This window comes from Mesorhizobium sp. M8A.F.Ca.ET.208.01.1.1 (genome assembly GCF_004791315.1).
Lineage (GTDB): Bacteria > Pseudomonadota > Alphaproteobacteria > Rhizobiales > Rhizobiaceae > Mesorhizobium.
The window spans coordinates 866,593-977,218 of sequence record NZ_SRUT01000002.1 but is presented as its reverse complement, the minus strand read 5'-3'; the positions used below and the strand labels follow the sequence as shown (position 1 = coordinate 977,218).

At 63.6% G+C, this 110,626-nt stretch carries 121 protein-coding genes, 1 tRNA gene and 2 pseudogenes (2 of these 124 running past the window's edge); 66 read left to right on the top strand and 58 right to left on the bottom strand.

All coding sequences use genetic code 11. The features are described 5' to 3' along the window. The 4 genes from EN851_RS15300 to EN851_RS36305 all read right to left on the bottom strand — a co-directional run. Nucleotides 1-1,016: the 5' portion of a helicase-related protein gene (locus EN851_RS15300; RefSeq protein WP_135929532.1), read on the bottom strand. Its footprint begins 2,371 nt before the window's first position; only the first 1,016 of its 3,387 coding nucleotides appear in the window; it begins with the start codon at nt 1,014-1,016; its stop codon lies beyond the left edge, outside the window. A gap of 731 nt (nt 1,017-1,747) precedes the next feature. Then, complete coding sequence (gene phbB / locus EN851_RS15295) at nt 1,748-2,473, bottom strand: acetoacetyl-CoA reductase (protein ID WP_127277284.1); 726 nt, start codon at nt 2,471-2,473, stop codon at nt 1,748-1,750. A 124-nt stretch (nt 2,474-2,597) separates the two neighbouring features. Beyond that, nucleotides 2,598-3,782, bottom strand: coding sequence for an acetyl-CoA C-acetyltransferase (locus EN851_RS15290; protein ID WP_135929531.1), 1,185 nt, complete (start codon nt 3,780-3,782; stop codon nt 2,598-2,600). A gap of 23 nt (nt 3,783-3,805) precedes the next feature. Beyond that, nucleotides 3,806-3,964, bottom strand: coding sequence for a hypothetical protein (locus EN851_RS36305; RefSeq protein ID WP_167531411.1), 159 nt, complete (start codon nt 3,962-3,964; stop codon nt 3,806-3,808). 120 nt (nt 3,965-4,084) lie between these two features. On the opposite strand from EN851_RS36305, the gene phaR reads away from it, so the two are divergent. Next, complete coding sequence (phaR, locus tag EN851_RS15285) at nt 4,085-4,693, top strand: polyhydroxyalkanoate synthesis repressor PhaR (RefSeq protein WP_127277280.1); 609 nt, start codon at nt 4,085-4,087, stop codon at nt 4,691-4,693. Nucleotides 4,694-4,789: 96 nt separating this feature from the next. On the opposite strand, the gene EN851_RS15280 is transcribed toward phaR, so the two are convergent. Continuing rightward, nucleotides 4,790-5,209: a rhodanese-like domain-containing protein gene (locus tag EN851_RS15280; protein WP_135929530.1), complete on the bottom strand. Its 420-nt coding sequence runs from the start codon at nt 5,207-5,209 to the stop codon at nt 4,790-4,792. A 108-nt stretch (nt 5,210-5,317) separates the two neighbouring features. Between EN851_RS15280 and ftrA the strand changes: the two genes are divergently transcribed. Further along, on the top strand, nt 5,318-6,316 hold the full coding sequence (gene ftrA, locus EN851_RS15275; RefSeq protein ID WP_135917201.1) for a transcriptional regulator FtrA: 999 nt from the start codon (nt 5,318-5,320) through the stop codon (nt 6,314-6,316). A gap of 15 nt (nt 6,317-6,331) precedes the next feature. Here ftrA and EN851_RS15270 read toward each other — a convergent pair whose 3' ends face one another. Next, nucleotides 6,332-7,474, bottom strand: a complete 1,143-nt coding sequence (locus tag EN851_RS15270) for a citrate synthase (RefSeq protein WP_135929529.1) — start codon at nt 7,472-7,474, stop codon at nt 6,332-6,334. A gap of 93 nt (nt 7,475-7,567) precedes the next feature. Between EN851_RS15270 and EN851_RS15265 the strand changes: the two genes are divergently transcribed. From EN851_RS15265 to EN851_RS15245, 5 genes are all read left to right on the top strand, one after another. After that, the gene (locus tag EN851_RS15265) at nt 7,568-8,656 is read left to right on the top strand and encodes a citrate synthase/methylcitrate synthase (protein WP_135882169.1); all 1,089 of its coding nucleotides are present in this window, start codon (nt 7,568-7,570) and stop codon (nt 8,654-8,656) included. A gap of 223 nt (nt 8,657-8,879) precedes the next feature. After that, entirely contained in the window at nt 8,880-10,010 is a 1,131-nt protein-coding gene (locus EN851_RS15260; protein WP_127277270.1) for a patatin-like phospholipase family protein, read from the top strand. Between the two features lie 827 nt (nt 10,011-10,837). Further along, complete coding sequence (locus tag EN851_RS15255; RefSeq protein WP_135929528.1) at nt 10,838-12,010, top strand: efflux RND transporter periplasmic adaptor subunit; 1,173 nt, start codon at nt 10,838-10,840, stop codon at nt 12,008-12,010. A 78-nt stretch (nt 12,011-12,088) separates the two neighbouring features. Beyond that, nucleotides 12,089-15,259, top strand: coding sequence for an efflux RND transporter permease subunit (locus tag EN851_RS15250; protein ID WP_135863168.1), 3,171 nt, complete (start codon nt 12,089-12,091; stop codon nt 15,257-15,259). 120 nt (nt 15,260-15,379) lie between these two features. Continuing rightward, nucleotides 15,380-15,538 carry a DUF3309 family protein gene (locus tag EN851_RS15245; RefSeq protein WP_127278628.1) on the top strand — a complete coding sequence of 53 codons (159 nt, stop codon included), beginning with the start codon at nt 15,380-15,382 and terminating at the stop codon, nt 15,536-15,538. A 50-nt stretch (nt 15,539-15,588) separates the two neighbouring features. On the opposite strand, the gene EN851_RS15240 is transcribed toward EN851_RS15245, so the two are convergent. After that, complete coding sequence (locus tag EN851_RS15240; protein ID WP_135929527.1) at nt 15,589-16,548, bottom strand: SDR family oxidoreductase; 960 nt, start codon at nt 16,546-16,548, stop codon at nt 15,589-15,591. A gap of 95 nt (nt 16,549-16,643) precedes the next feature. Here EN851_RS15240 and EN851_RS15235 point away from each other — a divergent pair, with 95 nt between their 5' ends. Beyond that, nucleotides 16,644-17,558: a LysR family transcriptional regulator gene (locus EN851_RS15235; RefSeq protein WP_127872108.1), complete on the top strand. Its 915-nt coding sequence runs from the start codon at nt 16,644-16,646 to the stop codon at nt 17,556-17,558. Here EN851_RS15235 and EN851_RS15230 read toward each other — a convergent pair. From EN851_RS15230 to EN851_RS15220, 3 genes are all read right to left on the bottom strand, one after another. Continuing rightward, nucleotides 17,516-18,697: an MFS transporter gene (locus EN851_RS15230; RefSeq protein ID WP_135929526.1), complete on the bottom strand. Its 1,182-nt coding sequence runs from the start codon at nt 18,695-18,697 to the stop codon at nt 17,516-17,518. The two genes, EN851_RS15235 and EN851_RS15230, sit on opposite strands and share 43 nt — an antisense overlap. A 98-nt stretch (nt 18,698-18,795) precedes the next feature. After that, entirely contained in the window at nt 18,796-19,104 is a 309-nt protein-coding gene (locus tag EN851_RS15225; protein ID WP_135929525.1) for a DUF1244 domain-containing protein, read from the bottom strand. A gap of 11 nt (nt 19,105-19,115) precedes the next feature. Then, on the bottom strand, nt 19,116-19,913 hold the full coding sequence (locus tag EN851_RS15220; protein WP_127278623.1) for an N-formylglutamate amidohydrolase: 798 nt from the start codon (nt 19,911-19,913) through the stop codon (nt 19,116-19,118). Between the two features lie 287 nt (nt 19,914-20,200). On the opposite strand from EN851_RS15220, the gene EN851_RS15215 reads away from it, so the two are divergent. The 3 genes from EN851_RS15215 to EN851_RS15205 all read left to right on the top strand — a co-directional run bounded on the left by EN851_RS15215 (nt 20,201) and on the right by EN851_RS15205 (nt 23,030). After that, entirely contained in the window at nt 20,201-20,647 is a 447-nt protein-coding gene (locus tag EN851_RS15215) for a DUF1036 domain-containing protein (RefSeq protein ID WP_245464385.1), read from the top strand. Further along, nucleotides 20,644-22,077, top strand: coding sequence for a pyruvate kinase (pyk, locus tag EN851_RS15210; RefSeq protein WP_135882164.1), 1,434 nt, complete (start codon nt 20,644-20,646; stop codon nt 22,075-22,077). Before EN851_RS15215 ends, pyk begins: the two co-directional genes overlap by 4 nt. Before the next feature lie 218 nt (nt 22,078-22,295). Next, nucleotides 22,296-23,030 carry a L,D-transpeptidase gene (locus EN851_RS15205; protein WP_135929524.1) on the top strand — a complete coding sequence of 245 codons (735 nt, stop codon included), beginning with the start codon at nt 22,296-22,298 and terminating at the stop codon, nt 23,028-23,030. 33 nt (nt 23,031-23,063) lie between these two features. Here EN851_RS15205 and EN851_RS15200 read toward each other — a convergent pair. From EN851_RS15200 to ykgO, 4 genes and pseudogenes are all read right to left on the bottom strand, one after another. Then, a pseudogene (locus tag EN851_RS15200) lies at nt 23,064-23,527 on the bottom strand (hypothetical protein). 42 nt (nt 23,528-23,569) lie between these two features. Next, nucleotides 23,570-24,637: an alpha/beta hydrolase gene (locus EN851_RS15195; protein WP_135919977.1), complete on the bottom strand. Its 1,068-nt coding sequence runs from the start codon at nt 24,635-24,637 to the stop codon at nt 23,570-23,572. 83 nt (nt 24,638-24,720) lie between these two features. Beyond that, nucleotides 24,721-25,329, bottom strand: a complete 609-nt coding sequence (locus EN851_RS15190) for a hypothetical protein (protein ID WP_135882161.1) — start codon at nt 25,327-25,329, stop codon at nt 24,721-24,723. A gap of 109 nt (nt 25,330-25,438) precedes the next feature. Continuing rightward, nucleotides 25,439-25,564 (bottom strand): type B 50S ribosomal protein L36, encoded by a 126-nt coding sequence (ykgO, locus tag EN851_RS15185; RefSeq protein WP_006203764.1) that lies wholly within the window; start codon nt 25,562-25,564, stop codon nt 25,439-25,441. Nucleotides 25,565-25,807: 243 nt separating this feature from the next. On the opposite strand from ykgO, the gene EN851_RS15180 reads away from it, so the two are divergent. Then, nucleotides 25,808-26,227 (top strand): lysozyme inhibitor LprI family protein, encoded by a 420-nt coding sequence (locus EN851_RS15180; RefSeq protein ID WP_127281106.1) that lies wholly within the window; start codon nt 25,808-25,810, stop codon nt 26,225-26,227. A gap of 16 nt (nt 26,228-26,243) precedes the next feature. On the opposite strand, the gene EN851_RS15175 is transcribed toward EN851_RS15180, so the two are convergent. The 10 genes from EN851_RS15175 to EN851_RS15130 all read right to left on the bottom strand — a co-directional run bounded on the left by EN851_RS15175 (nt 26,244) and on the right by EN851_RS15130 (nt 34,502). Further along, entirely contained in the window at nt 26,244-27,320 is a 1,077-nt protein-coding gene (locus EN851_RS15175) for a 5-(carboxyamino)imidazole ribonucleotide synthase (protein WP_135919979.1), read from the bottom strand. After that, entirely contained in the window at nt 27,317-27,814 is a 498-nt protein-coding gene (purE, locus tag EN851_RS15170; protein WP_135863157.1) for a 5-(carboxyamino)imidazole ribonucleotide mutase, read from the bottom strand. Before purE ends, EN851_RS15175 begins: the two co-directional genes overlap by 4 nt. A 98-nt stretch (nt 27,815-27,912) precedes the next feature. Further along, nucleotides 27,913-28,824, bottom strand: a complete 912-nt coding sequence (locus EN851_RS15165; RefSeq protein WP_135919981.1) for an anti-sigma factor — start codon at nt 28,822-28,824, stop codon at nt 27,913-27,915. Next, the gene (locus EN851_RS15160; protein ID WP_135919983.1) at nt 28,821-29,360 is read right to left on the bottom strand and encodes a sigma-70 family RNA polymerase sigma factor; all 540 of its coding nucleotides are present in this window, start codon (nt 29,358-29,360) and stop codon (nt 28,821-28,823) included. Before EN851_RS15160 ends, EN851_RS15165 begins: the two co-directional genes overlap by 4 nt. Nucleotides 29,361-29,751: 391 nt before the next feature. After that, nucleotides 29,752-30,957, bottom strand: coding sequence for an aminotransferase class V-fold PLP-dependent enzyme (locus EN851_RS15155; RefSeq protein WP_135919985.1), 1,206 nt, complete (start codon nt 30,955-30,957; stop codon nt 29,752-29,754). Between the two features lie 25 nt (nt 30,958-30,982). After that, nucleotides 30,983-31,444: a RidA family protein gene (locus EN851_RS15150; protein ID WP_135929523.1), complete on the bottom strand. Its 462-nt coding sequence runs from the start codon at nt 31,442-31,444 to the stop codon at nt 30,983-30,985. 37 nt (nt 31,445-31,481) lie between these two features. Beyond that, the gene (locus EN851_RS15145) at nt 31,482-32,276 is read right to left on the bottom strand and encodes an amino acid ABC transporter ATP-binding protein (RefSeq protein WP_135929522.1); all 795 of its coding nucleotides are present in this window, start codon (nt 32,274-32,276) and stop codon (nt 31,482-31,484) included. Between the two features lie 4 nt (nt 32,277-32,280). Then, nucleotides 32,281-32,931, bottom strand: a complete 651-nt coding sequence (locus EN851_RS15140) for an amino acid ABC transporter permease (RefSeq protein ID WP_127278465.1) — start codon at nt 32,929-32,931, stop codon at nt 32,281-32,283. A 1-nt stretch (nt 32,932) separates the two neighbouring features. Next, a complete protein-coding gene (locus tag EN851_RS15135; RefSeq protein ID WP_135863155.1) occupies nt 32,933-33,598 on the bottom strand; it encodes an amino acid ABC transporter permease in 666 nt (221 codons plus the stop codon). Nucleotides 33,599-33,671: 73 nt separating this feature from the next. Further along, on the bottom strand, nt 33,672-34,502 hold the full coding sequence (locus EN851_RS15130; protein ID WP_171892286.1) for a transporter substrate-binding domain-containing protein: 831 nt from the start codon (nt 34,500-34,502) through the stop codon (nt 33,672-33,674). A 169-nt stretch (nt 34,503-34,671) separates the two neighbouring features. Between EN851_RS15130 and EN851_RS15125 the strand changes: the two genes are divergently transcribed. Then, entirely contained in the window at nt 34,672-35,460 is a 789-nt protein-coding gene (locus tag EN851_RS15125) for an IclR family transcriptional regulator (RefSeq protein WP_127278463.1), read from the top strand. A 19-nt stretch (nt 35,461-35,479) separates the two neighbouring features. On the opposite strand, the gene EN851_RS15120 is transcribed toward EN851_RS15125, so the two are convergent. Continuing rightward, nucleotides 35,480-35,683 (bottom strand): YdcH family protein, encoded by a 204-nt coding sequence (locus EN851_RS15120; RefSeq protein WP_127278462.1) that lies wholly within the window; start codon nt 35,681-35,683, stop codon nt 35,480-35,482. A gap of 238 nt (nt 35,684-35,921) precedes the next feature. Here EN851_RS15120 and EN851_RS15115 point away from each other — a divergent pair, with 238 nt between their 5' ends. The 5 genes from EN851_RS15115 to EN851_RS15095 all read left to right on the top strand — a co-directional run bounded on the left by EN851_RS15115 (nt 35,922) and on the right by EN851_RS15095 (nt 39,525). Beyond that, entirely contained in the window at nt 35,922-36,101 is a 180-nt protein-coding gene (locus tag EN851_RS15115; RefSeq protein WP_127278461.1) for a YdcH family protein, read from the top strand. A 349-nt stretch (nt 36,102-36,450) separates the two neighbouring features. Continuing rightward, nucleotides 36,451-37,704, top strand: coding sequence for a flavodoxin-dependent (E)-4-hydroxy-3-methylbut-2-enyl-diphosphate synthase (gene ispG, locus EN851_RS15110; protein ID WP_135929612.1), 1,254 nt, complete (start codon nt 36,451-36,453; stop codon nt 37,702-37,704). A gap of 5 nt (nt 37,705-37,709) precedes the next feature. Next, nucleotides 37,710-38,564, top strand: a complete 855-nt coding sequence (locus EN851_RS15105) for a lytic transglycosylase domain-containing protein (protein WP_127872089.1) — start codon at nt 37,710-37,712, stop codon at nt 38,562-38,564. 57 nt (nt 38,565-38,621) lie between these two features. After that, the gene (locus EN851_RS37085; protein WP_245491608.1) at nt 38,622-38,723 is read left to right on the top strand and encodes a hypothetical protein; all 102 of its coding nucleotides are present in this window, start codon (nt 38,622-38,624) and stop codon (nt 38,721-38,723) included. A 37-nt stretch (nt 38,724-38,760) separates the two neighbouring features. Next, a complete protein-coding gene (locus EN851_RS15095) occupies nt 38,761-39,525 on the top strand; it encodes a Stf0 family sulfotransferase (RefSeq protein ID WP_127280321.1) in 765 nt (254 codons plus the stop codon). Between the two features lie 15 nt (nt 39,526-39,540). On the opposite strand, the gene EN851_RS15090 is transcribed toward EN851_RS15095, so the two are convergent. Together EN851_RS15090 and EN851_RS15085 are read right to left on the bottom strand one after the other, a co-directional pair. Beyond that, on the bottom strand, nt 39,541-41,874 hold the full coding sequence (locus EN851_RS15090; RefSeq protein WP_135863150.1) for a response regulator: 2,334 nt from the start codon (nt 41,872-41,874) through the stop codon (nt 39,541-39,543). Between the two features lie 172 nt (nt 41,875-42,046). After that, the gene (locus EN851_RS15085) at nt 42,047-42,964 is read right to left on the bottom strand and encodes a polyprenyl synthetase family protein (protein ID WP_135863148.1); all 918 of its coding nucleotides are present in this window, start codon (nt 42,962-42,964) and stop codon (nt 42,047-42,049) included. Between the two features lie 222 nt (nt 42,965-43,186). Between EN851_RS15085 and EN851_RS15080 the strand changes: the two genes are divergently transcribed. From EN851_RS15080 to EN851_RS15045, 8 genes are all read left to right on the top strand, one after another. Next, nucleotides 43,187-43,948 carry a transglycosylase domain-containing protein gene (locus EN851_RS15080; RefSeq protein WP_135929521.1) on the top strand — a complete coding sequence of 254 codons (762 nt, stop codon included), beginning with the start codon at nt 43,187-43,189 and terminating at the stop codon, nt 43,946-43,948. A gap of 141 nt (nt 43,949-44,089) precedes the next feature. Continuing rightward, nucleotides 44,090-44,272 (top strand): 50S ribosomal protein L32, encoded by a 183-nt coding sequence (gene rpmF, locus EN851_RS15075; RefSeq protein ID WP_008834724.1) that lies wholly within the window; start codon nt 44,090-44,092, stop codon nt 44,270-44,272. Between the two features lie 365 nt (nt 44,273-44,637). Beyond that, nucleotides 44,638-45,132 carry an Lrp/AsnC family transcriptional regulator gene (locus EN851_RS15070; RefSeq protein WP_135882151.1) on the top strand — a complete coding sequence of 165 codons (495 nt, stop codon included), beginning with the start codon at nt 44,638-44,640 and terminating at the stop codon, nt 45,130-45,132. Between the two features lie 5 nt (nt 45,133-45,137). Then, nucleotides 45,138-45,995, top strand: coding sequence for a transporter substrate-binding domain-containing protein (locus tag EN851_RS15065; RefSeq protein WP_135917162.1), 858 nt, complete (start codon nt 45,138-45,140; stop codon nt 45,993-45,995). Between the two features lie 93 nt (nt 45,996-46,088). Further along, nucleotides 46,089-46,748: an amino acid ABC transporter permease gene (locus EN851_RS15060; RefSeq protein ID WP_135917163.1), complete on the top strand. Its 660-nt coding sequence runs from the start codon at nt 46,089-46,091 to the stop codon at nt 46,746-46,748. Next, nucleotides 46,745-47,419 (top strand): amino acid ABC transporter permease, encoded by a 675-nt coding sequence (locus tag EN851_RS15055; protein WP_135917164.1) that lies wholly within the window; start codon nt 46,745-46,747, stop codon nt 47,417-47,419. The genes EN851_RS15060 and EN851_RS15055 overlap by 4 nt, the downstream gene beginning before the upstream one ends. A gap of 32 nt (nt 47,420-47,451) precedes the next feature. Further along, nucleotides 47,452-48,405 (top strand): agmatinase, encoded by a 954-nt coding sequence (locus EN851_RS15050; RefSeq protein WP_135863136.1) that lies wholly within the window; start codon nt 47,452-47,454, stop codon nt 48,403-48,405. 154 nt (nt 48,406-48,559) lie between these two features. Continuing rightward, nucleotides 48,560-48,961 carry a hypothetical protein gene (locus EN851_RS15045; RefSeq protein ID WP_127278211.1) on the top strand — a complete coding sequence of 134 codons (402 nt, stop codon included), beginning with the start codon at nt 48,560-48,562 and terminating at the stop codon, nt 48,959-48,961. 3 nt (nt 48,962-48,964) lie between these two features. Here EN851_RS15045 and EN851_RS15040 read toward each other — a convergent pair whose 3' ends face one another. From EN851_RS15040 to EN851_RS15030, 3 genes are all read right to left on the bottom strand, one after another. Then, nucleotides 48,965-49,396 carry a heme-binding protein gene (locus tag EN851_RS15040; RefSeq protein ID WP_127278212.1) on the bottom strand — a complete coding sequence of 144 codons (432 nt, stop codon included), beginning with the start codon at nt 49,394-49,396 and terminating at the stop codon, nt 48,965-48,967. A 161-nt stretch (nt 49,397-49,557) separates the two neighbouring features. After that, nucleotides 49,558-49,791 (bottom strand): hypothetical protein, encoded by a 234-nt coding sequence (locus tag EN851_RS15035; protein ID WP_135863133.1) that lies wholly within the window; start codon nt 49,789-49,791, stop codon nt 49,558-49,560. Between the two features lie 76 nt (nt 49,792-49,867). After that, a complete protein-coding gene (locus EN851_RS15030) occupies nt 49,868-50,389 on the bottom strand; it encodes a helix-turn-helix domain-containing protein (RefSeq protein ID WP_027141872.1) in 522 nt (173 codons plus the stop codon). A 94-nt stretch (nt 50,390-50,483) separates the two neighbouring features. Here EN851_RS15030 and EN851_RS15025 point away from each other — a divergent pair, with 94 nt between their 5' ends. The 5 genes from EN851_RS15025 to EN851_RS15005 all read left to right on the top strand — a co-directional run bounded on the left by EN851_RS15025 (nt 50,484) and on the right by EN851_RS15005 (nt 53,025). Further along, entirely contained in the window at nt 50,484-51,320 is an 837-nt protein-coding gene (locus EN851_RS15025) for an alpha/beta hydrolase (protein ID WP_135929520.1), read from the top strand. Nucleotides 51,321-51,409: 89 nt separating this feature from the next. Beyond that, nucleotides 51,410-52,066, top strand: coding sequence for a glutathione S-transferase family protein (locus tag EN851_RS15020; protein WP_135917165.1), 657 nt, complete (start codon nt 51,410-51,412; stop codon nt 52,064-52,066). A gap of 5 nt (nt 52,067-52,071) precedes the next feature. Then, nucleotides 52,072-52,395: a metalloregulator ArsR/SmtB family transcription factor gene (locus EN851_RS15015; RefSeq protein ID WP_127278217.1), complete on the top strand. Its 324-nt coding sequence runs from the start codon at nt 52,072-52,074 to the stop codon at nt 52,393-52,395. Between the two features lie 13 nt (nt 52,396-52,408). After that, nucleotides 52,409-52,564, top strand: coding sequence for a hypothetical protein (locus tag EN851_RS36300; protein WP_189521848.1), 156 nt, complete (start codon nt 52,409-52,411; stop codon nt 52,562-52,564). 50 nt (nt 52,565-52,614) lie between these two features. Continuing rightward, entirely contained in the window at nt 52,615-53,025 is a 411-nt protein-coding gene (locus EN851_RS15005) for an SRPBCC family protein (RefSeq protein WP_245520747.1), read from the top strand. Nucleotides 53,026-53,057: 32 nt separating this feature from the next. On the opposite strand, the gene EN851_RS15000 is transcribed toward EN851_RS15005, so the two are convergent. The 3 genes from EN851_RS15000 to EN851_RS14990 form a co-directional block, all read right to left on the bottom strand. After that, nucleotides 53,058-53,321 (bottom strand): metalloregulator ArsR/SmtB family transcription factor, encoded by a 264-nt coding sequence (locus tag EN851_RS15000; RefSeq protein ID WP_019861642.1) that lies wholly within the window; start codon nt 53,319-53,321, stop codon nt 53,058-53,060. 31 nt (nt 53,322-53,352) lie between these two features. Further along, nucleotides 53,353-54,600 (bottom strand): MFS transporter, encoded by a 1,248-nt coding sequence (locus EN851_RS14995; RefSeq protein WP_135882146.1) that lies wholly within the window; start codon nt 54,598-54,600, stop codon nt 53,353-53,355. Between the two features lie 88 nt (nt 54,601-54,688). Then, nucleotides 54,689-54,865, bottom strand: coding sequence for a DUF1192 domain-containing protein (locus EN851_RS14990; RefSeq protein ID WP_135929519.1), 177 nt, complete (start codon nt 54,863-54,865; stop codon nt 54,689-54,691). Between the two features lie 121 nt (nt 54,866-54,986). Here EN851_RS14990 and EN851_RS14985 point away from each other — a divergent pair, with 121 nt between their 5' ends. The 4 genes from EN851_RS14985 to EN851_RS14970 all read left to right on the top strand — a co-directional run bounded on the left by EN851_RS14985 (nt 54,987) and on the right by EN851_RS14970 (nt 58,502). Next, entirely contained in the window at nt 54,987-55,997 is a 1,011-nt protein-coding gene (locus EN851_RS14985; RefSeq protein ID WP_135929518.1) for an NAD(P)H-quinone oxidoreductase, read from the top strand. Between the two features lie 179 nt (nt 55,998-56,176). Further along, nucleotides 56,177-56,317: a DUF1127 domain-containing protein gene (locus tag EN851_RS14980; protein ID WP_064987068.1), complete on the top strand. Its 141-nt coding sequence runs from the start codon at nt 56,177-56,179 to the stop codon at nt 56,315-56,317. A 260-nt stretch (nt 56,318-56,577) separates the two neighbouring features. Continuing rightward, a complete protein-coding gene (locus EN851_RS14975) occupies nt 56,578-57,660 on the top strand; it encodes a helix-turn-helix transcriptional regulator (RefSeq protein ID WP_135929517.1) in 1,083 nt (360 codons plus the stop codon). A gap of 146 nt (nt 57,661-57,806) precedes the next feature. Further along, on the top strand, nt 57,807-58,502 hold the full coding sequence (locus EN851_RS14970; RefSeq protein WP_135882143.1) for a DUF1013 domain-containing protein: 696 nt from the start codon (nt 57,807-57,809) through the stop codon (nt 58,500-58,502). Between the two features lie 64 nt (nt 58,503-58,566). Here the strand turns inward: EN851_RS14970 and EN851_RS14965 are convergent, their stop codons facing one another. The 4 genes and pseudogenes from EN851_RS14965 to EN851_RS14950 all read right to left on the bottom strand — a co-directional run bounded on the left by EN851_RS14965 (nt 58,567) and on the right by EN851_RS14950 (nt 60,666). Continuing rightward, on the bottom strand, nt 58,567-59,286 hold the full coding sequence (locus tag EN851_RS14965) for a YafY family protein (protein ID WP_013529238.1): 720 nt from the start codon (nt 59,284-59,286) through the stop codon (nt 58,567-58,569). 72 nt (nt 59,287-59,358) lie between these two features. Continuing rightward, the gene (locus EN851_RS14960; RefSeq protein WP_135917169.1) at nt 59,359-59,766 is read right to left on the bottom strand and encodes a hypothetical protein; all 408 of its coding nucleotides are present in this window, start codon (nt 59,764-59,766) and stop codon (nt 59,359-59,361) included. A gap of 65 nt (nt 59,767-59,831) precedes the next feature. Continuing rightward, nucleotides 59,832-60,417, bottom strand: a pseudogene (locus tag EN851_RS14955) (DJ-1/PfpI family protein). An 81-nt stretch (nt 60,418-60,498) separates the two neighbouring features. Then, the gene (locus EN851_RS14950) at nt 60,499-60,666 is read right to left on the bottom strand and encodes a hypothetical protein (protein ID WP_015315361.1); all 168 of its coding nucleotides are present in this window, start codon (nt 60,664-60,666) and stop codon (nt 60,499-60,501) included. Between the two features lie 263 nt (nt 60,667-60,929). Here EN851_RS14950 and EN851_RS14945 point away from each other — a divergent pair, with 263 nt between their 5' ends. Beyond that, nucleotides 60,930-61,883 (top strand): ring-cleaving dioxygenase, encoded by a 954-nt coding sequence (locus tag EN851_RS14945; RefSeq protein WP_135917171.1) that lies wholly within the window; start codon nt 60,930-60,932, stop codon nt 61,881-61,883. 99 nt (nt 61,884-61,982) lie between these two features. After that, nucleotides 61,983-62,162, top strand: coding sequence for a hypothetical protein (locus EN851_RS14940; RefSeq protein WP_189521867.1), 180 nt, complete (start codon nt 61,983-61,985; stop codon nt 62,160-62,162). A gap of 27 nt (nt 62,163-62,189) precedes the next feature. On the opposite strand, the gene EN851_RS14935 is transcribed toward EN851_RS14940, so the two are convergent. The 7 genes from EN851_RS14935 to tkt form a co-directional block, all read right to left on the bottom strand. Then, nucleotides 62,190-62,903, bottom strand: a complete 714-nt coding sequence (locus EN851_RS14935; protein WP_135929516.1) for an SGNH/GDSL hydrolase family protein — start codon at nt 62,901-62,903, stop codon at nt 62,190-62,192. A 137-nt stretch (nt 62,904-63,040) separates the two neighbouring features. Then, the gene (locus EN851_RS14930; protein WP_127278669.1) at nt 63,041-63,778 is read right to left on the bottom strand and encodes a thioredoxin family protein; all 738 of its coding nucleotides are present in this window, start codon (nt 63,776-63,778) and stop codon (nt 63,041-63,043) included. A gap of 177 nt (nt 63,779-63,955) precedes the next feature. After that, nucleotides 63,956-64,981 carry a class I fructose-bisphosphate aldolase gene (locus tag EN851_RS14925; protein ID WP_135929515.1) on the bottom strand — a complete coding sequence of 342 codons (1,026 nt, stop codon included), beginning with the start codon at nt 64,979-64,981 and terminating at the stop codon, nt 63,956-63,958. A gap of 148 nt (nt 64,982-65,129) precedes the next feature. Continuing rightward, the gene (locus EN851_RS14920; RefSeq protein WP_135929514.1) at nt 65,130-66,326 is read right to left on the bottom strand and encodes a phosphoglycerate kinase; all 1,197 of its coding nucleotides are present in this window, start codon (nt 66,324-66,326) and stop codon (nt 65,130-65,132) included. Between the two features lie 159 nt (nt 66,327-66,485). After that, nucleotides 66,486-68,366 carry a potassium/proton antiporter gene (locus EN851_RS14915; RefSeq protein WP_127278666.1) on the bottom strand — a complete coding sequence of 627 codons (1,881 nt, stop codon included), beginning with the start codon at nt 68,364-68,366 and terminating at the stop codon, nt 66,486-66,488. Nucleotides 68,367-68,552: 186 nt separating this feature from the next. Continuing rightward, on the bottom strand, nt 68,553-69,563 hold the full coding sequence (gene gap, locus EN851_RS14910) for a type I glyceraldehyde-3-phosphate dehydrogenase (protein ID WP_135863121.1): 1,011 nt from the start codon (nt 69,561-69,563) through the stop codon (nt 68,553-68,555). 205 nt (nt 69,564-69,768) lie between these two features. Next, complete coding sequence (gene tkt / locus EN851_RS14905) at nt 69,769-71,760, bottom strand: transketolase (RefSeq protein ID WP_135929513.1); 1,992 nt, start codon at nt 71,758-71,760, stop codon at nt 69,769-69,771. A gap of 262 nt (nt 71,761-72,022) precedes the next feature. Between tkt and EN851_RS14900 the strand changes: the two genes are divergently transcribed. The 4 genes from EN851_RS14900 to EN851_RS14885 all read left to right on the top strand — a co-directional run bounded on the left by EN851_RS14900 (nt 72,023) and on the right by EN851_RS14885 (nt 74,565). Beyond that, nucleotides 72,023-72,295, top strand: a complete 273-nt coding sequence (locus EN851_RS14900) for a DUF4164 domain-containing protein (protein ID WP_015315371.1) — start codon at nt 72,023-72,025, stop codon at nt 72,293-72,295. 11 nt (nt 72,296-72,306) lie between these two features. Then, nucleotides 72,307-72,672, top strand: a complete 366-nt coding sequence (locus EN851_RS14895) for a cell division protein ZapA (protein WP_127277837.1) — start codon at nt 72,307-72,309, stop codon at nt 72,670-72,672. Between the two features lie 214 nt (nt 72,673-72,886). Further along, entirely contained in the window at nt 72,887-73,546 is a 660-nt protein-coding gene (locus EN851_RS14890; RefSeq protein ID WP_015315373.1) for a peroxiredoxin, read from the top strand. Nucleotides 73,547-73,692: 146 nt separating this feature from the next. Continuing rightward, nucleotides 73,693-74,565: an MBL fold metallo-hydrolase gene (locus EN851_RS14885; RefSeq protein WP_135929512.1), complete on the top strand. Its 873-nt coding sequence runs from the start codon at nt 73,693-73,695 to the stop codon at nt 74,563-74,565. A 260-nt stretch (nt 74,566-74,825) separates the two neighbouring features. On the opposite strand, the gene rpoH is transcribed toward EN851_RS14885, so the two are convergent. Together rpoH and EN851_RS14875 are read right to left on the bottom strand one after the other, a co-directional pair. Beyond that, nucleotides 74,826-75,737 (bottom strand): RNA polymerase sigma factor RpoH, encoded by a 912-nt coding sequence (gene rpoH / locus EN851_RS14880; protein ID WP_015315375.1) that lies wholly within the window; start codon nt 75,735-75,737, stop codon nt 74,826-74,828. 190 nt (nt 75,738-75,927) lie between these two features. Next, nucleotides 75,928-76,983, bottom strand: coding sequence for an RluA family pseudouridine synthase (locus tag EN851_RS14875; RefSeq protein ID WP_135929511.1), 1,056 nt, complete (start codon nt 76,981-76,983; stop codon nt 75,928-75,930). A 26-nt stretch (nt 76,984-77,009) separates the two neighbouring features. Between EN851_RS14875 and EN851_RS14870 the strand changes: the two genes are divergently transcribed. The 5 genes from EN851_RS14870 (at nt 77,010) to EN851_RS14850 (ending at nt 79,116) form a co-directional block, all read left to right on the top strand. Further along, nucleotides 77,010-77,393, top strand: coding sequence for a fimbrial protein (locus tag EN851_RS14870; protein WP_127277834.1), 384 nt, complete (start codon nt 77,010-77,012; stop codon nt 77,391-77,393). Between the two features lie 13 nt (nt 77,394-77,406). Next, nucleotides 77,407-77,814, top strand: coding sequence for a VOC family protein (locus EN851_RS14865; protein WP_127277833.1), 408 nt, complete (start codon nt 77,407-77,409; stop codon nt 77,812-77,814). Nucleotides 77,815-77,904: 90 nt separating this feature from the next. Beyond that, nucleotides 77,905-77,979: transfer RNA gene (locus tag EN851_RS14860), tRNA-Glu, on the top strand. Nucleotides 77,980-78,429: 450 nt separating this feature from the next. Then, the gene (locus EN851_RS14855) at nt 78,430-78,732 is read left to right on the top strand and encodes a hypothetical protein (RefSeq protein ID WP_135863110.1); all 303 of its coding nucleotides are present in this window, start codon (nt 78,430-78,432) and stop codon (nt 78,730-78,732) included. 15 nt (nt 78,733-78,747) lie between these two features. Further along, nucleotides 78,748-79,116, top strand: coding sequence for a cell envelope integrity protein TolA (locus EN851_RS14850; protein WP_127277831.1), 369 nt, complete (start codon nt 78,748-78,750; stop codon nt 79,114-79,116). A 44-nt stretch (nt 79,117-79,160) separates the two neighbouring features. Here the strand turns inward: EN851_RS14850 and EN851_RS14845 are convergent, their stop codons facing one another. Then, a complete protein-coding gene (locus EN851_RS14845; RefSeq protein ID WP_127872069.1) occupies nt 79,161-79,376 on the bottom strand; it encodes a hypothetical protein in 216 nt (71 codons plus the stop codon). A gap of 186 nt (nt 79,377-79,562) precedes the next feature. On the opposite strand from EN851_RS14845, the gene EN851_RS14840 reads away from it, so the two are divergent. The 8 genes from EN851_RS14840 to phoB all read left to right on the top strand — a co-directional run bounded on the left by EN851_RS14840 (nt 79,563) and on the right by phoB (nt 90,655). Beyond that, a complete protein-coding gene (locus tag EN851_RS14840) occupies nt 79,563-79,799 on the top strand; it encodes a hypothetical protein (protein ID WP_127872067.1) in 237 nt (78 codons plus the stop codon). 572 nt (nt 79,800-80,371) lie between these two features. Continuing rightward, nucleotides 80,372-84,922, top strand: coding sequence for a PAS domain-containing protein (locus EN851_RS14830; protein ID WP_135929509.1), 4,551 nt, complete (start codon nt 80,372-80,374; stop codon nt 84,920-84,922). Between the two features lie 531 nt (nt 84,923-85,453). Beyond that, complete coding sequence (gene pstS / locus EN851_RS14825) at nt 85,454-86,509, top strand: phosphate ABC transporter substrate-binding protein PstS (RefSeq protein WP_127277560.1); 1,056 nt, start codon at nt 85,454-85,456, stop codon at nt 86,507-86,509. Between the two features lie 66 nt (nt 86,510-86,575). Beyond that, on the top strand, nt 86,576-87,559 hold the full coding sequence (gene pstC, locus EN851_RS14820; RefSeq protein WP_127872064.1) for a phosphate ABC transporter permease subunit PstC: 984 nt from the start codon (nt 86,576-86,578) through the stop codon (nt 87,557-87,559). Between the two features lie 3 nt (nt 87,560-87,562). Then, nucleotides 87,563-88,414 carry a phosphate ABC transporter permease PstA gene (gene pstA, locus EN851_RS14815; protein ID WP_127277556.1) on the top strand — a complete coding sequence of 284 codons (852 nt, stop codon included), beginning with the start codon at nt 87,563-87,565 and terminating at the stop codon, nt 88,412-88,414. Next, a complete protein-coding gene (gene pstB, locus EN851_RS14810) occupies nt 88,411-89,214 on the top strand; it encodes a phosphate ABC transporter ATP-binding protein PstB (protein ID WP_127277554.1) in 804 nt (267 codons plus the stop codon). Before pstA ends, pstB begins: the two co-directional genes overlap by 4 nt. Before the next feature lie 25 nt (nt 89,215-89,239). Beyond that, nucleotides 89,240-89,947: a phosphate signaling complex protein PhoU gene (gene phoU, locus EN851_RS14805; protein ID WP_127277552.1), complete on the top strand. Its 708-nt coding sequence runs from the start codon at nt 89,240-89,242 to the stop codon at nt 89,945-89,947. An 18-nt stretch (nt 89,948-89,965) separates the two neighbouring features. Continuing rightward, a complete protein-coding gene (phoB, locus tag EN851_RS14800) occupies nt 89,966-90,655 on the top strand; it encodes a phosphate regulon transcriptional regulator PhoB (RefSeq protein WP_032917568.1) in 690 nt (229 codons plus the stop codon). Nucleotides 90,656-90,920: 265 nt separating this feature from the next. On the opposite strand, the gene EN851_RS14795 is transcribed toward phoB, so the two are convergent. Beyond that, nucleotides 90,921-92,165: an ROK family protein gene (locus EN851_RS14795; RefSeq protein WP_127277549.1), complete on the bottom strand. Its 1,245-nt coding sequence runs from the start codon at nt 92,163-92,165 to the stop codon at nt 90,921-90,923. A 263-nt stretch (nt 92,166-92,428) separates the two neighbouring features. Between EN851_RS14795 and xylF the strand changes: the two genes are divergently transcribed. From xylF to EN851_RS14775, 4 genes are all read left to right on the top strand, one after another. Continuing rightward, entirely contained in the window at nt 92,429-93,469 is a 1,041-nt protein-coding gene (gene xylF, locus EN851_RS14790; protein WP_127277547.1) for a D-xylose ABC transporter substrate-binding protein, read from the top strand. Between the two features lie 141 nt (nt 93,470-93,610). Next, entirely contained in the window at nt 93,611-94,963 is a 1,353-nt protein-coding gene (locus EN851_RS14785; protein WP_127277544.1) for a sugar ABC transporter permease, read from the top strand. 10 nt (nt 94,964-94,973) lie between these two features. Further along, entirely contained in the window at nt 94,974-95,798 is an 825-nt protein-coding gene (locus EN851_RS14780; protein ID WP_127277541.1) for an ATP-binding cassette domain-containing protein, read from the top strand. A gap of 149 nt (nt 95,799-95,947) precedes the next feature. Next, the gene (locus EN851_RS14775; protein ID WP_127277538.1) at nt 95,948-97,588 is read left to right on the top strand and encodes a CHASE domain-containing protein; all 1,641 of its coding nucleotides are present in this window, start codon (nt 95,948-95,950) and stop codon (nt 97,586-97,588) included. A gap of 136 nt (nt 97,589-97,724) precedes the next feature. Here EN851_RS14775 and EN851_RS14770 read toward each other — a convergent pair whose 3' ends face one another. The 6 genes from EN851_RS14770 to EN851_RS14750 form a co-directional block, all read right to left on the bottom strand. Beyond that, nucleotides 97,725-97,970, bottom strand: coding sequence for a YMGG-like glycine zipper-containing protein (locus tag EN851_RS14770; protein ID WP_027141909.1), 246 nt, complete (start codon nt 97,968-97,970; stop codon nt 97,725-97,727). Between the two features lie 83 nt (nt 97,971-98,053). Then, nucleotides 98,054-98,380, bottom strand: a complete 327-nt coding sequence (locus EN851_RS14765; protein ID WP_127280182.1) for a hypothetical protein — start codon at nt 98,378-98,380, stop codon at nt 98,054-98,056. 105 nt (nt 98,381-98,485) lie between these two features. After that, a complete protein-coding gene (locus EN851_RS36295) occupies nt 98,486-98,662 on the bottom strand; it encodes a hypothetical protein (protein WP_189521847.1) in 177 nt (58 codons plus the stop codon). A 132-nt stretch (nt 98,663-98,794) separates the two neighbouring features. Continuing rightward, nucleotides 98,795-99,829 carry a sensor histidine kinase gene (locus EN851_RS14760; protein ID WP_135929508.1) on the bottom strand — a complete coding sequence of 345 codons (1,035 nt, stop codon included), beginning with the start codon at nt 99,827-99,829 and terminating at the stop codon, nt 98,795-98,797. Nucleotides 99,830-99,992: 163 nt separating this feature from the next. Continuing rightward, on the bottom strand, nt 99,993-100,157 hold the full coding sequence (locus tag EN851_RS14755; RefSeq protein WP_027031438.1) for a DUF1328 domain-containing protein: 165 nt from the start codon (nt 100,155-100,157) through the stop codon (nt 99,993-99,995). Nucleotides 100,158-100,365: 208 nt separating this feature from the next. After that, entirely contained in the window at nt 100,366-101,160 is a 795-nt protein-coding gene (locus EN851_RS14750) for a response regulator (protein WP_135917187.1), read from the bottom strand. Nucleotides 101,161-101,382: 222 nt separating this feature from the next. Between EN851_RS14750 and EN851_RS14745 the strand changes: the two genes are divergently transcribed. Both EN851_RS14745 and EN851_RS14740 read left to right on the top strand, forming a co-directional pair. Further along, the gene (locus tag EN851_RS14745; RefSeq protein WP_127280183.1) at nt 101,383-101,586 is read left to right on the top strand and encodes a NepR family anti-sigma factor; all 204 of its coding nucleotides are present in this window, start codon (nt 101,383-101,385) and stop codon (nt 101,584-101,586) included. 3 nt (nt 101,587-101,589) lie between these two features. Next, entirely contained in the window at nt 101,590-102,141 is a 552-nt protein-coding gene (locus EN851_RS14740; RefSeq protein WP_010911883.1) for an RNA polymerase sigma factor, read from the top strand. A 43-nt stretch (nt 102,142-102,184) separates the two neighbouring features. On the opposite strand, the gene EN851_RS14735 is transcribed toward EN851_RS14740, so the two are convergent. Beyond that, a complete protein-coding gene (locus EN851_RS14735; protein WP_245464483.1) occupies nt 102,185-102,565 on the bottom strand; it encodes a response regulator in 381 nt (126 codons plus the stop codon). 150 nt (nt 102,566-102,715) lie between these two features. Here EN851_RS14735 and EN851_RS14730 point away from each other — a divergent pair, with 150 nt between their 5' ends. From EN851_RS14730 to EN851_RS14720, 3 genes are all read left to right on the top strand, one after another. Next, nucleotides 102,716-103,477: a Crp/Fnr family transcriptional regulator gene (locus tag EN851_RS14730; RefSeq protein ID WP_127872060.1), complete on the top strand. Its 762-nt coding sequence runs from the start codon at nt 102,716-102,718 to the stop codon at nt 103,475-103,477. Between the two features lie 126 nt (nt 103,478-103,603). Continuing rightward, nucleotides 103,604-103,930: a DUF883 family protein gene (locus EN851_RS14725; RefSeq protein ID WP_127872059.1), complete on the top strand. Its 327-nt coding sequence runs from the start codon at nt 103,604-103,606 to the stop codon at nt 103,928-103,930. Nucleotides 103,931-103,939: 9 nt separating this feature from the next. After that, nucleotides 103,940-104,404 (top strand): hypothetical protein, encoded by a 465-nt coding sequence (locus EN851_RS14720; protein WP_135929507.1) that lies wholly within the window; start codon nt 103,940-103,942, stop codon nt 104,402-104,404. Between the two features lie 27 nt (nt 104,405-104,431). On the opposite strand, the gene EN851_RS14715 is transcribed toward EN851_RS14720, so the two are convergent. Continuing rightward, nucleotides 104,432-105,964 (bottom strand): HWE histidine kinase domain-containing protein, encoded by a 1,533-nt coding sequence (locus tag EN851_RS14715; RefSeq protein ID WP_127872057.1) that lies wholly within the window; start codon nt 105,962-105,964, stop codon nt 104,432-104,434. 155 nt (nt 105,965-106,119) lie between these two features. On the opposite strand from EN851_RS14715, the gene EN851_RS36290 reads away from it, so the two are divergent. Next, nucleotides 106,120-106,293, top strand: a complete 174-nt coding sequence (locus tag EN851_RS36290) for a hypothetical protein (RefSeq protein WP_189343577.1) — start codon at nt 106,120-106,122, stop codon at nt 106,291-106,293. A 29-nt stretch (nt 106,294-106,322) separates the two neighbouring features. Here EN851_RS36290 and EN851_RS14710 read toward each other — a convergent pair whose 3' ends face one another. Continuing rightward, nucleotides 106,323-107,243, bottom strand: a complete 921-nt coding sequence (locus EN851_RS14710; RefSeq protein WP_127278578.1) for a diacylglycerol kinase family protein — start codon at nt 107,241-107,243, stop codon at nt 106,323-106,325. A 250-nt stretch (nt 107,244-107,493) separates the two neighbouring features. Here EN851_RS14710 and EN851_RS14705 point away from each other — a divergent pair, with 250 nt between their 5' ends. Beyond that, nucleotides 107,494-108,780, top strand: a complete 1,287-nt coding sequence (locus EN851_RS14705) for a PRC-barrel domain-containing protein (RefSeq protein WP_135929506.1) — start codon at nt 107,494-107,496, stop codon at nt 108,778-108,780. A gap of 29 nt (nt 108,781-108,809) precedes the next feature. Here the strand turns inward: EN851_RS14705 and EN851_RS14700 are convergent, their stop codons facing one another. Beyond that, nucleotides 108,810-110,369: an alkaline phosphatase family protein gene (locus tag EN851_RS14700; protein WP_135929505.1), complete on the bottom strand. Its 1,560-nt coding sequence runs from the start codon at nt 110,367-110,369 to the stop codon at nt 108,810-108,812. A gap of 225 nt (nt 110,370-110,594) precedes the next feature. Here EN851_RS14700 and EN851_RS14695 point away from each other — a divergent pair, with 225 nt between their 5' ends. Then, a protein-coding gene (locus EN851_RS14695) for a VOC family protein (RefSeq protein WP_135917189.1) crosses the window boundary here: on the top strand, nt 110,595-110,626 show its 5' end (the start). The gene runs 901 nt beyond the window's last position; the window shows 32 of its 933 coding nt (coding positions 1-32); it begins with the start codon at nt 110,595-110,597; the stop codon falls past the right edge of the window.

Below are 110,626 nucleotides of genomic sequence, written 5' to 3'. Positions count from 1 at the left end.
GTCAGGCCCTCGACCGGGGCGTTGGTCTCGATGGAACGCTTCAGCGCATCGAGGCTGGCGAAATCGAATTGGGCGGTGCGCCACTGCAGCACCTTCACCGGGTCGAAGTCATGGCCCTCGATCTTCTGGACCAGGTCCTCGTCCAGCGGATCGACCTGGCCGGTGACGCCGAACGTGCCGTCGCGCAGATGCCGGCCGGCGCGGCCGGCGATCTGGCCGAGTTCGGCCGCCGTCAAATTGCGGTACTGGTAGCCGTCGAACTTGCGGTTCTGGGCAAAGGCGACATGGTCGAGGTCGAGGTTGAGACCCATGCCGATCGCGTCGGTGGCAATGAGATAGTCGACATCGCCCGACTGGAACAGCGCCACCTGGGCATTGCGGGTGCGAGGCGACAGCGCGCCCAGAACCACCGCCGCACCGCCCTGCTGGCGCCGGATCAGCTCGGCGATGGCGTAGACCTCGTCGGCGGAGAAGGCGACGATCGCGGTGCGCCGTGGCAGGCGCGTCAGTTTCTTGGAACCGGCATAAGCCAGATGCGACAGGCGCGGCCGCGTCACCACCGAGACGCCTTTCAGCAGCCGCTGGAGGATGCCGTGCATGGTGGCCGCGCCGAGCAGCAGCGTTTCCTGGCGGCCGCGCAGGTGCAGGATACGGTCGGTGAAGATATGGCCGCGCTCGAGGTCGCCGGCCAGTTGCACCTCGTCGATGGCGACGAACGCGGCGTCGGTCTCGCGCGGCATGGCTTCGACGGTGCAGACTGAATATTTGGCGCCCGGCGGCTGGATCTTCTCCTCGCCGGTGATGAGCGCCACCTGGTGGGCGCCCACCTTTTCGCAGACGCGTGTGTAGACCTCCCGGGCCAGCAGCCTCAGCGGCAGGCCGATGACGCCGGTTTCGTGCGCCACCATGCGCTCGATGGCGAGATGGGTCTTGCCCGTGTTGGTCGGCCCAAGCACGGCGGTCACGTCGCGGCCCGACAGGATCAGCGGCTCGGTATGTTTCTGCTGGATGTTCATCGGCTCGGAAATAAGGCTTTCTGGCCTCTCGTTGTCGGGAGCGTGCCTGGACGGCGCGTATGACAGCCGACACATAGGGATTTCGGGCGCGAAGCGAAAGCGGAATGTTCCGCCCGGGTTCCGAAGACGCCCGTGTCAGCCCGCAAATCAGTTCCTGCTTAACAGTTGGAACGAGTCTGGAACGAATCAGCGACGAATCGGTGACTCCGTCAGATTCAGCTTTTGTTCACGGCTAGATATGGATTTTGCGACCATGGGTCTCACCACATGCTGAATCAGAACACTGGCCCGTTTTATGCTAGGCGAACCTCTCTGTTAACTTTCGCCTGTGAACGAGGTCGGGGGCTCGATGCGCACTGCTCAAGATTATGAAATTGTTAATCTTTCTGAATTGTGGGTTAAGAAACTATGGGTGATCTCGGCCTATTAATGTTAACTTCCGCTCAAAGCCGGAACGAATCGGCGACAAAACAGCGTCAGCGCTATTTTCCCTTTTTGTTCCCCCAATATCTTGTGTTGTGAACAGCTTATCCACCGAGAATCCACAGGCTTGCCCACAGGTTTCGCGCAGACACCCCTAACGCTGTTAACCTTTGCGTGCCGGATTGGCGCATCGCGCCGCGGCGGCGCTTTCCGAGGCTTCCGGCGTCAACAGAAAGCGGACCGGTTTCCCGGTCCGCTTATTGCAGCGCACATGTCGATCTGCAGCATTGGCGGCTGCTCAAGACGCTTCAAACGAAGTACTGGCCGCCATTGGCGGTGAGGGTCGAGCCGGTGATGAAACCAGCATCCTCGGAAGCGAGGAAGACGACGCAGCGCGCGATCTCTTCCGGCTCGCCGAGGCGGCCGACCGGGATTTGCGGGATGATGCGCTCGTTGAGTACTTTCTCGTCGATCGCCTTGACCATCTCGGTGGCGATGTAGCCCGGGCAGATGACGTTGACGGTGATGCCCGCGCGGGCGCCTTCCTGGGCGAGCGCTTTCGAGAAGCCGATGTCGCCGGCCTTGGCGGCGGAGTAATTGACCTGGCCGGCCTGGCCCTTCTGGCCGTTGATCGAGGAGATGGTGATGACGCGGCCGAACTTCCGGTCACGCATGCCGCTCCACAGCGGATGGGTCATGTTGAAGACACCGGACAGATTGGTGTCGATAACCTCTTTCCACTGCTCGCGCGTTATCTTGTGGAACATGGCGTCGCGGGTGATGCCGGCATTGTTGACCAGCACCGAGACAGGGCCGAGGTCGGCCTCGATCTGCTTGATGCCGGCGGCGCAAGCGTCATAATCGGCGACGGACCATTTGTAGACCGGAATGCCGGTCTCGGCCTTGAATTTGGCCGCCGCATCGTCATTGCCGGCATAGTTCGCGGCAACTGAATAGCCGGCAGTCTTCAAAGCGATCGAGATGGCAGCGCCGATACCGCGCGATCCACCCGTGACGATTGCAACCTTGGTCATGTGTTCTCCTCCCGTTGGTCGGAGGAGCAAATAGGGAGTAGCCAATAGCGAATAGGGGTTTGATGTCCCGCCGCGCTGAGGCCGTTCTTCCCTATTCGCTGCTCCCTGTTCGCTATTGGCTTGTTCAGATTGCTTCGACGCACATGGCGACGCCCATGCCGCCGCCGATGCAAAGGGTGGCCAACCCCTTCCTGGCGCCGCGGCGATGCATCTCGAAGACCAGCGTGTTGAAGACGCGGGCGCCCGAGGCGCCGATCGGATGGCCGATGGCGATGGCGCCGCCATTGACGTTGACGATCGAGGGGTCCCAGCCCATGCCCTTGTTGACGGCGCAGGCCTGCGCGGCGAAAGCCTCGTTGGCCTCGACCAGGTCCAGATCGCCGACCGACCAACCTGCCTTTTCCAGAGCGCGCTTCGAAGCGGGAATAGGTCCGGTGCCCATGATCGCCGGATCGACGCCGGCGGTTGCCCAGGACGCGATGCGCGCGAGCGGGGTGATGCCGCGCCGGGCGGCTTCCGCTTCGCTCATCAGCAGCGCGCCGGCGGCACCATCATTGATGCCGGAAGCGTTGGCGGCGGTCACCGTACCGTCCTTGTCGAAGGCCGGCCTCAACTTGGTCATGGCATCGATCGTGGCGCCGTGGCGGATGTACTCGTCCTGATCGACAACCGTGTCGCCCTTCTTGCCCTTGATGGTGAAGGCGACGATCTCGTCCTTGAACTTGCCGGCTTTCTGCGCGGCCTCGGCCTTGTTCTGCGAGCCCAGCGCGAACTGGTCCTGGTCGTCGCGGGTGATCTGGAACTGGCGGGCGACGTTCTCGGCGGTGTTGCCCATGTGGTAGCCGTTGAAGGCGTCCCACAGCCCGTCCTTGATCATGGTGTCGATCATCTTGTAGTCGCCCATCTTGACGCCGGCGCGCAGATGCTCGGCGTGCGGCGACAGCGACATCGATTCCTGGCCGCCGGCGATGATCACCTTGGCGTCGCCGGTGGCGATCTGCTGCATGCCGAGCGCGATGGCGCGCAGACCCGAGCCGCAAACCTGGTTGAGGCCCCAGGCGGTGGTTTCCTTGGGCAGGCCGGCAAGGATCGAGGCCTGGCGGGCCGGGTTTTGGCCTTGCGCCGCGGTCAGCACCTGGCCGAGGATGACCTCGTCCACCTCGGCCGCCTCGACGCCCGTACGTGACAAAAGCTCCTTGATGACGACAGCACCGAGTTCATGCGCCGGCGTGGCCGCGAAAGCACCGTTGAAGGAGCCGACGGCCGTGCGTGCGGCACTGGCGACAACGATGGAATTGGCAGAGGACATATTCTTCTCCAGACTTCGAGCTGTCATGTTTTCAGGCATTGTTGGCAACTTTTCTTGCCCTTTCCATGACCCAAGTCAAACCGGAAATCGGCATGGCGCCCATGCGCCGCAAGCAGGTCGCGCATCGCCGTGCCGGCGGACCGGGCGCTGCTGCGCAGCATATTTTGCCCGCTATGCAGCATAATATGATCCCGCAGTGCACAAACTGCTTGGAATTGTGGGGCTTTTGCGCATATCCTCAAAAAGGGCGCAATCGTTACCGGCTGCTTACTCAGGCGTGCCGGTGTCCGGGGAGGATGCAGATGGCCGCAAAAGACGACCCGATCATTATCAAGAAATACGCCAACCGCCGCCTCTATAATACGGGGACGAGCACCTATGTGACGCTCGAGGATCTGGCCGAGATGGTCAAGAAGGGCGAGGAATTCACCGTCCAGGACGCCAAGACCGGGGACGACATCACCCATCCGGTGCTGACGCAGATCATCTTCGAGCTGGAGAACAAGGACGGGCAGAACATGCTGCCGATCCCGTTCCTGCGCCAGCTGATCGCCTTCTATGGCGACCAGATGCAGATGATCGTGCCGAGTTTCCTCGAACAATCGATGATCGCCTTCTCCAAGGAACAGGAGCGGTTCCGCGAGCAGATGAAGGGGGCCATCGGCAAGTCGCCGCTGGACGTGATGAAGATGGCGACGCCGATGAAGGCGCTGGAAGAACAGACACGGCGCAACATGGAAATGTTCCAGAATGCGATGCGGCTGTTCACGCCATTTCCGCCGGCGGGTTCCGCACCCGCCGCGGCCCCTGCCGAATCGGCCAGGAAGGAAGCGCCGGAGAAACCCGACGATCTGCAGCAGCTGAAGGACCAGATCGCTGCCATGCAGCGCAAGCTCGACACAATGTCGTAAGGGGCGGGGTCCAGGCCAAAATCCGCCGGTGTCTTATCGGTCGATGGTCGACTGCCACAGGTCGCGGATTTCGTCGGGTAGCCCGTCCAATGGGCATCATGGGCGCAGAACACCAGGCTCCTTGCCCGAAGCGAAGGGCAGGTCCTCATCCTGCCAGCCTGAAATGCCACCGATCATGATCTTGACCGGAAGACTAAGGCTGGCCAGTTTGAAGGCCGCCCGATCCGCGCCATTGCAGTGCGGGCCGGCGCAATAGACCACGAACAGCGTGCCTGACGGCCATTCTCCCATCCGCCCGGCCGATATCTCGCGGTGCGGCAGATGCAGCGCGCCCGGCACGTGGCGGCGTTCATAGGCTTGCGGCGATCCGACGACGTGCAGAAGCACAAAGTCCGGCTTTCCGCCGCGCAGTGTCGCGGCGACATCGGAACAATCGGTTTCCACGGAAAGCCGGCGCAGGAAATGGTCCCGGGCAATCTCCGGCGATGCCGCCGGTATGTCTGTCACATAGCTCATCAAATTTCTCCATCTCTGATGGAGCTGTTCTCCATCGCTGATAGGTCTGAGGTAGCGCAGCGAGCCGGGCGATTGCAGCTGGCAGCTTTGCCATATATCGTCAAGATCATGCCAAACATGTCGCTTGCCAGTCCGCCCCCTGCCAACCCGCTTGTCGTCGCAATCGCCTATGACGGGCTGTGCACGTTCGAATTTGGCGTGGCGGCCGAGGTGTTCGCCTTGCCCAGGCCTGAGATGGGCCCGGATTGGTACCGTTTTGCCGTTGCCGGCATAGACGCCGGTGAAATGCGTGCGATGGGCGGCGTGCGCATCCTCGCCGATGGCGGACCTGACTTGATCAGCGAGGCCGGCACGGTCATCGTGCCGGGATGGCGCGGTGTGGATTGTCCTGTGCCGCCTTTGCTGATCGACGCACTTCGCAAGGCGAGCGAGCGGGGTGCGCGGGTTCTTTCCATCTGCTCGGGCGTCTTCGTGCTTGCCGCGGCCGGCCTGCTCAAGGGCAAGAAGGCAACCACGCATTGGCGCTACGGCGAAAGGCTGAAGGAGCGGTATCCCGACATCACGGTGGTACCCGATGTCTTGTACATCGACGAGGGAAATGTGCTGACATCGGCCGGCAGCGCGGCCGGGATTGACCTCTGCCTGCATCTGGTCCGGCGCGATTTCGGCACCAAGGCGGCCAACATGGTGGCGCGCCGCCTGGTCGTGCCGCCGCACCGCGACGGCGGCCAGGCGCAATATGTCGAGAGCTCGGTGCCCGAACCTCACGAGCGCAGTCGGCTTGGACCGTTGATAGACAGGATGCGCGCCGACATTTCCGCCGACTATCCGGTCGCCACCCTGGCCGACCTGGCCGGGATGAGCGAGCGGACATTTCTACGCCGGTTCGCTGCCGCAACCGGCGTCACGCCGGCAAGCTGGCTCCTGTCCGAACGGCTTTCTCGGGCGCGTACGCTGCTCGAAGATACAAGCTTGCCGATCGACCGCGTTGCCGAGACGGCCGGATTTGGCGCGGCGGCGACGTTGCGGCATCATTTCCGCCGGCGGTTCGCCACGACCCCCGCCGCATACCGGGCGCGGTTCGGGGCCAACGCCAACTCCGGCTGACAACGTCTCAGGCCGTCACGTCAACAATCCCTCATAGCGGCCGCGCGGCCTGATGATGCTGCCGCTCACGATCTGTTCGACCATGTGCGCGGCCCAGCCCACGCTGCGTCCAAGCGCGAAGAGCTGGAACGGCGCATCGCGCGGCAGGCCGAGGCCGCGCGTCAGCACGGCAAGGGCAAAGTCGATATTCGCTGGAGCGCCGGTCGCGGCGATGGCGGCGGTTTCCAACGACCGCAATGTCTCGTCATTGTTGTCGATGGCCGCCAGAAGCGCCGTGGCGCGGGGATCGCCCTCGGGATAGAGTTGGTGGCCGAAACCCGGCAGCGGCCGGTCGTGGCCGAGCCAGCGCCGGATCGCGGCATCGGATCCATGACTTGCGGCGTCCTCCGCCAGTTGCATAACCGCCTCGCCGGCGCCGCCGTGGCGCGGGCCGGACAGCGTCGCCAGGCCCGCGAGCAGGCACGCGGCGGGCGAGGCGCCGGTCGAGGCCGCGACGCGGGCCGCGAAGGTCGATGCGTTGAGTTCGTGATCGGCGAGCAGGACAAGGGCACGGCGGATTGCTTCCGCGCCATCATCGTCCACCGACCAGCCCCGTGCCAATCGCCGATGCACTGGTTCCGGTCCCGCCACGGCACCGAGGGCGCCGGCCAGCACGCCGATCGCGTGCGCCGCGTCGGCGCATAGCGAGGCGGCACTTCGTCCCAGCGAGGGCCGCGCCTGGCCGGCAAGCAAGGCGAGTTGCGCAAAGGCCGGGGCGCGGCCGATCTGGCGCGCCGCATCCGGCGACGGCGTTTCAAAACGGACGGGGCGAGGCAGAGCCCAGAGCAGCCCAGCGGTTTCTTCCAGCGTGGCATGGTCGGACAGCGCTGCGGCGTCCCGGCCTCGATAGATGAGGTGGCTGTGCCAGACGGTCGAAACCGAAGTGACAATCGACGGCTCGCCCCAGGCGATCGCGCTCTCGGCGATGGCCGAGGGGCTGCGCCCGCGCGCCCTTCGCGTTGCCAGCGCCGCGATGTCGTCGGCGCGGTACTGGCTGCGGCGCGGATCGTCCCGATCCGGGCGCATGCCGATGCGTCCGCGACTGACATAGGCATAGAGCGTCTGCGGCCTCACGCGCAGCCGTTCCAGCGCCTCTTCCCGCGACAACCATTCGGACATTTGGGTCTCTGATATTGATTCTATTGATCAAGATTGATGTAGATGGTGCCCACCCTTATCTCCCATCGGGAAAAGCTTCAAGGAGACAAGGCTATGGCGAATGGGCTCGATGATGTGGTGGCGGCCGAAACCGTGCTGTCCGATGTGGATGGTCTAGGCGGTCGCCTGACGATCCGGGGCCATTCGCTTGGGGAATTGGCAGGGCGATGGAGCTACGCCCAGGTCGTCCACCTGCTGCTGGACGGGTTCTTCGACGATCTGCCTGGCGATGCCGAACTGGCGGCAAAACTGGGTGAGGCTCGCGTCGAGGTGTTTGACCGGCTCGCGCCCGCGCTGCCCTTGCTGGCACCGCTCGACATCTACAGCGCCATGCGTGCGGGCATGGCACTGCTGCCGGATGGCGAGACGCTGACGGACGCCTTGCGGCTGATCGCGGCGCCGGCGGTGCTGTCGCCGGCCCTGCTGCGCCTGCAGCGCGGCGAGCAGCCGATCGCACCCGACGGCAAGGCGGATCATGCCGCCGACATGTTGAGGATGCTCAGGGGATCGGTTCCGTCGCCGGCCTTGGCCAAGGCGCTCGACACCTATCTGGTGACCGTGTGTGATCACGGGCTCAATGCGTCGACCTTCGCCACCCGCGTCGTCGCCTCGACCTTGGCCGGCCTGACATCGTCGGTACTGGCGGGCCTCGGCGCGCTCAAGGGACCGCTGCATGGCGGCGCGCCCGGCCCGGTCATCGATATGCTCGACGCGATCGCCGCGCATGGCGATGCGGCCGGCTGGCTGCGCAATGAGATCGCGCAGGGCAGGCGCATCATGGGCTTCGGACATCGCATCTACCGTGTGCGCGATCCGCGCGCTGATGTGCTGAAAGCGGTGGTGCGCAAGCTGGGCGGCGAGGGCGGCACCGGCCGCCGGCTGGCTTTCGCCGAGACGGTCGAGCAGACGGCGCTCGAGGTGCTTCGGATCGCAAAGCCGCAGCGCTCGCTGCAGACCAACGTCGAATTCTACACAGCGCTTGTCCTGGAAGCGGCGGGCTTTCCGCCGCAAGCTTTCAGCAATGTCTTCGCTGCCGGGCGCGTTTCCGGCTGGATCGCGCATGCCCGCGAACAGCAGACCACCGGACGGCTGATCCGTCCGCAGTCACGCTATGTCGGGCCGGTGCCGGATCTCGTCGCCTAGCTCCAGTCTGCCAGGGTTCATGCCTGTTTCGAAAGCTACGGCCTCTCCGCTTTGCAGCGGAGGGGCTTTTTCGACATGACCGAAATTTCATGTGATCACGCGACCGTGTTCGTGTTCTTGCCTTGGTCCGTCCTTATATGCTGCACTGCAACATAAGCCGGCGACAGCTGCTTCCTTCCAATGACGTAGGGGCAGGCCGGCGCATCAGGATGACAGGAACGCCATGACGAAGAACGGCAAGGCGGAGGAAAAGAAGAAGATCAACATCGCGCTTCAGGGCGGCGGCTCGCACGGCGCCTTCTCCTGGGGCGTGCTCGACCGGCTGCTGGAGGACGGCAGGCTGGAGATATCGGCCGTTTCCGGCACCAGCGCCGGCGCCATGAACGCGGTGGCGCTGGCTGACGGCTTTGTCCGCGGCGGAGTCGAGGGCGCGCGCAAGAAGCTGGACGATTTCTGGCATGCGGTGGCGGCGAAAGGCCGGTTCAGCCCGGTGCAGCGCATGCCGTGGGATGTTGCCTGGGGCAACTGGTCGATCGAGAACACGCCGGGCTATGTCTTCTTCGACACCATGTCGCGGGTGTTCTCGCCCTATGTCGCCAATCCGCTCGGCCTCAATCCGCTGCGCGACGTCGTCGCGCGGGAGATCGACTTCAAGAATGTCCGCGCCTGCAAGTCGATGGAACTGTTCATCTCCGCCACCAATGTCGAGACAGGGCAATTGCGGGTGTTTTCCGATGGCGAGATCGACCTCGATACGGTGATGGCCTCGGCCTGCCTGCCGCAATTGTTCCGTGCCGTCGAGATCAAGGGCGTGCCCTACTGGGATGGCGGTTATGGCGGCAATCCGGCGCTCTACCCGTTCTTCAAGACGGCGGCGACCGAGGACGTGCTTCTGGTGCAGATCAATCCGGTGGTGCGCGAGGGGACACCTAGAAGCGCCAACGAGATCCAGAACCGCATCGACGAGATCACCTTCAATGCCGGGCTGCTGCGCGAATTCCGCTCGATCGCCTTCGTCAAGGAACTGATCGCCGCCGGGCGTCTGCCGCATGGCGAATACCGCGACATCCGCATGCATCGCATCGATGCCGATGAGGCGTTCAAGGATCTGTCGGCATCCTCGAAGGTCAATGCCGAGTGGGCCTTCCTGACCTATCTGCGCGACCTCGGCCGCACCGCCGCCAGCGATTGGCTGGAGGAGAATTACGATGCGGTCGGCAAGCATGCAACGCTCGATCTTTCGGGCGAACTCGATGACGGGTTCAAGCCGATGCGCGGTCCCGCACCGGGCCGTCGGGTGAAGGAATTTCTCGCCGTTCGCAAGAACCCGGAGGCGGAGCGCCGTCGGGCCTGAACCTGACGGAACTGGCTTCAAGAGGGGGCAGCGTTTGCCGGCACTCGTGGCGAAGCTTCCGGAGCAGCGCCTGGTTCAGCGTTGGTGTGACAGCAACCTTGGCGTGCGGGAGAGCCGTCATCATGCTGACGTCTGTTGCCACTGACGATCGGATGGCGCCGGCCCCGGGGGCGTTCTGAGGCATCGGGCGCAACGCTCGATCCAGAATTGCGAATGGGACGAAACACACCCGGCGTTCTCGCGCCAGTCTCGCGCCGACCCCGTCGTCGCGCGTATCAGGACACGATGGGCGGGACGTAATACTGTCAGCGCATTGGTGTTTTCAGCATCTGGTTCGATCTCGGCGCATCGGGATCGGCACGCCTGATCCGAAGCAGCTGCCGCGCCTTTTCCCGAGCGATTCCAGGATCTTGGCCCGGCGTTGTGGCGCCGCAGCCCCTAGTCCCTCGCCGATAGCGGCGACGCGGATTGTCGGTTCGTGCCTGCACTTCAATCAGCGAAGCGAAGCGGATCGCGGCTCTATGCCGGAGACGGCCATGGCGATCAGGGCTGGTCGCCCGTCGCCTGCGTTTCAGGCCGGATCGTGAGCCGGCGGGCCGCTTCGGCAAGTAGACTGGCAAGTCACGAAGAACCGTTTCATGGCGGCCACAGCTTGTGCGGCTACGCAATGCTGCTGCAACTTTCGGACTATATTGCGGTGCAACTTTGATGTAGAAGCGCGCTCGCCGATCACGGCAATTTGAACCCGGTCAGGCGCGCACCCATATCGGCGACGCGCCCGCATCATAAGACGCGGTGCTGGCCGAACCCGCAGTGGAAAAATGACGATGCCTAAAATCAGGTTTCACAAGCTTGCAGCCATTGTTGTGCTCATCGGTTTCGCGGCGTGGATGGCGACAGGCGAGTTCTCATCGGTTGGCAGCGTAGCGGCCAACAAGGCCAAGGCAGCCGAGGTCGAGGGCAAGGCGCCGGACGCGAGCAAGCCGAAGACGGCGGAAGCCGAACCCAAGGCCACGCTGCGCACCGTCGCGGTGGTGACACCGCCGCGCAAGACCTATGCGCGCGCCATCCGCATTTCCGGGCTGACCGAGGCCGACAAGCGCGCGGTACTGGCAACCCGCGTTGCCGGCGTCATCGACAAGCTGCCTGTCAAGCAAGGCGATCACGTCAAGACCGGCGATCTGGTGCTGATGCTCGCCGCCGAGGAAAAGATCTCGATGGTCGACAATGCCAAGCAGCTCGTGGCGCAGCGCAGGGCCGAGCTCGATGCGGCCGAGCGGCTGGCCAAGACAGGTAATTTGCCGAAGCTGCAGCTCGACACCGCCCGCTCCAATTTGACCCAGGCGCAATCCCAGCTGGACACCGCGCAGGCCGAGCTCGACCGCAACGAAGTGAAGGCTCCGTTTGACGGCGTCATCGACCGGGTGCCGGTGGAACTGGGCAGCTCCGTCATGCAGGGCGGCGAGGTGGCCACCATCCTCAAGCTCGATCCGGTGATCGCGCGCGGCGAGATCAGCGAGCGCGACCTCGGCTATCTCAAGATCGGTGACAAGGCCAGCGTTCGGCTGGTCAGCGGCCAGACCGTCGAAGGCACCGTGCGCTATATCAGCCGCGACGCCTCGTCGGCGACCCGCACCTTCCGCGTCGAGATCGCCATCCCCAATGCCGATGGCTCGGTGCCGGCCGGCATGACGGCGGAAATCCAGCTCAGCGGGTTGCCGACCGACGCCGTGCTTTTGCCGCGCTCGGTGGTGACGCTGGGCGACAAGGGCGACCTCGGCATCCGCGCCGTGGGCAAGGACAACAAGGTGGCGTTCTTCCCGATCGACCTGGTCGACGACACGCCGACCGGTCTCGTGCTTGGCGGCATCCTGGCGGATGCGCGCATCATCGTCGCCGGCCAGGAACTGGTGAAGGAAGGCGATGAGGTTAAGCCCGTCGAGGCCGACCAGGCGACTATCAACAAGCTGATCGGCGATGCCACCGCCGGGACGCAGTAGTGCCGGCGCCGGCGCCGGGCCTTGCCCGGCGACAGCGTGTCCGTTCGCCACTCCCGAAGCCAACAGCAGGCATAAGTCATGGATATCGTCAGACTCGCAATCAACAATGCCCGCCTGACCATCTCGGTCCTGGTCTTCCTGCTGATTGCAGGCTGGGTCGCCTATCAGTCGACGCCGAAGGAAGCGGAGCCCGACGTTCCGATTCCGATGATGTATGTCAGCCTGATCTATCAAGGCATTTCGCCTGAAGATTCCGAGCGCCTTCTGCTGCGGCCGATGGAAAGCAAGCTGAAGAGCCTGAAAGGCCTCAAGGAGATGCGCTCGGCCGCTTTCCAGGGCGGCGGCTATGTGCTGGTCGAGTTCCAGCCGCAGACCAACCTGGCGACGGCGCTGCAGGATACGCGCTCCAAGGTTCAGGACGGCAAGGCCGACCTGCCGCAGGCGGCCGAGGAGCCCGTCGTCACCGAGGTCAACATTTCCGAATTCCCTGTGCTCGTCGTAACGCTGTCTGGCGAATTGCCCGAACGCGTGCTGGCGGCCGCGGCGCGCGAACTGCGCGACCGTATCGAGGAAGTGCCCGGCGTCCTCGAAGGCTCGCTGCAAGGCTCCCGCGACGATCTGGTCGAAGTCGTCATCGATCCGATGAAGCTGTCTTCCTACGGCTTGCAACTCGAACAATTGATCGGCGCTGTCGGCGCGTCCAACAGCCTGGTCGCCGCCGGCAACATCGAGGGCTCGCAGGGTAAATACGCCGTCAAGGTGCCGTCGCTGATCGAGACGCCCGAGGATGTGGCGGCACTTCCCGTGGTCGCCGGTCCCAATGCCGTGGTTCAGGCCAAGGACATCGCGACCATCCGCTCGACCTTCGCCGATGCCACGACGATCACGCGCCTCAACGGCAAGCCGGCCATCGCCATCGAGGTCAAGAAGCGCATCGGCGCCAATCTGATCGACACGCTGACCAAGGTCAGGGAGGTGTCCGACACCTTCGTCAAGACCATGCCCGAAGGCATGCACGTCACCTACACGCAGGACAAGTCGGTCTTCGTCAACCAGTTGCTCGGCGATCTGCAGAACCACGTGATGATCGCGGTGATCCTGGTGTTCATCGTCATCCTCTACGCGCTGTCCGGTCGAGCCTCGCTGCTCATTGGCCTCGCCATCCCGTCATCGTTCCTGATCGGCATCCTGCTGCTCGCCATGATGGGCTACACGATCAACATGATCGTGCTGTTCAGCCTGATCCTGGCGGTCGGCATGCTGGTCGACGACGCCATCATCGTCACCGAGTTCGCCGAGCGACGGATGAGCGAGGGCATGCCGAAGCAGGAAGCCTTCGCGCTCGCCGCCAAGCGCATGGCCGGTCCGGTCATCGCGGCAACGATGACCCGCATCGCCGCCTTCTCGCCGCTGCTGTTCTGGCCGGGGATCATTGGCGATTTCATGAAGTACATGCCGATCACGCTGATCGTCACGCTGTCGGCATCGATGCTCTATGCACTGGTCTTCGCGCCGACGCTGGGTGCGATCTTCGCCAAGGCGCCGCAGCATCACGAGGATGGCAATCGCGATGGCTGGTACATGGCTGTCGTCAAGCAGGCGGTGCGCTTCCCCATCACCGTGATGGTGCTCACCGTCGTCTTGCTGGCCGGCATCTTCGTCGGTTATTCGAAGTACGGTGCCGGCGTCGAGTTCTTCCCGAGCGTCGAACCCGATTACGGCCTGCTCTATGTGCATGCCCGCGGCAACCTTTCGCTGGCCGAAATGGATACCGCGACCAAGATTGCCGAAAACCGGCTGCTCGGCTGGCCGGGCGTGAAGTCGGTCTATACACGCGTCGGCAAATCCGACGGCGGTGGCCAGGACGTGCCCGAAGACGTCGTCGGCGTCATCCAGTACGAATTCATCGATTGGCGCGAGCGCAAATCGGCCAACGATATTCTGAACGACCTGCGTGGCGTCATGGCCGGCATTCCCGGCGTCGATGTCGAGGTTCGGGTGCCGGAAGCAGGCCCGCCGACCGGCAAGCCGATCCAGATCAGGCTCTCGGCCATCGATCCCAAGGGGCTCGACGAGAAGGCGCGCGCTGTCGCCGCGCGCATCGCCAAGGTGCGCGGTGTCATCGACATTTCCGATGGCTTGCCGCCGCCTGGCGTCGACTGGGCACTCGATGTCGACCGGGCCAAGGCAGCCCAGTATGGCATCAGCCCGACCTCGGTCGGGACGGTGGTGCAGCTCGTCACCAACGGCCTGAAGCTTTCGGAATACCGGCCCGCCGGCGCCGACAAGGCTGTCGACATCCGCCTGCGCTTGCCGGAGGACCGGCGCACGCTGTCGACGCTCGACGAGCTCAGGGTGCAAACCTCTCAAGGGTCGGTGCCGATCTCGAACTTCGTCGTCCGCAAGGCAAAGCCGAGCGTCGGCATCCTCAACCGCATCGACGGCGCCCGCACCGTGGTGGTGCAAGCCAACGTTGCCGCCGGCGCTCAGGTCGCCGCCGTGCAGCAGGAGGTCACCCAGGCCGTCACCGACATGAATCTTGGCAGCGGCATACGCTGGAAGCTGGCCGGCTCCAACGAGGACAGCGCGGAGGCCAGCGCCTTCCTCAGCAAGGCCTTCGGTGCCGCGATCTTCCTGATCTTCCTGGTGCTGCTGGCGCAGTTCAACAAGTTCACCAGCGTCTGGCTGGTGCTGTCCTGCGTGGTCATGGCGACGATCGGCGTGTTCCTCGGACTGCTGATAACAGGCGAGACGTTCGGCATCGTCATGTCGGGCATCGGCGTCATCGCGCTGGCCGGCGTGGTGGTGAACAACAACATCGTGCTGATCGACACCTATGACCGGCTGCGCGAGGAAGGCTGGGACAAGATGGACGCGGTGCTGCAGACCTGCCGCGAGCGTGCCCGCCCGGTGGTGCTGACGGCGGTGTCGGCCATTCTCGGCGTGCTGCCGATCGCCTTCGGGCTCGGGCTCGAAATCTTCCATCACGAGACGACGATCAACGCGCCGTCGACGCAATGGTGGATTTCGCTGTCCTCGGCGATCGTCTTCGGCCTGTCCTTCGCCACCATCCTGACCCTGGTGGTGACGCCGTCGATGCTGATGGTGTTCACGCGTGCCAAGATCAAGCCCGGCGAGCGGCGCGGTTGGTTCGGCCGCCTGTTCCGGCGTGGCAAGGGCGAGATCTCGTCGGACACGCCGGCAGCAGACGACGTGCCGGCGATCGCCTTCCCGAAAGCTGCGGAATAGGCAGACTTCCCAATGAACGGCAAAGGCCGCCTGGAACAACCGGGCGGCCTTTTGCATTTTCCCCCAAGGGTCAATGCCAAGCATTGTCTTGGAAGCACAACGCAGAGCGGGGAATTTGCCATGCCGATCAGCACCATCCTCATCATCGTCCTGATCCTTGTCCTGATCGGTGCGGTTCCGGCCTGGCCCCACTCGCGCTCCTGGGGATATGGCCCGTCGGGCGTTCTCGGCGTGGTGCTTGTGGTCGTCCTTGTGTTGCTGTTGGTGGGGCGGATCTGAGCGGCCGTTTCGTCCATCGACAGCCGCTGGCGGCTTGGCCGCGACGAGCCTCAGGCAGCTTCCGCGGCGCTATTCACCGTAGCGATCCCGATATCCTCAAGGGCCTCGGCGACCGCTTGATCGAGCGGTGTATGCGGGACCTCGCCGATGATGCTTTCCAGCCGCGTCGAGACCAATTGGTGGGGTTCGAAGCGCAGATAGGACATCGAGACGATCTCACGCCACATCGCCACGAACGGACTGCCGGCGCGCAGCACCCACCAGGGCATCGCCGTCATCTTCAACTGGCGGCCAATGGCTTTCTCGGCGGCGGCTTTGATCTCGAGATCGGTGATGGCGTGGCCTGGAAAATTCAGCGCCTCATAGAAGCCGAGCTTGTCGAGATTGCTGGCCAGCGCGACGAAGCCGACCGCGAAGTCCGGCAGATAGGCCCATTCATGCACAAGGTCGGCCGGACCGGGCGCTGTGTAGATGCCCTTGTTGATCTTGGCGGCAACGACCAGGTCGAACCAGGAGCCGCTGCCGGTACCGCCGAAAAAATCGCCGGCGCGCAGAAGGATGGTGCGCACGCGGCCCGCCTCGGCCTCACGACGGAACAAATCCTCCATGGCGCAGCGAATGCGGCCTTTTTCAGTGGTCGGGTGGAAGGGGGTGTCTTCGGTGATCACCGCCGGCATGGGCGAGCCGTAATTGTAGACCGTGCCGGGGAAGAGATGCACCGTGCCATTCGCATGGCAGGCGGCCATGACATTTTCGGCCATCGGCAGGCACTTGCCCCAGTCGGTGTAGATCGGGTTCAGGCCGTTGAAGATGATGTCGACGCCCTCGGTGGCCCGGATCAGCGATTGACGGTCCAGCGCATCGCCAGCAACCGCGGTGGCGCCTGCGAGCTCTGCCGGCACCTTGCCGGTGCGAGTGACGGTGCGGACGTCGAAGCCGGCGTCGATGAAGGCTTTGGCAACGACGCGGCCGAGCCGGCCATTGGCTCCGTGGATTGCGATCTTGGTCATTTCAGGTCTCCGTTTTGGTGTTTGCAGCTCGAATATGCTTGCCTCATCTGCGAATGAAAATTGACTAGGAATGGGGTTTTGATATTCATAAATGGATGGATGACATCGATTGGAACCTGATCAAGAGTTTCGTCACCGTGGCGGAAACCGGCAGCCTGTCGGCCGCAGCACGCAAGCTCTCGGCCAGCCAACCGACGCTTGGTCGTCACATCGGCGAGCTCGAGCAGGCGCTGGGCGTCACCTTGTTCCGGCGCGGACGACGCGGCTATGAACTGACGGAAGCCGGCAGCACACTGTTCGAACGCGGCAAGGCCGTAAGCGAACAGGCAAGCGCTTTCTCATTACTGGCGCTGGGTTCGGTCGAGGCGATCGAAGGCACGGTGCGGATCGCCGCCAGCGAAGTGGTGGCCGCCTATGTGTTGCCCGGCATGATGGCACGGCTCGGCATCGAGGAACCCGGCATCGAGGTCGAGATCGTTGCCTCGAACCAGGTCGAGAACCTGCTGCGCCGGGATGCCGACATTGCCATTCGCATGGTCAAGCCGGCGCAGAACGAACTGGTGGCACGCAAGGTCTGCGATATCGCGCTCTGCGCCTGCGCGGCCATCTGCTATCTGGAGAGGCACGGGCGCCCGCTGGAGCCTGCCGATCTCGTCGATCACGCGCTGATCGGCTTCGATCGCAGCGACGAGATGATCCGAGCCTTTTCCCAGTATGGCGCCCCGGTCACCCGAAACAGTTTTCGTTTCAGGGCGGACAATCAGGTCGTGCTCTGGGAAGCCGTGCGGGCGGGAAACGGCATTGGCCTTGGCCAGGAGCCGTTGGCAGACCGCGATCCGCTGGTGGAAAAGCTGTTGCCAGGCCTGCCATTGCCTGCCCTGCCGGTATGGCTGGCCATGCATCGCGACGTGCGCGGCAGCGTGCGTATCCGCCGGGTGGCGGATTTTCTCCACGAGGAACTGAAACGCTATTCGGCGGGCGCGGCATCCGGAGCGAATTCGGCGCGGTGAGCCAATCCGGCCATCAGAAGAACGACGATCAGCAGAGCCGACATGGCGATGAAGATCGGGCCGAAGCTGGAATGTTCGGCGACGAAGCCGATCGCCGACGGCGCCACCAGAATGCCGGAATACCCCATGGTGGTGACGACGCTCATGCCGGTGCCCGACGACATGCCTTCCTGGTTGCCGCCGGCCGAAAAGATGATCGGCACCATGTTGGCGATGCCGAAGCCGCACAGCGCGAAAGCTGATATGGCGAGCCAGGGCGAGGGTGACAGGCCGGCGATCAGCATGCCGGCGGCCGCGACGATGGCCGAGCCGCGCAGTGTCATCACCGCGCCGAAGCGGTTGCGGACGCCATCGCCGAAAAAGCGCATGATCGCCATGACGCCGGAGAAGGCGGCGTAGGCAAAGCCGGCGACGGCGAGGTCGGCGCCGAGTTCCTGCCGCAGATACAGGGCCGCCCAGTCGAGCACCGCGCCCTCGGAAATCATCGTCAGTAGGGCCATCAGGCCGATCAGGTAGACCAATGGGTTTGCCGGCAAAGCGAATTTATGATGCTCGGTCGCCTGCGGTCTGTTTTCGGCCACGATATGGGGCACCGCCGCCGCGATTGCCGCGAAGGCAAGCGCGGTCACCACCGAAGCATGGGCGAGGTGGCCATAAGTCTGGATGGCAAAGCCGCCAAGGGCGCCGCCGGCGAAACCGCCGAGGCTCCAGAAGCCGTGCGAGGAGGACATGATGGCGCGCCCCAGCCGCCGTTCCACCACCACAGCATTGGCATTCATGGCCACATCCATGCCGCCGATCGAGCCGCCGAAGATGAACATGGCGACGGCCGCCAGCGGCACGTCGGGCGCCAGTGCCACGATCAGAAGGCCGAGGCTGCCGCAGAGACCGAACCAGCGCAGCACGGTGCGCGAGCCATGTTTGGAGATCAGGTGGCCGCACCATGTCATGGCGGTGACCGCGCCGGCGCCGAACAAAAGGATCAGCAGGCCGAGCGTGAATTTCGAGATATCCAGCCGCGTCAGGAACACCGGAATCTGCGGCGCCCAGCTGCCGGTCAGGAAGCCATTGGCGAGGAAAATGGCCGCCACGGCCCAGCGGCCGCGAATGGCAGTCTGCATGGCGTTCGGCGCGTTCATAGGGCGATTCCGGTCAGAAAATGGCTTTGCGCGGCAAATTAGATCGATTCAATTTTCAGTCAAGCGCACTTTCGAGAAAGCATTTGGGCCAAACGGCCTCAGTGATCCTTGGGACGCCGGGCTTCGAATTCGGCCTTCTTGGTGTCCGAAGCCTCTGTCTGGTTGAGCGCTTGCCACTCGGCATAGGGCATGCCGTAGACGATTTCGCGCGACTGATCCTTGCCGAGGTTGACGCCCTTGGCTTCCGCTGCCTCGCGATACCAATTCGACAGGCAGTTGCGGCAGAAGCCGGCGAGGTTCATCAGGTCGATGTTTTGCACGTCGCTGCGTTCGCGCAAATGCCTCACCAGCCGGCGAAAGGCGGCGGCCTCGAAGTCGCGCTTCTGCTCGTCGGTGAGTTCGGTCATCGAAACCTCCGTCATAGCGGCCCGGTGCGCGAGCCGAACATCTTTACCGCATGTATATCGGGACGGTGGTCGATGGCGTCAACGATCGGCGCCAGCCGTTGGGCCCAGGCGAGGGCGCCCTGCTGGTCCGCTATCAGGTCCTGGCGGATTTCGAGCAGCGCGTGGGCATATCCATTGACGATGGCATGCTTGAACATGGTGTCGCCGCGCAGAGCGCCGTCATACGGTTCGTTGTCGCCAACGATGAGGTTTTTGTCCTCGGCCAGCATGTCGATCAGCGGCCGCGCCACCCGGTCGTCCTTGTCCCAGAGGATGCCGACATGCCAGGGGCGTTTGATGCCCTGCATGACCGGCGTGAAGGAATGCACCGAAAAGATGAAGGGCGCCTGCCCGGAGGCCTGAACGACCGAAGCGATCATGGCGCCGACCGCGTCGTGGTAGGGCCGGTAGAAGCGGTCGAGACGCCTCTCGCGTTCTTCCGGCGCCATCGGATAGTTTCCCGGCACGATCGTGCCGTCATAAAGCTGGCGAATGAGCGTCGGGTCGTCCTCACCGCGATTGGGATCGATCAAGAGCCGCGAGAAATTGGCGATAAGTGCCGGCACGCCAAGCAAGGCGGCCAGTTCGCGCGTCACCGCTTCGACGCCGATGTCATAAGCGATATGGCGGTCGAATTCGGCCGACGGCAGCCCCAGGCTGCCATACTCCTCGGGCAGGTCGCGGCGGGCATGATCAGCCAGCAGCACGATGCTTCGCTTGCGGTCGCCCTCGACGATGTCGAAGGGCGCGAAAACTGTGGATCGGGTCATTGGCGGAAAATGGTCGTTCGCTGGCTTTTGGGGAGGATGCTATCGTCATTCCACGAAGACGACGCGTGCGCAATGCCGTTGTTTGGCCAAGGTTTCCCGGGAAATCTGGCAAGGGGCGACGGATCGTGCGCCGGGAGCCTTCCTAAATCGATTGGAATTGGACAAAACGGCGCGTTGACATGCGCCCGGACTTTTCCGAAAAGGGGCGCAGAGAGATGCTGATGTGGTTCTTGAGGGGTTTTGGAATGGGTTCCGCCGGCAGGCAGCGCATGCGCTCCGGCTTTGCGATGCCGCTCCTGATCCTGACCGGTGGCGTGTCGGCAATGGTCATGGCCTCGCCGGCGCACGCCGATTTCCGCGTCTGCAACGCCACGCAGAACCTGGTCGGTGTCGGCATCGGCTATCGTGCCAAGGCCGGCTGGATCACCGAGGGCTGGTGGCACATCGAAGGATCGAGCTGCAAGACGTTGATCGAAGGGCCGCTGTCATCAAGGTTTTATTATCTTTATGCAGAAGACGCCGAGCGCGGTGGACGCTGGGACGGCCCGATCAACATGTGCGTGGCTGAAAAAGAGTTCAAGATCGCGGGCGTAAGCGACTGCGTCGCCCGGGGCTTCCAGCGCGCTGGATTCCAGGAATATGACACGGGCGAGCAGGCAAGCTGGATGGTCCAGCTCACCGATGAGCCCGCAACGGGAGGCGCCCCAGCCGCCCCGGGAACGAACAGTCAATGAGACGTAGCCGCAAGGTCAAGATCCTAGCCACAATCGGTCCGGCCTCCTCGTCCGAGGAGATGCTGCAGAAGCTGTTCGAAGCCGGTGCGGATGTTTTCCGCATCAATATGAGCCATACCGATCATGAGCTGATGCGCACGCTGGTCGCACGCATCCGGTCCGTCGAGGAAAAAGTCGGCCGGCCGATCGGTATCCTGGCCGACCTGCAAGGTCCGAAGCTGCGCGTCGGCAAGTTCGCCAACGGCAAGGAAGTGCTGACGCTGGGCCAGACCTTCACGCTCGACGACAATCCCGAGCCCGGTACCTCGACCAGGGTTTACCTGCCGCATCCCGAAATCCTGAGTTCGGTCGAGGCTGGCCATCGACTCCTGATCGACGACGGCAAGCTCGAGCTGAAAGCGGTGAAGAGCGACGGCAAGTCGATCGTGTGCACCGTCATTGCCGGCACCACGATTTCCGACAAGAAGGGCGTCAGCCTGCCCGACACCGATCTGCCGGTGGGCGCGCTGACCGAGAAGGACCGCAAGGACCTCGACGCGGTGCTGGCGACCGGCGTCGACTGGGTCGCGCTGTCCTTCGTGCAGCGGCCGGAGGATCTGGCCGAAGCGCGCAAGATCGCGCGCGGCCGGGCGCTGATCATGGCCAAGATCGAAAAGCCGCAGGCTGTCGCCCGACTGGCCGAGATCATCGAACTGTCGGATGCGCTGATGGTTGCCCGCGGCGATCTCGGTGTCGAAATGCCGTTGGAAGCGGTGCCCGGCATCCAGAAGCAGATCACGCGCGCCGCGCGCCGTGCCGGCAAGCCGGTGGTGATCGCCACGCAGATGCTGGAATCGATGATCACCGCCCCGGTGCCGACCCGCGCCGAGGTCTCCGACGTTTCGATCGCCGTCTTCGAAGGCGCCGACGCCATCATGCTGTCGGCGGAATCGGCGGCGGGCGCTTATCCGGTCGAGGCGGTTGCCATGATGAACCGCATCGCCGCCAAGGTCGAAACCGACCCGACCTATGCCGGCATCATCAACGCGCAGCGCTCCGAGCCGGAAGCGACCGGCGCCGACGCCATTTCGCTGGCCGCCCGCGAAATCGCCGAAACGCTGAAACTGTCGGCGATCGTCACCTACACGGCATCAGGCACCACCGGCCTGCGCGCCGCGCGCGAGCGCCCGCAAGTGCCGATCATCGCGCTGTCGCCGATCCTCAATACGGCGCGGCGCCTGTCACTTTTATGGGGCACGCATTGCGTGGTCTCGCCAGACGCCACCGATCTCGACGACATGGTCAACCGCGCCTGCCGCATTGCACTGGAAGAGGAATTCGGCAAGCCGGGCGACCGCGTCATCATCACCGCTGGGGTGCCGCTCAGGACGCCAGGATCGACCAACATGCTGCGCATCGCCTATGTCGGATCGGAAACAGCCGGACGGTAAGCCTTCTCGAGGGAACACCGCGCGAACCGAGGTCACTTTTGGGCGACATGCATTGGCGCAGAGCCTACTGTGGCCGCAGTGCAACAAAAGCCTGGACAATCATCGCCGCCCTTGTCTCGACACAGGGCCGCCGCGATCCACTCTACAAGACGCTGTGAGGCGGCGTTAACAGCCGCTTCGCAACCGCCTGAATTTCCCTTCGCTTGAAAGTATATTGAATGTCATTTGCCGTTTCACGCCGGTCCCTTCTGACCGGGCTTTCGCTTATTGGCGTTTCGACCATCTCCGCCTGTGCCCAACTGCCCAGGCAATCGATCAGCCTGGCGAGCACGCCTGCCCCGGTTCCGCTCGAACCGGCACCGGAAAAGGCGCCCATCGAAGCTGCCGCGCCTGAAACCGTAAGCCCGGCGTCGCCCGACTATGCGGGCATGTACAGCGCGGTTGAAGACGGCGGCCATGCGCTGCCGGCAATCCCGTTCGCCAAGGTCGACGGGCGGTTCCTGAGGCAGATCGTCGACGATCCGACAGGCGAAAAACCCGGCACGATCGTGGTCAATACGACCGACAAGCACCTTTACTGGGTGCTCGAGGACGGCAAGGCCATGCGCTACGGCGTCGGACTGGGGCGCCAGGGCTATTCCTGGAAGGGCCGCGCGATCGTCCAGTGGAAACGAAAATGGCCGACCTGGACGCCGCCTTCGGCGATGATCCGCAGGGATCCGAAGCTGGAAAAATGGCGCCAGGGCATGCAGCCCGGCATCAGCAACCCGCTCGGGTCGCGTGCGCTCTACATCTTCAAGGACGGCGTCGATACGCTCTACCGGATCCATGGATCGCCGGATTGGAAATCGATCGGCAAATCCGCGTCATCCGGCTGCGTGCGCATGTTCAATCAGGACGTCATGGACCTCTACGATCGGGTTCCCGGCAAGACGCCGCTGCTGGTTATCTAGCGGCTGGCGACGCCTGCCTAACACCTGATGGCCTCATACCGTCGCGGCTCCGAGCGCCCTTGCCGCGGCTTCCGCGTGATTTCTTGCCTGGAGAAACCGGCGCGCGCGAGGAATAGGATCGTACAGATACTGATCCGGGCCCAGTATCTTTCGCCGGTTGAGTTCGGTCGTATCGAGCAGATCGAAATCGACCCGCGCGAGGTGCAATGCCATCCGGTGTGGCGCGAAGCCCAGCCTCTCGCATGGTGTTCGAGCAACCGCTCTCGAGCGCAATAGCCGTGGTAGTCGAAAGCGATCACGCCGTTCGTCACGTAGATATGGTTTCCGGAAAAGCCTTCGCCGGGAATGATACGTTCGCCGTAAAATCCCTCCAGAGGCGGATGCTTGAGAAAGGTGCCGGCGAGAATGGCGCACGCGCCGTGACCGAAGAAGATGCGATCCGGCAGTGCCCATCGCTTTTCGGGATTTTTCTTTATGCCGTGTTTCAGGACATACATGCCGCTCTGTTCCCAATAGCGTCTTGCGATGGCTTCGGATTGTCAGGTCGGGGCGAGCTCGGCCTGTGGCTCCTTGATGTCGGCGCATTTGCCCACGCCATAGGCATCGCCGGCAATCCGGGCTTCCACCGTCGTGGCGATTGCTTCCAGGTCGATAGCCTTGCCGGCAACTTTCTCGATGGCGCCGACGACGAGGTCGGAGGCGATCCAGTCCGGCTTGTGACCAAGATTTTGCACCCAGACCAGCTCGGCGCCTGATATGTCGCGCACCAGGCCGACAGAGTGAATGCGGGCATAGACCACCTTGTCGCGATCGCCGGAGATGACCACGGTCGGCGCCGTTATCACTTTGTAATGCGGTGCCGCGCCAAGCGCATACCGATAGAGCCCGGCGACGTCGGTGGCATTGGCGCGGAAGGCCGACGGCCGCAGCACCAGCGGGATCGCGGCTGAGGCGAGATAATTGTCCGGCACTTTGTTGGGCGAGAAGACACAGGTCGTGGCGTCCGCCATCTGCAGCGTTCCCGCAGGATAGCTCAGGGTCTCGGAGAACAGCCGGCCGATCACCGGAATGGTGGTCAGGTCGTAGTACCAGGACGTAGCGCCGCCCGGCCAGGGATGGCTCGCCGGTGCCAGGAAGACGAGGCCGAGCGTCTTGTCGGCATGCTCGCGGCCGAAGGCCGCCGTCACCACGCCGCCGAAGGAATGGCCGACAATGATGGCCCGCTTGATGCCGAGACGGTCCATCAGCGCGGCGATGGTGTTGGCCTGTGCCGACGGATTTTCATTGTTGCCGGGGCCGCGTCCCGACCAGCCGGCTCCCGGCCGGTCGAAGAACAGCATTTCGGCACGGCCTTCGAGCAGCGGCCTGAGCGGCAGCATCTGGTCTTTCAAATTGGCGCTGGCGCCGTGAATGAAGACGATCGCCGGCAGATCCGCACCAGCTGGCGTGGGAACGTGGACATAGTGGATGCGGGCACCGCCAATGTCGGCGAACGCGCCGACCGGCGGACCGCGGCGCTCGATCAGCCACGAGCCGACGCGGGTCACACCGACAAGGGCAAGGACGAGTGCGAAAAGGAAGGCGAGCGCGGCGTAGATCAGGTTCATGGGGGGTATACGGCAAGGGAGGTTGATAAGTTGTAGGGCGGCAGTAGGAAAGCTCAAGCGCCCAATGCCTATTGCCTAGTCTATCAAATTCCCTCGCCGGCAAGCTCTTCCGACAGGGTCGCGACCTGGTTCTGGGCGCTGCGCATCATCGGATAGATGGCCAGCACCTTCTGCCAGGCCTCGAGCGCCGATTGCTTGTGACCGGTCTCCGCCATGATCTGGGCCAGGCCCGACAGCGCGCCGAAATGGCGTGGCTCGAGCTGCAGCGTGCGGTCGATATCGGCCATCGACTTGCCGTAGTTCTTCATCATGAAATGCACGGTGGCGCGGCGGTTCCAGCCTTCGGCGTAGCTCGGCTGCAAGGTCACCACCTGGTCCAGGAAATCGAGCGCGACGTCGAACTTCTGATCGTTCATCGCTCTTTGCGACCACTGCATCATCAGGTCGATCGAGGCGCTGCCGGACTGGAACCATTCGTTCCAGATGTTGCCGGCAATGCGCTCGGCGGCCTTTTCGTTGCGCTCGCGCTTCAGGTCGGAGAACAGCCTGTCGAGCCGGGCCTGTTTCGTCATCGGCGGGGCCGGAGTGTCCGGGGCCGCCGGCTGGGCCGCCTGATCGTTCGCTGCCCTGGCCGCTATGCTAACGGCACCGGAAAGAGGAAAAGCGATCAAAAATGCAAAAAGAATCCGCATCGCCCGACTCTAGTCCCGGGCGGCGGAACATCAAAGTGAATTCAACGTGGGAAGGTCGGCTCGCCGACAAGCATCAATGGGCGGAGGCAAAAAGCCTCCGGCCGAAAACTCAACCCTGGCGCGCCTTATAGCGCGGGGCGGTCTTGTTGATGATGTAGATGCGGCCCTTGCGGCGAACCAACTGGTTGTCGCGGTGACGCGCCTTCAGCGCCTTGAGCGAATTCTTGATCTTCATGGTCTTGCCTGTCGGTGTGGACCCGGTTCCGGGTCGAAATTATAAGGCGCGCCAGAAGACGCGCCTTTTGAACGGTGGGTGGCTCATAAACGAGGAGCCTTGCCCATGTCAACCGTAAGTCAACGGCAAGCGTGCTCCGCGTCCTGATATCATCAAATATCCGCCATGTCGGCCCCCGTGGCATTGCGCGACCACGTGTCGGCTGGGATGATGCCGCGACAAGCAAGTGATTTGGGGACAAAGATGCGTCGAATTTTCCTGTTCGCCTGCCTCGCCGTCCTGGCGGCAGGCGCGGTCGCCCGCGCTCAGGAATGCGACCGTTCCGACGACAGCCAGCAAATGATGAACATCTGCGCCGGCGAGGATTATCAGGCCGCCGACGCCAGACTCAACGCAGCCTATCAGGCGCTGATCGGCTCCGATGATGCGGGTGGCAAGCGATTGCTTCAGGTGGCGCAGCGCGCCTGGATCAGCTTCCGGGATGCCGAATGCGCGCATAACACCGCAGCCAGCGCGGGTGGCTCCATCCACGCGATGGAAGTTTCGCAGTGCCTGACCAGGCTGACCAATGATCGCATCAAGCAACTCGCCGCCTCCGCCAATTGCGAGGAAGGCGATGCAAGCTGCGCCGGCCCCGGCGAGGACAGCGGCGAGGTGCAATAGGCTCGTGTCCCGCGAACTAAGTACGTGAACTGATGCGGGTGAAGTGGCCCATCTTGCGGCCAGGCCGCGCCTCCGCCTTGCCGTAGAGGTGCAGCATCAGGTCGGGCTCGGCGAGCAGGGCTGGAACGCGCAGCACGTCGTCGCCGATCAGGTTCTCCATCACGCAATCGGAGTGGCGATTGGGGCTGCCCAGCGGCAGGCCGGCAATGGCGCGGATGTGTTGCTCGAACTGCGAAACGATGCAGGCGGCTTCGGTCCAATGGCCTGAATTGTGGACGCGGGGCGCGATCTCGTTGGCCAGCAGCGAACCATCGGCCAGCACGAAGAACTCGACACCGATGACGCCGACATAGTCGAGCGCGGACAATATCTTCGACGCGGCGACCCGCGCGGCTACCGCCGTTTCGGGTTTGATGCCGGCCGGCAAGGTCGATGTGTGCAGAATGCCGTCGCGGTGCACGTTTTCGGCCGGATCATAGGCGGCGACCGCCCCATCGATCCCGCGCGCGGCGATGACGGAAACCTCCCGCTCGAAGGGCACGAAGCTCTCCAGGATCAGCGGCACATTGCCCATCGCCTCGCAGGTGCCGGCAAAGCCACCCGTCTCCATGTTGCGGAAGACGCGCTGGCCCTTGCCGTCATAGCCCATGCGCCGCGTCTTCAGGATGCCGCTGCCGCCGAATGCCTTCAGCGCCGCCGTCAACTCGTCGTCCGTGTCGACCGGACGGAAATCGGCGGTGGCGATGCCGATGCTGTTGAGGAATGTCTTTTCGCTCACCCGGTCCTGCGCCACGTCAAGCGCACGCGCTGGCGGATAGACCGCCACCTTGGCGGCAAGCGCGGTTGCAGCGGCCACCGGCACGTTCTCGAACTCGTAGGTGACGACGGCGCTGGCCGCCGCCAGTTCGGCAAGCGCGGCCGGGTCGTCATAGGGGGCCGTAATCTGCTTGTTGGCGACCTGGGCGGCCGGGCAATCCGGTTGCGGCTCCAGCACGGCGGTGCGGTAGCCGAGGCGGGCAGCGGCCATTGCAAGCATGCGGCCGAGCTGGCCGCCGCCAATGATGCCGATCGTCGATCCCGCGGGCAGGCTCACGGCGTGTCCGTCGGTTCGGCCGCGACCTTGGCGGTCTGCGAGGCGCGCCAGGCGTCGAGCCGCTGGGCAAGCTTGTCGTCGTTCAGCGCCAATACGGCGGCGGCCAGGAGGGCGGCGTTGGCCGCGCCTGCCTTGCCGATCGCCAGTGTCCCGACCGGAATGCCGGCCGGCATCTGGACGATGGAGAGCAGAGAATCCTGGCCCGACAGCGCTTTCGATTCCACCGGCACGCCGAACACCGGCAATGGCGTCATTGCCGCCGTCATGCCGGGCAGATGCGCCGCACCCCCGGCTCCGGCGATGATCACCTTGTAGCCGGCCGCCTTGGCGCCCTTGGCGAATTCATAGAGCCGGTCGGGCGTGCGGTGCGCCGAAATGATCAGCCTTTTATGGGGAACGCCAAGCGCCTCCAGCGTTTCGGCTGCCTGGCGCATCGTCGCCCAGTCGGATTGGCTGCCCATGATGATGGCGACGTCGGCGCGTTGATGGTTCAAGCTTCTGCTCCCCGGCGACAAAGGCGCGCCTTAGCGGAATTCGCGCGGGGCCGCAAGGATATGCGGCCATCGGCGAGATGCCGACGGCCACATCCGGCTCATACCGCGGCCTTGCGGAAGCGGGCGACGAAGTCGTCGAGCTCGGGGCGTTCCATGTCGGAGATCGCCCAGTAGGAGAAGGCGCCGTCGCTCCAGTGCACCATCGAGAAGCCGCCCGAGGAAAGATCGTCCGGCTGGGTGGCCTTGCCGCCCTGCTGCGGTTCGGCGACCAGCGTGATCAGGTGCTCGCGATGGCGGTAGACCAGCGCCGGTACCGGCCGGCCTGATATCACCTCGACCCGGCCGCCGATCAGCGCGAAGCCGTCCTGGGCAAGGTCGGGCGCCGGCGGCGAGACACCGATGCGGGCGTCGAGCCACGGCTTGACCGTATGGCGGTCGGAGGAAACGATGTCGATCGGACTCGCGGCGAGCAGGCTGCGGCGATGGCCGCTGGCGACAGCGGCGGCAAAGCCGTCCTCCGCGCCGTTGAACATCACCCATTGCGTCGCGCCGCTGGCCAGCACCGCGCTGATCATGATCGATGCCGCCATGGCGCGCCAGTCGAACGAGCCGAAGCGGCGTGCCCTTGGCGATGTGCGCGCCTGCGAAGGACGCGTCCCGGCTTCCCGTCTCTGGCCTGCGCCGGCGCCCGTGATCAATCCCGGCAGCGCCGACGGCGTGCCGCGCTGCGGCTCGGTCGCCTCTGCGTCGCCTTGCCGTTCGGTATCCGCCATGCCGATTGCCGCGATGCGGGCCAGAAACGCGTCGCTGACTTCGGGGCGGGGCAGGCGGCTGACCGCGCCTCGCAAGGCGACAATGCGGGCATGTTCGGCGGCAAGCCGGGGGTCGGCGGCGATGCGGCGCTCCACGGCAAGGGCGGCCGCGGCATCGAGTTCGCCATCTACAAGGGCGTGAATCATCAGTCTGATACCTTCGGGATCATTGGGCAGTCCGTCGGCATGGCCGGTCATGGCGTTCTCCCCAGTTCCGACGCCAGCAGGCCGCGGGCGCGGGCAAGCCTGGACATCACCGTGCCCATCGGCACGTCGAGCATGGCCGCTATTTCACGATAGCTGAGGCCGTTTATGTCGCGCAGCACCAGCGTCTCGCGAAACGGCTGCGGCAGGGCAGCGATCGCAGCTTCCAGTGCCGCCGTATCGGCCCTGGCGATCAGGCTCGCCTCCGGCCCGTCCTCGTCGGGCAGGCTGGTGCCATGGGCCGCCGCCATGTCGTCGAGATCGCCGAGATCGCCGACAGCCATCATGCCGCGCGGCCGGTTGCGCGCCATCCAGGTGTAGGAGGTGTTGCGCACGATGGTCAGCAGCCAGGCACGGGCATTGCCGCCAGCATAGCCCGATATGCCGGCATGCGCCTTGATGCAGGCGTCCTGCACGACATCCTCGGCGTCGGCCGCATTGCCGGTCAGCCAGCGAGCCAGCGCCAGCGCATCGCCGAGATGCGGCAGCACCACCTGATTGAAGCGCTCTGCCAGGGCCCTCTCGCTCAAAGCAGCACCATGATCCGATACTCCGGGACGGACTGGGCGCGCCGCCTCAAGATGCGACAGCGATTTTGCCTTGCTTGCAGGAGCAAGGCCGCCGGAAACGGACAAAGTCGCCTGCCGTGCTGAAAGTGAATTCATCTGCATCACCGGTGTCAAGCGCTATGGCGGAGGGACTGATGACGATCATGCTCGCCAGCGCAGGACGGCGGCTGACGCCGCAGCCCTGTCCGCTGTGCTTGCAATGATGATGCATGCCGATCTCCTCAACGCCAGCCGTGGCGTATGTCGAGGAGACTTATTGAGGAGACGATTTATTCCCGCGTGGGGCAAATCCGGCTGTTCACAGTCCCGTGATCAGCCGGTGCTTTTCGGCATTGTTGGTTCGGTTTGGCGATCAATCCGGCCAGCGCGAGACGCCTGACGAATCCTTGCGGGCGACCTTCATCGCGTCGGCCGGGCGCTCCTTCGCGGTCAGTACGGCGCGCAGGCGCTCGGCGACGATCTCCGCTTCGCCGGGGTGAAGGTTGCAGGGGTCGAGGAAGAAATGGCCGCGCTCGACCTCGTGGTTGCGCACGATGATCGGCGGCGCGCCCGCGGCAAGTGTCGAGGCGAGACCGGCGGCGGTGAAGCGGCTCTCGGGCGAGACGAATATCTGCAGCCGGTCGAGCGGATTGGCGGTGGGATCGGGAATGATGATGGCGGCGATGCCGGGCAGTCCCTGCAACGCATCCTTCCACAGGTTCAGGGCTGCCTCCTCGCGCCGGCGGATGCCGGCATGGTCACGCTTCTCCCAGGCTTCGAGCGCGGCCATGGTGCCGGCGATGCTTTCCTTGCCGACCTTCATGGCGCGCGCGACGCCGCGATTCTGAAGATAGGCGGCCCGTATCAGATCCTTGCGGCCGGTGACGATGCCGCTGGTCGGTCCGCTCAGAAATTTGTGGCCGCTGTAGATGACGACGTCGGCGCCGCGCGCCAGAAAACCGCGCAGATCGTATTCGGACGCGGCATCGACAATCACCGGCACGCCCTTGGCGTGGCAGATCTCCGAGAACTCTTCCAGCGACAGCATGCCGTACTGCACCGTGTGGTGGGCGACGACATAGAGGCCCGCCGCCGTGCGTTCGTTGATCGCTTCGCGCACATGATAGTCCTGGGTGACGCTGACCGTCCCTGCCGGGATGACCTTGGCGCCGGCGACACGGATCGACTGGTCGATCGGCGCGCCGTAATTGACGATGTGGCCGAGCTGGATGACGACTTCCGACTTCAGCCCTTCGGTATCATCGGGCAGGCGCTCGATGGCGAGCAGGTTGGTCCCCGTCATCGCACCGGCGATCGCCATGGTGATGCCGCTGGCGCAGCAGGCGGTGATGAAGCCGGCCTCGCCGCCGGTGAGGCGCGCGACGATCGTGCTCGCGGCGCGCTGCAGATCGTCCATCTCCACCCATTGCGAGGCCATTTCGGCCATGGCGCTGATCGCCTCGGGAACGATGATCGAGGCGCCGAGCGCGGTCATGGTGCCGGAGACGTTGATGATCGGCCGCAAGCCCAGCCGTTCGCGGATGGTGGTGTTGGAGCCGGTGTCGGAATAGGTTTTCATGTGAGCAAATCCCGTTGGTGGCAGGTCAGGCGGCGATCTCGACGACCGCTTCGATTTCGACGGTGATATTTCCAGGCAGCGAGCCGACGCCGATCGCTGAACGGGCATGGCCGCCGATCTTGTCGAAGACATCGGCGAACAGGTCCGAACAGCCATTGACCACCCTTGGGTGGTCGCTGAAGGTCGGCGTCGCGTTGACGAAGCCGAGCAGCTTGACGACGCGCACGATGCGGCCGAGATCGCCGGCTGCCGCATGCATGACGGCAAGCAGATTGAGCCCGGTCAGGCGGGCATGCTCATAGGCCTGTTCGACGGTCACATCCTCCCCCACCTTGCCGGTGCAGAGCGTGCCGTCGGCGCGCAGCGGCCCTTGGCCGGAGAGGAAGATCAGCCGGCCGCTCTCGGCATGGGTGACGAAGTTGGCGATGGGCGTCGGCGGCTCGGGCAGTGTCAGGCCGAGTTCGGCGAGCCTGATATAAGGCGTCATGGATAAGGCTCCTTGGGGCAGCTTTGACCGCCTGATGTCAGAAATGCGAGGCCCGGAAACGCGCCAGGAAAGTGCGGAGGCGTTCGTTGGTGGTCTCCGCCGCAAGGATCTCTTTCGGCGGCCCGATGGCGCTGACGCCGCCATCGGCCATGAAGACGATGCGGCTCGACGCGTCGCGGGCAAAGGCCATTTCGTGGGTGACCATCAGCATGGTCATGCCGTCCTCGGCGAGGCTGCGCACGACGGCCAGCACCTCGCCGACCAGTTCGGGATCGAGGGCGGAGGTGATCTCGTCGAGCAGCAGGATCTTCGGCTCCATTGCCACGGCGCGGGCGATGCCGACGCGCTGCTGCTGGCCGCCGGAGAGCTCGGCCGGCAGGCTGTCGGCCTTGTGGGCAAGGCCGACCCGGCCGAGCCAATGCTCGGCGATCGAGCGTGCCTCGGCCTCGTTCTTACCCCGCACCTTGGTCAAGCCCAGCATGATGTTGCCGGCTGCCGTCAGGTGCGGGAACAGGTTGAAGCTCTGGAACACCATGCCGGTCTCGGCGCGCATGCTGGCCAAATCGCGTTCGCTGCGGCGCTGGCGCGCTCCGGCCTCGCGATAGCCGACCTCCTTGCCGTCGATGCGGATCGAGCCGCTGTCGTAGCTCTCCAGGAAGTTGACGCAGCGCAGCAGCGTGGTCTTGCCGCTGCCGGAAGGGCCGATGACGGTCACCACCTCGCCGCGCTTCACCTGAAGGCTGACGGAGCGCAGCACCTCGACGGCGCCGAAGGCCTTGGAGACATCGCGTACGTCGAGCAATGCGGGATTGGCGTTCGAGGCTTCGGACATCGTGCTATTCCCGGATGAAGGAGAAACGCCGCTCCAGCCGCCGGCTGGCGAGCGAGAGCGCGTAGTTGACCGCGAAATAGATGAGCGCGCCCAGTATATAGAGCGGCATCGCCTCATAGGTGCGGCCGATGACCTGGTTGATGGCCTGCATCAAATCGGTGATGCCAAGCAGCGACACCAGCGCGCTGCCCTTGACCGCGTCGGTGACGCCATTGATCCAGGGCGGCAGGAAGCGCCTGAAGGCCTGCGGAAAGATGACGTAGGTGAGCCGTTGGCGAAAGGTCAGCCCGATCGCCATCGCGGCTTCGGACTGTCCCTTCGGGATGGAGCCGACCGCGCCCCTGAGATACTCGATGACCTGTGCCGTCTTGAACAGGGTCAGCGCCGACACCGCGGCCCAGAACGACGGCAGATGCAGCCCGATCGCCGGCAGGCCGTAATAGACGAAGAACATCAGCACCAGGATCGGAATGCCGCGAATGGTGTCCGAGAAGATGCGCACCGCCCAGCGCAGCGGCGCCGGTCCATAGACCAGGCCGACGCCCAGCAGGACGCCGGCGATGAGCGACAGCACCACGACCAGCAGCGATACCCACAAGGTCACGGCGAAGCCTTGGGCGAGGAAGGGCAGCGCGTAGAGGATCTGGCCAAGCATGTCAGCGCGCCGCCCTGAACCGGCGCTCGACGAGCCGCAGCCCAAAAAGCATGATGTAGCCGGTCACCAGATACATCGCGGTGGTGACCAGGTAGACCTCGACGATGCGGAAGGTGTTGAAGTTGATCCACTGGGCGCCGAAGGTGAGTTCGGGCACCGAGATGACGGAGGCGATCGAGGTGTCCTTGAACAGCGAGATGAAGGTGTTGGACAGCGCCGGCAGCGTGATGCGCAGCATGGTCGGCAGGCGCACGTGGAGCAGCCTTTGCCAGGGCGTGAGGCCGATCGCCTTGCCGGCGTCAAGCTGGCCGCGCGGGACAGCCTCGAGGCCTGAGCGAAACACTTCGACCAGATAGGCGCCGCTATAGACCGACAGGGTCAGGACAAACGAGGTCGGTGCGCTGTAGGCCAGGTCGACCACGGTCGGCAGGCCGTAGAAGACGAGATAGACGAGCAGGATCAATGGCACGTTGCGGATGAATTCGACATAGGCGGCGATCACCGCCCGCACCGCGCGTCCTGCGGAGACGTACCAGACCGCGAGCACCAGCCCGATGACGACGCCGATGGCGATCGAGATCACTGCAAGCTCCAGGCTGAGCAGCAGGCCGCCCCACAGCTTGTCGAAATGCCGCCAGATCAGATTGAAATTGAGGGCATAGCCCATGCGTCCGTCTCGGTGTGAAGGGCGTCGAGTCGATTACGGAAGGGCTGGAATGCCGCCCTTCCGTAATCCGGGATCAGATGACCGGGAAGCCGGGATGACGCGCCGGTGGTTCCTGGCCGAAATAGTCCTTGAAGGCAGCGTCGTAGAGCGCCGATTCATGGCCGAACATGGCGATGGTGAAGGTCTGGTCGACGAAAGTCAGCCAGTCGAGATCGCCCTGCCGAAGTGCCGCGCCATAAAGCATCGAATACCAGCTCTTGCCGGCATCGAAATATTTGTCGGGATTGCGCGAGGCGAGCCAGCGCACGGTGGACAGATCGACCGCGGCGGCGTCGGCGCGTTTCGATTCCAGCGCCTGCAGCACGTTGGCCTGGGTATCGATCTGCAGCACCTGGGCCTGCGGCAAAGCGTAGTGGACCGAGCTTTCGGCGTCGACATTCTGCAGGATCGAAATGCGGGTTGCCGAACCGCCGGCGAGCAGTTTGTCGAAGGTCTTGTTCTCGGCGGTCGGCAGCGTCAGCAAGGCAACGCCTTCGACATAGTAAGGCCGGGAGAAATTGATCAGCTGCGAGCGTTGCGCCGTCATCGTCATGAACTGGATCGTGATGTCGACCTTGTTGGTGGTCACGTTGGGAATGCGCTGCGCCGGGTCCTGCATGACGAACTCGACCTTGGTCGGGTCGTCGAAAAGGCCCTTGGCGAGGATGCGGCCCATGGTGATGTCCATGCCCACCAGTTCGCCGGCATCGTTCTCGAAGTGCCAGGGCGCGTTGGTGCTGCCGGTGCCGACAATCAGCTTGCCTCTGTCGAGCACGGTGCGCAGAAGACTGTCGGATGCGGCTTGCGCGGCGGCCTTCTGGGCATCGACGGTTGCCAGCACCCCGGCGGTGGCCAGTCCCGCCATTCCCAATTTCAGAAAATCACGTCTTCCGGATGTGTCGTTCACGGCGACCTCCTTTCGTGTTGTGTTCCCCTATGCACAGGTCATACACGCGATGGCGATTATCAAAATTGTCTCTTACAAGAGACGCATGTATCCTGTACAAGACAGATACTAACACCGGGAATCGACAATGCAAGATGGCAATGCCCCAGCAATTTCGGCGGACGAGAAGACGACCGCCTCCCGCGAGAAAGGCCTCAACCGGGTCTTGGAGATCCTGGAGTTTCTTCACACCACGCAGCGGGCGATCGGCATTGGCGATCTTGCCAAAGGGGTGAACGCGCCGCGTTCGACCACCTACACGCTGGTGCGGTCGCTGGTCGATGCCGGCCTGCTGGAAATGGCCGGCGACGGCAACCGCGTCTATTTCGGCAAGAAACTCTATCTCTACGGAATGGACTATGTGCGGGGCAACGATTTGTTGCGGCGCGGGCGCCAGGAGGTCGATCATCTGTCGCGCGAGACCGGCGAGACCTCGGAACTGTGCATGCTGCAGAGCGGCCGCTACACGATCGTCCATTCCAGCCCTGGCACCAGGCCGTTCCGCATCAGCTCCGCCACAGGCCTGCAGATACCGCTGCCCTGGACTGCCTCGGGACGGCTGCTTCTTGCGGGGCTGGATAGAGCCGCGATCGAGGCCATGGTGTCCGACGACGACCTCGTGCTGCCCGATGGCCGCAAGCTGCGGCTCGACGATTTCATCGCCGACATCGCAAAGGCCGGGGTGACCGGTTACTGCGTCACTTCGGGCCTGGTCGACGCCTATACGAAATGCCTCGCCGTGCCGGTCTTTTCAGCGCCAGGCAAGGTCGAGGCGACGATGTGCCTGGTGGTTCCGATCGACACGTCGGAGGAGCGGACCGCGGATCTCATCGGCCTGCTGCGCGGCCGCGCCGCCGGGCTCTCGATCGGCGGATAGGCGGAAAAGCGTTCGCGTCTCAGGCGATGATGTCTGGAATGATCTTGTCTTCCAGCTTCATCAGCCGGTCCTTGAGGACAAGCTTCTTCTTCTTCATGCGCTGGATCTGCAGCGGGTCGCAATTCATGGCGATCATCGCGTTGATCGCGGCATCGAAATCGGCGTGTTCCTGCTTCAGCCGGGAAAATTCGAGGCGAGTATCGGCCTGTTCCTGATCGGACATTCTCTACCGTCTGCACGTCTGCGGCGCCCAAAACTGGGCCTGGTTGGGCGGGGGCGGCAATTTCTGCCACCGGCGCGCAGCCCATATCACATTTCATGTTGTCGTGGAATGCTACCACGCAGCATTCGACATCGCCGTCTGATGGTGGCACACTGTCATTGTGCCGTCACAGATACGACCTGCGGTGGACGTGCCTTGGCGGCTGCAATCGAGGAAACCATGAAAGGGAGAACCAATCATGTCTCTTGCATCCCATCTTGATGAGTTGCAGCGGAAACACGGCGACATTGAACGCGAAATCGATGACGCGATGAACCACCCGTCGGTGGACGACCTCGAAATCGTGAATCTCAAGCGACGCAAGCTGGCACTCAAGGATGCGATTGAGAAGTTGAGGGCGCAACCAACCACGCATTGATCCTCACGTGATATAGCCGCTCACCACTGGCGGTTTTCCTTGCCGGCGGCGCCAGCCGCCGGTGCAGTGGTTTTAATTTCAGCGATTCCACAAGCCGAAGCTAATATTCGTCAGGGCCGTTTATGCCGGGCCGCCGTAAGGTCGTGCGCTGTTTCAGGGTCCTGGCCGGCACCAATTGCTGCCAGTGGCGACCTGTCGCCATTGACAAGCCATCTTTGCTCCTCCACCTCATGCCCGGACTTCAGCGCATCGGACCCGGCTTGTGCGTCCAAGCGGACGCACGGGCTTCAGAGAGACGCATAGCGCTCCAGAGAGACGCATGGCGCTCCAGAGACAAAAGGCTGCCGGCATGACCGGGTATTTTTCCTTTCCCTTCCCCCGCCGCACCTCGGTCGGCGTCGATGTCGGCGGCGTGGTCGTCGGCGGCGGCGCGCCCGTGGTCGTGCAATCGATGACCAATACCGATACCGCCGATGTCGATCAGACGGTCGCGCAAGTCGCGGCGCTGCACCGCGCCGGCTCCGAGATCGTGCGCATCACCGTTGACCGCGACGAGAGTGCCGCCGCCGTGCCGCGCATCCACGAGCGACTGTTGCGGCTCGGCATCAACGTGCCGCTGGTCGGCGATTTCCACTATATCGGCCACAAGCTGCTGGCCGATCACCCGGACTGCGCCGAGGCGCTTGCCAAGTACCGCATCAATCCCGGCAATGTCGGCTTCAAGGACAAGAAGGACCGGCAGTTCACCGATATCGTCGAGATGGCGATCAAGCACGACAAGCCGGTGCGCATCGGCGTCAACTGGGGCTCGCTCGACCAGGAGCTGTTGACGCGGCTGATGGACGACAACCAGGACAAGGGTTTTCCCCTGACCGCGCAGGAAGTCACGCGCGAGGCGATCGTGCAGTCGGCGATCCTGTCGGCCGAGATGGCCGAAGAGATCGGTCTTGGCCGCGAAAAAATCATCCTGTCGGCCAAGGTCAGCGGCGTGCAGGATCTGATCGCCGTCTACACCGAACTCGCCACCCGTTCCAACCACGCGCTGCATCTCGGCCTCACTGAAGCCGGCATGGGGTCGAAAGGCATCGTTGCTTCTTCCGCCGCCATGGGCATCCTCTTGCAGCAAGGCATCGGCGACACCATCCGAATCTCGCTGACGCCGGAGCCGAATGGCGACCGCACCCGCGAGGTGCAGGTGTCGCAGGAACTGCTGCAGACCATGGGTTTCCGGCAGTTCGTGCCGATCGTCGCGGCCTGCCCCGGCTGCGGCCGCACCACCTCCACCGTGTTTCAGGAACTGGCGCACAACATCCAGGCGGACCTGCGCAAGAACATGCCGGTGTGGCGTGAGAAGTACCCAGGCGTCGAGAACCTCAAGGTCGCGGTGATGGGCTGCATCGTCAACGGTCCGGGTGAGTCCAAGCACGCCGATATCGGCATTTCGCTGCCCGGCACTGGCGAGACGCCGACAGCGCCCGTCTTCGTCGACGGCAAGAAAGCAGCGACCCTGCGCGGGCCGTCGATCGCGGCGGATTTCGAGAAGATGGTCGCCGACTATATCGAACAGAGGTTCGGTCAGGGCGGCAAGGCCGCGGCAGAGTAGGTGAAATGCGGCGTTTCCTGTGGGCGACGCTGATTTTCCTGTGCGGCATGGCCTGGTCGACGCTTGCCCAGGCCGATCCGCCGCAATCGGCCAAGCAGCGGCTGATCGACAAGGTCTGCAACCTGATCCAGGCGCATGCCGACCAGAACGCTCTGCCCCGGGACTTCTTCGCCCGCCTTATCTGGAAGGAAAGCCGTTTCGATCCCAATGCCGTGAGCCCCGTCGGCGCCGAGGGCATTGCCCAGTTCATGCCGGGCACCGCCAAGATGCGGGGGCTTGCCGATTCCTTCGACATCAACCAGGCGATCCCGGCGTCGGCTAGATATCTCGCCGAAATGAAGACCAGTTATGGCAATCTTGGCCTAGCGGCGGCCGCCTACAATGCCGGCGAGAGCCGGGTGTCGCGCTGGCTGAATTCCGGCGGCTTCCTGCCGATGGAGACGGAAAGCTATGTGTTCGACGTCATGGGCGAGCCGGTCGACAAGTTCACGGACCCGGCCTATGCCGGCAAAGTCGAGCCGCTCGATGCCAAGCTGGATTTCGCCGTCGCCTGCCGCAAGCTGCCGGTGATCATGTCGCGGACGGTCGCAATGGCCTCGATCAACATCAAGCCATGGGGCATCCAGGTGGCGGGCAATTTTCGCCGCAGCGCGGCGATCGGCCAGTGGCTCAGGGTGCGGGGCCGCTTTCCGGCCCTGCTTGCCGGGCATGATCCTGTGGTGAGCCGGGTGCGCACGCCGATCGGCCGGCGCGGCATCTACGCCGTCAGGATCGGGATCGACGACCGCGCCGCCGCGAATGTCATCTGCCAGAAGCTGCAAAGCGTCGGCGGCGCCTGCGTGGTGGTGCGCAACCGGTAAGGGCCGAGGGCGCGAAGCGCTGCGCCGACAGGTTGGCGGGGCTGGCGCGCTGGCAATATGAGCGTCCACAACCGGATACGCTACGATCTCGAAGTCGAGACGAACGCCCAAACGCCGCTGCAATGTGCCCGTCGCATCGAGCAACGGTTTCAGCTATAGCGGCGGCCACCATCTCTCCTTGGGCAGCAGCCCTGTCATGCGAGCGCCCATGTTCGACGGATACATCATCTGCGGCACGCCCAGAACCGGCAGCACCTTGCTGTGCAAGCTGTTGGCGGCCACCGGAACGACCGGTGATCCCCACTCATTCTACCGGCGGCAGGATGTGTCGGAGTGGGCGCAGGATTGGGGATTGCCCGATCGCGACACGATGGGCGAGCGTGAATTCCAGCTTGCCTATCTCAATGCGGCGATCGGTGCCGGCAAGGGCGATACTGAAATTTTCGGCTTGCGCCTGATGCGGGAGAACCTGGATGAGCTGTCGGCGATCCTCGATCAGGTCTATCCCGGGCTTGCGTCAGACACAGCGCGTTTCGAACGAGCCTTTGGCCGAGTCCTCTACATACACCTGTCGCGCGAAAACAAACTCGCGCAGGCCGTCTCCCTGGTCAAAGCCCGGCAAACCGGTCTTTGGCATATCGCCCCCGACGGAACCGAAATCGAAAGGGTGGGACCTGCCAGGGAACCTCACTATGATTTCAAGCGCATCAAGGGCGAGGTCGAAGAACTGGAAGCCTATGATACGGCCTGGAACATCTGGTTCGCACAACAGGGCATAGCACCATTGCGGATCGGCTATGAGCACCTTGCCGCCGAGCCGGCCGTGGCATTGCTGCGCATCTGCGAAGCCCTGGGCGTCCCGGCGCCGGATGCCGGGCATGTCAGGCCCGGCGTCGCGAAGCTCGCCGACGAGACAAGCCTGGACTGGATGCGCCGGTTTCATCTGGACGCGGCCGTCTGAGGCGTTGGTGGGTGGTCAGGCGGTCTTGGCCACCACCGTCTCGCTGAGCCAGGTGCCGATCTTGGCGCCGAGGCGATCGGGCGAAACGGGCTTGGGCAGATAGTCGTCCATGCCGGCCTCGATGCACTTGTCGCGGTCGCCCTTCAGCGCATGCGCGGTGACGCCGATGATCGGGATGTGGCCGCCCGACGCCGCTTCGATCGCCCGGATGGCGCGTGTTGCCTCGTAGCCGTTCATTTCCGGCATCGAGACGTCCATCAGAACCAGCCTCGGATGCAGCGACCGGTACATCTCGACCGCGGTGCGGCCATTGCCGGCGATGCGGTAGCTCAGGCCGAGTCCATTGAGGATCTGGCCGAACACCATCTGGTTCACGTCATTGTCCTCGGCGATGAGGATGTCGATCGGGCTGTTCGGCGCGGCATTCGATTCCGGCACTGTCGCGACCGGTACCGCGGGGCCACGGATAACCGTGAAGGCCGGAGTCGCCTGCATCGGTTGGACCGGTTCGCGAATGAACTGCGCCTTGCCGACCTGCGAGCGCGCCTTCTGGATGACCGAGATGACGGTGCCGAGCAGGACCGCCGACCGCGCCGGCTTGGTCAGGTGCGCCGATATGCCGAAGTCGATGATCATCTTGCCGAAATCGACCTGGTCGACGGAGGTCAGGATCACGACCGGGATGGCGGACAGCCGGCTGTCGGCGGCGATAGCCCGGGCGACATCGGCGCCGTTCATGCCGGGCATCTGATAGTCGAGGATGATGCAGTCGACGCTGGCACCGAGTTGGCAGGCGCGATCGAGGAAGGCGAGGCCCATTGCGCCGCTTTCGGCGGCGGCGCAGTCGAAGCTCCAGCTTCTGAGCTGTTCGAGCAGGATCTCGCGGTTGACCGGATTGTCGTCGATGACCAGCACGCGCGCGCCGGTGACGTCCACCGGGACGACAGCGTCGCGCGCCTCGGCACGGTGGACCGGCAGCGGCACGGCGAACCAGAAGACGGAACCGCGGCCGATCTCGCTCTCGACGCCGATCTTGCCTGCCATCAGGTCGACGAGACGGGCGGCGATGGCAAGCCCGAGGCCGGTGCCTTCATGACGGCGGGTCGAAGACCCGTCGACCTGGGCGAACTTCTCGAACACGTTTTGCAATTTCTCGGCCGGGATGCCGATGCCGGTGTCCTCGACGCGCAGCTTCAGCTGGACGACGTCGTTGATGGTTTCGCCGCCGACATCGATCAGCACATGGCCCTTCTCGGTGAATTTCACCGCATTGCCGACCAGGTTGGTGACGATCTGCCGAAAGCGACCGGCGTCGCCGACGACATAGGCCGGCAGCCGAGGATCGACACGCACGATGAGTTCCAGGTTCTTCTCGGCAACGCGTGCCGAGACCAGTGTCGCCACATCCTCCACCGCTTCCGAGAGGCGGAAGGGGGCAGGATCGAGCGTCAGCTGCCCGGCATTGATCTTCGAGAAATCGAGGATGTCGTTGATGATGGTGAGAAGCGCGTTGCCCGATTTGACGATGACGTCGGTGAAGGTCTTCTGACGCGGGTTCAGTTCGGTCTTGGCCAGCAATTCGGCCATGCCGAGCACACCGTTCATCGGGGTGCGGATCTCGTGGCTCATATTGGCGAGGAATTCCGACTTGGCACGGTCGGCCGCCTCGGCCTTGAACAAGGATTCGGCCGACTGGGCAAAGGCGCGGCGGATCGCCTGTTCCATCGGCCGGAAGATCCAGAAGGCAACGATGGCGAGCACGGCAAACAACAGGCCGCTCGCCCACAAAAGCAGCCGGTCGCCGGAGGCGTCCGCCAGATGGCGTTCGTCGTCCATCGCGGTGCGGACACGCACCAGCATGGGCTGAACGAACAGGTCGTTCTGGTTGCGGATTTCGCGAGAACTCCATTCATCGGTCTTTTGCGCCACCGACATCAGGTTGAAGTTGCGAACCATGTCACGCGGCGACCAGAACAGATCGCCATTGACGGAAGCGGCCGCCAGCTCGTTGACGGTCTTGACCGACAGGCGCGGGCGGATCGCGGCGAGCTGGGCGCTCAGCGTCTCGATCTCGCCGGTCAGGCGCTCGGAATGGTCGCGCGCCGAAGCCGTCAGCGCATCGCGCGTCTCGATCCGCCAGGCGGAACTGGTTGTCTCGGCGAAGCTGGTGGCGTTGCGCAGGTCGCGGGTGAAAACGACGAGATTGCTGCTCAGCGCATCGATTTCATGGCGCAAGGAATTGACGCGATTGAGCGCAACCATGATGGCGGCCGAAGCCAGCGCGAAAACCAACAGTCCCGAAAGATAACGTATCCGGACGGACCGGATGAAGGAAGAATATTCCGGCATGCGCAACCCCAACACATACGCATTATTTTAATGGTCGGGATTACGCTTCATTTACATTAAGATTTCGTTGGCGCACCGCAGGTCAATGCATGCGCTGCGGGGACGCGGCGGATCGGATCGATGCGGTGACGCCGAGCCGTCGACCATGCGCAACCCGATATGGGGCCTGCCGTCAGCTGTTGCGGGTTGCCACGAAAGTCGCGGCGGCCTTGAGCAGGGCCGCCTTTTCGCCATAGGGTTCGAGCAACGCGTGCGCCTGGCCGACGAGACCGTCGAGCTGCTTGCGAGCCCAATCCGCGCCGTGCAAGGCCACCAGCGTACCCTTGCCCGCGGCGGCATCCTTGCCGGTCGCCTTGCCCATCTGCCTGGCGTCGGCCGTCAAATCCAGCAGGTCGTCGGCGAGCTGGAAGGCAAGGCCGATCGCCGAACCGAACTCGGCCAGCCTTTCCATGTCATCCGATCGTGCACCGGCCAAGATCGCACCCGCCTCGCAGGCGAAACGGATCAGCGCACCGGTCTTCATCGCCTGCAGCCGGATGATGCCGGCCTCGTCCGGTCGCACCTGCTCGGCTTCGAGATCGAGCTTCTGGCCGCCGACCATCCCGCCGGCCCCGGCGGCGCGGGCGAGCGCCAGCACAAGGGCTGCGCGCCGCTCGGCCGGCAGCGCGGTCGCCTCGCCGGCGAGGATGTCGAAGGCGAGCGTCAGCAGTGCGTCGCCGGCAAGTATCGCGGTTGCCTCGTCGAAGGCCTTGTGCACGGTCGGCTGGCCGCGGCGCAGGTCGTCGTCGTCCATCGCCGGCAAGTCATCATGGATCAGCGAATAGCAATGCACGCATTCAAGTGCGGCCGCGACGCGCAGCGCCGCTTCGCCATCGGCGGAAAACAAGGCAGCACTTTCCATGACCAGGAAGGGGCGCAGGCGTTTGCCGCCGTTCAGCACGCCATGGCGCATCGCCGCCATCAGGCGATCGGGCCTCGCGATCTCGCCCGAAAGCGGGCGGTCGTCGAGCAACCGACGCAGCATCACCTCGACGGCGGCCGCGCGTCTGATGAGCGCCATTTCGAACGCTATTTCGTCGTCATTCGTCATGGCCGGGACCGGTAGCCGACACTCAGACGTTGCGCAAGAAGGCAAGCGCCATTATGCCGGAGCGGTAAGAGCCCGTTTGGAAACTCACCTCCTGCGGTCATCTGAAGGCATTTTCCGCGCTTCCGGTGCTCACGTACTCGAATGTACGCTCCGCTCCGGTGCTCGAAAACACCGTCTTATGACCCTCGGGAGCGCGTTTCGAGACGAGCTTCGTGGCACGGGTTGGGCGGCTTGGCGGAACCGATCGTCGATCATGAGACCGAAAAGCTGGACATGGCGACGAGATCGCGAGGCGTGAACCGCCGCAATCTCAGGCGCTGGGTCCGGCGCGGCATCGTCGTGGCCGCGGTGCTGGCGCTTGTCCCGGTGGTGCTGACCTTTCTCTACCTGCCGTCCTTCGTGCATCCGGTGTCGACACTGATGCTGAAGGACCTGGCGACCTTCTCCGGCTACGACCGGCGCTGGGTGTCCATCGATGACGTGGCGCCCGTGCTCGCCCATTCGGTCATCATGTCGGAAGATGGGCAGTTCTGTTTCCACCGCGGCGTCGATCTCGGCGAGCTCAGGGGCGTCGTCGACGATGCGCTGGCCGGCGAGGCGACGCGCGGTGCATCGACCATCACCATGCAGACGGTGAAGAACCTCTTCCTCTGGTCGCGGCCGCTGGGCTCGGTGCGCAAGGTCGTAGAGCTGCCGCTGGCCGTCTATTTCGACGCGGTGATGTCGAAACGACGCATCATGGAAATCTATCTCAACATTGCCGAATGGGGGCCGGGCATCTATGGCATCGAGGCGGCGGCGCAGCACCATTTCGGCATTCCGGCAAAACAATTGTCCAGACGGCAGGCGGCCCTTCTCGCCGTCACGCTGCCCAATCCGATCGCCCGCAATCCCGCAAAGCCCGGGCCGGGCCTCAGGCGGCTGGCCAGCCTGATCGAGCGGCGCGCCGGCCGCTCGGGCGCCTATGTCGGCTGCCTGGACTAGCCGGCACAAAAAAGATTCACCGCAGCGCTGGCCAAAACGGTGTCAGGCGTGTATAGGCACCCGACTTTCTCAGATTTAGGCCCCGACATGGCCCTTTCACGAGGGCGGGCGGGGCTTTTGACCATGTAGTGGAGCATATCCATGGCCGTTCCGAAACGCAAAACCTCTCCGTCCAAGCGCGGCATGCGCCGCTCGGCCGACGCCCTCAAGGCCCCGACCTATGTCGAGGACAAGAATTCAGGCGAAATGCGCCGCCCGCACCACATCGACCTGAAGACCGGCATGTATCGCGGTCGCCAGGTGCTGACTCCCAAGGAAAGCTGAGCCCAGCTTTTCCCTGGGTTTGAGTAACAAAGGACCGGCCTCTGGCCGGTCTTTTTGCGTTTGGCGGCCCATGCTCCGACCGCCGAGCCTCGAGCGGCGCAGTTCATCTCGTTGCCTGCTCCCGTTCCACGTGACTTCGGCGTGCATCCTCAGGGGATGGTCGGCCCCTGCGTGAACGCACCGTGGCCCAGTACCGGCCACTGCCAAGTTCCCAAAATCGAACAAACGCTCGCCGAGGCAGCCGAGGCAGGTGGCCACCGCCCCCCTGCTGCTCGATGTTTTTCGATCGATATGGGATTGCTCTGTACGGTTTCTTATGCAATTTTCTGAATAATAGTCGGAAATCGACACAAATGGGGAAATGAATGTGGGATTTCGTCAGCACGAGTGACCTCGACGACACCGAACAGGCGGTGCTTTCCCAGCTCAAGGTCGACGGGCGGATGTCGAGTGTCGATATCGCCAAGCGCATCGGCGTCACTGAAGCGACCGTGCGGCGCAAGATGGCCCGCGTGCTCGAGGATCCGGATATCTCGATCCAGGCGGTCGTCCGGCCTTTGCGCAGCGATGTCGGCATCGCGGCCATCGTCGGGCTCGACGTCGACCGCGAGCACATCATCAGCGTTGCCCGCAAACTGTCGGAATACTCGTTCGTCGACAGCGTCTACGCCATGACCGGGCCGTTCGACATCATCATCCAGCTTACATTGCCGTCGACGACCAGCCTGCACGACTTCCTGGTCAGCGAACTGGCGAACGTTCCCGGGATCAAGGATTCCGAGAGCTACATGATCGGCCGCGTGTTCAAGCACTCAGGCCGGGCCTACCAGCGCAGTAAAACAGAAGAAAAAAGAGGGTAACAACAATGGGTGAGTTCTTTTTCGCATCGCGCCGCCGCGTCCTGTCCCTGTTTGCCGCCGCGCCGCTCGTCCTGTCATTCGCGTCCGCCTCCCATGCCGATGGTCTAGTCGACCAGATCAAGCAGCGCGGCACCATCGTCGTCGGCACGGAGGCCGCGTTCGAACCGTTCGAGTTCGTGCGCGACGGCCAGATCGTCGGCTACAACAAGGACATTCTGGACTATGCAGTCAGCCAGCTCGGCGTGAAGCTCGACCAGCTCAACCTGCCGTTCCAGGGGCTGCTGCCGGGACTGCTCGCCAAGAAGTTCGATCTCATGGCCACCTCGACCGGCATCAATCCCGAGCGGGCGGCGAAATATGCCTATACGCGGCCGACGGGCTCGTTCGAGAACGTCATCGTCGTGCGCGCGGACGAGGAACGCATCAAGAAGCCGGAGGACATCAACGGCATGGTCGTGGCGACGCAGCTTGCCTCTTCAGTGCAGCCCATCATCGAGGCCTATGACAAGGAGCTCAAGGACAAGGGCGGCAAGGGGGTCGGCGAGCTGAAGCTCTTCACGTCCTTCCCCGAGACCCACGTCGCGCTCGCCTCGGGCCAGGTCGACGCCATCGTCATCGCCTCACCTTCGGCGGCCGTGCTGATGAAGAACGTCCCAGACACCTACAAGGTCGTCGGCTCGATCGGTGAATTCTCCTATCTCTCCTGGGTGGTGCGGCCTGAGGACAAGGATCTGCGCGAATTCATCAACGCCAAGATCGGCGAGCTGAAAAACAGCGGCAAGCTCAAGGAGCTGCAGTTGAAATGGTTCGGCTTCGAGATGAAGACGCCGGACCAGGGCTATCTGCCGCCCGGCGCACTCTGAGCCCCGAACATGTCTGGCGCGGCGCGGACGATGCGCTGCCGCTGATAGCGCCCGCGCCGACGCCAGACGATGCTTTTCCGTTCGAGCTGAAAAATGTTCCATTTTTCAAAGACGCTGACCTTTCTGCCGCAATTCCTGACCGGTGCCGCCATCACGCTCGGGGTCTCGGCGCTGGGGTTCCTGGTCGGCACGCTGATCGGCTTCGGCCTGCTTGCCTGCGGCCGGTCGCGGTGGCGCGTGGTCCGCTGGATAGGCGCGCTCTACACCAGCTTCATCCGCGGCACGCCGCTGATCGTGCAGATCTTCGTGGTCTATTACGTGCTGCCCGGCCTGGTCGGCATCGACCTGCCGCCGCTTCTGGCGGGTGTGCTGGCGCTCAGCTTCAACAGCGCGGCCTTCGTCGCCGAGATCCTGCGCGCCGGGCTGACGCGCGTTCCCGCAGGCCAGTATGAGGCGGCCAAGGCGCTTGGCCTGAAGCCTGTCGTGACCTGGTTCAAGATCATCCTGCCGCAGCTCTTGCGCGCCGTCATTCCGCCGATGGTCAACGAGTTCACCATGCTGGTGAAGGCGTCGTCCATCCTGTCGGTGATAGCGGTGGTGGAACTCACGCGCACGGCGCAGAACATCATGAACGTCACCTACCGGCCGGTCGAGGCGTTCTGCATGGCGGCGGTGCTGTACTTCATCGTGTTGTTCTCCTGCAGCCTGCTGACCAGGCACCTGGAGCGCAAGGCGGACGGGGCGCGGGCATGAGCTTCGACGTCTCCGTCATCGCCGACAATTGGCAGATTCTCGCCAAGGGCTTCGGCAACACCGTGCTGATGTGCGCCGTCTCCCTGCCGCTGGGCTTCGCTCTCGGCATCTTGCTGGCGCTGGTCAGGCTGCGCGGCGGGCGGCTGCCGGCGGCGATCGTCTCGGCCTATGTCGAGCTGTTCCGCAACATCCCGTTCCTGATCCAGATATTCCTGTTGTTCTACGCCTTGCCGATGTTCGGCATCAGGCTTTCGCCGGTCGTGGTCTCGGTCGGCGCGCTGTCGGCCTATGCCAGCGCCTATTCCGCCGAAATCATCAGGGGCGCGATCCAGTGCATATCGCGGGGCCAGGTCGAGGCCGGCTACGCGCTGGGGCTGCGCTACCTCACCATCTTCCGCAAGATCCTGGTGCCGCAAGTGCTCGGCTATATCTTGCCGGCCGCCACCAACCTCACCATCACGCTGATCAAGGAATCGGCGATCCTGTCGGCGATCACCGTCCCCGAACTCACCTACATGGCTCAGAACGTCATCGGCCGAACCTTCTCGCCGGTGGAGATCTTCACCGCCATCGCATTGCTGTACTGGGGCCTGACCGCCCTTGTCGCGGCGATCTCGCGCAGCCTGGAGCACAGGCTGCAGCCCCATCTCGCGGCCCGCCGTGGCGCCTGATCCCAAAAAGCCTTCAACACAGAGGAGACCCCATGTCCAAGCTCACCACCGCGCCGCGCGATGTCTTCCAGACATTCATGAACTTCCCGCTGGTCGAGGATCTCGATACGCTCAAAGCCGATGTGGCCATCATCGGCATGCCCTATGGCGATCCCTATACGATCGACGAGCTGATCAACGACCAGACCAATGCGCCGACGGCGGTGCGGCGGGCATCCAAGCGCATCAGCCAGGCGCTCGACCGTTATGATTTCGACATTGGCGGGCCGGTCTTCGCCGGCCAGGATATCAAGGTGGTCGATGTCGGTGACGTGCCCGGCAATGCCGCCGACCATGTCGGGCATTACGGCAGGGCCGAAGCGGCGATCCGCAAGATCCGCGCCGCCGGCGCCCTGCCGATCACAATCGGCGGCGACCATGGCATTCCGATCCCGATCTTCAGGGCGCTTGATGGTGAAGGCCCGATCACTCTGGTGCAGCTCGACGCGCATCTCGACTGGCGCGACAATGTCAACGGCGTCAAGGAAGGCTATTCAAGCACCATCCGCCGGGCCTCGGAGATGGCGCATATCAAGGATATCTTCCAGGTCGGCGTCCGTGGCCAGGGCAGCGCGCGCACCGAGGAGGTGGAGGCGGCGCGCGCCTATGGCGCCAACATCATCACCACCAACGAGTGGCAGGATATGGGCACCGCCGCCTTGCTCAAGCGCATTCCGGATGGCGGCCGCTACTACCTCACGATCGACGCCGACGGGCTGGATCCAGCCGTCATGCCGGCGGTGGAAGGGCCGCAGCCGGGCGGTGTCAGCTACCGCCAGACGATCGAGCTGATCCAGGGGCTGGTCGGCAAGGGGCGCCTCATCGGCATGGACATCGTCGAGATCGCGCCGGCGCGCGACGTCAACGAGATCACCTCGATGACGGCGGGCCACATCATCCTCAACGTCATCGGCGCCGCCGTGCGCGCGGGCTACTTCAAGCGCTGAGCTTGCAGTTCCCGTTTGTTCCATGTCGGCCGGGCAATCGGCTGACATGGTTGTTGCATCCGGTCTTCGACCGTGTTTGCGGCCGCGCACGAAAAATCTTGACGCCGTGCCTGTGGAGCATTCTACAGAAGGTGCCCCCATATGGAGACGCCAGATGTTCGGTGCCGTCCCGCTTTTGATCGTGCCTTTCGTGCTCTACAATCTCGGCCTGCTCGGAATATTCGGCGGCGGCGACGATCCGTGGGCGAGTGAGATCTTCTCGTTCCGCATGATGTCGGGCGGGGTGTTCTCGATGACGCTCGGCGACCTGATTGTGCTGATCGGGCTGATCTTCCTGTTCCTCGAAATGGTGAAGTCGGCGCGCACGACCACGGCCTCGATCATGGACCATCTTCTGTCGATGCTGGTCTTCGTCGCTTTCCTGGTCGAGTTCCTGCTGGTGAAGGGTGCCGCGCACTCCATCTTCTTCACGCTGATGATCATCGCGCTGTTCGACGTGCTGGCCGGGTTCGCGGTGTCGATGCGGTCGGCCAGCCGCGACATCAATTTGAATTGAGGCTCAGCCCGGATCGGCGGTGAAGCCGGCGGCTTCGATGCCGGCAATCGCGGCTGCCTCGTCATTGTCGGATGTATCGCCGGAAATACCGACGGCACCGATGATGCTCCCTGCCTTGTCGCGGATCAGCACGCCGCCGGCGACCGGCAGCACGCGTCCTCCCGACACGTCGGAAATGCCGGCAACCAGATGCGGACGTTCCTTGGCGAAGGCCTCGACCTTGCGCGAGCCCATGCCGATGGCCAGCGCGCCATAGGCCTTGCCGGCCGACATTTGCGGGCGCAGGAACGAAGCGCCGTCCTGGCGCTGGAAGGCGACGAGATGCCCGCCGGCGTCGAGCACCGAGACGCCGAGCGGCTTGAGCTTGAGATCGGTGCCCCTGGCGAAGGCGGCATCAATGATCTCGACGGCTTTTTCGAGCGGCAGCGCGGTCATGGCAATCTCCTGTTGAACAGCCCGATCATCGGCGGTCAGCCGGGCGAGGCAATCCCGGTTTCGGTTGAAATTGCTTCCTGTGAAGCAGCGGGATGAAGGCGCCTGACCGGTGGCGTCACCACAGCTCGATTCAGGGCGAGGAATTGGCGGAGGGGGAGACGTTACTTTTTCTTGGCGCGGGCCGGCTTCTTGGCAGGTGCGGCAGGCGTGTTGGCCAGATCTTCGGCTTCCTTGGCGAGCCGCAGCGCCCGCAGCTTGTCGGTCTTGGCCTTGCGGGCATCGCTCTCGGCGACATACTCGGCCATGGCTTTCTGCCGGACCGTCGCCGCCTCTTCCTGCTTCTTGAAGCGCAGATCGGCACGCGCGCGGGCAGTGTCCCTAGAGTTCTCAACCAAGAGTCTATCCAATCCCATCACGTGTGATTTTCGTCCCTTGTAGCAGAGCCGGCCTTTCAACGGGGAAAATAGTTGGTCAGCCGGCCGGGCTGGCGTTGAGGGCCTTTTCGGCAACCACCGCTTCATAGGCGGCCCGCAGCGTTGCACGGACAGAGGGGCCGGGCGCTGTATCGAGAGGGGTGCCGAGATGCTCATGGCGCAACTCGGCCATGAATTTCTCCCACATTGGCGGCCCGCCCTTTTCAAGGAGTTCGGCGCGGATCGAAAGCTCCTCGCTGGTCGGCAGCCAGACGCGGCCCCAGGCGCCGAGATGGGCAAGGATGGGCACCAGTGTGATGGCCATCTCGGTCAGGCTGTAGATCGCCTTCTGCTTGTGACTGGGGTCGTCCGCCTTGGTCAGCATGCCGAGTTCCATCAGCCGCTTCAGCCGGTCGGCGAGGATGTTGGAAGCAATGCCTTCCATCGACCCGTTGAGCAACTCACGAAAATGCCGCCTGCCGCCAAAAATCATGTCGCGCAGGATGATCAGGCTCCAGCGGTCGCCGAACACCTCGAGCGAGAGGTTGATCGGGCAGCCTGACCGGCGATCGAGGGTCATTCGATGTTCTCCACGCAAAACCAGTTGCATTATCGTATCGGTTTTATTATCGTGCAACCGATTGCAAAATGCAAGCAGGTGAGGAGGCCAGCAAATGACAACCAAGGACTGTCCCGAGATCATATCCGAAACCTTTGGCGATCCGGCGGACCCCGCGCTGCTGTTGATCATGGGCGCTATGGCCTCGATGCTTTGGTGGCCCGAGGCGTTTTGCCGGAAACTCGCGGATGCCGGCCTCTACGTGATCCGCTACGACAATCGCGACACCGGCCGGTCGACCAAATACCCGGTGGGACAGCCGCCCTACACTTTCGACGACATGGCCGACGACGCGATTGCCGCTCTCGACAGCCGCGGCATCGGCAAGGCGCATGTCGTGGGAATGTCGATGGGCGGCATGATTGCCCAGTTCGTGGCGCTCAGGCACCCCTTGCGCGTCGCTTCGCTGACCGTGATCAGCAGTTCGCCCGTGGGGACCGACACTTCGCATCTGCCGAAAACGACCGACGCCTATCTGGAGCATTCGGCCGATGGAGCCAAAGTCGACTGGACGGATCGCCGCCAGGTCATCGACTTCATGGTCAGGGATGCGCGGGCGATGGCCAGCACCGCCCATCCGTTCGACGAGGCGGGGATGAGAGCGTTCATCGAACGGGATTACAGCAGGTCCGGCGGCTTCCTGAGCGCCACCAATCATTTCATGCTCAAGGGCGGTAACCAGTGGAAGGGCCGCCTGCCCGAAATAGCGGCGCCGCTTCTGGTCATCCACGGCACGTCGGATCCGATCTTTCCGGTCGAGCATGGCGAGGCCCTGGCCCAAGCTGTTGCCGGCGCGAAACTGCTTCGCATCGAAGGCGGCGGTCACGAACTGCATCCGGATGACTGGCCTGACATAGAGGCCGCCATCGTCGCGCACGTCCGATCCAGCTGAGACTTCGCGGGTGGGCCTTGACGAGCGAGGTTCACCGCAATAGTTAAGCAAATGCTTCAGTGTTACCACAGAAACAGACGAGCACAAGAATGTCCCTGACGCTGCATTTCCATCCGCTGGCTTCCTTCTGCTGGAAGCCGCTGATCGCGCTTTACGAGAACGCCACGCCTTTTGCGCCGGTCATTGTCGATCTCGGCGACGAGCAATCACGCGCGGCCTTCCTGAAGATTTCGCCGACCGGCAAGATGCCGGCGCTGCGCGACGACGCGCGAGACCGCACTGTGCTGGAATCGACCATTGTCGTGGAATATCTGGCCGCGCACTATCCGGGACCGGTCGAACTCGTTCCCGCCGACATCGACCTGGCGCTGGCGGTCCGTCAGGCCGACCGCTTCTATGATTTCTATGTGCAGGAGCCCATGCAGAAGATCGTCGGCGACAGGTTGCGGCCGCTCGACAAGACCGATCCATTCGGTGTCGAACAGGCGCGCGGCCAGTTGCGCAATTCCTATGCCATCATCGAACAGGAAATGCAGTCCAGGGAATGGGCTGTAGGCGATGCCTTCACCATGGCCGATTGCGCGGCGTCTCCGGCGCTCTTCTACGCCAACAAGGTCGAGCCGTTCGGCGACAAATATCCCGCCGTGAAGCGCTATCACGACCGCTTGCTGCAACGCGCCGCCTTCATCAGGGTGATCGAGGAGGCGCAGCCCTACTTCAAGTTCTTCCCCTACAACAACGGCTGATCGCGATGCTGCACGATCCCGCCCAACTCGACCTGATGTTCCAGGCGCTCGCCGATCCGGCGCGGCGGCAGATGGTCGACCGGCTGTCACGCGGCCCCGCCTCGGTGAGCCAGCTGGCCGAGCCGTTGGCGATGTCGCTGTCGGCGGTCGTCCAGCACCTCAATCTGCTGGAAGCGAGCGGCCTCGTGCGCACGCAGAAGGTCGGGCGGGTGCGCACTTGCCAGATCGATCCAAGGGCGTTGCGAGCGGCCGAGCACTGGATCAATGAGCGGCGCCTCTCGTGGGAGCGCCGGCTGGATCGGCTCGGCGATTTCCTGGCCGAAAGCTAGAGAGGAAAATGTCATGTCGAAGACCAAATCCGAACTGGTGCGCGGCTATTTCGCCGCCTTTCAGGCCGGAGACCGCGCCGTGATGGGTTCAAGCATGCTCCCGAAGACCGGCCTCCGGTTTTCAGGGTCACGTTCCGGGCAATTCAATCCACCAAGGAAGGTTTCATGACTGAGCGATCCGTTGTCCATTCCACCTTTGTCGTCGAGCGGAGCTATCCGGTGGCACCGGCGAAAGTCTTCTCCGCATTCAGCAGCCCGGATGCCAAGCGGCGCTGGTTCGTCGATCCCCATGACCCGGTGCCCACCCGGCACGAAATGGACTTCCGCGTCGGCGGCAAGGAGGTCAATGCCGGCTGCCCGAGCGACGGGCAAATGCATTTCTTCAACGCGGTCTATCAGGACATCGTGCCGGACGAGCGCATCGTTTACAGCTATGAGCTGCTGTTCGGCGAAACCCGCGTTTCGGTGTCGCTGGCGACGATCGAGTTTGTGGCGGAAAGCGGCGGCACGCGGCTTGTGATGACGGAGCAGGGCGCCTTCTTCGACGGCCACGACACCTCAGCCACGCGCGAGCATGGAACGAGCGAACTGCTCGACGCGCTCGGCGCCTTCGTGAATTCGCAATGCTGACCGGGTTGCTCAAGTGCCGGAGGCAGAAACGATCAGGCTTCCCAAAATTGATCGAGCCAGATGTTGAGTCTCAGGAAGCCGGCATTGCTCACCGTATAGACACGCCGCGTGCCTTCAGCCTTGGCGTTGACCAGCCCGGCGTCGAGCAACACTTTCAGATGCTGTGATACGGCCGGGCGGGAGACTGGCAGTCCGGACGCCAATTCGTTGACGGTCTTCGGACCGCGTCGAAGTTCTTCCAGAAGATGGCGCCGATTGGGGTCGGCGATCGCCATGAAGGCGTCGGAAAACATCATGCCTCATTTGTGAGGCAAAGTTTTTCAAATCTCAACTGTTTGCTTCTGCTTTTCTTCTCGGATCGAGCCGCAATGCTTCGGGGGTCACCGAACGGTCGGCCGGCTGCGTCTTGAAGGCGTCGCGATCCTCGATCGGCACCGGAGCGCGGCGGCTGATGCGCAGCAGCGTGTAACCCGCCAGGGACAGATGCGCCAATGCGGTCGCCAGGAACAGGCCCTCCGGGCGCATCCAGCCCATCAGGGCGGCGGCCAGCAACGGCCCGATCATGGTGCCGAAGCCGTAAAGCAGCAGCAGGCCACCCGATACCTTGACGAAATCCTCGGAGCGGGCGTGGTCGTTGGCATGCGCCACGGCAATCGAATAGAGCGTGTAGGCGAAAGCGCCGTAGGCGGCGGTGAAGACGAGGACGAAGACTGCTGAGCGCGGCTCGAACAGGAAGATGAGAAGCGCAAACAGCGCCGCGCCGAAGGCAGCACCGGCCAGCACGAAACGGCGGTCGGTCTTGTCGGAGAGACGCCCGGCCGGAAGCTGCATGGCGGCACCGGCGACGACCACCAGGCTCATCATCAAGGCGATCTCGGCGGTGGAGATGCCGATGCGGGCACCGTAGACCGCGCCGAGCGTGCCCCAGGCGCCGTTGGCGATGCCGATCAAGAGGCAGGCGATCGCCGACACCGGCGAGTTGGCGTAGAGCCCCCTGACGTCGAGCTTGACGTCCTGCAGCGGCTTCGGGAGGGAAGCGCTCGAAACCGCTGTCGGCAGAAGCGACAAGCAGAACAGGATGCCGGTGATCATGAACAGCGACGCCGATTTCACGTCGCCGCCGGCGACGATCATCTGTCCGCCCATGATCGAGGCATAGGTGACCATCATATAGAGGCCGAAGACGGTGCCACGGTTCTCGTTGGTCGCCTTCTCGTTCAGCCAGCTCTCGATGACCATGAAGGCGCCGGCCATGGTGAAACCGGTGAAGGCACGCAGCAGGATCCAGACATATTCGTCGATGACCAGGCCCGTCAGCAGCGCCACGATGGCGCCGGACGCGGCAAAGGCGCCGAAGGCGCGCACATGCCCGGCACGGCGCACGATGCGCGGCGCAAAGAAACAGCCGGTGACGAAGCCGCCGGCCCAGGCCGTGCCCATCAGGCCGAGCGAAGCGGTCGAGAACCCTTCCAACTGGCCGCGCAGGGGCAACAGCAGCCCGTGCAGTCCCGATGCCGCCAGAAGGAAGGCGGTGCCGCGGAGCAGGGAAAGGATCGGTCTGTAGGCTGCGAGCATTTTTTGATCCGGCTGAGGGCTGGGAGGGGCGCAGGTTTGAAGACAGTCGCATTCGGGCTTTTCGGCGGCGAACGGTTACCTCAGCGAATTATCCGCGGCGGAACAGCGCCTCGGCCGCCGACTTGGTGTTGTCCTTGGTCTTGAGTTCGGCCTCCAGCCGGGTGCCGATGCGCTCGGACAGTTCACCGACGGAAAGCAGCGACAGGTCTTGCCCGATCTCGTGCGGGCGTGCCTTCTTCTTGGGTTCGTCGTCGAAGATCGCCATCGTCGCTCCTCCTACGCCAGACCAGATTGGCCATTTGCCTGATTTGGCAATCAGCATACATAGGGCAGGGGCATCGATGCAAACAGCCGGTAAAAGCCGGCTAGGAAAGACGGGAAACTTCATGGCGAGCGGACAGAAAATTCCGGCACGGATGACGGCGATCGCGATTTCGGAACCGGGCGGGCCCCGGGTGCTGAAGCCGGAAACGCGCGACGTGCCGCTGCCCGGCCCCGGAGAAATCCTGATCAAGGTGCATGCCGCCGGCGTCAACCGGCCCGACGTCCAGCAACGCAAGGGCGCCTATCCGCCACCCCCCGGCGCATCGGACCTGCCCGGCCTCGAAGCGTCGGGCGAGGTGGCGGCGCTTGGCGACGAGATATCGCGCTGGCGCATCGGCGACCGGGTCTGCGCGCTCACGCCCGGCGGCGCCTACGCCGAATATGTAAGGGTTCACGCAGGCAGCGTTTTGCCGCTGCCGGCGGGCTTCACCCATACCGAAGCGGCGGCGGTGCCGGAGAACTACTTCACCGTCTGGCACAATGTCTTCGAGCGCGGCGGACTGAAGAAGGGTGAGACGCTGCTCGTCCATGGCGGCTCGTCCGGCATCGGCACCACGGCGATCCAACTCGCCTCGGCCTTCGGCGCCTATGTCATCACCACTGCCGGCAGCAAAGAGAAATGCGACGCCTGCCTGAAAATCGGCGCCGACCGCGCGATCAATTACCACGAGCAGGATTTCGTCGCCGCGGTCAAGGAGGCGACCGAAGGCCGGGGCGCCAACGTCATCCTCGACATGGTCGGCGGCGACTATGTCCAGCGCAACTACGAGGCCGCCGCGATCGAGGGCCGCATCGTCCAGATCGCCGTGCAGGCAGGTGCTGTGGCGAGCGCCGACTTTTCCAAGATCATGGTCAAGCGGCTGACCCATACGGGTTCGACGCTGAGGCCGCGCACCGTGGAATTCAAGGCAGCGATCGCGGCCGCGTTGGAGGCGCAGGTGTGGCCGCTGCTGGGCACGCGCAAGGTGGCGCCGGTAATGGACATGATCTATCCGCTCACCGATGCCTGGCGTGCGCATGAGCGGATGGAGGAGGGGGATCATATCGGCAAGATCGTGCTCGACGTCGGCTAGGCCCCCTGTCACCTAAATCTGGACACCGTCCCGGGGCGCGCCTTGCCTGCAAGATGAACAGAAGCTTAATGGTGCAATGCAGCATTTGCATCATTGCTATGCAAAATCAGCCGTTCAAGTCCTCATCGATGATCACTATTTGAGCATCATCGAAACGAACCCAATTCAGGAGGACTACCATGAACCCGATCCGTGCTTTCCGTAACTGGCGCATGTACAACGAGACCGTTCGCGAATTGAACCGCCTTAACGCACGTCAGCTCAGCGACCTCGGCATCAACCGCGCCGACATCGAAAGGATCGCCCGCCAGGCGATCTGATTGCAAGCGCGACCTCGCCGCAAGGCAGGGGTCGCAATGCAGAGCCGCCGCGCACGCTTGTCGTCGCCGGTTCCGAACCCGCTGGACCCTGTCCAGCGGGTTTTGTCTTTTTGGGTGCCAGTCGGCGTGAGCCACGGTCACCAGTGTCAAGCACCAGGCGGCTTGACCTCTGTTTTCAGCATGGCATCTTGACGGATGGGGACCGGTTGCCGCGTGAGCGCGTGACCGCAGGGCAGGCATCGACGAAGGCTTCCACGCCCATGTTGGATGATCTTATCGACAAGATCTACGAGGCTGCTTTCGTTCCGGACCTGTGGCCGGAGGTGCTGAAAGGCATAAATAGCGCCTCCGCCTCGGTGGGCGGCGCCGTGTTCCTGTTTGCCGATGAGCAGCCGGTGCGCGGAAGGACGGTGCCGCTGCTGCAGGACTTGCTGAACGAATTTCTTCTGGGCGATACGCTGCAGTTCTCCGCGGCGGTCTCGCGCATGTGCGCGGTGCAGCCGGCGAGTTTCGTCGATGTCGAGAGTTTCCTGACAGCCGAGGAAATCGAGAACGATCCCATCCGGGTCCGCCTGCGCGCTCTAGGGATTGGCGCGCATACCTGTACCGCCATCCCGATGCCGAGCGGCGAACTGGCCATCTTCGTCTTCCAGCGAAGGCTTGGCGAGGGCCGCTACGACGCCGGGAGCTTCGACATTCTCGACGGTCTGCGGCCGGCAATGGCGCGCGCCAGCCTGATCGCCGGACGGCTTGGCCTGGAGCGGGCCAAGGGAACCGTTGCCGCCATGACGGCAATGGGGCTGCCGGCGGCCATTCTCTCATCGAGGGGGCATGTGCTCGCCGCCAATCAGCTGTTCGAGAGCATGGGCTCGATCTTCCTGCCGGTCGCGTTTGGCGGCATGGCAATCGTCGATGCGGATGCCAATCGCCTGTTTCAACAGGCCGTCGTCGCCGCGCGCGGGGACGCCGAACCCTCGGTCCGGTCCATCCCGGTTCCGGCCGCCGCCGACAGGTCGCCACTGATCCTTCATGTCCTGCCGCTGCGCCGCTCCGCCCACGAGATATTCTCGGGCGCCGACATCCTGGTCGCGGCGACGGCGGTGAACGCCAGTTCCATGGTGCCATCGCCAACACTGCTTGCCGGACTGTTCGACCTGACGCCGGCCGAGGCGCGCCTGGCCTCGGCACTTTCGCAAGGGCGAACCCTGACGGAGGCGGCGGCGAGCGCCAACATCACCGTTAAGACCGGGCGAACCTATCTCGAACGGATATTCGCCAAGACCGGAACGCGCCAACAGAGCCAGCTTGTCGCGCTGCTCAAGGGCACGGAGCCGTTCCGGTAACCGCCGGTTCGCGGTTTTTGGCGGGCTTTTCCAAAAACATTGCGAAGCAGGCAGGGAACGGTTATACAGGCCCCGAATTTCCCATTTTTGGTGGCTTTAAACCACCGCCCGCGCGGGAACGCGGGCGAACGAGAAGGATTTTTGCAATGGCCAATACGCTGCTGATGCCCAAGGCGACCGCCGTCTGGCTGGTCGACAACACCGCGCTTTCCTTCGAGCAGATCGCGCAGTTCTGCGGGCTGCATCCGCTCGAGGTCAAGGCGATCGCCGACGGCGAATCGGCGCAAGGCATCAAGGGCATGGATCCGATCATGACCGGCCAGCTGACCCGCGACGAGATCGCGCGCGCCGAGAAAGACCCGAACCAGCGCCTCAAGCTTTCCGACCCCAAGGTGCGGGTGCCGGAATCCAAGCGCAAGGGTCCGCGCTACACGCCGCTGTCGAAGCGCCAGGATCGGCCGAACGCCATTCTGTGGCTGGTGCGCAACCATCCCGAACTCAAGGACGCGCAGATTTCGCGCCTTGTCGGCACGACCAAGTCGACGATCGAGCAGATCCGCGAACGCAAGCACTGGAACTCGGCCAATCTGCAGCCGATGGACCCGGTGACGCTGGGTCTCGCTTCGCAGATCGACCTCGACATGGAGGTCAACCGCGCCTCGCGTGGCCGCGAACAGGCGCAGCCGGTCGGCGACACGCTGCTGCCGGCGGCATTGACCGAGCGGTTGGTGCCGGCGCCGGAGAAGCCGAAGGACGAGGACGCCGAGCTCGACGCCAACGCCGTCTTCGCCAAGCTGTCAGCGCTGAAGTCGAAGGACATCGATACGGACGACGAAGAATAGGCTTTTCGCCAATTCGACAAAAAAGCCCGCTTCGAGCGGGCTTTTTTGTGCGGTCGGGCAAATCTCAGCTTCGCGCCGCGCGGTCGGGCGCCATGCCGTAGTCCTCGCTGCGCTCCACCGCCCGGTAGAAATCGGCGAGCTGCTTGCCGCGTTCCGGCTTGAAGATGCGGCCGGCGATGACCACCGAGGCGATGCGGTCGATGCGGAAAGCGCGGAAATCATCACGCATCTCGCACCAGGCGACCAGCGTCCAAACCTTGCCCCAGAACCATAGGCCGAGCGGCCTGATATCGCGCGCGGTACCGCGACCGGCTTCGTCCGAGTAGTCGATGGTCAGCACCTGGCGTTTTTCGACCGCGCGCTCGATCAGGTCGATCGCCTCGCGGGCGGCGTCGCTGACCACCCACATCGGCGTGTGGATCTCGGTGCGGGCGATGCGATCCTTTTCGGCATCGGGCAGTACGGCACCGATCTTGACCAGCGCCTCGTCGGCGGCGCGCGCCATGGCAGCGCCGCCAAAGGCGCGCACCATGCGGGCGCCGGCAACCAGCGCCACGATCTCGTCACGCGTGAACATCAGCGGCGGAAGGTCGAAACCCTCCCTCATCATGTAGCCAACGCCAGCCTCGCCGTCGATCGGCACCCCGGTCGACTGCAGGTCGGCTATGTCGCGATAGATGGTTCGCTCGGAAACCTCGAGCCATGTGCCGAGCTTCTGTGCGGTGACCAGGCGGCCACCACGCAGATGCTGCACGATCTGAAAGAGCCTGTCGGCGCGGCGCATCGTTTGCTTCCCCAGTGTCTTTCCCATGCATGCCGTGGCTCCCGGACCGGATCCACTTCCACGTGACATGCATTACGGTTTCAGCCCTTCGCGCTTACGCTGCGCGGCAACGAATTCCGCGCCGAAGGACAGTTTCCTCGTTGTCGGCGTCTTCGCATCAAGCACGCGCCAGAAGGGAGCGACGTCGCTGAGCGTCATGCCGCGCTCGAGATCCTCCTTGGCCGCCTCGGCGACCGTGCGCAGATGATAGCCTATGGTGACCGGGCATGTCACTTCGGCGCCGTGCTCGATGGCGAGCGCGGTGCGCAACGCGCGAACGTCCATCTCGACACCTTCAGCAATCGAGCGGATGAAATCATCGACCTGGCGCGCGGTTGGCACCAGCATGGGCTGGCCCTCGACGACGTCTCCCATCGTGCGCGGCGTTGGTTTCACGCCGTTGATGCCAGGCGTGTTCAGCCTGTCGTTCCAGCTTTTCATCGATCGTCCTCTCGGCCGGCCATGCGCATCAGTCACCATCGCACGCGCCTCCTGACAGCATACTGTCAGGAGGCTTCAGCATACTCTTTGGCGAACAGCGTCCGCATCTGCGCGAGATCGCTGCCTTTTTCGGGATAGAGCGTTTGTAGAAAGGGCGAAGGTGCCGGGCGCAGAGCCCGGCGCGGAAACGATCCTGCCGTCGGCCACGGCATGCGGCACGTCCTGATAATTGCCATCGCCGGCATAGCCGGCTTCGTGGCGGTTGATCCAGTCTCGGCCATTGCTGGTATGCCTGGCCTTCTCGAACATGCCGGCTCGGGCCAGCGCCAGCGTCCCGGCACAAATGCCGCCAACGACACCGCCGCGCGCCGCGACGGCCGTCAGCAGTTCGGAAGCATCCGGCGGCGCCTTGCCCGCCCACTGGTCGGAACCGATGACGGCCACGGCATCGAGATCGATATTGTCATCGGCGTCCGCCGAACGGTCCGGTGTCAGGCGAAAACCGCTGATTCCGGTCACCGGCTTGCCTCCCGGCGTCAGCGACACGGCGCGAGCGCCGAACCACTCGACCGCCGAGGCCGCCAGCAACCCATATTCCCAGTCGGCAAAGCCCTCGATGAAAAGGAAGCCGATTGTCTTGTTCTCGGGCATGAGCTCGCTCCATCCCTCGCGCCGGACCTGATATCTGGGTGCTGACGTGTCAGCCTCCAACCGCTGGCTTGAAAATTCTGCTCAATTGCCGTGATGGCGACGCTCGGCATACATGTCGGGCCAGCCGATATCCTTGCGAATGTCGGCGGGCAGCGCGTTCATGAACCGCTGCGTGCGGATCTCGTTGCGCATCGTGCGGATCTTGCCGACATAGTGCTGCATGCCACGCAGAATGGTAAAACCGTTCATGACCAATCTCCTCTCTCTAACTGGAGGCAGTATCGCATACCCCTCCTGACAGCAGTCTGTCAGGAGGATGGCAGGTCGTATCGCGACAGTTCCGTTCTCGTCATGGCAGGTCCTGCGGGTGCGGGTCGTTCACCAAGATCAGCCAATCTGGCCGTATTGTTCATCGCCTGGCGACAAACCGTCGGGACAGGCGGCCTTAAGCGGGACGACCGGAGTTCTGATATGAAAGGAGAAAATTCTTCCCCAAAAACAGGGAGACGACCATGAGCATGCAACTGACAGGAATTCACCATCTGACCGCCATCACCGCCAATGCGCCCGGCAATCTGCACTTTTACACGAAGGTGCTGGGCCTGCGGCTCGTCAAGAAAACGGTGAACCAGGACGATACCTCGGCCTACCATCTCTTTTATGCCGACGGCGAGGCAACACCGGGTACGGACCTGACCTTCTTCGACTGGCCGGTCGGCCGCGAACGGCGTGGCACGCACAGCATCGCGCGAACCAGCCTCAGGGTCGGCAGCCAGGAGAGCCTTGCCTGGTGGAAGCAGCACCTTGCCAGCGAAGGCATCGTGACAGGAGAGATTGTCGATATCGGCGGCTACAAGTCGCTGGATTTCGAGGACCCCGAAGGCCAGCGCCTGCGGCTCGTCAGCGATGACGGAAAGGGCGGCAGCCATCCCTGGGCGCAAAGCCCGGTGCCGGCCGAACATCAGATCCGCGGGCTCGGGCCGATCGTCATCAGTGTTCCCGACATCACCAACACCGAGGCGGTGCTGACCAGGGTGATGAACATGCGCAAGGTACGCGACTATGCCTCGCCGGACGGCGAGGGCCAGGTCCACGTGTTCGAAATGGGCGCGGGCGGGCCGGCGGCGGAGCTTCATGTCGCCGTGCAGCCGGGGCTGGCACCCGCAAGGCAAGGCGCCGGTGCGGTTCACCACGTCGCCTTCAGGGCGCCGGACCAGGAGACGTTGCATCATTGGACGGCGCGCCTTGCCGAATTCCGGCTGCCGTCGAGCGGCGAGGTCGAGCGTTACTACTTCCGCTCGCTCTATTTCCGTGAGCCGAACGGCATCCTGTTCGAGATCGCCACCGACGGGCCGGGGTTCACCGCCGACGAGCCGCTGGAAACGCTCGGCGAAAGCCTTGCCCTGCCGCCGTTCCTGGAGGCAAAACGCGCTTCGATCGAGGCTGGCCTCAAGCCGCTGAAGTAGATCGTTGCGCGGTTAGGTGCGGGCGCCGCGTTCCGGTTCTGGATCGCGGCGTCTTTCTTTCCCGGAGACCGAGCGAAACCGCTTTGACAGGTGACGGCGTTGCTGGTCAAAGGCGGCATGACGAAACTCCTCGCCCTTGTCATCGTCGGGTTCATGGTGATCCAGCTCATCAAGCCGCTCGGTTGGCCCGGGCTCAGGCGACGCGGCGATTTCTGGAAATTGGCGCTTCTTGCCATGGCGGCGATTTCGCTGGCGGCCGTGCTCGGGCATTTGACCTAAGCTGTCGCGCCGCCTGGCCATAGATATTCAGTCGCCAAGCACAGGGCCGACGAGATGTTCCGCCCAGGCCCGGTAGCCGGCCTCCGAGGCATGGAACCCGTCGGAGGCAAAACCGGCTTCAGGGTTGGTGATCGGCAGGCGCGGCGCTGGCACCGCGCCGCGTTCCAGGCAGAGGCGTTCGCCCATCCGGTTCATCGCGGTGGCGCGTACCTCGAGGATCTTGCCGAGCAGCGACGGCATGGCCGGCGCGCGCGTGAACTCCAGCACCGGCGACCATACCACGCGCGCCTCCGGCCATTTGGCGCGCAGCGCGTAGAGCAGGCCGCCGAACTCCTTCTTGAAGCGCGGCACGGAATGAAAATTCTTGGTGTCGTTGGTGCCGATGGCGAGCACGATATGCGTCCACGGATCGGCCGACAGGTTGGGCAGGACATGGTCGCGGATCTGGCCAGATGTCGCCGAATTGAAGCCGGCGGCACGCCAGCGCACAGCGCTGCCCGTGCGCTGCGCAATCAGCACGGCGAGCTGCGCGGCAAGGCCGTTTTCGGAATTGCCGATGCCGACCGACGCGGCGGAGGAATCGCCCAGGACCAGCAGCGAGATCACCGGGGCCTGGCCCGAGATCTCGTGCATGACCGGGCCTTGCGCCGGCAGCATGCGCGAGGTGCGGCGGCGCACGCCCAACCCCTGCCAGACATAGACCGGGAAGGCGAGCCAGGTGAGGATGGTCGGGAAAGGCATGGCAATACCGTGAAATGACGAGGCAGCCTTAGCGCATGTTTTGATCGGCGTGAACGGATCCCGCCTCATCGACCCATGCCCTTTGTTTTGGCGCAATTCCGGACGGGAAACCGTTTCACGCTTTTTCTGAAATTGCCCTAGGGGCAAGCGTCGTCCTGCCGCGACCTGTTTCCATAGTCGTCGTGCAACCGCACCCAGTCCATCGAAGTGCCATAGGGGCCGGTCTCGCCGCGGCCTTTCGGCGCCATGTCGAGATATTGATAGGCGCCGATGAACTGCTCGCTGCCACGGGCGCGCGACATGAAGGTCAGGAAGATGTCACCGGCTTCCTCCCTGTAGAAGACAGTGGTGCCAGGCAGGTCCTTCGACGTCGATACCGGTGTCTCGAAGTTATAGACGGCTTCGCCGGAGGCGATCTGCCTGTCGGTGAAGGAGACCTGCATGTCGAAGTTGAAATCCGAGGCATAGGAGGACACCCAGTCGAATTTCCATCCCATGCGCTGCTTGTAAGGCAGCAGCTCGGCGAGCGGCGCGCGCGCGATCACGACAAGCGACACGTCATGATGCCTGAGATGCTGGTTGGCGCCGTCGATGTGATCGGCGACGAAGGCACAGCTCTCGCAGTGATGCGTCGAGCCCGGCGCGAACACGAAGTGATAGACGATCAGCTGGCTGCGGCCGGCGAAGAGATCGGCCAGTTTCTTTGGTCCGTGTTCCGTCTCGAAGACATAATCCTTCCGCACCTTCAGCCAGGGTAGCTGCCGCCGCTCGGCCGCAACGCGTTCGCGTAACCGCGTCAGTTCCTTCTCGCGGTTTAGATGTGCCTTGTGGGCCTCGAACCAGTCTTCGCGCGAAACGACCTTGTTGCGATGCATGTACTTCTCCCTGTCTGCACCCCAAGGACGAACGGGATGGGCGCGAGCCGACATCGCCGCTGCCAGGAATGCCCAGAGGAAATAAGAATGCGAATGCCTCGCCCCAAGGCCGGCGCGCCAAAACAAAAACCCGGGCACGTCGGCCCGGGTTTGAAGGGAAGGGATAGCAGGGGGTCTTCAGGCAGCCTGTTCCAGGCTCGCCTTCCATTTACCGAGTGCGGCCAGATGGTTCATGTGGGCGCGATGGGTGAAGGCGGCCTGGCCGGCGGCGATGTTCGATGCCTTGCCGCTCCAAGCCTTCTGCGGCGCGGCCTGCAGCGCGCGGCCGTAGGAGAAGGTCAGCTTCCACGGGTGTGGGCCGATGGCGTTGATGGCGTTGAGGTTGGCGGTCGCCTCCTCGTCCTCTTGGCCGCCGGAGAGGAAGGCGATGCCCGGTACCGCCGCCGGCACTGTCTCGCGGAACAGCTTTATGGTCTTTTCGGCGACGTGCTCGGGACTGTCCACGGTGCCCGACTTCTTGCCCGACAGGACCATGTTCGGCTTCAGGATCGTGCCTTCAAGCACGACGCGGGCCGCGTAGAGTTCGTCATAGAGCCTTGTCAGCGTCGCCTTGGAAACCTCGTAGCAGGTGCCGATGTCGTGGGCGCCGTCCATCAGCACTTCAGGCTCGACGATCGGCACGATGCCGGCTTCCTGGCAAAGGGCGGCATAGCGGGCGAGCGCATGGGTGTTCGCGCCGATCGAGGTGGCCGAGGGGACGCCCTTGGCGGTGTCGATGTCGATCACCGCGCGCCATTTGGCGAAACGGGCGCCGAGCTTGTAATAGTCGGCAAGCCGTTCGCGCAGTCCGTCGAGGCCTTCGGTGACGGTGTCGCCGGGAAATCCGGCCAGCGGCTTGGCGCCGGCATCGACCTTGATGCCGGGAATGGCGCCTGACGCCTTGATGATGTCGACCAGAGGCGTGCCGTCGGCGGCCTTCTGGCGGATGGTCTCGTCATAGAGGATGACGCCGGAAATGTACCTGGTCATCGCGTCCTTGGCGCGGAACATCATCTCGCGATAGTCGCGGCGACTGTCGGCGGTCGATTCGACGCCGATGACGTCGAAGCGCTTCTTGATGGTGCCGGAGCTTTCGTCGGCGGCCAAAAGGCCCTTGCCGTTGGCCACGATCGCGGCGGCAATGTCTTCGAGACGTTCGCTCATTCTGCTTCTCCTGAACCGGTTGATCTGCGCCTAGCAGAACACTACCGCCAAAGGAATGACGCCGGAAAGCTCGAATCGATTGAAAGTCGCCGGCGCCGCCGCCGGCTCCCTTCGAGTTGATCGGATTGCCGGGGAGCCGCCGAACGCTTCAGCGCTTCAGCACGTCGACGCCGGGCAACGGCTTGCCTTCCATCCACTCCAGGAAGGCGCCGCCGGCGGTCGAGACATAGGTGAAGTCGTCGGCGACACCGGCATGGTTGAGCGCCGCCACCGTATCGCCGCCGCCGGCGACCGAGACCAGCTTGCCGGCCTTTGTGCGCGCGGCCGCATGTTTGGCCGCCGCCACCGTGGCGTGATCGAACGGCTCGATCTCGAAGGCGCCGAGCGGACCGTTCCAGACCAGCGTCGCCGCGCGGTCGATCCATTCGCCGATCGTCGTCACGGTCTTGGCGCCGACATCGAGGATCATGCCGTCGGCCGGCACGTCGGAGATGGCGACGGTCTCGCAGGCGGCGCCCGCCTTGAACTGCTTGGCGACGACGCCGTCGACCGGCAGGATGATGGCGCAGCCGGCTTCGGCGGCCTCGATCATGATCTGCTTGGCGGTCGGGGCCAGGTCATGCTCGCAAAGCGACTTGCCGACATCGGTGCCGCGCGCGGCGAGGAAGGTGTTGGCCATGCCGCCACCGATAACCAGCGCGTCGACTTTCTTCACCAGGTTCATTAACAGGTCGATCTTGGTCGAGACCTTGGCGCCACCGACGATGGCGACGACCGGACGCACCGGATTGCCCAGGCCCTTCTCCAGCGCCTCGAGTTCGGCCTGCATGGTGCGGCCGGCAAAGGATGGCAGCAGGCGCGCCAGCCCTTCCGTCGAGGCGTGCGCCCGGTGGGCCGCCGAAAAGGCGTCGTTGACGAAGATGTCGCCATTGGCGGCGAGCCGTTCGGCAAAGGCGGGATCGTTCTTCTCCTCGGCCTTGTAGAAGCGGGTGTTTTCGAGCAGCAGCACGTCGCCCTTGTCCATGGCGGCGACAGCGCTGCCCGCCGTGTCGCCGACGCAATCGGAGGCGAAGCCGACGGGGCGGCCGAGCACCTGCGCGGTGGCCCTGGCGATAGGCTCCAGCGAGAATTCGGCCGAGGGGCCATCCTTGGGCCGGCCGAAATGGGCGAGCAGGATGACCTTGGCACCCTTGCCGGACAATTCGGCGATGGTCGGCGCGATGCGCTCGATGCGGGTGGCGTCGGTGACCTTGCCGTCGGCGACGGGAACGTTGAGGTCGACGCGCACCAGCACGCGCTTGCCGCTTATGTTGCCGATGTCGTCCAGTGTCTTGAAGGCAGCCATGCCGGTCCCTTTCGTCTGAAAATCGCCGGGACCATACCCCGCATCGGCGGCGATGCAAGGCTTAGGCCGAGGTCGGATGCGAAATTTTGAGACCGGCGCGGACATAGTCCGTGAATACCACTCCGGCGTATGTGGGGGCGGTGCAAACGGTCGCCCGAGTCAGCGTTCGACCGATGCCTTCTCGACCGGCGGCTCAGGGGTGTCATCCGCTTGTGCCGCCACCTGCGCCTCGGCCGGCTTGCGCCAGTTGCGGATAAAGGCGCTCAGACGGTCGCCCATCTCGCCGGCGCTGAGGAAGACCGGCACCCGCGCCACCGGCGCGGTCGGCTCGAAGGACAGGCCGAGGCCCGTTATTCTGCCCTTGTCGTCGACATCCCTGACGATCAGCTCGATCGGGCCGAGCAGCACGCGGTCGGCATATTCGGCATGGCCGCCGAGCCGCGCCGTGACCAGCGCGCCGACGGTCTGTTTCTGCTCGGCCTCGGTGAGACCGGGCGCATAGGCGGCTTCCAGTTCGGCTGCGGAACGCGCCGGATCGACGGCGAAGGCACCGAAGAAATCGGCATCCTCCGGGTCGACTACGGCGCGGCTGGCAAACAGCTTGTCGAGCAGGCGCGGATAGCGGTCGGGCACGAAGATGTAGACCTGATCGCCGGCGGCGAGCCGGCCCATGTCCTGGAAACGCATCGAACGGCCGTCACGCAGCACCAGCGAGGGCCGGGCCCAGCGCGGGATGCGCTCGCCGCGCGCCACCGGGCTGCCCGGCGCCACGCGATAGGCAAGGAGCTCGTGATGCGCGGAGCCAGGCAGTTCCAGTTCGACCTTGTCCAGCGGTCCGAGCCGCGCCGGCACGATCAGACCGAGGCGACGCGCCAGCGGGCCGACCGTCCAGCCCTGGATGACCAGCGACACCAGAACGATGATGAAGGCGGCGTTGAAGATGCTGCGGCCGTTCTCCAGCCCGCCGAGCAGCGGTGTGATGGCGAGCAGGATCGAGACGGCGCCGCGCAGGCCGACCCAGGAGACGAAGGCGACTTCGGGACGCGGCAGGCGGAATGGGATCAGGCAGAGCCACACGGCGACAGGTCTGGCAATGAACATCAGGAACAGGCCAAGCGCTATCGCAGGCACCATGATCGCCGGAAATTGCGAGGGCGTGGCGAACAGGCCGAGGATGAGGAACATGATGATCTGCGCCAGCCACGACATGCCGTCCTGGAAGCGCTTCAGGATGGTGACGGCGCGGATGTCGGAATTGCCTGCGATGAGCCCGGCGATATAGACCGCCAGGAAGCCCGAGCCGCCAATCGCGCCGGCGGCCGCGAAGACCATCAGCGACAGGGTCAGCACGAAGATCGGCAGCAGGCCATGGTCGAGGTTGAGCCGATCGACCAGGCGTACGATGGCGAGGCCGCCAAGCACGCCGACGATGGCGCCGAGGCCCATGTTGACGAGGAAGCCGAGGATCAGGTTGGTGACCAGGACATTGGCTTCGGGATTGGCGTGGGCGGCGATGATCTCGACCAGCGTGATGGTCAGGAAGATGGCGATCGGATCGTTGGTGCCCGATTCCACCTCGAGCGTGGAGCGCACGCGCTCGCGCAGATTGATCTCGCCGGCGCGCAGCAGGAAGAACACCGCCGCCGCGTCGGTCGAGGCGACGGCGGCACCGAGCAGGAAGGATTCCAGCCAGCTGAGATCGAGCAGATAGTAGGCGGCGGCGCCGAACAGGCCGGTGGTGAGTAGCACGCCGAAGGTCGCCAGCGACAGGGCCGGTCCTGCCGCCTGCCGCAAGGCGTTGAGCGGCGTGCCGAAACCGGAATCGAACAGAATGACGGCGAGCGCCAGTGAGCCGGCAAAATAGGCGATACGGGCGTTGTCGAACTGGATGCCGAGGCCGTCGGTTCCGGTGGCGAGCCCGATGCACAGAAACAGGAGCAGGAGCGGGGCGCCGAAGCGGAAGGCGATCAGGCTCGAAAACGCGGCGGCGACAACAAGCGCCGTGCCGACCAGCGTAACGAGATAGATCGCATGCTCCATCCGTGATTTGCCCCTCGAATTCCTCTGCTTGCTGGCTTTACGGGAGAGTGGGGCGAAGGCGTGACCAGTGCAAGGCGGGAGGGTGGTTTTTTGCCCCGCGCCGCCGATTTTCGCGTTGCTGCTCCGGCAAACGAAAACGCCCGGACGAAGCCGGGCGTTTCGAGTGTCGGGAAGACAGATCCTCGATCAGGCGATGGTCTTGCCGAAAGCCACGGCGGTGTCGCTCATGCGGTTGGAGAAGCCCCATTCATTGTCGTACCACGACAGCACCGAAACGAAGTTGCCGTCCATCACCTTGGTCTGGTCGAGCGCCATGATCGAGGAGCGCGGATCGTGGTTGAAGTCGATCGACACGTTCGGGTGATGGGTAACGCCGAGGATGCCCTTCAGCTTGCCGTTGGAGGCGGCGATGACCGCTTCGTTGATTTCCTGGACCGTGGTCGCGCGCTTGGCGATGAACTTGAAGTCGACGACCGAGACATTCGGCGTCGGCACGCGGATCGAGATCCCGTCGAGCTTGCCCTTGAGATCGGGCAGCACGAGGCCGATCGCCTTGGCGGCACCGGTCGAGGTCGGGATCTGCGACAGGGCGGCGGCGCGGGCGCGGTAGAGATCCTTGTGCATGGTGTCCAGCGTCGGCTGGTCGCCCGTATAGGAATGGATCGTCGTCATCATGCCCTTTTCGATGCCGACCGTTTCATGCAGGACGGCCGCAAGCGGCGCCAGGCAGTTGGTGGTGCAGGACGCATTCGAGATGACGATGTGGTCCTTGGTCAGCTTGTCGTGATTGATGCCGTAGACGACGGTGAGGTCGGCGCCGTCGGCGGGAGCCGAGACCAGCACGCGCTTGGCGCCGGCGGTCAGGTGCGCGGCGGCCTTGTCGCGGGCGGTGAAGATGCCGGTGCATTCGAGCGCGATGTCGACGCCGAGTTCCTTCCACGGCAACTGTGTCGGGTCCTTGATCGCCGTGACCTTGAACTTCTCCTTGCCGACGGTGATCTGGTCGCCGTCGACCGACACTTCATGGGGGAAGCGGCCGTGCACGCTGTCAAAGCGCAGCAGGTGGGCATTGGTCTCGACCGGGCCGAGATCATTGACGGCGACGACCTCGATGTCCTTGCGGCCGGACTCATGGATGGCGCGCAGGATGTTGCGGCCGATGCGGCCAAATCCGTTGATGGCAACTCTGACGGTCATTATTCTCTCCCTGGGAGCTGGAAGGCGATTGGTCCGCAGCTTCATAGCGGCGGACGGGCGAAGAATCCAGCCGCAGCGGGCCAGATTTAAATCGATTAGGTTAGGCCAGTTCGGCGAAACCGCTTTTCACGCGATCTCGCCGGATTTTGTTTGGTGCATGTCGTTCCCAACGCCGCGATGCAATTTTGGGCGACCTGCCCGGGCCTCACTTGCCGTGAAGGCGGGCTTCAGCGGCCTTGGCAGCCGCATCGGCGGTGATGCCGAAATGCGGATAGAGCTGCTCGATGGTGCCGGAGGCGCCGAAGCCGGTCATGCCGATGAAGATGCCATCGGAGCCGATGAGATGGTCCCAGCCCTGGCGGATGCCGGCCTCGATCGCCATCTTGATCGGCGCGTCGCCAATGGTCTTCTTGCGATAGGCGTCGCTCTGCTTGTCGAACAGTTCGAAGCAGGGCACCGAGACGACACGGGTCGGGTGGCCATGCTTTTCCAGAAGGTCGCGGGCGCCGAGCGCGATCTCAACCTCGGAGCCGGAGGCGAAGATCGTCACCGCGGCTTCACCGCTGGCGGCGGCGAGTTCATAGGCGCCCTGGCTGCTCAGGTTCTTTTCGGTGAACTCGGTGCGCACGGTCGGCAGGTTCTGCCGGGTCAGCGCCAGGGTCGACGGCGTCTTTTCGGATTCGAGCGCGATCTGCCAGCATTCGGCGGTTTCCACGGCGTCGGCCGGACGGAACACATTGTGGTTCGGGATGGCGCGCAGGGCCGCCAGGTGCTCGACCGGCTGGTGGGTCGGGCCGTCTTCGCCCAGACCAATGGAATCATGGGTCATGACGAAGATCGAGCGAATGCCCATAAGCGAGGCAAGCCGCATCGAGGGGCGGGCATAGTCGGAGAAGCACATGAAGGTGCCGCCATAGGCGATGAGACCGCCATGCAGCGTCAAGCCGTTGATCGCGGCAGCCATGCCATGCTCGCGGATGCCGTAGTGGACATAGCGCTGGCCGTAGTCGTCCGGCGTGATGTTCTTGGTCTGGCTGGTCTTGGTGTTGTTGGAGCCGGTCAGATCCGCCGAGCCGCCGATGGTCTCCGGCACAGCGCCATTGATCACTTCGAGCGCCATTTCCGACGATTTGCGGGTGGCGACCTTCGGCTTGTCGGCCGAGAGCTTCTTCTTGTAGTCGGCGATGACGGCGTCGAATTTGCCCGGCAGCTTGCCGGCGAGGCGGCGCTCGAATTCGGCCTTCAGCTTCGGATCGGCCTTGGCCAGGCGGCCTTCCCAGTCGGTGCGCGGCTTGGCGCCGGCCTTGCCGGCGGTACGCCAGGCGTCGAGGATGTCGGCCGGAATCTCGAAGGGCGGCGAGTCCCAGTTGAAGAACTTGCGCGCGCCCGCGATCTCGTCGGCGCCGAGCGGTGAACCGTGCGCCTTGTTGGTGCCGGCCTTGGTCGGGGCGCCGAAGCCGATGGTCGTCTTGCAGGCGATCATCGTCGGCTTGTCGGAATGGCGGGCAGCTTCGATGGCATAGGCGATCGCTTCCGGATCGGTGCCGTCGATATGGCTGGCGTTCCAGCCGGAGGCCTGGAAGCGGGCGACCTGGTCGGTGTTGTCGGCGAGCGATACCGGGCCATCGATCGAGATGTTGTTGTTGTCCCAGAAGACGATCAGCTTGTTGAGCTTGAGGTGACCGGCAAGCGCGATGGCTTCCTGGGACACACCTTCCATCAGGCAGCCGTCGCCGGCCAGCACATAGGTGTAGTGGTCGACGAGGTCATTGCCGAAGGCGGCGTTCATGATGCGCTCGCCGAGCGCGAAGCCGACCGAATTGGCGAGGCCCTGGCCGAGCGGGCCGGTCGTGGTCTCGATGCCGGTGGCATGGCCGTATTCGGGATGGCCCGCCGTTTTCGAACCCAACTGGCGGAAGTGCTTGATCTGGTCGATGGTCATGTCTTCGTAGCCTGTCAGATGCAGCAACGAGTAGAGCAGCATCGAGCCATGGCCGGCCGACAGGATGAAGCGGTCACGGTCGGCCCAGTGCGGGGCCTTGGGGTCGTATTTCAGGAAGCGGGTGAACAGCACCGTGGCGATGTCGGCGCAGCCCATGGGCAGGCCGGGATGGCCGGAATTCGCCTTCTCGACGGCGTCCATGGAGAGAAAACGGATCGCATTGGCCATCCGGTCATGTTGTTCACGCGACGTCATGGTTCCTCCGAGGTGGGGGTTTGAGGGCTTGGGAGAGCCCTTGAAAAGGGTGCGCGACACATAGCAGGCGCGGGCTTTTAGTCAACAAATCGGGTGCAGATTTGCCGGTCTTGTGATGCCGTCGGCGGGCCTACATTAGCGTTAGCGGGGGACAGTCGCGAGAGCTTTGTTGACGTTGCCTTCACCCGGTGCCTAATGTTTCTGACATAACGCGTTCTGAACGCGAACGATTCGGTGATGGGCAGGGCACAGGACGAAGGCCATGACCGGGGAAACCACGCTCAAGGAAGTAATCGCCAGGCTGAGCAAGGCCATCGAGGGGCTGGAAAATGCCGTCGCGGCCAAGCTCGAGCATGAACGAGACTATTCGGAAGCCGAGGCCGAAGTGCAGCGGATGAATGCCGATCGCTCCCGGCTGGCGCAGGAGCTCGACAATTCCGAAGCGCGCGCCGAACGGCTGGAAGACGCCAACAAGGAAGTCTCGCGACGGCTGGTGACCGCGATGGAAACCATCCGCGCCGTGTTGGACAGATAGGAGCTGGCCCGATGGCACAGGTCACGGTTTCAATCGACGGCAAGCAGTACCGCATGGCCTGCGACGAGGGCCAGGAAGAGCATCTGATCGATCTCGCCGAACGCTTCGACCGCTATGTCTCGCATCTGAAGGATTCCTTTGGCGAGATCGGCGACCAGCGGCTGACCGTCATGGCCGGCATCATGGTGATGGACGAGCTTTCCGAACTGCAGAAGCGCGTCAAGGGCATGGAGAGCGAAGTGCTGACCTTGCGCAAGACGCGCGACGAGGCGCTGACCAAGGCCGACAAGAGTGACAGCGTGCTGACCAGCGCGCTTGGCGCCCTGGCGCAGCGGATGGAAGATCTGGCGACGTCGCTGGCGATCACCAAGGCCTGAGGCGCGCCTCGCCGATCCCTGGCGTTTGTCTCATGCCCGATGTCGCGCCTTATTTTTCGCGCCCGATCCGCGGACACGGAAAAATTTTTGCCCGCCGGCTGAATAGCCGTCATCTCCAGCGTTTAATCAGTCACGCTGCGGTGCTACGATCGGGCGCCGGCACCGGCCGGCGAAAAGAATACCGGCTACATTTCACAAGGGGTAGGGATAGGTCATGAGTCTTCGTATCAACGACATTGCGCCGGACTTCACCGCAGAAACCACGCAGGGAGCCATCAAATTCCATGACTGGATCGGCGACGGCTGGGCGATCCTGTTCAGCCATCCGAAGAATTTCACGCCGGTCTGCACGACCGAGCTTGGTACGATGGCGGGTCTCGAGGGCGAGTTCAAGAAGCGCAACGTCAAGATCATCGGCATTTCGGTCGACCCGGTCGAAAGCCACGGCAAATGGCAGGACGACATCAAGACGGCCACCGGCCATTCGGTGCATTATCCGCTGATCGGCGACAAGGACCTCAAGGTCGCCAAGCTCTATGACATGCTGCCAGGCGGCGCCGGCGAGACCTCGGAAGGCCGCACGCCCGCCGACAACGCCACCGTGCGCTCGGTCTACGTCATTGGACCGGACAAGAAGATCAAGCTGGTGCTGACCTATCCGATGACGACAGGGCGCAACTTCGACGAGATCCTGCGCGCGGTCGATTCCATGCAGCTCACAGCCAAGCACCAGGTGGCGACACCGGCGAACTGGAAGCAGGGCGAGGACGTCATCATCACCGCCGCCGTTTCCAACGAGGATGCGATCAAGCGCTTCGGCGCCTACGAGACCATCCTGCCTTATCTCAGGAAGACCAAACAGCCTTCCGCCTGAAGCCAACGCGTCGCAACCGTTTTTGGTTTTTCCGCTTCTGCGAGCCAAGTCATGCTTGACTGGCCCGCGGGAGCGGACAACCATGCCCGCAATGGGTTCCGGTGGAGAAAATCGTTCCTGCCGGCCGTGGGGTGAGGGAGCCGGACGTGGATGTAGCTTTGGCCAGGCCTTTGGTCAGCGGCTTCTATGACAAGCCGACCGGGGCCATTCAGTATGTCGTCACGGACCCGGCGACGAAGCGATGTGCCATCATCGATCCGATCCTGGATTTCGACGAGAGATCCGGCGCCACCGGTACGAGGAGCGCGGATGCCCTGCTCGGTTTCGTCGGGGAGAACGGGCTGGAGCTCGAATGGATCCTCGACACCCACCCGCACGCCGACCATATCTCGGCGGCGCATTACCTCAAACAGAAGACCGGAGCGCCGGTGGCGATCGGGGACAGGATCGTCGACGTCCAGGCCCTGTGGAAGGTCATCTACAACTGGCCCGATTTTCGCGCCGACGGCACGCAGTGGGACAGGTTGTTCGCCGAGGGCGAGACGTTCCGGATCGGAACCCTTCCGGTCAAGGTGCTGTTCTCGCCAGGACATACGCTGGCGTCGATCACCTATGTGGTGGGGGATGCGGTCTTCGTGCATGACACGATGTTCATGCCCGACAGCGGCACGGCGAGGGCGGATTTCCCTGGCGGCAGCGCCGCACGGCTCTGGCGCTCGATCCAGGACATCCTGGCGTTGCCCGACGAGACGCGTGTCTTCGTCGGCCATGACTATCAGCCCGGTGGCCGCGAGCCCTTGTGGGAAAGCACCGTGGCGATACAGAAATCCACCAACACCCATCTTGTCGCCGCGCGCACCGAGGCCGAGTTCGTGGCGCTACGCGAGGCGCGCGACCGCACATTGCCGATGCCGCGGCTGATCCTGCATGCGCTGCAGGTCAACATGAATGGCGGCCGGCTGCCGGAACCGGAAGCCAATGGCCGGCGGTACCTCAAATTTCCACTGGACGGGTTGTGAGGGTCGGTCCCTTCTCCCCGTTAGTAAACGGGAGAAGGTGGCGGCAGCCGGATGAGGGGCGGCGCCGACGTTTGGCGATGATGTTTGGCAGTTGCTGCGCCGGTGGCAATCGCGCAATCTCGGTGCCGCCCCTCATTGTCCTGCCGGACATTTCTCCCCGTAGAGTGACGGGGAGAAAGGGCTGTGTCGTCGGCTTCGCCAAACAAAAAAGCGGCGCCAGTTTCCTGACGCCGCCTTGATATTCCTGGCTGATCCCGGCTTTAAGCCGCCGGCTGTGCCTCGATGGTACGCAGCGCCTGCATCTGGCGCTTGGCGGCGGCCTTGACGGCATCCTGCACCTTCTCGAAGGCGCGCACCTCGATCTGGCGAACGCGCTCGCGGCTGATATCGAACTCGGCCGACAGTTCTTCCAGAGTGAGCGGCTCCTCGGCGAGACGACGCGCCTCGAAGATGCGCCGCTCGCGATCGTTGAGCACGGCCAGAGCGCCCGACAGCATGCCGCGCCGGTTTTCCAGCTCGTCCTGCTCGATCAGCATCTCTTCCTGGCTTTCGTGGTCGTCGACCAGCCAGTCCTGCCATTCGCCGGACTCGCCTTCCGTCGCCCGGATCGGCGCGTTGAGGGACGCGTCGCCGGACAGGCGGCGGTTCATCGACACCACTTCGGCCTCGGAAACGTTCAGCCGCGTAGCGATCTCGGCGATCTGGTCGGGCTTGAGGTCTCCGTCGTCCAGCGCCTGGATCTTGCCCTTCACCTTGCGGAGATTGAAGAACAGACGCTTCTGGTTGGCGGTCGTGCCCATCTTGACGAGGCTCCACGAGCGCAGGATGTATTCCTGGATCGAGGCCTTGATCCACCACATGGCGTAGGTGGCGAGACGGAAACCACGCTCGGGTTCGAATTTCTTGACGGCCTGCATCAGGCCGACATTGCCTTCCGAGATCACCTCGCCGATCGGCAGGCCGTAGCCGCGATAGCCCATGGCGATCTTGGCGACGAGCCGCAAATGGCTGGTGACGAGCTTGTGCGCGGCCGTGGTGTCTTCGTGCTCGGCGTAACGCTTGGCGAGCATGTACTCTTCCTGCGGCTGCAGCATGGGAAAGCGGCGGATTTCTTCCAGATAGCGGCTGAGGCCGCCTTCGCCGGAAACGATACTGGGTAACGACTGGGCCATGATAGCGCCCCCTCTCTATTGGAGTGATGCCCCCGAAACGCGGCGGGCATGTGACGCGAGCACCAAAAGGCTCGCCCGCGACATCAGAACTTATACAGGAACAAAACCAGAAAAGACAGGCATTTGTTCAACACGAAACAGTGTGTCACGTTGAAGTGAACAATGCCACTCAGGTTTTTTGATGGCAGGTTCAGAGTTTGCGAAAGCTGCCGACGAGTTCCTCCATGTCCCCCGGTATCGGCGCCTCGAACCTCATCGTTAGATGGGTGGTGGGATGCCGAAATGCAAGGAGCCAGGCATGCAAAGCTTGCCGGGAAAATGCCTTGACCTGACTTTTCAGGGGCTCCGGCAGTCGGTTGGCCTTGGTACGGAACGCCAGGCCGTAATCGGGGTCGCCGATAACGGGGTGGCCGATATGGGCCATGTGAACGCGGATCTGGTGGGTGCGGCCGGTTTCCAACCGACATTCGACGAGGCTTGCGGTGGCGAATTCCCGCTGGTCCTCGCCGAAACGCTCCTGCACGGCAAAGCGGGTGACGGCGTGGCGCGCGTCGTCGCGGCCCTCCGGCACGACAGCGCGGCGCACCCGGTCGGCGGCGCGGCCAAGCGGCGCGTCGATCGTTCCAGTCGGCCTCTGCGGTATGCCCCAGACCAGCGCAAGGTAGGCTCGTTCTAGGTCGCCCGTCAGGCCGTGGTCGGCGAAGGCCTCCGACAGCGCCTTGTGGGCGCGGTCGGTCTTGGCGACCACCATGACGCCGCTTGTCTCCTTGTCGAGGCGATGGACGATGCCCGGCCGGCGTACCCCGCCGATGCCAGACAGGCTGTCGCCGCAATGGTGGATCAGCGCATTGACCAGCGTGCCGGTCCAGTTACCGGCGCCGGGGTGCACGACCAGCCCCGCAGGCTTGTTGATGACGATCAACTCGTCGTCTTCGTAGAGCACGTCGAGTGCGATGTTCTCGCCCTGTGGCTGCGCCGGCTCCGGTTCCGGCATGGCCACCGACACATTTTCGCCGGCGCTCATCTTGCGCTTGGTTTCGTCGACCGGCTTGCCGTCGATGACGACGGCGCCTTGCCTGATCAGCATCTGCACGCGACTGCGAGACATGTCCGGGCCGAGGGCCGCTGCCAGCCACTGGTCCAGGCGTTGGCCGGCCGCATCCGCGCCGGCGACCAGCAAGGTGGGCGCGGCCCCTATCAACAGGTCCTCTATCAATTCGGGGGCCTCTTCGCTATGAGCGCTCATCGAAAAACCATTCCGGAATATTTGCCATGGCCCGGCCCGATGCCGATGAAGAACAGGAAAAGCCGCTTGACCCCGAGGTCGACAAGCTGCGCGGCAAGCTCATCCGCTTCATGGCCATCAATCTCGGCCTGCTCTTTCTGGCTCTTATGGTGGTGATCGCGGCGATTGTCTACAAATCACGCAAGGCGCCGCCGGCCAACCCGGCGCTGTCCGGCGACGTCCAGACGCCGGCGGGCGAGCCGGCCAGCGCCGATATCGTCCTGCCGGTGGGCGCCAAGGTGGTCAGTCAGTCGCTGTCGGGCGATCGTCTTTCGATCGATGCAGAACTCGCGGATGGGAGCCGTGCGATCTTCGTCTATGATATAGCAGAGCGCCGCCTGATCGGCCGTTTTGCAATCCGCAACAAATAGGCAGGCAAAGACGGTGGCCGGATACTCCGAACATCGCCGTGTCGCGACCGTGGCGCTGGTTGTCGCAGACTATGACGAAGCGATCGCCTGGTATGTCGGCCGGCTGGGCTTTCTGCTGCTCGAGGACGTCGATCTCGGCGACGGCAAACGCTGGGTGATCGTCGCGCCGGCAAACGGGCAGGGCGCCAGGCTGCTGCTTGCCGAGGCATCCGACGAGGCGCAGAGGAAAAGCATCGGCAACCAGACCGGCGGCCGGGTTTTTCTCTTCCTCGAAACCGTCGATTTTGCCGGCGATCATGCCGCGATGTTGGAGAAGGGCATCGAATTCCGCGAAGCGCCCCGTTTTGAGCCCTATGGAACGGTGGCGGTTTTCGCCGATCTCCACGGCAATCTGTGGGATCTGATCCAGCCGAAACGCTAGCTTGCGGGCTGTTTTTCGTCCGCTGCCGCAAAGCCGCCGAACCCCAGTTGCTTTTTGCCAGCCGCCAGCCTATATCGCCCCTTCTTGAGCGCGCCCATCGTCTAGCGGTCAGGACACCGCCCTCTCACGGCGGGAACAGGGGTTCGATTCCCCTTGGGCGTACCAAGCAACGGCGCGGTCGTTGATCTCCAGACAATCCAACAACACCGGCCAGTACCGGCATGGGCTCTGCATGCCTCGAAAGAGCGCGCAAATGCCGCGAGAGCCGGGGACGTCGTGTGCCCGGATCCACCCAATTTAAGTCAGGCCGCGGCGCTTGAAAGCGCTGCGATCTCTGATACTTGCGGGGCGGGGTAGCTTTCGCGGCAACGCGGATTTCGGGTCGGGTAGAGTTTGGAATGACTTCCGTGACGATGATATGCACGCACTGCCATGGCGGCGGCAAGGTTTTCGATTGCTCTAGATGGCGTGCGTCAAAAGGGCATTGCTGCCCGCAAGGGACGCATCAAAGTGGTTGTCCCGGAAAGACCATGGTGTGCGCGCAGTGCGCGGGTCTCGGGACGGTGCCAGAAGCCGAATTCAGGGCGGTCGCATAGGCCGTCCTGCCGCAAGAGGATGGCTTCGCGGCTCAGCGATTCCCGACTGGGCGCGTGGGACGACAGGCGCGTTAAGGTTTGGTTTACCAATAGCCTGTCTATTGGGGTCAATTCGCTTTCGGCCCGCGACCACGGATGTACTGGCGCAACTGCCGAGGTGAAAAGGAAAGGTCGGCTCAGTGCCGGCCTTTTTGTTTTCGGCTATTGGCTCACATTGGCCATGCTCTGTCCGAACAACTTTTTGGCAAGGGATATTGCCATTGCCGGTGTTGGCTCTACCATCGATCCCGGCGGTCCCGTGCGGATTGCCGGCTGGTCGTGACGATGAGGGCTTGCGATGAAGGGTGTTGCCGAACTGGTCATTGCGGGTGTGATGTCGACAGGGATCGTCTGTCCGTCGAATGCCGCAACACTCAACAACATGGACGATGTCGGAGCCGCGATCCAGTCATGCTGGACGCCGCCCGCCGATGCCGGGAATTCGACTGTAACCCTGAGCTTCAGTTTCAAGCGCGACGGCACTCTGATCGGTCCGCCGCGGCCAACCGCGGCCAAGGTGGCCGGGGACGAGAAGGCGCGCAAGTCGTTCATTGATGCGGCCGTCGCCGCGGTCAAGAATTGCACGCCGCTGAATTTTTCACCTGATCTGGCGCAAGGCATTGGCGGCAACGTCTTCACGTTGCAATTCGTTTCACCCAAGAAATAGCTCTCAAGACAATTGCTGCCGAGCCTTTTTCCCCAGCCGGCAGATCAATGGCTCAGGCGCCGCAGTTCGGCATGCCGTGCCAGGTCCGGTGTCTCGAAGACATAGTCGCTCCAGGCCGATTCCGGAATCTGCCCTGCGAGATAGCACTCCAGCAACAGGTTTTGCTCGGCATTGAGCGGCCGTGGGGCACGCTCGTGATCCAGCCCGAGAGAGTGAAAAAGGTTTCTTGTCAGTTCCGATACCGTGAAGTGGATCGACATCCGCGTTCTCCTTCGCCCTTCAACGCAGCAGCACGGGCAAAGGTTTCAAGGCCAGCCACCGGTAACGCCTGATTGATCGTATGGCTCGACGCATCGGCCTGCCGACGGCCGCGACCCTGGCTAGAGTCCGGCTGGAACATGGACCTGCGCCCGGCGTTGTGGTCGGTATCAGGCAGGAGAAACGCCATGGCCACGTTTAGGGAAATGAGGGTCCTGGAGATCGTCGAAGACGGCTCCCTGACTACCGACCAGAAGATCGCCGAATTGCGCAAGATCGAATCCGAGGCGCGCGGACTGCAGCGAGCGGCGTCGGAGGGCCCAATGGGGGACGATGACGGCTGGCAGGAGGATCTGCGCCAGGTTCGGCTGGCACTCGACAAACTCGGGGCCAAGGAACCGAGGAAGGGCGCGGCATCGCTGTAGGATACTGTTCGCCGGAACAGCTGGGTGATGCTGTCAAGCGCCGAGCCGTTCTACTCGCAGACCATGCGAACCCTTTGGCCGGGTGCGCTCACGTTCCTGCATGCCAATTGTTTTTCGAGCGGAGGCGGCGGTGATACCTTGGTCTGATACCGCCTGTGCACGGCAGGCTTGACTCTGCGGTCGGAAACCCGCCCGGGTTGCTGGGGCGGTCCCGGAAAGGCGCCAGTGTCGACCTGAGGCTGGTAGTCGATATTGGGCGGCGGCCGGTCCCAGATCCGCCTGGCGTCGAGCGGTCGTGGGATAATGACCGTGCCGTCATAGCTGCGCGAGCAGCCGCCGCCGAAAAGCAGCGCCACGCCCAGCAAGAAAGGCCCTATCCGTCCATACATTAGCACCACCCCTGCGCATGCTTATAGCGCGGCCTTGCTCCACGCCACAACCGGACGGAATAACGCAGCAGGAACAGGCCGGTTGCGCCGTTAAGGTTAGCGGATCGTTAATGCTTCTGCGGCACATTCCGCCGACGAACCGCGGAGGGAGGGTTCGGCCTTGATTTTCGGGGTGGGGACAGCATGGCGGAAGTGGACGAAGCAATCGGCGCGCGCGGCAAGCGCGAGCCCGGCAAGGCCGCCGCGCATGGCGGCGACGGATCATCCGGCGTCGACATGGATGGCGCAGACGCGCTGCGCCAACTTGTCGAAGCGGGCTCGGACTGGATTTGGGAAACCGATGCGGAACTGCGCTTTTCCTGGCTTTCACAAGGCTACCAGGCGGCGACGGGTATCGATCCGGCTGAGGTGCTTGGCCGGTTCCGCTTCGATTTTCTCAATCAGGTCCTGAAGGGCAACCGCAGCGCGGCAGGCCATCTGGAGGATTTGCAGGCGCACCGGCCGTTCCGCGACTTCGTCTACGAACTGAAGGGTGGCCGCCCCGACTGCCGCTGGGTGCTGACTTCAGGCTTCCCGCGTTTCGACGGCGAAGGAAAATTTGCCGGCTATCGCGGCATGGGCCGCAACGTCACCGCGCTGGCCAGCGCCTTCGAGGGCAGGGAACCGCCGGTTGACGGCGAACCTGTCCGGCATCTTGCCGATCTCGAGCGGACGATGGACGCCATGCACATGGGCGTCGTGCTTCTGGACGCCAGGCTCGACACACTGATCGTCAACAAGGCCTATCGCGATCTCTCCAGGATTCCGGATGGGGCCGTGACCGTGGGCGCACCGTTCAGCCTGTTGATGGAACTCAACCGCCGCAACGGCATCTATGGCGACATCGACGAGCAGCAATGGCAGCGCTACCTCGCCACCCGCGTCGAGGAGATCAGGGCCGGTACCGTCGCGCCTCGGGAGTTTGCCCACGCCGACGGGCGGACCATGATGTTCTCCGTCACGGCTCTGTCGGGAGGCAAGCGCCTGCTGACCTACTATGAGGTCACCGAGGTCAAGCGGCGTGACGCCGAGATCGAGAATGCCAACGCCAAGATCGCCGAGACTTTCGCCAATCTGCGCACCATGGTCGATCAGATGCCGATCGGTGTTCTCGTCCTCGACGCCGACATGCGTGCCGAGGTCATCAACCGTGCCTTTTACGATTTCTGGCAGATCGACGCCCGGCGCGCCGAGACCGGCTGCAGCTTCCGCGAGCTGATGGACGCGAGCCGCGAGATCGACCCGTATGGTTCGGACGACGCGACATGGCAGCGGCATGTGGCCGAGCGCGAGGCTGAAATCAGGTCCGGCATAGCCGGATCGCGGCAGTTTCCGCGCAATGACGGCCGGACGCTGATCTCGTCGATGGCGCCGCTGGCCGGCGGCAAGCGGTTCATTTCCTATGTCGATGTCACCGACATGAAGGATCGCGAGGCCGAACTCGCCGAAGCGCTGGAAAAGGCGCGGCTGGCGGAAGCGGTGATCAACGGCGTCAAGGATCCGATCTTCGTCAAGGACGACAATCTGCGCTTCGTCTTCGTCAACGAGGCCTTCGCGGCGCTGTTCAAGCAGGCGCCGCAAGCCATGCTTGGCAGGCCGGGAAGCGATTTCCTCGGGCCGGACCAGGTCGCGCTGTTCGAAAGCAGCGAACGCGAGGTGCTGGCCAGCGGACAGCAATACGAAGTGGAAGAAAGCTTCGAGGCCGGCGGCGCCAGCCGTTCGCGCATCGTCAGGAAGAATCGCGTCCGCGTGGCCAGCGGCCGCGACTATGTCGCCGGCTTTCTCTTCGACATCTCCGACATGAAGCGGCGCGAGACCGAAGCCGAAGATGCGCGCAAGCATCTCGCCAACGTGCTGGAATCGCTGCCGGCCGGCGTTATCATCTACGACCGGGACGACAAGTTCGTCTTCGCCAACCGCAGGCTGCAGGATACGCTGCCGGCGCTGAAACCCTTCTGGCAGCCCGGCTGCACCTTCCGCGAAGCGCTGGAGTTCGGCCATTCGGTCGGCTATTTCCGTTCGAGCGGCGATCTCGGGATCGACAGCCTGTACGAAGTCGATTCCGAACGCTGGCTCGACGGCATCCTGGCGCGGTACCGTCTGCCCAATTCTTCTTATGAGCGCCTCAATGCGGATGGACGCTGGTACCAGGTCTATGACATGCGCACCGGCGACGGCACGTTCATCGGCGTGCGCGTCGACATCACCGACCTGAAGAGCCGCGAGGCCGCGCTCCGTGACTCGATGCGCCAGATCGATCTCTTCCGCCACGTCATGGACGAGTTGCCGGTGGCCGCCTTCATCAAGGCGCAGGACCTGAGCATCGAATTCGTCAACAAGGCCTGGTGCGCGCTCACCGGCCTCACCAAGGACGATGTCATCGGCCGGACCGACCGCCAGCTGTTCAGCGGCGAGGAAGCGGAGGGCTTCAGCCAGGACGACGCCGATGTCGTGACGAACGGCAATGTGCGCGAAGTCGAGGAGCCCGTTACCCATCGTGACGGTAGGGTGCGGCAGTTGATGACGCGCAAGAGCCGCCTGGTGGCCACCGACGGATCGGTGCATCTGGTGGGCTCCAGCACCGATATCACCGACGTCAAGGCACGCGAGCAAGCCCTGGAAGAGAGCATGCGCGAGAACGAGGTGTTCCGCAGCCTGATCGACAACGTACCGGTGTCGATCTACGCCAAGCGCTCCGACCTCCGGCAATTCTATGTCAACAAGGGCTGGTGCGACCTCACCGGCTTCAGCAAGCAGGAGGCGATCGGCAAGACCGACGTCGAGATATTCGGGCCGGATGGCGAGGCCTTCGTGGCCAGCGATCTCGCCGTGCTGCGTACCGGCGAGACCCAGGAGATCGAGGAGACGGTTCGCCTTCCCGACGGCAGCGTCAGGCATCAGTTTGCCCGCAAGGGCGCAATGATCGCCTCCGACGGTTCGCTCTACCTGATCGGTTCCACCACCGACATTACGGAGCTCAAGCAACGCGAAGCGGAGCTCAGCGAGGCACGCCAGCGCGCCGTGCTCGCCGACCGCGCCAAGTCGGAATTCCTCGCCAATATGAGCCACGAAATCCGCACGCCGATGAATGGCGTGCTGGGCATGGCTGAACTCCTGGCCAAATCCAATCTCGATCTGAAGCAGAAGACCTTCACCGACATCATCGTCAAATCGGGCAACGCGCTCCTGACCATCATCAACGACATCCTGGATTTCTCCAAGATCGATGCCGGCCAGCTGGTGCTCGATCCGGCGCCCTTCAATCTCGCCGAGGCGATCGAGGACGTGGCGACGCTGGTGTCGACGCGGGCCAAGGAAAAGGACCTCGAGCTCATCGTGCGTATCGAGCCGCGGCTCGAAAGGCTGTTCATCGGCGATGTCGGCCGCATCCGGCAAATCGTCACCAACCTGCTCGGCAACGCGGTGAAGTTCACCGATGAAGGCCATGTGCTGGTCGACGTGACCGGAGAACGGGTTCCGACGGGAACCAGGCTGACGATCTCGGTCACCGACACCGGCATCGGCATCCCCGAGGAAAAGCTGAAACTGGTGTTCGAGAAATTCAGCCAGGTCGACACGTCGTCGACGAGGCGCCACGAAGGCACCGGCCTTGGCCTTGCCATCACCTCGCGGCTGGTCGACCTGATGGGCGGCGACATCGGCGTCGAGAGCGCCGAGGGCAAGGGATCGACATTCTGGTTCACGGTGACGCTGCCCGGGGCCGGGCAGCAGAACGGGCAGCGCATCACGCCGGTGGACGTGACCGGCGCACGCGTGCTGATCGTCGACGACAATGCCGTCAACCGCGCCATCCTGACCGAGCAGATGACCTCCTGGACGTTCGATTCCTGCGCTGCCGAAAGCGGCGCCGAAGGCCTCAAGGTGCTGATCGCCGCGGCAGCTTATGGCGTGGCGGTCGACTGCGTGGTGCTCGACTACCAGATGCCCGAGATGACCGGCGCCGAAATGGCGCGCATCGTGCGCAATACCGAGGGCCTCGCGGACACGCCGATCATCATGCTGACCTCGGTCGACCAGTCGCTTGCCAACACCAGCTACCGCGATCTTGGCATCGACGCGCAATTGATCAAACCGGCACGCTCCTCGGCGCTCCTGGAGACGCTGGTCGCGACCATCCAGCGCCATCGCCACACCACCAGCGGCCACGCCGTTCAGCCGCCAGCGGGCGAGGTGCTCGAGGTTGCCCTGCGGTCGTCTCTGGCGGTAGCCGAGCAGCGCGCGCAGCTGCAGCCGCCACCGGTTCGTCCCAGGCCGCCTGCCACGGTCGGCGGGCACAGGCTGGATATCCTCGTGGCCGAGGACAATGAGGTGAACCAGATGGTCTTCACCCAGATCCTCGGCGAGACCGGATATGGTTTCGAGATCGTCGGCAATGGCCGCAAGGCGCTCGACGCTTTCGGCACGCTCAACCCGTGCATGATCCTGATGGATGTCTCGATGCCGGAGATGAGCGGTCTCGAAGCGACGGCCGCGATTCGCCTGCTGGAGCAGGAAACCGGCACGCATGTGCCGATCGTCGGCGTCACCGCGCATGCGCTCAAGGGCGACCGCGAACGCTGCCTGGAGGCGGGCATGGACGACTATCTGCCCAAGCCGATCAGCCCCAGGGCCTTGCTTGAGAAGGTCGAGCGCTGGGTTGGCGCCGGCCGTCAGGTCCACCGCAACGCGGGATAGCACCCCCGTCGCCCGGATTTCAGGATCCGGCGAGGCAAATCAAGGGAATCAGCAGGGGATTTGCCGCTACCCCTGCGTGCAGTGACTATGGTGCGATCGCGCCATATCAAAGGCTGCCTCCAGCCGGAACAATAGCAAAATCGAATTCCGCTCTTCTCGGTTACGGGCGGGAGCAGCGACCGCCTGCAAGAAACAGCGTCACCTACCCCAACGGACCTGTTTTTGGCGATGGCCCGGCCATGACACGCTCTGGCTGCGAGCAACGCGCTCCCGTCCGGATTTTATTCACGTGGGAAAGCTCGGTCGAATCCTGGGTGATTCCAGCCGCCGGACGGCTCAAGCCCCTGATTCCGGCGGTAAACCCGGACCGGGCCGCGAGCGCCGGGCATCAGCGCCTTTCCCGGTGCGGGCGACGCGTTACCGGGCTGACACGAAACTGTCATGCGACTGTTATAATCGAAGGCTATTGGCCTCAGCGGGCGCCGGAGGAAATGGCGCCGAGAGACCATCTTCCGAACAGGAGCAGGCCACATGAGACATTTCATCCGCTCGGCGGCCGTTGCGATTGCAATGGCTGCGGCGTCCACCCTCACCCTTTCCGCAGCAATGGCAGCTGACCTTTCCGGCGCCGGCTCGACCTTCATCTATCCGGTGTTCGCCAAATGGGCCGACACCTACAAGAAGGACACCGGCATCGGCCTCAACTATCAGTCGATCGGCTCGGGCGGCGGCATCAAGCAGGTCATCGCCAAGACCGTGACCTTCGGCGCCACCGACAAGCCGATGTCCGACGCCGATCTGGAAAAGAACGGCCTCGTGCAGTTCCCGATGGTGATGGGCGGCATCGTGCCGATCGTCAACCTCACGGGCATCAAGCCGGGCGAACTCGTCCTCGACGGCAAGACGCTGGCCCAGATCTATCTCGGCGCCATCACCACCTGGGATGACGCCGCGATCAAGGCGCTGAACCCCTCGCTCACCCTGCCGTCGACCGCGATCGCCGTCGTGCATCGTTCGGACGGCTCGGGCACCACCTTCAACTTCACCGACTACCTCGTGAAGCTCTCGCCCGACTGGAAGGACAAGGTTGGTTCGGACACGGCTGTCGAATGGCCGACCGGCGTCGGCGCCAAGGGCAGCGAAGGCGTTGCCAACACCGTCAAGCAGACCGACGGCGGCATCGGCTACGTCGAATATGCCTATGCCAAGCAGAACAAGCTGTCCTACTCCAAGATGCTGAATGCAGCCGGCAAGGTCGTCGAGCCGTCGCTCGAGTCCTTCGGCGCCGCCGCTTCGAATGCCGACTTCAAGACTGCCAAGAACTTCAACGTCATCATCACCAACGAGCCCGGCGACGCCACCTGGCCGATCGCCGCCTCGACCTGGGTGCTGATCCACAAGGCTCCGGACGATGCCGCCGCCACCGGCGAAGCGCTGAAGTTCTTTGCCTGGGCCTACAAGGACGGCAAGGAAACCGCCAAGGCGCTCGACTACGTGTCGATCCCCGACAGCGTCGTCGACCTGATCAAGGCTTCGTGGAAGGCCGACATCCAGGCCGGCGGCAAGCCGGTCTACGCTGGCGAGTAACATCACCCGAAGGAGCGCCGCTTTGCGCGGCGCTCCTTTTTCTCAACACAAAGAGCCGAGCTTGACATGAGTGCTGTCCAGGAAGCCTTGCCAGCCATCAAGGGCTCGCGCGATGCGATCGTCAGACGTTTCGCGCTGACGGACACGATCTTCCATGCGGCGACCCGCGCCGCCGCGATCCTGGTTCTGGTCCTGCTTGGCGGCGTCGCCATCTCGTTGTTTGCCGGTTCCTGGCAAGCGCTCTCGACCTTCGGCTTCTCCTTTCTGACCACGGAAAGCTGGAACCCGGTGACCGAGAAATTCGGTGCGCTGGCGCCCATCTACGGCACCATCATCACATCCGCCATCGCCATCCTGATTGCCGTGCCGCTCGGCATTGGCATCGCGATCTTTCTCACCGAACTTTGCCCGCGCGCATTGCGGCGCCCGATTGGCATGGCGGTCGAACTGCTCGCCGGCATCCCCTCGATCATCTACGGGATCTGGGGCCTGTTCGTGCTGGCACCGTTCCTGCAGACGACGGTGCAACCCTTTATCATCTGGCTGTTCCATGGTGTTCCCGGGCTCAACAATCTGTTTGCCGGCCCGCCCTATGGTATCGGCCTGCTCACCTCGGCGATGATCCTCGCCATCATGATCCTGCCTTTCATCACCTCGATCACCAAGGACGTGTTCGACACCGTGCCGTCGGTGCTGAAAGAGTCGGCCTACGGCATCGGTTGCACGACCTGGGAAGTGACGCGGCGCGTGGTCATTCCCTATACCCGGATCGGTATCATGGGCGGCGTCATGCTCGCCCTTGGCCGTGCGCTCGGCGAAACGATGGCCGTCACTTTCGTCATCGGCAACGCGCACCGCATCTCGACTTCGCTGTTCGCGCCCGCCACGACGATCTCGGCGACCATCGCCAACGAATTCACCGAAGCCGTTGGCGATCTCTACACCTCCTCGCTGGTGGCGCTCGGCCTGATCCTGTTCGTCATCACCTTCCTCATCCTTGCCATCGCACGCTACATGCTGATGCGCATCGACGCCCGTACGGGAGCCTGACCGATGTCCACAGCCGCATCGCTTCACCAAAGCCGCAAGCGCAGGAATGGCGTGATGATGACGCTGTGCGTCGTCGCCGCCGGCATTGGCCTCGCCTGGCTGGCGCTTATCCTCGGCGCGCTGCTCTACAAGGGCCTGTCCGGCGTCTCGCTGGCCGTGTTCACCGAAATGACGCCTCCGCCCGGCGACGCCGGCGGCCTGCTCAATGCCATCTACGGCAGCGTGGTGATGACGATCATCGCCGTGATCGTCGGCACGCCGATCGGCGTGCTCGCCGGTACCTACATGGCCGAATACGGCCGCTTCTCCAAGCTCACCACCATCGTGCGCTTCATCAACGATATCCTGTTGTCGGCGCCATCGATCATCATCGGCCTGTTCGTCTACGAGCTGATGGTGCGGCCGATGGGACATTTCTCCGCCATTGCCGGCGCCGTTGCGCTGGCCATCCTGGTCATTCCGGTCGTGGTGCGCACCACCGAGGACATGCTCAACCTGGTGCCGAACGCGCTGCGTGAAGCCGGCACCGCGATCGGCGCGCCGCGCTGGGTGGTCATCAAATCTGTCGCTTACCGCGCCGCGCTCTCCGGCATCGTCACCGGCATATTGCTCGCCATCGCCCGCATCTCCGGCGAGACGGCGCCGCTGCTCTTCACCGCGCTCAACAACCAGTTCTGGTCGAGCAATCTCAACGCGCCGATGGCCAGCCTGCCTGTCACCATCTTCCAGTTCGCTCTCAGCCCCTATGAGGAATGGCAGCAACTGGCATGGACCGGCGCACTCATAATCACCCTGACGGTTCTCGGCCTGAGCATTTTCGCCCGCAGCCTTACCGGACGCAGAGAGGACAGATGAAACCGATGTTGTCCACCGAGTTGAACACGCCCGAAGTGGCCGTGGATAAGGCCAAGATCGAGGTCAAGAACCTCAACTTCTACTACGGCCAGTCGAAGGCGTTGAAGGATATCAGCCTGTCGCTGCCCGAGCGCAGCGTCACCGCCTTCATCGGCCCGTCGGGCTGCGGGAAGTCGACGCTGCTGCGCGTCTTCAACCGCATCTACGAGCTCTACCCGAAGCAGAGCGCCGACGGCCAGGTGCTGCTCGACGGCCAGAACATCCTCGACCGCTCGCAGGATCTCAATCTCCTGCGCACCAAGATCGGCATGGTGTTCCAGAAGCCGACGCCGTTCCCGATGTCGATCTACGAGAACATCGCTTTCGGCGTCCGTCTCTACGAGAAGATCAGCAAGTCCGAGATGGACGGCCGTGTCGAACAGGCGCTGAAGCGCGCGGCATTGTGGACCGAGGTCAAGGACAAGCTCAACGCCAGCGGCCTCAGCCTGTCGGGCGGCCAGCAGCAGCGTCTTTGCATCGCCCGCACCGTGGCGGTGAAGCCGGAAGTCATCCTGCTCGACGAACCAGCCTCGGCGCTCGATCCGCTGTCGACCGCCAAGATCGAGGAACTGATCGACGAGCTGCAGGCCGACTACACGATCGTCATCGTCACCCACAACATGCAGCAGGCGGCGCGCGTGTCGCGCCAGACGGCGTTCATGTATCTGGGCGAACTGGTCGAATTCGACAAGACCGAGAAGATCTTCACGTCGCCTCGCGAGAAGCGCACGCAGGACTACATCACCGGCCGCTTCGGCTGATATCACGCATACGAGGACCAGGATCATGGCCGAACACACAGTCGCAGCCTTCGATGAGGATCTCGGACAGATCAGCAGGCTGATCAGCGACATGGGCGATCTCGCCGGCACGATGGTCGGCGGCGCCACCAAGGCTCTGCTGAATTCCGACAACGCGCTGGCACAGCGCGTCGTCTCCGACGACGCCATCATGGATGCGCGCCAGCGCGAACTCGACGACCGCGCCATCACCCTGATCGCCAAGCGCCAGCCGATGGCCGACGATCTGCGTCATGTCGTCGGCTCGATCCGCATGGCGGGCGACCTCGAGCGCATCGGCGACCTTGCCAAGAACATCGCCAAGCGCGTCGGTTCCGTCGGCCTCACCGCGACGCCGCGCGACCTGTCGCACTCGATCGATTCCATGGCGCAGCTGGTGCTGATCCAGGTGCAGGGCGTGGTCGAGGAATATGCGGCCGGCGATGCCGCCGCCCTCGCCAAGCTCAGGAATGACGACGAACGCATCGACGTCAAATACACCTCGGTGTTCCGCGAACTGCTGACCTACATGATGGAGGATCCGCGCAACATCACGGCTTGCACGCATCTCTTGTTCTGCGCCAAGAATCTCGAGCGCATCGGCGACCATGTGACCAACATCGCCGAGAATGCGTATTATGTGCTGACCGGAACGCAACTGCCCGCCAATCGTCCGAAGCAGGACGAGACGGCGATGTCGGCGCCGGCGGCTTGACGATAGGATGATCTGCCAATGATCGCGCCACGCATCATGGTGGTGGAGGACGAGGAGCCGCTCGGCGTGCTCCTCCGCTACAATCTGGAATCGGAAGGCTACCAGGTCGAGGTGGTGCCGCGCGGCGACGAAGCCGAGATCCGCCTCCAGGAGAATGTGCCCGACCTCCTGGTGCTCGACTGGATGGTGCCGGCTGTTTCCGGCATCGAACTCTGTCGGCGCCTGCGAATGCGGCCCGAGACCGAGAGGTTGCCGATCATCATGCTGACGGCGCGCGGTGAGGAGAGCGACCGCGTGCGTGGCCTTTCGACCGGCGCCGACGACTATCTGGTCAAGCCGTTCTCGACGCCGGAATTCATGGCCCGGGTCAAGGCGCTGCTGCGTCGCGCCAAGCCGGAAGTGCTGTCCAGCGTGCTCAAGGTCGGCGACATCGTGCTCGACCGTGAATCGCACCGGGTCTATCGCAAGAAGAGCGAAATCCGGCTCGGACCGACCGAGTTCCGGCTGCTCGAATTCATGATGCGCCATCCCGGCCGGGTGTTCTCGCGCAGCCAGTTGCTCGACAATGTCTGGGGCGAGACGATCTATATCGACGAGCGCACGGTGGACGTGCATGTCGGCCGGCTGCGCAAGGCGGTCAACAATGGCCGCATGCCCGACGTCATCCGCACCATTCGCGGCGCGGGCTACGCGATCAGGGAAGACTAGGTCGAGGGCGGCTACGCCCCTGACTTCGTCATCCACGAGCGGAGCAAGGAGCGAAGCGACGCGGCGCAGACCCGAGGATCGATGCCGGGACCTCGACGCGTCGCCGCAGTGCAGAATTCTGCACCGTTGCACTCTACGATCGAGGTCACGGCATGGATCCCAGGGTCTCCGCGACGCCGCTTCGCGGCTGCTCCGCCCAGGGATCACGACCTTGAGGGCGCTCGGCCAACCTCCAGCATTGGTGGTGATTCACCGGAGCGTTCGCTCAGGCCACGCTCTTCCCAGCACTGCCTCTCGCCTGCACGCCCGGCGCGAAAATCTCCTGGTCGACGAAGGTCAAGGCGCGCATGGCGCAGCCTTCGCGAATGAGCGGCAGTTCGTTCGGCTCGGTGTCGAAGGAAATCGATTCCGAATGCTGGCCGCCGGCGGTCTGGGCGATGGCCTCGCGCAAGGCCGGCTCGATCAGATCGAAGGCGGCGGCACTGACACCGACCATGGCGACCGGCGCCGGGTCGATCAACGCGAACAGGCTGCCCAGCCCATAGCCCAGCGCCTCGCCCGCCTTGCGATAGGCTTCGCGCTCCGGTCCGTCTTTCTCCCTTGCCGTCGCGGCGAGTGTCCGCATCTGCGCGTCGCTGACATCGGCGACCGGTTCGGCGTCCTCGCCAAGCTGCCTGGCATTACGCCAGATGGCATAGTTGCCGGCGTAGGCCTCGACGCAGCCGCGCCGCCCGCAACGGCAGAGCGCGCCGCCCGGGCGATGGATCATGTGGCCGAATTCGCCGCCCGATGAATGGGTGCCGGTGAACAGTTCGCCCTTGAGCACCAGGCCCATGCCGATGCCGTGCGAGAGCAGGATGGCGATGAAGTCGTCGCGGTAGCGTTGAGGGTCGCGCCAGCGCAACGCCACCGCCATCATGTTGCAGTCGTTCTCCATGGTGGCGGGGATGCCGAATTCGGCTTCGAGTATGTCGGCGAAGGCAATGTCCGTCTGCGGCGTGATCGGCGACCACAGCATGGCACGCGCCTTGGTGTCGGTGATGCCCTGGATCGCCAGCGCGATGCGGGCAACACTGCGGATATCGAGATCGGGGTCCTCGATGCGGCGGCGCACTATTGCCGTGCATTCGCCGATCAGCGCCTCGCGCGACATGGTCAGCGTGTCCAGCCGGCGCTGCTCCTCGGCGACCACCTGGCCGGCATAATCGATGACGGCGACGGATAGGAAATTCAGCGACAGCACCACGGTCATCACAGCCGCGGCCTCGGGGTTGAGGCCGAGGCCAACCTGCGGCCGGCCACGTTTGAGTGAGCCGGCCTCGTTCGGCTTGCCTTCGGTCAGGATACCTTCGCCGATCAGGTCGGCGGATATCGCCGATATGGTCGAGTGGCTGAGGCCAGTGGTGGCGGCGATCTCGGTGCGCGAGGGCTGACCATCCCGGCGCACGGCTGCAATCACCATTGCGCGGTTGCGCCGGCGCAGATCGTCGTGGCGGATTCCCACCGACATGCTTTCCCTCCCGGTTGCCGCGGTTCTTGATCCCCCTCGAATACCTCCGGCAACAGGGTCAAACACTGGCAGAAGCGGCCGGTGCTGTCATTTATTTATTGCGAGGCTCGAAAAAAATTTCTGGCACCTCAAAATCCATCAGAATCGATGTTGACAGTGTTCTGGCGATGGACCAGTGTTTTTTCGAGGCTCGAAAAAATAGAGCCTTTGTGCCGGCCTTCGGGCCAGTTTGGTCGCGCCATACGCGGCGCAGGGAGGATATCATGAAGAGATTCACAGCCGCCATCCTGGCGGGTGTCGCCATGTCGCTGACACTGGTGTCGGTCGCGCAGGCGAAGGACAAGGTCATCGGCGTTTCCTGGTCCAACTTCCAGGAAGAGCGCTGGAAGACCGACGAGGCCGCCATGAAGAAGGCGATCGAGGCCGCGGGCGACAAGTACATTTCCGCCGATGCGCAGTCCAATCCCGGCAAGCAGCTGACCGATGTCGAGAGCCTGATTTCGCAGGGCGCCAATTCGCTGATCATCCTGGCGCAGGATGCCTCGGCCATCGGTCCGGCGGTGCAGAAAGCGCTCGACGAGGGCATTCCGGTCGTCGGCTATGACCGCCTGATCGAAAACAAGGACGTCTTCTACCTGACCTTCGACAACAAGGAAGTCGGCCGCATGCAGGCCCGCGAAGTGTTCAAGGTGAAGCCTGAAGGCAACTACGTCTTCATCAAGGGCTCGGGTGCCGACCCGAATGCCGACTTCCTGTTCTCGGGCTCGATGGAAGTGCTGAAGGAAGCCATCGACTCGGGCAAGATCAAGAATGTCGGCGAGGCCTATACGGACGGCTGGCTGCCCGCCAACGCCCAGAAGAACATGGAGCAGTTCCTCACCGCCAATGACAACAAGGTCGACGCGGTGGTCGCGGCCAATGACGGCACCGCCGGCGGCGTCGTCGCGGCGCTGACGGCGCAGGGGCTCGCCGGCACCGTGCCGGTCTCTGGCCAGGACGGCGACCATGCCGCGCTCAACCGCATCGCGCTCGGCACCCAGACCGTGTCGGTGTGGAAGGACGCGCGTGAACTCGGCAAGAACGCCGCCGAGATCGCCTCGCAGCTCGCCGACGGCAAGAAGATGACCGACATCGCCGGCGTGAAGGACTTCACGACGCCTGGCGGCAACACCGTCAAGTCGCTGTTCCTGACCCCGGTCGCCATCACCAAGGATAATCTCAACCTCGTCATCGACGCCGGCTGGATCAAGAAGGACGAAGTCTGCGCGGGCGTCGCCGCCGGCAGCGTTGCGGCCTGCAACTGAGTTTGACCGCTTGAAGAAATGAAGGCGCCGCGGCCCAAAGCCGCGGCGTTTTCTCAAAAAGATTTGTGTTTCCGCATCACGCGGATAGCTTCTAGGCTGGCTTCGGCATCCGCGTAGACGGCCAGCCGGTTGGAGGAAATCATGACCGATACGACGTCCAACCCGCAGGCCGATACCGCGCGCGCCTCGGAACTCGGCGCGGTCGCCCGGTTCCTGAAGGCGACCGAGATCGACACCCGCATGCTCGGCATGATCGGCGCCCTGCTGCTGATCTGGGTCGCGCTGCATGTGATTTCGAGCCTGCGTCTCGGCGTCAATCCGCTCGATTTCGACAGCCGCACGTTTCTCACGCCGCGCAATCTGTGGAACCTGTCGGTGCAGACGTCCGCGGTCGCCATCATGGCCTGTGGCATGGTGCTGGTCATCGTCATGCGCAACATCGACCTGTCCGTCGGTTCCGCCGAGGGCCTGATCGGCATGGTCATGGGTTTTGCGCAGGTGCATTTCCTGGTTCGGTTCGTGGGGCTTGAACTCGGCAACCCATGGATCTGGGTCCTGGCTCTGGTCATCGGCCTGGCGCTCGGCCTTTTGATCGGCGCCTTCCAGGGCTTCGTCATTGCCTATCTCGAAGTGCCGGCCTTCATCGTCACGCTGGGCGGCCTGCTGGTCTGGCGCGGCGCCGCCTGGTGGGTCACGTCAGGCCAGACGGTGGCACCGCTCGACGCCACCTTCCAGCTGATGGGTGGCGGCCCGGCCGGATCGATCGGCGCCACCTGGAGCTGGGTCGTGGGCATCGTCGCCTGCCTGGCCGTCGTGTTCGCGCTGTTCAACGGGCGCGTGCAGCGCAAGCGCTTCCGCTTCCCGCTGCGGCCGGTCTGGGCCGAGACGCTGCTCGGCGCCGTCACCTGCGCCGTCATCATGGGCGCGGTCTGGCTGGCCAACTCCTATCCATGGCCGATCGGCATCGTGAACCGCTACGCGGCCGCCAACAACATCACCGTACCCGAGGGCGGCCTGTTCATCGCCCACGGCATCGCGATACCGGTGCTGATGGCGGTCGCCGTCGGCCTGGTCATGACCTTCATCACCAACCGAACCCGTTTCGGCCGTTATGTCTTTGCCATAGGCGGCAATCCGGAAGCGGCCAATCTCGCCGGCATCAACACGCGCTGGATCACCATGAAGGTGTTCATGATCATGGGCGTGCTGGCCACGATCGCAGCCGCCATTTCGTCGGCCCGGCAGAACTCCTCCACCAATGTGCTTGGCACATTGGACGAGCTGCTCGTCATTGCCGCGGCCGTCATCGGCGGCACGTCGCTTGCCGGCGGCTCGGGAACGATCATCGGCGCCATGCTCGGCGCATTGCTGATGCAGTCGCTGCAGTCGGGCATGGTGCTGCTCGGCGTCGACTCGCCGCTGCAGAGCATCGTCGTCGGCGCCGTGCTGGTCATCGCGGTGTGGCTCGATACCGTCTATCGCAAGCGGGTTTAGGGATACGATCATGGCTGACAAAACCGCTCCCGCAACTGCCCCCGCAACCGCCCCCATGGGCACGCCGCTGGTCGACATGCGCAACATCTCGATCGCCTTCGGCGGCATCCGTGCCGTCGACGACGCGTCGATCGACCTTTTCCCGGGCGAGGTCGTAGCGCTGCTCGGCCACAACGGCGCCGGCAAGTCGACGCTGATCAAGATCCTGTCCGGTGCCTACAAGCGCGATGCCGGCCAGATCTTCGTCAATGGCGAGGAGGCAGCGATCTCCAACCCGCGCGACGCCAAGAAATACGGTATCGAGACGATCTACCAGACGCTGGCGCTGGCCGACAATGTCGATGCCGCCGCCAATCTGTTCCTCGGCCGCGAGCTGATGACCGCCTGGGGCACGCTCGACGACGTCGCCATGGAGGCCGAGGCGCGCAAGGTGATGGGGCGGCTCAATCCCCGCTTCCAGCGCTTTAAGGAGCCGGTGATCAAACTGTCAGGCGGACAGCGGCAGTCGGTGGCGATCGCACGCGCCATCCTGTTCAACGCCCGCATCCTGATCATGGACGAGCCGACGGCGGCACTCGGCCCCCAGGAAACGGCACAGGTCGGCGAACTGGTCAGGCAGCTCAAGTCCGACGGCATCGGCATTTTCCTGATCAGCCACGACATCCACGACGTGTTCGAGCTCGCCGACCGGGTTTGCGTGATGAAGAACGGCCAGGTGGTCGGCACGGCACGCACCACGGACGTCACCCAGGACGAAGTGCTGGGCATGATCATCCTGGGCAAATGTCCTCCAGGTGCCATACCGGGGCCGGGGGCGCTGAGGATCGCCGCCTGAGGCCGGCCGCAGGCCGGCCAGGCCGCTCGGGCACGCCCCGTTGCCGTTCACGTGATATGCCAGTGATCACGATGGCTTGGCCTGACCATTGTGTTGGCCCGGCGAGTTGCCCATAAAGGTCCTGTTTTGCTCATGGACCGCATCATCCGTTGAAGAAGCTTTTTCCAATCGTCGCGTTCATAGCCGTTGCATTGATCAGCATGACCATGGCGGGGTTCGCTTATTTCGCGACGCAGGAGGCCGCCCGCATTAAGTTCGAAGGGGCGGCCGATGACGCCCTCAACCGGATCGAGAGCCGCATCGACCTGCATCTGTCGCTGTTGCGCTCGACACAGGCCCTGTTCGATGCGCGCAACGGCGATATTTCCCAGAGCGAGTTCAAGGCCTTCTTCAAGGCGCTGGATATCGACAGCAATTTTGCCGGCCTGCGCGGCATCGGCTTCCTGCGGCTGGTCAAGACGGGCGACGAAGCCGCAGTGGAGCGCGACATCCTCCACGATTTCGGCGCCAGCCATCCGGTCTATCCGGATACGACGCAGCCCTGGCGCACGCCGATAGCCCTTTTCGAGCCGCTGGATCCGTCCAACCAGGCCAGCATCGGCTATGACATGTTCAGCGAGCCGGTGCGGCGCGTGGCGATCGAAAAGGCGATGGCCGACGACCAGCAGCATGCAAGCGGGCTGGTGCAGCTCGGCCAGGGCACGGGCGTCGCGCAGACCTTCACCGGGTTCCTGGTCTTCGTGCGGCTCAATGTAGAAACGGCGCCGGAGGTCATCAACGCATCGCGATCCTCGACCGCCGGCTTTCTCTATGCCGCCTTCCGGGCCCGGGACCTGTTCCAGATCGCGCTGAGCCGTGCGCCGCTGCTGCCGGTCAACACAGAGATTTACGACGGAGCGGTGAACGGCGACAATCTGTTGTTCCGCTCGGAGACGCCACCGGTTTCATCCCTGGGAGACCGGCTGCTGGTCACCCGCAAGATGACCGTGGCGGGGCGCCCTTGGACCGTTTTGTTCAGGCCGACCAGCGCCTTCTCGCAACCCTCGTCGCGCGCCATCCCCGTCATGCTGGGACTGTTCGGCCTGCTCCTGGCCGGTGCCATCGCGCTGGTGGCGCGCTACCAGGAGCGGGCCTATGACGCCGTATCGGCCTTGCATGAGACAACGGAAAAGAGCCTGCTCGAAAAGGACCTGATGCTGCAGGAGATGAAGCATCGCATCAAGAACTCGATCACCAGGGTGCTGGCGATCGCGCGGCAGACGGCGTCGCGGGCCACCGACGTCAATGAGTTCTCCGCTTCCTTCTCGGCCAGGCTGCAGGCGATGGCCGCCTCGCAGGATATGCTGACGCGCTCGCGCTGGCAGAAAGCCGACCTTGCCGATCTGCTGCGAATCGAGCTCGGCCAGGTGTTCGGCAAGGAACTGCCGGAGGGTCTCCTGTCAGGCCCGGAGGTGCTGCTCGACGAAACCACGACGCAGGCGCTTGGCCTGACCTTTCACGAACTCGCCACCAATGCGCTGAAATATGGTGAAGCCGGCAATTCCGCCAATTCCTCCAAGGGAGATTGGGCGCTGAAAGTGAACTGGTCGCTGGAAGGGCGTGGGCGCGAGCGGATGCTGGCGCTGAACTGGCGGGAAGTCGGGAAAAACAGGATCGAGGCGCCGGCCGTAACCGGATTCGGCACCAAACTGATCGACCTCAACGTCACGCGCGAATTGCGCGGCACGATCAAGCGCGATTTCCAGGCTGACGGCCTGAAGGTGGAAATCAGAATTCCGTTGGTCGGCTAAAATCCTGCCGGTCGCCAGCGTCGAACGCTAAGAAAATCCGGAGGCCGGACATGGCCCCCGGATCTGTATTCCATCAGAGCGGTTCAGCGTTTCATGGAATCGCCGAACAGCGCCTGGAAATGCTTCGATCGCTGAATTAGTTGCAGCGGGCCGTGTAGATCCGGCCGCGATGATCGCGATACTGGCAGTAGCCGTTGCGCAGGTTGCGAACCAGCAGGCCGGACCCGGCACCGACGGCCGCGCCGATCAGCGCGCCCTTGCCGCCGCCGACCAATCCGCCTACGCCCGCGCCGATCAAGCCGCCGCCGACGACGTCCTGCTCAGTCGTGGTGCAGCCGCTGACGGCAACCACCGCAACCATGGCAATAAGTATTTTCCGCATAGAGTCACTCCTCACTTGTGTCCACACTTTAGTAAGCTCCAACCGCCATTTAGCACGAAACGATGGCCTTTGCTGCTGCAAATTTATTGTTGGCTAAGGTGGTCTTTTTCTGGGCGGATCGTGTTCGATGCCATGACGAGGTTGGAAATCACCAACGAAGCGTCAAGGCTACCGTCTGGCCGCACCTTCCAGGCAATTTGATCGTAGTCGTCCTCCAGCGCGGGGTCGGCCGCGAGGCATTTGGCGACGATATGCTGCGCCTGTCCCTGTACGTCGCCCATCGCGAAGGGGCGCTCAGCGGTGCATTCGTCGGCTGTTGCAAAAACACTGACTGGGACCTGCAATTCCCGACATTCGGCCATCGAGTTCGAGCAACCGATCACCAGTAACAACGCGGCTATGTGTTCCATGACAGATGTTCCTCTGGCCGCAATAACGGCCAACATCGTCAAAAAGTTCCTGTCCTTCCAAGGGAGTTACGCGAATACTTGGATGACAACAGGGCAGGACCTAAGTCAGGTCGACTGCCAGACAACGACCAGCAACATTGTCACGGTCAAGGCAAGAAGGAGCCCCTTCGCCAAACCCTTATCTGCTCGAGGGGGTGTTTCTACGGAGGATTCGGCTTCCAGAAATTCGCCCATCGAAATACGTGCGGCTTGTTCCAGTCTGTTCATGTCGGCGACTGTCAAGACATCCTCCGGTATCGCGCTGCAAGCCTGCAAACAATGTCCGACGGCGGGGCAGGTTCCGGCGGTATCCGGGAAAACAGCATCCGCCCTTATGGTGAATAGCCGGTTAAGAATCGCTGCTTGCCGAGGCTCTCACTGCGTCTCGAAATTGCTGTGCGGAACGACAAGGCGATATTCGAGGTGGCCGCCGCCGATATTGAGGTCCGCGGTTCCGTTCAGGGATGCTGGCACCACCCGCTCCAAGGCGACGCTGCCGAATCGCTTTTGACCGCCGCGATCGTTGTCGGTCCCTATCGTTTCGGCCCATGTCAAAGACAGGGCTAACTCCCCCGTGGCGGCGGCGTCGAGGTTGGCGGTGACCTCGACGAAACCGTCAGGCCGGGACAGGGCGCCATAGCTGACGGAGTTGACGGCGAGTTCGTGCATCGCCAGGCCGATATGCAGCGCGGCGTTGGGATTGAGGTAGGGATTGGCGCCACGGAAGCGCAGGCTGTGCGATGGGTTCGCTCCGTAGCGGCCGACCTGGCTCGCCACCAGCTCATGAAGGGCTGCCCCTCGCCAGTTGGAGGATGTCACCAGATCCTGGGAGGACGCCAGCGACTGCAGCCGGCCGCGGAAGCGCGTCAGGAAGTCGCCGACGCCGTCGGAATAACGACCGGTCTGGGTCGCGATGCTCTGGATGATCGCCAGCAGGTTTTTCGAGCGGTGGCTGACTTCACGCAGCAGCGTCGTCAATGTCTGTTCGCGCCGCTTCTGCTCGGTCGTCTCGACCATGGTGGTGACGACGCCTTGTACATCGCCATCGTCGCCTCGGTCGGCATCGACCCAAATCTGAAACCAGCGGACGCCATTCTCGACCGGAACACTGATTTCAAGGCGCTGAGGATCGCCGGTCGCGACCACATCGTGCTTGGCGGCGCCGATGCGATCGGCCTGCGCCGTCTGCAGGATGCCGTTCCCGTCGGCATCGTCGGAAGCCCAGGGCGCGCGCATGTTGCGGGCCCATACGGTCTTCATCTCGCGATCCTGGTAAAGGACGGAAATGCCGGCATTGTGCAGCGCGTGGAGAAGAGCCCGACCAAGCTGCATGCCACTTTCGGCCGGATGCATGGCGATGACTTCATCGCTCCGTGCGCCTTCCGTTTTATCTGAAGTCCTGGAGCGCATCGATCAAATCTGTCCACCCAACTCAGGCTGAACGGCTCACTGTCGAATGGGTTCCCCTAAAAGCGGTCCGCCGGACGGTGTCCATTGAAGGACCCCGCCCGGCGGTGGCTGGAAACCGTTTGAGGGGTGCGGCTTCCAGTGTTCACCTGATGAGCCGTCAGGCTCATGCCCTCTTGAACAGGCCGGCCAGAAGCGAAATGACCAGGAAAGCGAGGAAGATAAAGAACAATATCTGCGCGATTCCGGCGGATGTGCCGGCGATGCCGCCGAAACCAAGCGCGCCGGCAATAATCGCCACGACGAGAAATACGAGCGCCCAGTACAGCATGGTTCATCTCCTTCGAATGATGCGATAAAAACGTGGGTGGATGCGGTTTGTTCCACCATTCGCCGAAAAAGACGGGGCTTGCAAATCGTTCCGGGCAGCGCCGGCTGGAAATTCCCCGGTAGCCGATCCGGCTTGTCAAAAAAGGCCGCCGGATGGGTCGCATCCGGCGGCCTTTTTTTGATCTTGTCCGGCTTCCGGAGGCCGCGATCTATGCGGCAGCCTTGGCCTGCCGATCGAAGAACAGCGCCTGGCTGATCAGCGCCTTCACCATGTCGGGATTGAACGGCTTGGTCACGAGGAAGGCGGGTTCGGGGCGCTCTCCGGTCAGGAGACGCTCGGGAAAGGCGGTGATGAATATCACCGGCACCGATGTCGAGGAGAGGATTTCGTTCACGGCCTCGATGCCTGAGCTGCCGTCGGCGAGCTGAATATCGGCCAGCACCATCTTCGGTCGGGTCTTGCCGAACATCGTCACCGCTTCGGCATGGGTACGCGCCGTTCCTACCACCCGATGACCGAGGCTCTCGACCATCTCCTCTATGTCCATGGCAATCAGCGGTTCATCCTCGATGATCAGCACGTCGGTCGCCACCTGGCGTGAAATCTCGTTGCTTGCCTGGGCAAGCAACTCGGAGAATTGCTGTTCGCCGACATCGAGGATTTCGGCCGCCTCGTCCTCGCTGAAACCTTCGACGGCAACCAGCAGGAAGGCTTGGCGCGGAAGCGGCGCGATGGCATTGAGATTGGCGGCCGCGCGCTGTTCCCACGCCGATTGTGCCTGCTCCTGCGGGACACGGATGGCAACCGATGTGAAGAGCTTGGCGAAAACCTTGTACAAGGCGATCCGGTCACTCGATGCCTCGGGGAAGATCTCGATGTCGGCGATGATGGCTTCGAGCATCGCGGCGACCAGCGCGTCGCCGCTCTCTTGCGATCCCGAGACGGCACGCGAAAAGCGGCGCAGGAACGGCAGGTGCGGTGCGATGGTGGCGGATAAACTCATGGTAAGACGTCTCCCTCAGATGACGCGAGTGCACGGATTGCAGGTCAAGCTTGTTGCAAGCCCCGCTAATACAACGCGGGTTTTCCGAAAAAGTTCCGGCCTATATGGAACGAATAGACGGAAACGGCGTTTGATACCGGGATGGGCAACCCAGACGAGGGTGTCGCTTGCCTTGTGTTGTGTTGTTATGGGCGGCTTGGGCGCTGGGACTATAAGGGCGAAATGAAGGATATGACGAAAGATATTTTGGCTGGCGCCGCGGGCAGGCGCCGGAACGGTGCCGGCGACCCGCTGGGGCCGAACTCCGAAATCGGACGCAAACTCAAACAATATTACGACGAGCTGGTCTCCGACAATGTGCCGGATCGCTTCGCCCAGTTGCTCAGCCAACTGGAACAAGCCGAACCCGCACAGAAGAAGGACTAGATCATGGCCGCGGTCTCCCAAGGCTTCAAGACCGATCTGCTTGGGGCAATCCCGAGCTTGCGGGCCTTTGCCGTGTCGCTGACGCAGAATGCCGACAAGGCCGATGACCTCGTTCAGGAAACGCTGGTCAAGGCCTGGGACAAGCATGAGAGCTTCCAGCCTGGCACCAATCTCAAGGCATGGCTTTTCACGATCCTGCGCAACGAATTCTATTCGCAGATGCGCAAGCGCGGCCGCGAGGTGCAGGACAGCGACGGCATCATGACGGCCCGGCTTGCGGTGCATCCGGCACAGCACGGCCAGCTCGACCTCAAGGATTTTCGCGGCGCCCTCGAGCAATTGCCGGAGGACCAGCGCGAAGCCATCATCCTGATCGGCGCATCGGGATTCTCCTACGAGGAGGCCGCCGAAATCTGCGGTTGCGCGGTCGGAACGATCAAGAGCCGCGTCAGCAGGGCTCGTACACGCCTTCAGGAAATCCTGAAAATCTCCGGCGAGGACGAGTATGGTCCCGATGCGATCTCCGCCCAGGTCACGGGCACGGCGGCACATTGAAATACGGCTGCATCACGGCAATTCGAGTGCCGTCGCGTCAGTCTTAGCCGGGGGAGCCGCGACCGTAGGCTAGCGCCACCGCTTCAACGAGGTCTTCGCCTGAATAGGGCTTGGTGACCAGCCTCACCCCGGGAAAGGAGGCCTTGATCTCGTCCGCATCGGAGTAGCCGGACGCAAACACGAACGGGACGCCGGTCTCCCGCAGGCCCGCGGCGAATTCGAGCGTCGAAGCGCCGCCCAGCATCAGATCGACAATGGCCGCGTCGAAATGCGTCGCGACCTTACGGCCGTCGATCTCGGCCAGGTCGCGGGCAACCACCACCTCGCCCGCACCGTGGTCACGGCAGAGTTGCTCGACATCCATGGCTATGAGGAATTCATCCTCCAAGACAAGAATGCGCAATCCGTCAAGTAATTGGGGCACAGGCAATCGCTCCTTGAAACGCCGGGATTCATGATCGCAATTTGGTGTCTTGTCATTTAAAAAAGACATGCGCCGGCGACGAAACAGCGATCTCGGGCAAGCGCGTGAAACTGGCCTGCCGACGGCAGACTTTCGCAACGGGGGATCGAAATGCCAAGCCAGATCGGGCGCTCTTCTTCAAGCCGGCAATATCCTTGCGAGCAGTGCCCATTACGGCCCTTGCCGGTGTTCCGGGAGTTCGAGAAACCGGAGCTGGCCTTCATCAGTAAATTCAAGAAGGGCGAGCTCACGGTCGACAAGGGTGCCACTGTTCTCGTGGAAGGAAGCCACAGCGCCCACCTCTACACCGTGCTGTCCGGCTGGGCGTTCCGCTACAAGCTGTTGCAGGACGGCCGCCGACAGATCCTCAATTACCTCATGCCTGGCGATCTCATCGGCCTGCAAGGCAGCGTCATGGGGGAGATGCAGCATTCCGTCGAGGCCCTGTCGCCGATGCTGCTTTGCGTGTTCGAACGCGATAACCTGCATGAACTCTACCGCAACCATCCCGGTCTCGCCTACGACATCACCTGGATCGCGTCGCGCGAAGAGCGCATGCTGGACGAGAACCTGCTCAGTCTCGGCCGCCGCAGCGCGATCGAGCGTGCCGCCTATCTTATCGCCTTCATCGCCAGCCGAGCCAAGGTCGTCGGACTGAACGGCAAGCAAACCATCCAGATTCCGATCACGCAGCAGCACATCGCCGATACGCTTGGCCTGTCGCTGGTTCACACCAACAAGACGATCCGCAAGCTGATGGATCGCCAGCTGATCGTCTGGCGCGACGGCGGGTGCGGGGTCGTCGACAATGAAGGGCTGAAGCAGCTCGCCGGCTGGGAGGGGCTGGGCGAGGGCCGCCGGCCATTGATCTGACACCGCACTTCTTGCCAGGGCGGCGGATCGGGTGCGCATGACCGGGTTTTCGGCTAGTTTGTCCGGGCATCGGAACTTTGGGACGCACGGCGCGTTTGAAATCGAGCAATCACAAGGAGTTAAGCAATGGCAACCGCCGCAAGCAAGACCGCCAACGAAGCGCGGACGAATCCGGATCTCGAAGCCGACATCAGGCAGTTGAAAGCCGATATCGACAAGCTCACCAAACAGCTGGCCAAGACCGGCGAACACGGCTACGGCACGGCGCGCCGGGCGGCGGCCGAAGGCGTCGAACAGCTGCGCGCCCAAGGTGAGGCCGCCTTCGACAGCCTGCGCGGCAACGCCAGGGATCTTGAGGCGCAGATGGTGGCAAGCGTACGCGAAAAGCCGGTGACGTCTCTTGCAATCGCCGCTGGCGTCGGCTTCCTGTTCGCACTGCTGGCGCGTCGCTAGTCCGCCGAGATGGGACTGCTGGCTTCCCTGCTCTCGGCTGTCGCCTCGGGTGAAACAATGGCCGCCGTGCGGCGCGCGCGCACGGCGGCCGTCGTCTACGCGTTTGCAGCGTTGGCGGCATTCTGCGGCCTCGGCTTCCTGGTCGGGGCAGCTTATATCTGGACGTCGGTGCGGTATGGATCGCTAGCTGCCGCGATTGGTTTCGGTGTCGGCTTCCTGGTGATCGCGGGCCTTGTTCTTCTGATCCACCGGCTGATGGCGGGCGCCCGGGTCCGCCGCGAGGCAAGGCGGCGCAAAGCCGACATGAAGGCGATCGGCATTACGGCCGCGCTCGCCGTGCTGCCGACATTGCTGAAGGGAAAAGGCGGACTAGGGGTTATTCTTGGTCCGGCCGTGGCACTGGCGGCCTATGCCATCTACCGCGAGAACGTGAAGCCGGACACCGATCATCCGGATGATGCCGGCGAGGGGTAGTATGTCGGGCATCTGGACTGCCTCGTCTCACTCCGACAGATCCTCCAGCGGCATCGATATTTCGGCGAAGACCCCGTCCGGCCGGAATTCATGGGTCACTTCGCTCGAAATGACCTTGGCCAGACTGCGCCGGATGAGGATCGAGCCAAAGCCGTGCCGCTCGGGTGGGGCAACTTCAGGACCGCCGCTTTCGCGCCAGGTGAAAACGAGGCGCCGGTCGCCTTTCCTGCCTTGCGCCTTCCAGCCGAGATCAACCTTGCCCGATGCAACAGACAGCGATCCATATTGCAGCGCGTTGCTGGCCAGTTCGTGCAGGATCAGCCCGAGCCCGACGGCCTGATCAGGCGACAGCAACAGATCGGCGCCGGAGATCGTCAAGCGTGGCTGGTCGGCGGTGTCGAAGGGCTTGATCTCGATCTGGACGAGTTCACGGATGCCGATGCCGCGCCATTCGCGGTCGGACAGCAGACCATGGGCAATACCCAGGGCCTGAAGCCGCGCGCGGAAGGCCTCGAGGAATTCGCTCGGCTGGCGGGCATGGCGCACGGTCTGCGTCGCCAGCGCCTGGACCGTTGCCAGCGTGTTCTTGACACGGTGGTTGAGTTCTCTGAGCAGCAGCCGTTGCCGTTCGTCGCCAAGCTTGCGTTCCGAGATGTCGTAGTTGACGCCGAAAATCAGCGTCGGCTTGCCGTCGCCATCGCGCTCGATGACACTGCCGCGCGTGGCCACCCATCGCGGTGGATGAAAGCCTTTCACCCGGTATTCGCCGAAATAGTCGTCGCTGCCGGTCAAGGCGTCGCGAAAGCGGGTTTCGGTTTGATAGACGTCGCGCGGGTCGATGGCGGTCAGGATGTCGCGCGCCCGCAAACGCGTCGAGCGCGGCAGGTTGAACAGTTCGGACAGCCTGACGTCGCACTCGATCATGTCCGTGCGGATGTCCCATGCCCAGCTGGCGAGCGACGCCGCGTCGAGGGCGATGGCGCGCCGCTTTTCCTCGCGCGCGAGTGCGGCCTCGGCGATCGCGCCGCTGCGGGTTGCATCCTTCAGGGTGAACAGGCTGCCGGCGAGACCGGCGAGCATCGTCAACTGGTCCAGTGTGGCGCTGGATGGAAAGACATGGGGTTTGCGATCCATCACGCACAGCGTGCCGATCCTGGCGCCGGCCACGAGCATCGGTGCGCCTGCGTAGAAGCGCACATGATGCTCGCCTGTGACCAGCGGGTTGTTCTTGAAGCGGGGATCCGCCGTCGCATCAGTCACCACCATGGGGCCGTCACCGGCGGCGATGGCGTGGGCGCAGAAGGAAATTCTGGTCGCCGTTTCCGTTTCGTCGAGGCCAAAGCATGACTTGAACCATTGCCGCTCGAGATCGACAAGCGTGACCAGCGCTATCGGTGCCTGCATTACGGCCGCGGCGAGGTTGCTGATGCGGTTGAAATCCACGTCGATCGTCGAATCGATCACCTCCAGCCCACGCAGCACGGCGAGCCGGTCTTCGTCCTTCACCGCGCGCGCGACCTCGGCTGGCAGACCCAGCGCTGCTTCCGCCTTGCTGCTCACCCAAGTCCCCAATGCCCAGTCCCGACTTCCGCCGTCCTGTTGGTCTCTTCGCCGGCACTGGTCCGGCTTGCTTGGAACCATCCTAGCGAGGAACCGTTACCCGACCATGTTTTGCCGGCCGCGTCAGCCGGCGCAAATCGAGACAAGGGCCGATCATGACCAAGATCATTCCCGAAAACAAAGCGCGTCAGGGACGGTGGGGCTGGCATGTCTTGTATATCCTGATCGCCGCGCTGCTCCTGAGCTTCGCGGCCTGGGGTGCCGCTGAAATCTATGGCCGGGCGGCCAAGACACCGGCGACCGAGCAAGGAAGCGCGCCGGGCGGCTAGTTTTTTGGCTTTCGTCGTTCGAGACCGCATCAGGCAGCCTTTGCCTCGGCGATGCTGGACGGCACCAGGACGTTGAGCGCTCCGGGATGGATTTCGATCGTCGTCTCACGATCGAGCCTGACCAGTTCGCCATCCATCACGGCCCGGAACTTTCTGCCGCCGGAATGGATTTTCAGCACCGTACGGTCGGCTTGGTGAATTTCGACATGCTCGTTGTCGCGCCACTTGCCGCGCGCAATGTCGAACAAGAACTTGAGCAGTTCGGCGCGTTGCTGCGCCACCGTCACATAGATGCCGAGCACGCCGCCGGCAGGGTTGTCGGCATAAGGCAGATGGCCTTCGCCGAACAGATTGTTGGTGACGCCGATGCCTGATATGCGCGCCGTCACCTCGGCGTCGCCGATGCCGAGCGTGACGTTCATCGCCGGCGGGTTCTTGATCGTTGCCCAGGCCGCCTTGGCCGAAGCCCTGATCTTGCCCAGGCGCGAACCGAATTCCATCCCCTGGCGCAACTGCACCATCTTGGCGTGCATGCCGATCGAGAACTGGTGGACGAAGGGCTGGCCATTGGCCGTGGCCATGTCGACCGCGATGATTTCGCCGTCGGCGAAGGATTTCAGCGCGGCATCGAGCGACTGCGGAATGCCGAGGCCGCGCGCAAAAAGGTTCATCGTGCCGGCCGGCAGTATGGCGAGCGCCTTTTTCTTGCCCATCAGCCTCGCAGCCGCGGCCGAGATGGTGCCGTCACCGCCGCCGGCGAGCACAACATCGACGGCGCGGCGCGACACGGCGTTGTCGAGGGTTTCCACGACATCCTTGCCGGCAACGATATCGATGCTGAGAGAGTGGCCCGCCGATTCCAGCGTCTGACGCATCCGGTCGGAGAAAGCCGAGATATCGGTGGTGCGCAAGGTGCCGCCGTCTCGGTTCAGCACCGCTGCAAATTTCATGCCCCGCTCCGCCGATCAATCACAACCTGACCAGGACGCGCCCAGCCGGAGGCTGAACGCGGCGGACTTGGAAAGGTTCCGGTTGCGCCGCAATCCAGGCCGGATTCGAAGCTGGGTAGCGCGCATTCGCTTCGTGGGAACAACAGCATGGTCACGACGTTGTGAACCTGTAGAGATGCCGCGTCCGATCTCCCCAGCGACGGTTCAACCGGGCGCGGCGTGCACGAAATCAGCACGAGGAGAGACTATCATGATCCGCACCCTTTTAGCCACGACCGCCCTTGCGACAATGGTCGCGACCGGTGCCTTCGCCCAAAGCACTGCAACCCCGGCCCCCGCGAAGCAGCCTGCGGCGCAGGAGCCGGCCGCGCCGGTGGTGCACGCTGAGGGCAGCATCGTCACCAATATCATCGGCGAAACCGTCTACAACGGCACTGGCGACAATGCCGAGAATATCGGCAAGGTCACTGATGTCGTCTTCGACAAGGACGGCATGGTGAAATCCGTCGTCATCGGTGTCGGCGGCTTCCTTGGCGTCGGAACCAAGAACGTCGCCTTTGACTATGACAAGCTGCAATGGGCCGAGAAGAACGGTGACCGCTGGCTGGTCGCGCAGACGACCAAGGACGAGCTGACGGCGCATCCGGAATTCGACAGCAAGGCTTATGCGCCGGTCCCGGCCGCATCGACGACTGCTCCGGCCACGTCGACCGATACCGCGCAGAAGCCGGCGGAGGCGAATGCGGAACCGGTGAAACAGGCCGATGGCAACCTGGCCACAAACATCATCGGCGAAAATGTCTACAACGGCACAGGCGACGACGCCCAGAAGATCGGCGACGTGAACGACATCGTGCTGACCAAGGAGGGCAAGGCGCAGTCGCTGATTATTGGCGTGGGCGGCTTCCTCGGCATGGGCGAGAAGAACGTCGCCTATGATTTCGCCAAGGCGCAGTGGGCACAGAAGAATGGCGACCGCTGGCTGGTTGCGCAGACCACCAAGGAAGAACTGCAGGCGCAGCCGGACTTCAACCGCAAGGCTTATGATCCGGTGCCGGCCACGACGGCATCGAACGAGCCGGCGGCAACCGCCCCCGCCACCGCGACGGCTCCTGCTGCCGCTCCGGCGGACAAGACGGCGGCGGCGCCGGCTGACGCCACCGCTCCCGACCAGACAAAGACCGCGGCCATCGACAAGTCGAAGCTGACGGAGATGCCGATTGGCGAGATCAGGGCTGACGATCTGAAGGGCACGACAGTCTATGGCGCCAACGACGCCAAGGTCGGCGAGATCGGCGATGTCGTGCTGGCGCCCGACAAGAAAACCGATGCTGTGATCGTCGACGTCGGCGGCTTCCTCGGCATCGGTTCGAAGGAGGTCGCGGTTGGCATGGATAATTTGAAGTTCATGACCGACAAGGACGGCAAGAAGTACCTCTACACGACCTTCACCAAGGAGCAGCTCGAGAAGCAAGCGGCTTACGACAAGGGCTCCTACGCGCAGAAGCGCGACGAGCAGCGTCTGATCGTTCGATAGGCAAGGAAACGGGCGGCAAGGGACATCCCTTACCGCCCTGCCTGCGACCTTGCGTATCCAGTCACCCCGTTTTCCGTCAGTTCCGAGAGTGCAAGCGACTGGTCGAGATGTTCGGCCCGCCAGGCAAGCAGCCTTTCGGCGAATTCCAGGCGGGTGGAGCGATGTGCCGGACTGCTGGCGAGGTTCTTCAATTCGCCAGGGTCGTTCTCCATGTCGAAGAGCAAAGGCGGCAAGCCCCCGCCAAAATGCACATATTTGAATTTCTGCGTGCGGATGACAGCGAGGTTGCACTTGCGCGAGGTAAGGCCGAAGTGCCGTTCGGCTTCACCGTCCGCGACCGAGCGAAAGTCGAACTCCCAGTGCGCGGCGTCGCGCCAAACGGCGGGCGTTCCACCGCTCAGGAAGGGTTTCAGCGAGCACCCGTCAAGATGCGGTTCGGGAGCCACGCCGAGCAGGTCGATGAGCGTAGGCAAAATGTCCACAGCTTCGGTGAAGCGATCGACAGTGCTGCCAGCGGCCTTGCGATGGCGGGGATCGCGGATGATCAGCGGGATGTGATAGCTGCCGTCGAAATAACCGCCTTTGCCCAGCATGAAATGGTCGCCCATCATTTCGGCGTGGTCGGAGGTGAGCACGATGATGGTGTTGTCCCAGGCGCCTTCGGTCTTCAGCGCTTGCCAGAGGCGGCCGAGCTGTGCGTCGACTTCGGAGATCATGCCGTAATAGATGGCTCGGATGCGGCGGAAATCATCCTCGCTCCAGTCGTGTACCTTGCCCGTGGCACCGGGGCGGAACCTTGCGCGGTTTTGCCGGCCAAGATCATAGGCGATGTAGGGGTGGCCCTGAGATTCGGCTCGCCAACTTTCCGCACGGTGAAAAGCCGGGCCGTCCGCCGGATCGTATCGGGTGTTGTACGGTTCCGGCACAATGAAGGGCGGATGCGGGCTGATAAAGGAAAGATGGGCAAACCATGGCGCGGCCTCCTCTTGCTCGCCCAGCCAGCGGATGAATTCGCCGGCAAGGAAGGCCGTTGGCGTCTGGTCCTTGGAGTAAACGGGTGGCGCTTCAGTCACCGCGCCGTCCGCCTCGCCCACGGGGCGATGGATATCAGGACTTCCAGCGCTGGCATCGATGCCCTGCTGCTTCAGCCATGACAGCCACTGTTTCTGATGTTCGGGGAGCAATTGGCGCACCGTGAAGCCGGGCAGCACGCCTTCATAGCTGTGCAATCGTGGATCACCCGGTGCCAGCTGGCGCGGGTCGAGCGACACGTCGGTATAGCCGAACAAGGTCGGATCGTAACCGACGCTGCGCGCGGCAAGCGCGATGTTGCCGTGGCGGGCATCGAGCGGCGTGCCGTTGCGGCAGACACGGTTGTTCATCTGATAGAGGCCTGTGTAGAGGCAGGCGCGCGCGGGCGAGCACGGAGCCGCGCCGCCGTAGTGGCGCTTGAACAGCACACCTTCGGCGGCCAGCGCATCGGCATTCGGCGTCTTCACCTGGAGATGGCCGGCAGTCGACAGGCAGTCACCGCGCCACTGGTCGCAGGTAATGAGGAGGACATTTGGCCGCCTGCCTTTTCCAGTCACTTGCGCTACCCCTTCCCAGCACGTTCGAATGCGCACATGGAACCGATTCCATCAGCCGCGCAAGGCCAGGGCCGTTGGCAGAATGGTGAACGAGTTTCTTGTCACTGTTCACTTTTACAGCACAGTCCATTCTGTGTTTGCGGCCTTTGCCCCAACAGATCGTGTCCTCATATTGGCGTGGACAGCGGCGAGGGCCGCACAAACACCAAGGGAAGGAGCAAAGACATGCTCGACCAGATCAAGGGCCTGCATCACGT

Coding starts and splice junctions, on each gene's coding strand:
- phbB (WP_127277284.1), bottom strand. CDS start 2,473: ATGACCAAGGTTGCAATCGTCACGGGTGGATCGCGCGGTATCGGCGCT.
- EN851_RS15290 (WP_135929531.1), bottom strand. CDS start 3,782: ATGTCCTCTGCCAATTCCATCGTTGTCGCCAGTGCCGCACGCACGGCC.
- EN851_RS36305 (WP_167531411.1), bottom strand. CDS start 3,964: ATGCTGCATAGCGGGCAAAATATGCTGCGCAGCAGCGCCCGGTCCGCC.
- phaR (WP_127277280.1), top strand. CDS start 4,085: ATGGCCGCAAAAGACGACCCGATCATTATCAAGAAATACGCCAACCGC.
- EN851_RS15280 (WP_135929530.1), bottom strand. CDS start 5,209: ATGAGCTATGTGACAGACATACCGGCGGCATCGCCGGAGATTGCCCGG.
- ftrA (WP_135917201.1), top strand. CDS start 5,318: ATGCCAAACATGTCGCTTGCCAGTCCGCCCCCTGCCAACCCGCTTGTC.
- EN851_RS15270 (WP_135929529.1), bottom strand. CDS start 7,474: ATGTCCGAATGGTTGTCGCGGGAAGAGGCGCTGGAACGGCTGCGCGTG.
- EN851_RS15265 (WP_135882169.1), top strand. CDS start 7,568: ATGGCGAATGGGCTCGATGATGTGGTGGCGGCCGAAACCGTGCTGTCC.
- EN851_RS15260 (WP_127277270.1), top strand. CDS start 8,880: ATGACGAAGAACGGCAAGGCGGAGGAAAAGAAGAAGATCAACATCGCG.
- EN851_RS15255 (WP_135929528.1), top strand. CDS start 10,838: ATGCCTAAAATCAGGTTTCACAAGCTTGCAGCCATTGTTGTGCTCATC.
- EN851_RS15250 (WP_135863168.1), top strand. CDS start 12,089: ATGGATATCGTCAGACTCGCAATCAACAATGCCCGCCTGACCATCTCG.
- EN851_RS15245 (WP_127278628.1), top strand. CDS start 15,380: ATGCCGATCAGCACCATCCTCATCATCGTCCTGATCCTTGTCCTGATC.
- EN851_RS15240 (WP_135929527.1), bottom strand. CDS start 16,548: ATGACCAAGATCGCAATCCACGGAGCCAATGGCCGGCTCGGCCGCGTC.
- EN851_RS15235 (WP_127872108.1), top strand. CDS start 16,644: ATGGATGACATCGATTGGAACCTGATCAAGAGTTTCGTCACCGTGGCG.
- EN851_RS15230 (WP_135929526.1), bottom strand. CDS start 18,697: ATGAACGCGCCGAACGCCATGCAGACTGCCATTCGCGGCCGCTGGGCC.
- EN851_RS15225 (WP_135929525.1), bottom strand. CDS start 19,104: ATGACCGAACTCACCGACGAGCAGAAGCGCGACTTCGAGGCCGCCGCC.
- EN851_RS15220 (WP_127278623.1), bottom strand. CDS start 19,913: ATGACCCGATCCACAGTTTTCGCGCCCTTCGACATCGTCGAGGGCGAC.
- EN851_RS15215 (WP_245464385.1), top strand. CDS start 20,201: ATGCCGCTCCTGATCCTGACCGGTGGCGTGTCGGCAATGGTCATGGCC.
- pyk (WP_135882164.1), top strand. CDS start 20,644: ATGAGACGTAGCCGCAAGGTCAAGATCCTAGCCACAATCGGTCCGGCC.
- EN851_RS15205 (WP_135929524.1), top strand. CDS start 22,296: ATGTCATTTGCCGTTTCACGCCGGTCCCTTCTGACCGGGCTTTCGCTT.
- EN851_RS15195 (WP_135919977.1), bottom strand. CDS start 24,637: ATGAACCTGATCTACGCCGCGCTCGCCTTCCTTTTCGCACTCGTCCTT.
- EN851_RS15190 (WP_135882161.1), bottom strand. CDS start 25,329: ATGCGGATTCTTTTTGCATTTTTGATCGCTTTTCCTCTTTCCGGTGCC.
- ykgO (WP_006203764.1), bottom strand. CDS start 25,564: ATGAAGATCAAGAATTCGCTCAAGGCGCTGAAGGCGCGTCACCGCGAC.
- EN851_RS15180 (WP_127281106.1), top strand. CDS start 25,808: ATGCGTCGAATTTTCCTGTTCGCCTGCCTCGCCGTCCTGGCGGCAGGC.
- EN851_RS15165 (WP_135919981.1), bottom strand. CDS start 28,824: ATGACCGGCCATGCCGACGGACTGCCCAATGATCCCGAAGGTATCAGA.
- EN851_RS15155 (WP_135919985.1), bottom strand. CDS start 30,957: ATGAAAACCTATTCCGACACCGGCTCCAACACCACCATCCGCGAACGG.
- EN851_RS15150 (WP_135929523.1), bottom strand. CDS start 31,444: ATGACGCCTTATATCAGGCTCGCCGAACTCGGCCTGACACTGCCCGAG.
- EN851_RS15145 (WP_135929522.1), bottom strand. CDS start 32,276: ATGTCCGAAGCCTCGAACGCCAATCCCGCATTGCTCGACGTACGCGAT.
- EN851_RS15140 (WP_127278465.1), bottom strand. CDS start 32,931: ATGCTTGGCCAGATCCTCTACGCGCTGCCCTTCCTCGCCCAAGGCTTC.
- EN851_RS15135 (WP_135863155.1), bottom strand. CDS start 33,598: ATGGGCTATGCCCTCAATTTCAATCTGATCTGGCGGCATTTCGACAAG.
- EN851_RS15130 (WP_171892286.1), bottom strand. CDS start 34,502: ATGGCGGGACTGGCCACCGCCGGGGTGCTGGCAACCGTCGATGCCCAG.
- EN851_RS15125 (WP_127278463.1), top strand. CDS start 34,672: ATGCAAGATGGCAATGCCCCAGCAATTTCGGCGGACGAGAAGACGACC.
- EN851_RS15120 (WP_127278462.1), bottom strand. CDS start 35,683: ATGTCCGATCAGGAACAGGCCGATACTCGCCTCGAATTTTCCCGGCTG.
- EN851_RS15115 (WP_127278461.1), top strand. CDS start 35,922: ATGTCTCTTGCATCCCATCTTGATGAGTTGCAGCGGAAACACGGCGAC.
- ispG (WP_135929612.1), top strand. CDS start 36,451: ATGACCGGGTATTTTTCCTTTCCCTTCCCCCGCCGCACCTCGGTCGGC.
- EN851_RS15105 (WP_127872089.1), top strand. CDS start 37,710: ATGCGGCGTTTCCTGTGGGCGACGCTGATTTTCCTGTGCGGCATGGCC.
- EN851_RS37085 (WP_245491608.1), top strand. CDS start 38,622: ATGAGCGTCCACAACCGGATACGCTACGATCTCGAAGTCGAGACGAAC.
- EN851_RS15095 (WP_127280321.1), top strand. CDS start 38,761: ATGCGAGCGCCCATGTTCGACGGATACATCATCTGCGGCACGCCCAGA.
- EN851_RS15090 (WP_135863150.1), bottom strand. CDS start 41,874: ATGCCGGAATATTCTTCCTTCATCCGGTCCGTCCGGATACGTTATCTT.
- EN851_RS15085 (WP_135863148.1), bottom strand. CDS start 42,964: ATGACGAATGACGACGAAATAGCGTTCGAAATGGCGCTCATCAGACGC.
- rpmF (WP_008834724.1), top strand. CDS start 44,090: ATGGCCGTTCCGAAACGCAAAACCTCTCCGTCCAAGCGCGGCATGCGC.
- EN851_RS15070 (WP_135882151.1), top strand. CDS start 44,638: ATGTGGGATTTCGTCAGCACGAGTGACCTCGACGACACCGAACAGGCG.
- EN851_RS15065 (WP_135917162.1), top strand. CDS start 45,138: ATGGGTGAGTTCTTTTTCGCATCGCGCCGCCGCGTCCTGTCCCTGTTT.
- EN851_RS15060 (WP_135917163.1), top strand. CDS start 46,089: ATGTTCCATTTTTCAAAGACGCTGACCTTTCTGCCGCAATTCCTGACC.
- EN851_RS15055 (WP_135917164.1), top strand. CDS start 46,745: ATGAGCTTCGACGTCTCCGTCATCGCCGACAATTGGCAGATTCTCGCC.
- EN851_RS15050 (WP_135863136.1), top strand. CDS start 47,452: ATGTCCAAGCTCACCACCGCGCCGCGCGATGTCTTCCAGACATTCATG.
- EN851_RS15045 (WP_127278211.1), top strand. CDS start 48,560: ATGTTCGGTGCCGTCCCGCTTTTGATCGTGCCTTTCGTGCTCTACAAT.
- EN851_RS15040 (WP_127278212.1), bottom strand. CDS start 49,396: ATGACCGCGCTGCCGCTCGAAAAAGCCGTCGAGATCATTGATGCCGCC.
- EN851_RS15030 (WP_027141872.1), bottom strand. CDS start 50,389: ATGACCCTCGATCGCCGGTCAGGCTGCCCGATCAACCTCTCGCTCGAG.
- EN851_RS15025 (WP_135929520.1), top strand. CDS start 50,484: ATGACAACCAAGGACTGTCCCGAGATCATATCCGAAACCTTTGGCGAT.
- EN851_RS15020 (WP_135917165.1), top strand. CDS start 51,410: ATGTCCCTGACGCTGCATTTCCATCCGCTGGCTTCCTTCTGCTGGAAG.
- EN851_RS15015 (WP_127278217.1), top strand. CDS start 52,072: ATGCTGCACGATCCCGCCCAACTCGACCTGATGTTCCAGGCGCTCGCC.
- EN851_RS36300 (WP_189521848.1), top strand. CDS start 52,409: ATGTCGAAGACCAAATCCGAACTGGTGCGCGGCTATTTCGCCGCCTTT.
- EN851_RS15000 (WP_019861642.1), bottom strand. CDS start 53,321: ATGATGTTTTCCGACGCCTTCATGGCGATCGCCGACCCCAATCGGCGC.
- EN851_RS14995 (WP_135882146.1), bottom strand. CDS start 54,600: ATGCTCGCAGCCTACAGACCGATCCTTTCCCTGCTCCGCGGCACCGCC.
- EN851_RS14990 (WP_135929519.1), bottom strand. CDS start 54,865: ATGGCGATCTTCGACGACGAACCCAAGAAGAAGGCACGCCCGCACGAG.
- EN851_RS14985 (WP_135929518.1), top strand. CDS start 54,987: ATGGCGAGCGGACAGAAAATTCCGGCACGGATGACGGCGATCGCGATT.
- EN851_RS14980 (WP_064987068.1), top strand. CDS start 56,177: ATGAACCCGATCCGTGCTTTCCGTAACTGGCGCATGTACAACGAGACC.
- EN851_RS14975 (WP_135929517.1), top strand. CDS start 56,578: ATGTTGGATGATCTTATCGACAAGATCTACGAGGCTGCTTTCGTTCCG.
- EN851_RS14970 (WP_135882143.1), top strand. CDS start 57,807: ATGGCCAATACGCTGCTGATGCCCAAGGCGACCGCCGTCTGGCTGGTC.
- EN851_RS14965 (WP_013529238.1), bottom strand. CDS start 59,286: ATGCGCCGCGCCGACAGGCTCTTTCAGATCGTGCAGCATCTGCGTGGT.
- EN851_RS14960 (WP_135917169.1), bottom strand. CDS start 59,766: ATGAAAAGCTGGAACGACAGGCTGAACACGCCTGGCATCAACGGCGTG.
- EN851_RS14950 (WP_015315361.1), bottom strand. CDS start 60,666: ATGAACGGTTTTACCATTCTGCGTGGCATGCAGCACTATGTCGGCAAG.
- EN851_RS14945 (WP_135917171.1), top strand. CDS start 60,930: ATGAGCATGCAACTGACAGGAATTCACCATCTGACCGCCATCACCGCC.
- EN851_RS14935 (WP_135929516.1), bottom strand. CDS start 62,903: ATGCCTTTCCCGACCATCCTCACCTGGCTCGCCTTCCCGGTCTATGTC.
- EN851_RS14930 (WP_127278669.1), bottom strand. CDS start 63,778: ATGCATCGCAACAAGGTCGTTTCGCGCGAAGACTGGTTCGAGGCCCAC.
- EN851_RS14925 (WP_135929515.1), bottom strand. CDS start 64,981: ATGAGCGAACGTCTCGAAGACATTGCCGCCGCGATCGTGGCCAACGGC.
- EN851_RS14920 (WP_135929514.1), bottom strand. CDS start 66,326: ATGGCTGCCTTCAAGACACTGGACGACATCGGCAACATAAGCGGCAAG.
- EN851_RS14915 (WP_127278666.1), bottom strand. CDS start 68,366: ATGGAGCATGCGATCTATCTCGTTACGCTGGTCGGCACGGCGCTTGTT.
- gap (WP_135863121.1), bottom strand. CDS start 69,563: ATGACCGTCAGAGTTGCCATCAACGGATTTGGCCGCATCGGCCGCAAC.
- tkt (WP_135929513.1), bottom strand. CDS start 71,760: ATGACGTCGCGTGAACAACATGACCGGATGGCCAATGCGATCCGTTTT.
- EN851_RS14900 (WP_015315371.1), top strand. CDS start 72,023: ATGACCGGGGAAACCACGCTCAAGGAAGTAATCGCCAGGCTGAGCAAG.
- EN851_RS14895 (WP_127277837.1), top strand. CDS start 72,307: ATGGCACAGGTCACGGTTTCAATCGACGGCAAGCAGTACCGCATGGCC.
- EN851_RS14890 (WP_015315373.1), top strand. CDS start 72,887: ATGAGTCTTCGTATCAACGACATTGCGCCGGACTTCACCGCAGAAACC.
- rpoH (WP_015315375.1), bottom strand. CDS start 75,737: ATGGCCCAGTCGTTACCCAGTATCGTTTCCGGCGAAGGCGGCCTCAGC.
- EN851_RS14875 (WP_135929511.1), bottom strand. CDS start 76,983: ATGAGCGCTCATAGCGAAGAGGCCCCCGAATTGATAGAGGACCTGTTG.
- EN851_RS14870 (WP_127277834.1), top strand. CDS start 77,010: ATGGCCCGGCCCGATGCCGATGAAGAACAGGAAAAGCCGCTTGACCCC.
- EN851_RS14855 (WP_135863110.1), top strand. CDS start 78,430: ATGGCTTCGCGGCTCAGCGATTCCCGACTGGGCGCGTGGGACGACAGG.
- EN851_RS14850 (WP_127277831.1), top strand. CDS start 78,748: ATGAAGGGTGTTGCCGAACTGGTCATTGCGGGTGTGATGTCGACAGGG.
- EN851_RS14845 (WP_127872069.1), bottom strand. CDS start 79,376: ATGTCGATCCACTTCACGGTATCGGAACTGACAAGAAACCTTTTTCAC.
- EN851_RS14840 (WP_127872067.1), top strand. CDS start 79,563: ATGGCCACGTTTAGGGAAATGAGGGTCCTGGAGATCGTCGAAGACGGC.
- EN851_RS14830 (WP_135929509.1), top strand. CDS start 80,372: ATGGCGGAAGTGGACGAAGCAATCGGCGCGCGCGGCAAGCGCGAGCCC.
- pstS (WP_127277560.1), top strand. CDS start 85,454: ATGAGACATTTCATCCGCTCGGCGGCCGTTGCGATTGCAATGGCTGCG.
- pstC (WP_127872064.1), top strand. CDS start 86,576: ATGAGTGCTGTCCAGGAAGCCTTGCCAGCCATCAAGGGCTCGCGCGAT.
- pstA (WP_127277556.1), top strand. CDS start 87,563: ATGTCCACAGCCGCATCGCTTCACCAAAGCCGCAAGCGCAGGAATGGC.
- pstB (WP_127277554.1), top strand. CDS start 88,411: ATGAAACCGATGTTGTCCACCGAGTTGAACACGCCCGAAGTGGCCGTG.
- phoU (WP_127277552.1), top strand. CDS start 89,240: ATGGCCGAACACACAGTCGCAGCCTTCGATGAGGATCTCGGACAGATC.
- phoB (WP_032917568.1), top strand. CDS start 89,966: ATGATCGCGCCACGCATCATGGTGGTGGAGGACGAGGAGCCGCTCGGC.
- EN851_RS14795 (WP_127277549.1), bottom strand. CDS start 92,165: ATGTCGGTGGGAATCCGCCACGACGATCTGCGCCGGCGCAACCGCGCA.
- xylF (WP_127277547.1), top strand. CDS start 92,429: ATGAAGAGATTCACAGCCGCCATCCTGGCGGGTGTCGCCATGTCGCTG.
- EN851_RS14785 (WP_127277544.1), top strand. CDS start 93,611: ATGACCGATACGACGTCCAACCCGCAGGCCGATACCGCGCGCGCCTCG.
- EN851_RS14780 (WP_127277541.1), top strand. CDS start 94,974: ATGGCTGACAAAACCGCTCCCGCAACTGCCCCCGCAACCGCCCCCATG.
- EN851_RS14770 (WP_027141909.1), bottom strand. CDS start 97,970: ATGCGGAAAATACTTATTGCCATGGTTGCGGTGGTTGCCGTCAGCGGC.
- EN851_RS14765 (WP_127280182.1), bottom strand. CDS start 98,380: ATGGAACACATAGCCGCGTTGTTACTGGTGATCGGTTGCTCGAACTCG.
- EN851_RS14760 (WP_135929508.1), bottom strand. CDS start 99,829: ATGCGCTCCAGGACTTCAGATAAAACGGAAGGCGCACGGAGCGATGAA.
- EN851_RS14755 (WP_027031438.1), bottom strand. CDS start 100,157: ATGCTGTACTGGGCGCTCGTATTTCTCGTCGTGGCGATTATTGCCGGC.
- EN851_RS14750 (WP_135917187.1), bottom strand. CDS start 101,160: ATGAGTTTATCCGCCACCATCGCACCGCACCTGCCGTTCCTGCGCCGC.
- EN851_RS14745 (WP_127280183.1), top strand. CDS start 101,383: ATGAAGGATATGACGAAAGATATTTTGGCTGGCGCCGCGGGCAGGCGC.
- EN851_RS14740 (WP_010911883.1), top strand. CDS start 101,590: ATGGCCGCGGTCTCCCAAGGCTTCAAGACCGATCTGCTTGGGGCAATC.
- EN851_RS14730 (WP_127872060.1), top strand. CDS start 102,716: ATGCCAAGCCAGATCGGGCGCTCTTCTTCAAGCCGGCAATATCCTTGC.
- EN851_RS14725 (WP_127872059.1), top strand. CDS start 103,604: ATGGCAACCGCCGCAAGCAAGACCGCCAACGAAGCGCGGACGAATCCG.
- EN851_RS14720 (WP_135929507.1), top strand. CDS start 103,940: ATGGGACTGCTGGCTTCCCTGCTCTCGGCTGTCGCCTCGGGTGAAACA.
- EN851_RS36290 (WP_189343577.1), top strand. CDS start 106,120: ATGACCAAGATCATTCCCGAAAACAAAGCGCGTCAGGGACGGTGGGGC.
- EN851_RS14710 (WP_127278578.1), bottom strand. CDS start 107,243: ATGAAATTTGCAGCGGTGCTGAACCGAGACGGCGGCACCTTGCGCACC.
- EN851_RS14705 (WP_135929506.1), top strand. CDS start 107,494: ATGATCCGCACCCTTTTAGCCACGACCGCCCTTGCGACAATGGTCGCG.